Here is a 115,343-nt window from a genome sequence, read left to right on the forward strand (position 1 = left end):
ACGCCTTTCTCGAAGTTGCGCATGACTTCCGTGCCAACCACTTCTTCTTTGCGATGATAAACCTCAAGCGCGTGCTGGAAAATACGTTCACGCAGCGTTTCTTCATGCAGCTCAGGCTCTTTATCCAGCCACGCCTTGATCGGCATATCCAGATCGAAGTCGTTCTTCAGGCGCTGTTCCAGACCTTCCGTATCCCACATTTCTTCCAGAGATTCCGGTGGAATATAGCTGTCGATAGTCGCTTTAAACACATCTTCACGAATACTGGTGATGGTTTCACTGATATCGGACACATCCAGCAGTTCGTTACGCTGTGTGTAGATCGCACGACGTTGATCGTTCGCCACATCATCGTATTCCAGCAGCTGTTTACGAATATCAAAGTTACGGCTTTCCACTTTACGCTGTGCGTTAGCAATCGCCTTGGTGACCCACGGGTGCTCAATCGCTTCGCCCGGTTTCATACCCAGTTTACGCATCATGTTGGAAACGCGATCGGAGGCAAAAATACGCATCAGCGCATCTTCCATCGACAGATAGAAGCGTGATGAACCCGCATCCCCCTGACGGCCAGAACGACCACGCAGCTGGTTATCGATACGGCGAGACTCATGACGTTCTGTACCGATAATGTGCAAACCACCCGCAGCCAACACCGCATCATGGCGCACTTTCCAGGCCGCTTTGATTTCTGCAATTTGTGCGTCATCTGGGTTTTCCAGATGTGCGACTTCTGCCTGCCAGCTACCACCCAATACGATGTCCGTACCACGACCGGCCATGTTGGTCGCGATGGTGACCGCACCAGACTGACCTGCCTGCGCAACGATGTCCGCTTCCATGGCGTGAAATTTCGCATTCAGCACATTGTGTTTGATGCCCGCTTTTTCCAGCGCCTGAGAAACCACTTCGGATTTCTCGATGGAAATCGTACCGACCAGAATAGGCTGACCTTTTACAGAGCGGTCTTTGATATCTTCAATGATGGCATCGATTTTTTCCTGCTCGGTCATGTAGACCAGGTCAGGCAAGTCTTTACGAACCATCGGACGGTTGGTCGGCACCACAATCGTATCCAGCTTATAGATAGAGCTGAACTCGAATGCCTCGGTATCTGCCGTACCGGTCATCCCTGCCAGTTTTTCATACAGGCGGAAGTAATTCTGGAAGGTAATGGAAGCCAGCGTCTGGTTTTCATTCTGAATGGCCACCTTCTCTTTCGCTTCCACAGCCTGATGCAGGCCATCGGACCAGCGACGCCCCTGCATGGTACGGCCAGTATGTTCGTCGACGATGATCACTTCACCGTCTTTCACAATGTAATCGACATCGCGGGTAAACAATACGTGCGCACGCAGCGCGGCGGTCACATGATGCATCAGCATGATGTTGGTCGGAGAGTACAGCGACTCACCCTCTTCCATAATGCCTTCTTTCACCAGCAATTCTTCTACCAGAACCAGACCACGTTCGGTGAGGTTAACCTGACGCGCTTTCTCATCAACAGAGAAATGGCCTTCGCCGAGGAAGGTATCCGAATCATCTTTCTCCTGACGGATCAGGTGGGGGATGATTTTATTGACGCTGATATAAAGCTCAGAGCTGTCTTCAGCCGGGCCGGAAATGATCAGCGGCGTACGCGCTTCATCGATCAGGATGGAGTCAACCTCATCCACCAGCGCGTAGTACAATTTACGCTGTACGCGTTCTTCTGGGCTGAACGCCATGTTGTCACGCAGGTAGTCAAAACCGTATTCGTTATTGGTACCGTAGGTGATGTCTGCCGCATAGGCTTCACGCTTCGCCGGAGCAGGCATTCCCGGCAGGTTGATACCAACGCTCAGGCCAAGGAATTCAAACAACGGACGGTTATTTTCGGCGTCACGCTGTGCCAGATAATCGTTCACGGTAACTACGTGTACGCCGCGACCCGTCAGCGCATTCAGGTACGCAGGCAGCGTTGCCGTCAGCGTTTTACCTTCACCAGTACGCATCTCCGCGATGCAGCGTTCGTTCAATACCATACCGCCGAGAAGCTGCACGTCGAAGTGGCGCATGCCAAATACACGTTTACTGGATTCACGCACCACGGCGAAGGCTTCCGGCAGCAAACTCTCCAACGTCGCGCCTTTTTCCAGACGAACACGGAACTCCAGCGTTTTCGCTTGCAGTTCCTCATCTGAAAGTTTTTCCATTTCTGGCTCTAAACGACTGATGACATCAACATTTTTACGCATACGACGCAGCGTACGATCGTTACGGCTACCAAAAATTTTGGTTAGGATATTCATGACCATAATAATTTTAATCTCACAAGTGCCACGTATCCAGTGGCAACACAACATCGAAAAACTGAGAAACTCAGCAAAAAAAGAGAGAAATTTCTTCAGCTAATTATCCACTACACTTTCAGCTGAGAAGAGAAGGTCCTGCACGGATGCCGCGAATTTGGGCAAGCCAGATGCCGATTTGATGGTGTGCCTGAGGATAAAAAGTGACGCGCCCAGCATGGGGGGAGATCACAAAGGGATACTGGGAATCCTGCGTCAGCAACGCATTTAGCGTATCCAGCAAAACCAGAGAATGAGGTTGAAGATCGTCAACCTGCTGGGCACTGGCCGTCTGTGGTGTCGTCAACGCAAAAGAAAGATGACGGATGACCGTGCGAATCGCATGCTGATGCCAGTAGTCAACACTGTAGGACGAACGCCGATGCGCTTCTTTCAGGGCGACCAGATCGGTAAGGTTCAGCGATACGTTATTCTGGCGACTAACACTGGAGCTTGAATTCGGGAGTGAGGCGATATCCTGTGAGTCGTTCAGGCTTGTCGGCAAGCCAAGACTCGCCGCGACCATCCCTAATAAGAGATGCGGCCAGAAATAACGTCTGCCAAATTGTCGCCAACGATTTAGAATACCAATCACGAGTAACATCCACCGGAGCCAAGCCTATGCGTGATAGCCGCCCACAATCACTGGAATTTCTGTTTGATAGCGCATCCATGTCGGGTAAAGGCCCGCTACAAGATGTGCAACAGCGCGCTATCGCCTTATTAAAACTCAACCGCGCCGTACGCGGATTACTGCCTGCACCGTTGCACCCATGGTGCCGCGTCGCTAATTACCGGCAAGGTTTACTAATACTGGAAACCGCCAACGCCAGTTGGTTGATGCGGTTACGTTACGAACAACCTGCGTTGCTCTCTGCATTACGCGCACAAATACTACCATCATTGGCTTCAATCGACATCAGGATTAATCCAACGCTTGCCGCAAAAGGGCATGAAATCGTGAAAAATAGTGGCATTGCAGCGACGGAAAATACCGACGACAAACCGTTGCGTCAGTTGAGTGAACAAAGTGCGGAGACATTGAGGACGTTAGCAGGCAACAGCCCGGAAAAACTCAGAAAGATATTAGAACGACTGGCTTCGCTGGCCGGAGAGAGTACCAGTAAAACCAGTCGTAATAAGAAATGATTACTTCAATTTCAAGCGTTACGCCAGCACGATAGACGGTGCTTTAAACGCCAACGGCATTTCAGCTTCGTCTTCAAAGGTCACGTATTCCCACGCTTCCTGATTTGCCAGCACAGCCTGCAACAGTTTGTTGTTCAGTGCGTGTCCAGATTTAAACGCAGAAAACGCACCGATGATGTTGTAGCCACACATAAACAGGTCACCGATGGCATCCAGCATTTTATGGCGGACAAACTCATCTTCAAAACGCAGACCGTCTTCGTTCAGTACGCGGTAATCGTCAACGACGATGGCACAATCCATACTGCCGCCCAGGCACAACCCACGAGACTGCAAGTATTCGATATCGCGCATGAAGCCGAATGTACGCGCACGGCTGATCTGGCGAACAAACGCATCAGCGGAGAAATCCAAACGATAGCGCTGGTTGCCCGCATCAATCGCCGGGTGGTTGAAGTCGATAGTGAAATCCAAGCTGAAGCCGTTAAACGGTTTCATTTCGGCCCACTTGTCGCCATCTTCAACGCGAACGGACTGTTTGATACGTACGAATTTCTTGGCACAATTCAGCTCTTCGATACCCGCATCTAACAGCAGGTAAACGAACGGGCTGGCGCTGCCATCCATAATTGGAATTTCTGGCGCGTCAACATCAATGACAATATTGTCAATGCCCAACCCTGCAAGCGCAGCGTTAAGATGCTCCACCGTAGAAATACGGACGTCATGCTCATTAACCAGGCAAGTACAGAGCATGGTATCACGCACGGATTTTGCATCAGCCGGAAAATCAACCGGGGGATTCAAGTCTGTGCGGCGATAGATGACCCCGGTATTTGCCGGTGCAGGACGCATGGTCAACGTGACCTTCTTGCCGGTATGTAACCCGACACCAGTCGCCTGAACAATACGTTTTAATGTACGTTGTTTGATCATCATTTTATCTCGCATGTTACTGAACCTACGAACCTAGTATAAACCAGGTTCGGTGGCACAGTTTAGCACAAAGAGCGGAGATTCCAACGTTATCTGGCAGCAAATTAGTCTGCCTGCTTACGCAGAAACGCTGGGATATCCAGATAGTCTGGCTCTTTATTCGTCTGCGGATTCTGGTCGTTAACCACTTTGGCAGCCGGTTTTTCCTGCGCCAGCGGCGTCATACCGTGTTGCTGATAACGATGATCCATCACAGGCTGGCTGGCCTGCTTGTTCGTTACCAGAGTAATCTCAGGACGTTTGTCCATGCCGATACCCGTCGCAACAACCGTTACCCGCAGTTCATCATTCATTTCTGGGTCAAGCGACGTACCGATTACGACGGTCGCATTATCGGACGCGAATGCACGGATGGTGTTACCTACCGTCTCGAACTCATCCAGACGCAGGTCAAAGCCCGCCGTGATGTTGACCAACACGCCACGTGCGCCGGACAGATCGATGTCTTCCAACAGTGGGCTGGAGATCGCCATTTCAGCCGCTTCTTCTGCACGGTCTTCACCACGCGCAACACCGGAACCCATCATGGCATAACCCATTTCGGACATCACGGTACGCACGTCTGCAAAGTCGACGTTCATCAGGCCCGGACGCGTGATCAGCTCGGCAATACCCTGCACCGCGCCTTTCAGTACATCGTTTGCCGCGCCAAATGCATCCAGCAGGGAGATACCGCGCCCCAGCACTTTTAGCAGTTTGTCGTTTGGAATGGTGATCAGCGAGTCGACGTGCTTAGACAGCTCGGCGATACCCTGCTCTGCAAACGCCATACGCTTTTTGCCTTCAAAGTTGAAAGGCTTGGTCACGACAGCGACAGTCAGAATGCCCAGGTCTTTTGCGACTTCGGCAACAACTGGTGCAGCACCTGTTCCCGTACCACCGCCCATACCTGCGGCGATAAACACCATGTCCGCACCTTCCAGTGCTGAACGCAGTGCTTCACGATCTTCTTCAGCCGAATTACGGCCGACTTCAGGGTTAGCGCCTGCACCCAGGCCTTTTGTGATACCGCTACCGATCTGAATAGTCTGGCCAACAGCTGTTTTACGTAATGCCTGCGCATCCGTGTTGACCGCAAAGAACTCGACGCCTTCGATGCGCTCACGCACCATGTGTTCGACGGCGTTACCACCGCCGCCACCGACGCCGATGACTTTAATCACCGCGTCGTTGGTTAATTCCATTGGTTCAAACATAATTTCTCTCCGTTTGTGCCTGTAACTGCGAGATCATAAAACTGTGCCAGGTGATCTCTTTGATAAAATTAAAATTCTTTCCTCAACCAGCTGTTGATTCGCTTGAACCAGTTGCTCACTGAGGCACGTTTTTCGACTTCATGCTCACCGCCCAGATGAGATTCTTTTCCGTAATGCAGCAACCCAACCGCCGTTGAGTAATAAGGCTCTTGGGCATAATCCGTCAGCCCTGTTATATTCATTGGTTGTCCAATACGCACCTGTGTATGGAACACACGCTGCGCACAGGCCGCCAGACCGTCTATTTGCGCGGCACCGCCCGTCAGCACAATCCCTGCCGCCAGATGGTGTTTCACGCCTTGTTGACGCAACTGCTCCTGCAACTGTAAAAGTTCATCGTTCACCAAGTTCAACAGCTCGGTGTAACGTGGTTCAATCACTTCCGCCAATGTCTGTCGTTGCAGACTGCGGGGTGGACGTCCTCCAACGCTCGGGACCTCCACATTTTCATCTTTGCTGACGATCGCACCTAGTGCACAACCATGGCGCACTTTAATCGCTTCGGCATCCGTCGGCGGTGTACCAAACGCATAGGCAATATCGCTCGTAACCACATTGCCTGCATAAGGAATCACTTTAGTGTGTCGCAATGCGCCACCGGTATAAACCGCGATGTCCATTGTACCGCCACCGATATCCACGACGCACACACCCAGCTCACGTTCGTCCTCTGTCAGAACCGCATAGCTGGACGCTAGGCCTGCAAAAATCAGTTGGTCGACCTTTAAGCCACAGCGTTCAACAGCTTTAACAATATTCTTCGCCATATCGTTATGGCAGGTTATCAGGTGGACTTTCGCCTGCATGCGCACGCCGGATAAGCCAACCGGGTTTTTAATCCCTTCCTGATAATCGATCGCATATTCCTGTGGAATCACATGGAGAACACGGTGCTCATCGCGTACGCGCACGGACTTGGCGGTATGCACCACGCTTTCCACGTCGTCCTGTGACACTTCTTCTTCTGAAATAGGCACCATCCCTATTTCATTCTGGCAACTGATGTGTTTTCCCGACAGCGCCAGATACACGGAAGAGATCTGGCAGTCTGCCATCAACTCAGCCTGATCAATAGCACGCTGAACACATTTAACGACTGATTCCAGATCGTTTACGCCGCCTTTATCCATACCGCGTGACGGGCAACTGCCTACGCCAATAATATTGACCATGCCATCGGGCAGAACCTCCCCTACCAGCGCAGCCACTTTTGCTGTACCGATTTCCAGCCCAACTACCAGTTTTCTGTCCGTCGACTTGATCATTGTTGTTTAGCCTGTGCTTGTTTCTGGTTACTGTTCTGTTGCTGATCAATGTCTTATTGCTGACCAACTCGTTGCCGATCACCATTTTGTTGATCAAGCAAGGCTGGAGCCCAGCCTATCGCGGCACCGCTGTCGTACCGCAAGTCCACATGGCTGATACGTTTGTTTTCGCTCTGAGCCTGCCGCTGCAACAGCGGATACAGCTCGATAAATCGTTTCAGACGTTTGGCCCTATCGTCCCGCCCCAACTCAAGGCGAGTATCATCGTCTAATCCTAGTTGCCACGAATGCCGTGCGCTCATCGCAACCGTCTTTAACGTAAACTTCCCAGCAACCAGCGTCTGATTCATTGTGCGGTAGCCTTCCAACACTTCAGCCTCACTGCCTTCCGGGCCATACAGCAACGGCATCTTGCGATTACCAATACGTTCGGCGGGTACACTGAACGAATTTCCTTCCGCATCAACCATTAGCTGGTCATTCCAACGTGCTACCGGAACATATTCAACCAGATGAATCTTTAATTCGTCCGGCCACTGCTTGCGCACGCTGGCCTGTTTTATCCACGACAGGCGTTCAATCTGCTGCTGGATCACGTTCACATCCTGTGTCATGAACGTTCCCGGCGACCCCAACGACAAAATGGCCTGACGGATATCGTCGTTGGTGGTGTACTGCCTTTCCCCTGTCACGGCCATGCGGGAGAGCGGTAAGCGGCTGGCATCTTTCATCCACCCCACTACCATCCAGCTTCCCCAGACGATCGTCCCTATCACCATCAGCAGGAAAATCATCCCTGCCAATTGGCCTCCATTACTGCGACGTGTTCCTTTCGTTTCAGGCTCTCGTCCGCGTGTATTCAGCGCCGCCTGCGACATATCAGCCAGCAAGCCCTAAAATTTCCACGACCAGTTGCGAGAAAGTCAGCCCACGTTGGCGCGCGGCCATAGGAACCAGGCTGTGGCTCGTCATCCCTGGAGACGTATTCACTTCAAGCAGATAGAAGGCACCGTCGCTATCCAGCATAAAATCGACACGTCCCCACCCGCAGCAACCCACCGCACGATAAGCCGCCATCGCCAGTCCAGCTAACGCTTGCTCTTGCTCATCTGGCAAACCACTCGGACAGAAATACTGCGTATCATCCGATAAATACTTCGCTTCATAATCGTAAAACGTACCCGCAGGCTGAATACGAATAGAAGGCAATACCTCATCACCTAGGATAGCAACCGTATACTCTGGGCCGCTCAGCCATTTCTCGACCAAAATATCGTCATCGTGACGGAATGCTTCTTCCAATGCCGCAGGCAGTTCGCTAAGCGTATTCACTTTGCTCATACCCACACTGGAACCTTCACGGCTTGGCTTAACGATCAACGGCAAGCCGAGATGGGTAAACTTCGCCAACAAGGCGTTTGCCGCTGTTTCCGAATATTGGCGACGATCCAGCGCCACGTATGGCGATACCGGTAATCCCACGGCTTGCCACACCTGTTTGGTGCGGAGTTTATCCATCGTCAGTGCGGACGCCATGACGCCGCTACCGGTATACGGCAAGCCCAGGAACTCCAGAACGCCCTGCAATATACCGTCTTCGCCACCACGACCATGTAAGGCGATGAATATTTTGGTGAAACCTTCTTCTTTTAACGTCGTCACAGAGACGTCACGGGTATCAACCGCATGCGCATTGATACCCGCTTCTTTCAGACCAGCCAAAACCGCCTGACCGGAAAGTAACGAGACTTCACGTTCGGCAGAGGTTCCACCAAGCAATACAGCAACTTTCTCAGTCATGATGTTCCTCATTCACTCATCTGTGGCTGTAATCTGGAATCAGCCAGTTTACGCGCCAGTTTACCGATGTTGCCGGCGCCCTGAACCAAAATCAGGTCTTCACCTCGCAGCGCCTGTGACAACAGTTCCGGTAAAGTATCCACATCCGTCACCAGAATCGGATCAATCTTACCTCTTCCGCGAATCGTACGGCACAGCGAGCGGCTGTCCGCGCCCGGAATCGGCGACTCTCCGGCGGAATACACATCCAACATCAGCAGCACGTCAACCTGTGATAACACATGCGCGAAATCATCATACAAATCGCGGGTTCGCGTATAGCGATGCGGCTGAAAAATCATGACCAACCGCTTATTCGGCCACCCAGCACGGGCGGCTTTAATCGTGGCGTCAACTTCCGTCGGATGGTGGCCGTAATCATCCACCAACATCGCCGTACCGCTTTGCCCATTAACCAGTTCAAGCGGGTACTCACCGAGGAAATCAAAGCGACGTCCGGTACCCTGAAAACGCTCCAGCGCGCGCAGAATCGCTTCGTCATCAATGCCCTCATCGGTCGCCACCGCAACCGCCGCCGCTGCGTTGAGCGCATTGTGACGCCCCGGCGCATTCAGCGTAACAGTGAGCAGCGGTTTATCTTTCCGCTCCAGCGTAAAATGCCCTTGCGCACCAGTCTGGTGATACCCTGAAATACGCACATCGGCATCGTCGCTAAAGCCATACGTGGTGATATGACGTCCCACGCGCGGCAACAGCTCACGGATTACTGCATCATCAATACACATCACCGCTTGCCCGTAAAACGGCAGGTTGTGCAGGAAATTGATGAACGTCTGCTTCAGGTTCTCAAAATCGCCCTGATAGGTGTCCATATGGTCGGCTTCAATGTTGGTCACAATCGCCACCATCGGCTGCAAATGCAGGAAAGACGCATCGCTTTCATCTGCTTCCGCAATCAGGTAGCGGCTTGAGCCCAAACGCGCATGCGTTCCTGCCGCCTTCACTAATCCGCCATTCACAAACGTCGGATCCAGTCCCGCTTCCGCGTAAATACTGGAGACCATAGCCGTTGTGGTCGTCTTACCGTGCGTACCCGCAATCGCAATACCGTGACGAAAACGCATCAGTTCCGCCAACATCTCGGCACGACGGATCACCGGAATACGTGCGTCATGCGCGGCGACAATCTCAGGGTTATCCGCAGTAATCGCACTCGATACCACCACCACGCTGGCGTTCAGAACATTCTCCGCACGGTGATGGAAATAAATCTGCGCGCCAAGTTCGGTCAACTGCTGCGTCACCGCGTTCGGTGCCAGATCGGACCCGCTAATCTCATAACCTTCGTTGGCCAACACTTCGGCGATACCACCCATGCCAGCACCGCCGATGCCGACAAAGTGTATGTGCCGGACGCGATGCATCTCGGGCACGATTGAACGTAGTTTCGCCAGTTGTTGAGTATTCACTTTATTCTATCGTTACCTTGTAGCGTCGTCGCACAGCCGTTGTCCGACAACGTTGTATTAATTAATCATGAGCCACACGTGTGGCCCGACTGCCTGCCGCTGCACTGACTTCCGCCGCAACCCGTTCGGTTGCATCTGGGATGGCCACTGCGCGGGCTTTTTGCGCCATTGTCAGCAAGGTGGCGCGATCCCAACTGGACAGCACCTCGCTAACCGCCGCCACGCTGAACTGTGGCTGCTCAATAATTTTTGCCGCACCTGCCTTTTCCAACGGCAGCGCATTCCAGTACTGCTGCCGATCTTTATGCTGGAACGGAACAAACAGTGCCGATAGCCCAGCCGCCGCAATTTCACTGACGGTTAGTGCGCCGGAACGGCACACTACAACATCCGCCCAGGCGTAAGCTGCCGCCATGTCATCAATAAACTCAGTAATCTTGTGCTGCGTCTGCCCAACATCCTGATAGGCCTGTTGAACGGTTGATAACGCGCCTTTGCCGACCTGATGCCAGATCGTCACGCGATCGCCCAACTGTGCCGCCACGCCGGGTAGCGTTTGGTTCAGCACTCTTGCGCCCTGACTACCACCAACAACCAGCACCCTCACAGGGCCTGAGCGATCGGCTAATCGAGTTTCCGGCGCAGGCAATGCCAGCACATCGGTTCTGACTGGGTTCCCCACAACATCCGCTTTAGGAAATGCGCCCGGAAATGCCTGCAATACCTTCTTAGCGATATGGGATAACCAGCGATTGGTCAGCCCCGCAATACCGTTCTGCTCATGCAGTACGACTGGAATGCCACACAGCCAGGCAGCCAAGCCGCCGGGGCCGGAAACATAACCGCCCATACCCAGCACCACATCAGGCTGGTAACGGCGCATAATCGCCCGCGCCTGACGCACGGCCTGAAAAATACGAATCGGCGCGCTTAACTGCGCCAGAATGCCTTTACCACGCAAGCCAGAAATACGGATGAAATCAATTTCGATACCATGCTTAGGCACCAAATCGGCTTCTATACGATCCGCCGTACCTAACCAGCGAACCTGCCAGCCCTGCGCCATCAGGTGGTGCGCAACCGCCAGCCCGGGGAAAACATGCCCACCCGTACCGCCAGCCATCACCATCAAACGCTTGCCTTCGCCACTCATCGGGCACCTCTCGTAAACGCCTGCGCTTTCGTCAGACGCGTTTCAAAATCAATACGTAACAGCAAAACAATCGCCGTCGACATAATCAGCAAACTGGAACCACCGTAACTGATCAGCGGCAACGTCAGCCCTTTTGTCGGTAGCATCCCCGCCGCCGCGCCTACATTTACCAGCGTCTGAAAGCTGAACCAGACACCGATAGAACATGCCAGAAAGCCCGAAAAACGCTGATCGATCTCCAGCGCCCGCTTCCCAATAGACATCGCGCGAAAAGCGACGAAGAATATCATTAACAACGCCAAAACCACACCGATATAGCCGAGTTCCTCACCTAAAATAGAGAAAATGAAATCGGTATGCGCCTCCGGCAAATACTCCAGTTTTTGCACTGAATTCCCCAACCCCTGCCCCCAGAATTCACCGCGCCCAAACGCCATCAGAGATTGTGTTAGCTGGTAGCCATCGCCGAACGGATCGTCCCATGGATTCCAGAAAGATGTCACACGCCGCATACGGTAGGGTTCAGCCACAATCAGCAAGCCAACGGCAAACCCACCGGAACCAATGATCGCCAGAAACTGCCACATCTTGGCACCAGCCAGAAACAACATCGCCAACGTCGTAATAAACAGTACCACCACCGTACCGAGGTCGGGCTGAGCCAACAGCAACACCGCCAGCACCACCATCACGCCCATCGGTTTGCAAAAGCCCCAGAAGTTATTTCGTACTTCTTCAACTTTGCGCACCATGTAACTGGACAAGTAGCAAAACAGCGCCAGCTTGGATAATTCCGCAGGCTGGATGCGCAATGGCCCCAGCGAGATCCAGCGTGATGCACCGTTGACCGAGCTTCCCACGACTAGCACAACCAGCAGCATGACGATGGCGAGTAATAACAGTACAGGACTGTAACGTTGCCATATCTCCATCGGGACGCGCAGAGTGATTAACGACAGGCCAAATGCCAATCCCAGATAAATCGCATCACGTTTCGCGAACAGGAACGGGTCGCTGGCAAGACGCTGCCCGACAGGCATAGAAGCCGACGTCACCATCACAAAGCCAATCACGGCCAGCCCAAGCGTCAACCACACCAATGTTCTGTCGTACAGGACAACGCTGAGCGTATCGCTTTCGCGCGTTCCCATAACCCAGTTCTTGATGCGTTCGATAAACGCCAGCCCGAAGAACCGCATCAGCCTAACTCCTCCGCCAGACGAGCAAATTCATCGCCTCGCTGTTCAAAACTGCGGAACTGATCCAGGCTTGCGCAGGCTGGCGACAGCAGCACCAGATCGCCCGGCTTAACGCGTTCAGCGATGATACGCATCGCCTGTTCCATCGTTTCTGTCTGCTCGGCAATTTCCAGACGCAGTGCAGCCAGCTGTTGCCCATCCTGACCGAAGCAGTACACATGAATGTGCTCGCCCTGCAAATACGGCACCAGCGGCGAGAAATCGGCAGATTTACCGTCACCACCTAGCAGCAGATGTAACGTGCCTTCTACCGCCAAACCGCTCAATGCAGCCTCGGTGCTGCCCACATTGGTGGCTTTAGAATCATTGATCCACCGCACGCCGTTGCGCTCAAAGGCCATTTGAAAGCGATGAGGCAGCCCAGTAAATGACGTCAGCACCGTCAGCGCAGACGAGCGCGGAATCTTCACGGCATCAGCCAGCGCCAGCGCGGCCAATGCATTCGTATAATTGTGCTGCCCGACCAGCTTGATTTCACGGGTATTGAGTACACGTTCACCGTCCACACGCAGCCAAGTTTCTCCTTGCTGGCGGTTAAGATGATAATCGCCGACATCAACTCCAAAACTGCGACAGCGTGCATCCGCACCGCGAACTGGCATGGTCAGCGCATCGTCAGCATTCACAACACACAAATTTGCGTGTTCATAAATACGCAATTTCGCCGCCCGATACTGCTGTAGACCAAACGGGTAACGGTTGGTGTGATCTTCCGTCACGTTCAGAATGGTTGCCGCAGCGGCGTGCAGGCTACTCGTCGTTTCCAACTGGAAACTCGACAGCTCCAACACATAAAGCTGAGCAGGCTGCTCAAGCAGTTGCAGCGCAGGTAGACCAATATTGCCGCCGACCCCCACCTGCCAACCCGCCGCTCGTGCCATTTCGCCGACCAGCGTCGTCACCGTGCTTTTACCGTTAGAACCGGTAATCGCAACAATCGGCGCCTGCGCTTCACGGCAGAACAGTTCGATATCGCCAACGATCTCAATGCCAGCATCGGCGGCGTCACACAGAATCGGCGTTGCCAACGCAACACCGGGGCTGGCGACGATCAAATCCGCACTCATCAGCCAGTCTTCATTCAGGCTACCGAGATGTCGTTCCACCTGCTCCGGCAGCTTATCCAGACCCGGCGGACTGATACGGGTATCCACCACACGCGGTACAACACCACGCGCGAGAAAGAAATCAACACAGGAGAGCCCAGTCAGACCCAACCCGATAATGACGACTTTTTTACCCTGATAGTCCACCATGTCTTACCGTACCTTCAGCGTTGCCAGGCCAATCAGCACTAGCATCAACGAAATAATCCAGAAGCGCACAATCACGCGCGGTTCCGGCCAGCCCTTAAGTTCATAATGATGATGAATTGGCGCCATGCGGAAGATCCGCTGCCCGCGCAACTTAAAGGACCCGACTTGCAAAATCACCGACAGCGTTTCGACTACGAAAACACCGCCCATAATCACTAACAAAAACTCCTGACGCAGCAGGACCGCGATCGTCCCCAACGCGCCGCCCAGCGCCAGAGAACCTACGTCTCCCATGAAGACCTGCGCCGGATAGGTGTTAAACCACAGGAATCCAAGCCCCGCGCCCACAATCGCGGTACAGACGATCACCAGTTCACTGGCATGACGGATATACGGAATATGTAGATAACCAGCAAAATTCATGTTCCCCGTTGCCCATGCCACCAGCGCAAAGCCTGCGGCAACAAACACGGTCGGCATGATTGCCAAGCCATCCAGACCATCAGTCAGGTTTACGGCATTACTGGTGCCGACAATCACAAAGTAGGCCAGCGCAACATAGAGCAGACCCAATTGTGGCATTACGTCTTTGAAAAACGGCACAACCAGCTGCGTGGCTGGCGTATCTTTGCCGATGGAATACATGGTGAAAGCCACCACGAGTGCAATCACTGACTGCCAGAAATATTTCCAGCGGGCAATCAGCCCCTTGGTATCCTTACGGACCACTTTGCGATAGTCATCAACAAACCCGACCGCGCCATAGCCTGCTAACACCAGCAGTACGCACCAGACATACGGGTTCGACAGATTCGCCCACATCAAAACGGAAACGATGATCGCGACGAGGATCATCACGCCGCCCATCGTCGGGGTTCCGCGCTTACTGAAATGTGATTCTGGCCCTTCGTTACGCACAACCTGCCCAATCTGCAAACGCTGCAGCCAAGCGATCATATGCGGTCCCATCCATAGGGAAATAACCAATGCGGTCAGCAGGCTGACAATGGCGCGGAACGTCAAATAAGAAAAGACGTTAAAACCGGTATAAAGTTTGGCCAAATGTTCGGCCAGCCATACTAACATTGCGCATTCTCCTGTAATGCATGTACAACCTGCTCCATCGCAGCACTGCGTGAGCCTTTGACCAATACGCTGATGACGTTATGTTCTGACATCAGCACCTTCAAACGTGAAACCAGCGCGGCTTTATCCTGAAAATGCTCACCATTGCCACTGGCAGTGCCGATCAATTCACTCAATGTTCCCACACTTAATACGCGATCAATGCCTGCAACACGCGCCGCTTCGCCCACTTGACGATGCCACTCAGGGGCTTCATCACCCAGTTCGCCCATATCACCAACGACCATCACGCGGTAGCCCGGCATCTCCGCCAGCACCTGTGCCGCCGCCGTCATTGAACCGACATTGGCGTTGTAGCTGTCATCCAGCAGCAGTTTGCCTTCAGACAACGCAACCGGAAACAACCGCCCCGGCACCGCCTGAAGCTGAGATAACCCAGCTTTAACGGCTTCCAGCGTCGCTCCGACGGACATCGCCAGCGAAGCCGCCGCCAGTGCGTTCGAGATGTTATGTCTACCCGGTAAAGGCAGCAGAACCTGCGTTTCACCAAACGGTGTATGCAGAGTGAAACGCGTGCCTTGCGCCAAAACATCTACGTCGCTGGCAAAAAAATCGATATCGCAAGCAGCCTGCGGTGAGAAACGCCAGACGGTTTTATGATTCAGCATGACCTGCCAGTGCGGGAAATCGTTGCTGTCCGCATTCACGATCGCTACGCCATCTACTGGCAAACCAGAAAAAATCTCACCTTTCGCCTGCGCCACGCCAGCCAGTGAACCAAAACCTTCCAGATGCGCGGCAGCTAAGTTGTTGACCAACGCGCTTTCCGGCCGCACCAGATCGGTGGTATAGGCAATCTCACCAATGTGATTCGCCCCCAGCTCAATCACTGCGAACTGGTGTTTCGCCGTCAGACGCAACAGCGTTAGCGGCACACCGATATCGTTGTTGAAGTTACCAGCGGTATACAACACGGAGCCACACTGGCGCAGAATCGCCGCCGTCATCTCTTTAACCGAGGTTTTGCCGGAAGAGCCTGTCAGGGCGACAACACGCGCCGTTGACTGCTGACGAATCCAGGCACCTAATTGACCCAGTGCCAGACGCGTATCGCTCACCAGCAGCTGCGGCACATCGATATGTAAGTGCTTACTGACTAAAAGAGCCGCCGCGCCGCCTTTCACTGCATCAGCAGCGTAATCATGCGCGTCGAATTTCTCGCCTTTCAGCGCAACAAACAAACCGCCGGACGTCAACTTACGCGTATCGGTTGAAACATCTTCAATTTCAATATCTTTGCCAATCAGCTGCGCATTCAGCACCGTGGCAAGCTGCTGCAAGGAGACGCGAATCATGCAATCACCCCCAACAGGCGGGCAACGGTGATACGATCGGAATAATCGAGACGCTGATTGCCAACCAGTTGGTAATCTTCGTGCCCTTTACCCGCAACCAGCACCACGTCATTTTCCTGCGCCTGCATGATCGCGCTGGTAACCGCTTCAGCACGTCCGTGAATGACCTGAACGCGCCCAGCATCCAGCAATCCGGAGAGAATATCTGCCACGATCGCCTGAGGCTCTTCGCTACGCGGGTTATCATCGGTAACCACAACGCGGTCAGCCAGTTGTTCTGCGATACCGCCCATAAGTGGGCGCTTACCTTTATCACGATCGCCACCACAGCCAAACACACACCAGAGTTTCCCCTGACAGTGCAAGCGCGCCGCTTCAAGCGCTTTTTCCAGCGCGTCTGGCGTGTGAGCGTAATCCACAACGACCGTTGGTTTTGCTTCAGCATGGAAAACCTCCATGCGGCCACATACGGGTTGCAGATGAGAACCCGCGATGACCAATTTATCAAGCGGATAGCCCAGAGACAGCAGCGTTGCCAGCGCCAGCAGCATATTACTGACGTTAAACGCGCCCATCAGACGGCTTTCAATTTCGCCATGCCCCCAGCTTGAATCAAACGCGATCGTGGCACCATTGTCGTGATAATCAATCTGTGTCGCTTTCAGCCAGCGCCCACGGCAGCCGGGGACCAGATTGTTCTCCATAGTGACAGCAACCGCATCCGGCAGCTTCGCCAACCAGCGCAGCCCAACCTCATCATCAGCGTTGATAATCATCTGCCCGACGCTATGCTCGGCGAACAGCGCCCATTTAGCCGCTTCGTAGCTTTCCATATCGCCATGATAGTCAAGATGATCGCGGCTCAGGTTAGTGAACACCGCCACCGCGAACGGCAACGCAGCCACACGATGCTGCACCAGACCGTGCGAGGACACTTCCATTGCGGCGAACGTCGCGCCTTGCTCTACCAGCTGGCTCAGTACCTGCTGAACATCGACAGCAGATCCTGTCGTATTCTCTGTCGGAATCGCCCGACCCAATAGGCCATTGCCTACCGTGCCCATCACGGCACTCGTTTCGCCTAATGCCTGACTCCACTGGGCCAGAAGCTGAGTCGTCGTCGTTTTTCCGTTGGTTCCCGTTACGCCAATCAGCTGTAACTTTTCCGCAGGCTGCTGATAAAAACGGCCTGCCAGCACGGACAGTCGCTGGTTCAGATTGCTGAGATACACCACTGGCACACCGTGCATTTCGCGAACGGCGCCATCAGCGGCCTCACCTTCTGCTTCGGCAACAATCGCTGCTACGCCTTGCGCAATTGCCTGCGGAATATAGCGCCGTCCATCTGCTTTGTGCCCGACAATCGCGACAAACAGATCCCCGGCAGCCGCAACGCGGCTGTCTAATGTCATTTCCCGCAGCGCGCGCGCCGGAGTGTCTTGCACCCACGGCGCAAGTAAATCGCGCAAATTACGATCTGCCACCTGATCCCTCTTCTCTATTAATTACAAACTCGTTTTTTTCGCCCGTCGGCAACGCATCCGGTTCGATATTCATCGTACGCAGAACGCCGCCCATGATGGCGCCAAAGATTGGCGCAGAAACCGCGCCGCCGTAGTACTTCCCTGCCTGTGGATCGTTAATCACGACAACCAGAGCAAAACGTGGGTTGCTGGCTGGCGCCACACCCGCCGTGTAGGCAATATATTTGTTGATGTACTTGCCATCCGGTCCTACTTTCTTAGCCGTACCTGTTTTAATCGCAATACGGTAACCTTTGATGGCCGCTTTAGTCCCGCCGCCACCGGGCAGCGCAACGCTTTCCATCATGTGCACAACGGAACGCACTAGCGCTTCAGGGAAGACGCGCTCACCAGGAACAGGTGGATCAACTCGGGTAATCGATAGTGGGCGGTAAATACCGAAACTGCCGATCGTGGCGTAAACTCGCGCTAACTGTAACGGTGTTACCATCAGCCCGTAGCCGAAAGAAAAGGTGGCTCTCTCTATGTCAGACCACCGTTGTTTTTGAGGGTATAAGCCACTGCTTTCTCCGACCAACCCCAAATTGGTCGCTTTTCCCAATCCAAAGCGCGCGTAAGTATCGACTAGCGCAGAGGAAGGCATCGCTAACGCCAGCTTAGATACGCCAACGTTACTCGATTTCTGAAGCACGCCCGTAAGTGTCAATTCGCTATAACGCGCCACGTCTTTGATTTCATGTCCATTGACGTAATACGGCAGGGTGCTTAACACGCTGTTCTCTTTCACCACCCCGCGCTGCAACGCCGTCATCACCACCATCGGTTTAATAGTAGAGCCGGGCTCGAAAATGTCGGTAATCGCGCGGTTACGCATAATGTCTTGCGGCGTACCCGCCAGATTGTTCGGGTTATAAGATGGGCTATTCGCCATTGCCAGTACTTCGCCCGTATTCACATCAACCAGTACGGCCGTGCCTGACTCAGCTTTGTTAAATGCAACAGCATTATTGAGTTCACGGTAAACCAGCGCCTGTAAACGCTCATCAATACTAAGCGCCAGATTATGTGCAGCCTGACTGTCAACGGAGGAGATATCTTCAATCACACGGCCAAATCGGTCTTTACGAACGGTTCGTTCACCGGGTTGGCCGGTCAACCAGCGGTCAAAACTTTTCTCTACCCCTTCAATGCCTTGCCCATCAATATTGGTGAAGCCGATCAGGTGAGAGGTCACTTGTCCAGAGGGATAGTATCGGCGAGACTCCTGACGCAGATTAATACCCGGCAATTTCAGCTTATGGATATATTCACCAATAGCTGGATTTACCTGGCGTGCCAGGTAAACAAAGCGCCCTTTAGGGTTAGCATTGATCTTCGTTGCCAATTGATCCAACGGGATATCGAGTGCATCAGAAAGCGCTTTCCAACGCGTATCCAACGTAATACCGCCACGTTCGTTGACTTCTTTTGGATCGGCCCAAACGGCATTTACTGGCACGCTGACGGCCAAAGGGCGGCCAGCACGATCGCTTATCATGCCGCGTGCCGTTGGTACTTCCTGCACGCGTAAGGAACGCATATCCCCTTCACGCACTAGCCTGTCTGGGTTGATGACCTGAAGGTAGGCAGCACGAGCCATTAAGCCAACCATCGCAAGCAGGATACAGCCGCAAAGCAACGCAAAACGCCAGCTAACAAAGCTGGCTTGATCTTCCTGGCGCTTTAATTTTCCTGTACGAGCTGCTTTCATGCTTAGCTGGTTGCCTATTTAGTTCATTGCTTAACCACAATATTTTCCTGTGACGGATCAACATGCCCCATTTGCAGTTTTTCCGTCGCGATCCGCTCCACGCGGCTGTGATCCCCTAGTGAGTTTTCCTCCAGGATCAGGTTTCGCCATTCAATATCCAACGCATCACGCTCCAGCAGAAGCTGCTCGCGTTCTGCTGTCAGCAGACGTGTCTTATGTGCCGTGGTGACCACAAAGACCGCAGAAACCAGCACGGCAACCATCAGCAACACTGGGAGCTTTGCATGACGCAGCAAATCCTCACCGATGACGCCGACCAAAGTATGCCGTTCGTTCCCGATCATGCTGGCAGTCTCTCAGCGAAGCGCAGAACCGAACTGCGCGCGCGTGGATTTTCTGCAACTTCTTCTTCCGAAGGCATCAGTTTCTTGCCGACAGCTTTTAACGTCTGTCCGCCCTGGCTGCGCAGTTGCTCTTCCGTTAACGGCAAGCCAGCTGGCACCTGTGGTCCACGGCTCTGATGGCGAATAAATCGTTTCACAATCCGATCTTCTAACGAGTGGAAGCTGATCACTGACAGACGGCCCTGCGGAGCCAGTACGCTCAGTGCGCCTTCTAATGCACGTTCGATCTCTTCCAGTTCGCTATTGATGTAAATACGGATCGCCTGAAAACTGCGCGTTGCTGGATGTTTATGTTTTTCCCGAAACGGGCTGGCGGCAGCGATCAATTCGGCGAGTTCTTTTGTCCGCGTCATCGGATCGAGACGATTACGTTCCACAATGGCGCGAGCAATACGCTTGGCAAAACGCTCTTCGCCGAACGTTTTTAAGACCCAGACAATGTCGTCAGCTTCCGCTTTCATCAGCCATTCAGCAGCAGACAAGCCACGCGTCGGATCCATACGCATATCCAACGGGCCATCGCGCATAAATGAGAATCCACGTTCAGGGTCATCAAGCTGAGGGGAAGAAACGCCAAGATCGAGCAGAACGCCATCGATCTGCCCGGTCAGTCCGAGTTCCGCAACATACTCCGCCATAGCAGAAAACGGCCCGTGAATAATAGAGAAACGAGGATCGTCAATCGCCTTGGCGGCTTCAATAGCCTGAGGATCGCGATCGATAGCTAACAGGCGCCCTTCCGGCCCCAGTTGGGAAAGAATCAGACGAGAATGACCACCACGGCCAAATGTACCGTCGATGTATATGCCGCCGCTGCGAATGTTCAGGCCATTTACTGCCTCATCCAACAGGACGGTGGTATGTTTATAATTTTCCAGCATGGCTATAGCGATAGGTCCTGCAACCGCTCAGACAAAGGTTCCTGAGTCGATTGTTCAGCGTCAATATCATCCCTGACCTGTTGATACCAAGTCTGTTCATCCCACAGTTCAAACTTGTTGAACTGCCCGACTAGCATCACTTCTTTTTTGAGGTCCGCATGCTGCCTTAACGTATTCGCAATCAACAAACGCCCTGCACTATCCATTTGGCACTCGCTGGCATGCCCCAATAACAAACGCTGAACACGACGTTCAGCAGGGTTCATGCTCGACAAGCGCGACAGTTTTTGTTCAATAATTTCCCATTCAGGTAAGGGATAAAGCAGCAGGCATGGCTGATGCAGGTCAATGGTGCAAACCATTTGACCTTGCGATTCCCCGTTCAGCATTTCCCGATATCGGGTAGGCACAGCAAGGCGCCCTTTACTGTCGAGGTTAACCAGCGTAGCCCCACGAAACATACCTGACTTACCCCTCCATAACCTTTTTCACCACTTTGCCCCACAAAACCCCACCTTTAAGAGTGTACGGAGGGTATGAAAACCTTGTCAAGCCAGAGCGGACGCGCTTTGGGATTATTCCTGAATGAATTGGGGACTGTATAGAGATAAAAGAAATAAGGAGTAAGAATTAACAAAGATTAACGTCATGATAATTTAAGAAAATTTCACCGCCAAACTGGAAAATTACAAACATATAACCACCAATTCCAGCATCTCGATTATTTTTATTGTCACAAGCTGATACCAAAGATAAAGGTTTTCAGACTAGTCTTATCAGGCTGAACACCTTGAGCACCAAGGGATACGTGGGCCTGCAGAATCATACCGTGGTTATTAATAGTTGTTCAATGTCACATTTTTAACACCAATATCACCGACTATTTATTAATCAGCCAACTTACTTAACGTTAAGCTATCATTACCGACAAATACAGTTTCCTGAAAAAAACAGGTCCAGGAAACGTTCTGGATAAGCTGTACACCCTCCTCATCCAGACAAGCATTAAAAAGAAACGACACAAATAGCCTTTTTATCGGTTATTTCCTCACGTCCTTCAATGCGTTAAAACTATTTAACCTTCATCGTTCCTCCACCTTCAAAAAATAAAATAACCATTTGTTTTTAAACAATTTTAATCTCATCACCACAATAAAAAAACAAGAAACATTACAACTAAAAATAAAATAGCGACAAAATATAAAAAAACGCTAAAAATAATTTTTTTTCACTAATACCAAGCAATACAATCAGTGATGTACACTATAAAAAACAAAAAACACACAACAAAAAACCATACATATTGATTACACCAGTTCATCCATACTAGGAATGGAGCAGCCAGTTATGTTTTCCCCGACGTCACGATTGCGAAGTGCCACCGCCGATACCTTTGCGCTCGTTATCTATTGTTTCATCATCGGCATGGCAATTGAAATCATGCTTTCCGGTATGAGCGTCGAGCAATCACTGTCTTCACGCTTGTTGTCGATCCCCGTTAATATTGCCATTGCTTGGCCATACGGACTTTATCGCGATCGCGTGTTGAATATGGTCAGACGTCACGGTGGCGATCATTTCCTGGTGCGCAGCGTTGCCGATCTGTTTGCTTATGTCAGTTTCCAATCCCCTGTTTATGCCATTATCCTCTGGTCTATCGGGGCAAATCCTGCGCAAATCCTGACCGCCGTCACCAGTAATCTGGTGGTGTCGATGGTGACAGGCGTGATATATGGCTACTTTCTGGAATATTGTCGTCGGCTATTCCGGGTCGCATTGCCATAAAAGCGAATTGAGATTAGGTAGTGAATTGAGATTAAGTAAGAAGAAGCGCCATAGTCACTATGGCGCAGAAATGCAGACAGAGGTTACGCGCGGCTCAGTGAGCCACGACGATACAGATTACGTCGAATACGATTCAAACCAGGCTTCGGCCTTTTCGGCTCATCCAGACTGGCCAGCACCAGCTCCAGTACGCGTTCTGCGACTTCACGATGGCGCTGAGCGACAGACAATACTGGGCACTCCAGATAATCCAACAGCTCATTATCCCCAAAGGTCGCGATAGCCAGATTATTCGGCAAACGCCCGTTAATCTTCAGGTTGACATCCATCACTCCCTGCAATAGCGGGAATGAGGTAGTAAATAACGCTTCGGGCATAGGGTTATTTTTCAAATAATCCATAAACGCGGCAGCAGCGGCCACACGCTCATAGCTATTGGAATAAAGATATTTCACTTCACGCGGATCACCCGCCCACGCCTGTCGGAACCCCTGCTCACGCAGGAAACTGACAGAAAGCTCTGGCAAAGCACCAAGATAGACTACCGATTTCGCAGGCACTTTCCGTAATTCCTGTGCCAGCATCTCGGCATCCTCAAGATCGGCACCGACTACGCTGGTGAAGTGTTCACGATCTAACGCCCTGTCTAACGCAATAATCGGCAGACCACCGTTTATCCAGCGCTGATAAAACGGGTGCTCCGGCGGTAATGCGGTAGAAACGATAATCGCGTCAACCTGGCGCTGCAACAGATGCTCAATACACCGCATCTCGTTGTCCGGCTGATCTTCTGAACACGCAATTAATAGCTGATATCCGCGCTGTCTGGCCTGACGCTCCAGATAATTAGCAATACGTGTATAGCTGGTATTTTCCAAATCGGGAATAACCAAACCAATTGAACGCGTGCGCCCGGCACGTAATCCAGCCGCGACAGCGTTGGGATGATAATTGTGCTCCCTGACGACAGCCATGACTTTCTCAACGGTCTTATCACTGACGCGATATTGTTTTGCTTTCCCGTTAATGACATAGCTGGCTGTCGTGCGTGAAACACCCGCAAGACGCGCGATTTCATCCAGTTTCACGGTAACCCCTTAGTAGGCCGGAAAATAAGTAGGCCGGCTCAATAAATAGTGTGATGACCATAAAATCATCATGGATATGGCGTAGATCTAACAGCAGAAGCTTTTGTACGGCAACTGCTTTTATCACGTTACCCACATATTTCAAGCTGCCATATCAATAATGGATGTCTTTTAAGCTGAATATATTGTGTTTATATAAGATAAGGGAAATAAAAAGGCCCGATACGATTATCGGGCCTCTTAAAAGAAAAAGCAGCGAAAAGTCGATTAACGCATGATTTTATCGCCGCGCGATACGCCGACGATACCAGAGCGCGCCACTTCAACAATTTCGGACACTTCACGCACGGCGCTGAGGAATGCATCCAATTTATCGCTGGTGCCAGCAAGCTGTACAGTATAAAGCGAAGCGGTGACATCCACGATCTGGCCGCGGAAAATATCGGCACAGCGTTTCACCTCTTCACGACCATAGCCCGTAGCCTGTAGCTTCACCAGCATGATCTCACGCTCAACATGCGCGCCCTGCCCCAGCTCGCTGACGCGCAGAACATCCACCAGCTTGTGCAGTTGCTTTTCGATCTGTTCCAGCACTTTCTCATCACCTACCGTCTGGATAGTCATACGAGATAGCGTTGGGTCTTCGGTTGGTGCCACTGTCAGGCTTTCGATGTTGTAGCCCCGCTGTGAAAACAGGCCGACGACACGTGACAAGGCGCCTGATTCATTCTCAAGTAATACTGATAAAATCCGCCGCATGATCAGGTCCTCTCCGTTTTGCTCAACCACATTTCGTCCATCGCCCCGCCGCGAATCTGCATGGGGTAAACATGCTCGCTGCTGTCGATGTTGATATCAACAAACACCAGACGATCTTTCTGTGCTAGCGCTTGCAACAGCTTACTTTCCAGTTCGTCCGGCGTATCGATAGAAATCCCGACGTGACCGTACGCTTCAGCCAGCTTGACGAAATCCGGTAGCGATTCCATATAAGAACTGGAATGGCGGCCAGAATAAATCATATCCTGCCACTGCTTCACCATGCCGAGGAAACGGTTGTTCAGGTTGATCACCACAACAGGCAAATCATATTGCAGCGCCGTAGAAAGCTCCTGAATATTCATCTGAATACTGCCATCGCCCGTTACGCAAATGACTGTTTCTTCCGGCAGCGCAAGCTTGATACCCAATGCCGCAGGCAGGCCAAAGCCCATCGTACCCAACCCACCGGAGTTCACCCAGCGGCGCGGTAAATCAAACGGATAATACAGCGCGGCGAACATCTGGTGCTGACCGACGTCCGATGCCACATAAGCTTTACCTTCCGTCAGCCGATGCAGCGTTTCAATCACCGCCTGCGGTTTAATCTTGTCGCCTTCAGTGCTGTATTTCAGACAGTGACGCCCACGCCATTGCTCAATACCTTGCCACCAGTCGCGCAGCGCATCAAACTGCTGCGGTGCACCATCGTGTTCCAGTAGCTCCAGCATCAGGCTGAGCACCTGTTTAGCATCGCCAACGATAGGGATATCGGCATTGACCGTTTTGGAAATCGACGCGGGATCGATATCAATATGCAATACCGTCGCATTCGGACAGTACTTCGCCAAATTGTTCGTCGTACGGTCGTCGAAGCGAACCCCAACGGCGAAAATCACATCGGCGTTATGCATTGCCATGTTGGCTTCATACGTCCCGTGCATCCCCAACATGCCGAGGCATTGGCGGTGCGTTCCGGGAAAACCACCCAGCCCCATCAGAGAGGTTGTCACTGGCAGGTTAAGTTTTTCCGCCAGCGTCAGCAGTTCTTCGTGGCACTCCGCGTTAATCACACCGCCACCGCTGTAGATAATCGGCTTTTCTGCCGCCAACAGGGTTTGCAGCGCACGACGAATCTGCCCTTTGTGCCCTTGAACCGTTGGGCTATAGGAACGCATGCTGATGCTTTCGGGATAAACGTACGGCAGCTTATTCGCCGGATTCATGATGTCTTTCGGCAGATCGACCACCACAGGCCCCGGACGTCCGGTTGATGCCAGATAAAATGCTTTTTTCAGGATCGTCGGGACATCTTCCGCTTTCTTGACCAGAAAACTGTGCTTAACGATAGGCCGGGAAATCCCCACCGTGTCGCATTCCTGAAAGGAATCATAGCCAATCAGCGAAGTCGCAACCTGACCGGACAACACCACCATAGGAATGGAGTCCATATAGGCAGTAGCGATACCGGTAATCGCGTTGGTCGCACCGGGACCAGACGTGACCAGCACGACGCCGACCTCACCCGTCGCACGCGCATAACCATCCGCCATATGTACCGCACCTTGCTCATGCCGCACCAAAATATGCTCGATACCGCCAACCGTATGCAGGGCGTCGTAAATATCCAGCACCGCACCGCCCGGATAACCGAACACATGTTTTACGCCCTGATCGATCAACGATCGGACCACCGTTTCGGCGCCTGACAACATCTCCATGGGTCTGCCTCTTTTGTTCAGAAAGCGGAATCCGCTTCTGTATTGACCGGGGAAATCCCCGCGCTCACGTTGTATTAATACTGTTAACTTTTAGTACAAGAATACGAAATTTTATAGGGATTACTGATAACCCATTAACATAACGCCAGATTATGACGCAGACAAACGGCAAAAAACCACCGCCCTTAATCAGGCCTAGGGGCAATCGAACGTGGGGGAAAAAGGAACTGAGATAAAATACTAACTGGGAACCTTCAGACCTGAGAGATCGTCCATAAAGGCCACAAATTACAGAGTGAAATATTGAGGCCGAAAACCACATTTCTTTTCAGGAAACGCGCTTCCCGGCCTACGACAGCATCAAGACTCTGCGTACATCGCATCAATTTCCAGTTGGTAACGCTGGTTGATGATCTTCCTGCGCAGCTTGAGCGTTGGCGTCAATTCCCCTTCCGCCATCGAAAACGGCACAGGCAATAGCGTGAATTTCTTCACCTGCTCAACGCGGGAAAGCTCTTTCTGCATCTCCCGCAGACGCTGCTCGAACAGCTCAATAATATGGCTGTGGCGCAGTAGCTCCAGACGATCGTGGTACTTCAGATTGATGGAGTGAGCGTATTCTTCCAGCGCCTCGAAACAGGGAACAATCAGCGCAGACACATACTTACGCGTGTCCGCAATAATCGCAACCTGCTCGATGAAGCGATCCTGCCCCAGCGTGCCTTCCAGATGCTGCGGTGCAATATATTTACCGCCCGAAGTTTTCATCAGATCTTTCAACCGTTCGGTAATAAACAGGTTACCGTTGGCATCCAGTTCCCCCGCATCGCCGGTTTTCAACCAGCCATCTTCGGTAAAGGTTTCTGCGGTTTCCTGCGGACGGTGGAAATAGCCTCGCATGATGGTTGCGCCGCGTACCTGAATCTCTTTTTCCTCGCCAATGCGAACCTCAATGCCCGGCAGCGGCGTACCAATAGAGCCTAAGCGGAAGCGGCCCTCTTCCCAGCAGGAAACCGTCGCGCAGGTTTCAGTCATGCCGTAGCCATAGATGATGCGAATCCCAATCGACCGGAAAAACAGAATGATGTTGTCATCCAGTCGCGCGCCCGCAGCTGGCATAAAGCGAATCTCGCCCCCCAGCAGTTGGCGCAGTTTCCCTAACACCAGTCGGTCTGCATAGCGATGCATCACGCGGCGGAAAAGACCGCCTTTCTTCGCGGCCTGGCTCGCCAGAAAAGCGTGTTGCCCCTGCGCAATAGCCCAGTTAAATAGACGCTGGCGATACCACGGTGCCTGCGCCACTTTTTCATGGATTGCGCTGTAAACTTTCTCATAAAAACGCGGAACGGCACACATCACGGTAGGCTTCACCGCCTGCATTGCGGCACGCACCAGATTCGTATCGCTGAGATACACGTTCTGCGCGCCACGGTGCATAATGACAAAGCTCCATGCGCGCTCAAATACGTGAGAAAGCGGCAAGAAACAGAGCGATACGTCGTTTTCTGACATATCCAGACGATCGTCGTGCAGCTTTAACTGCATCGCCATGTTGGTGTAATCCAGCATGACGCCTTTCGGTTCACCCGTCGTGCCAGAGGTATAAATCAGCGTAAACAGATCGTTGAGATCGCGGCTGTCGATGCGCGTTTGCCATTCCTCACGCCAGAAATCGTCTACCGCCTGCGCTTCAAACTCGCGCAGGGATTGCACAATGTCACTGCCGCGCAGGTTAACGCCCTCATCCATCACGATGATGTTTCGCAGCTGTGGGCAGGTATCGCGCAGCGCCAGCAGCGCATCCAACTGTTCCTGACCGCCAACGAATATCGTACGGATGTCCGCATCATTGATGATGAATGCCGCCTGCGCCGCCGTATTCGTGGCATAGATTGGCACGCTGATCGCACGCAGGTGCAGCAGAGCCAGATCGGCCAGCGACCAGTTCATTGAATTATGAGAGAAAATCGCAACCCGTTCCTGAACATCCAGCCCCAGCGCTAAGAGCGCGCTGGCAATCCGCTGAATACGCTGCCCGGCCTGTGTCCAGGTGAGCTGCTGTTCGCCCGCAGGCGTCCACTCGCGCAACGTGATACGGCCTGCGCAGTGATTGATTTGATCTTGGACCCGGTGCACCACATGGTATGGCTGTAAATGATTATTCATCTGTAAAAGAATTTCTAAGGGGGAAGAATTTGACAGCATTTCAGCGTACAGCTGTACATTATTTGGCGTGCAGTCTACCGTCATTGTTCAAAACCGCAACGATCTTTCGTTCATTCGGCGCAGGCTATCGCTGGTTTACTTGACGCATGTCACACCAATCAAAAGTTGACATAACCCTGATAATCGCGTACCAATAAAGGAACACCGAATTTCAGATGACGAGACACCATGTTCAACTTTACTGTCCTACTAGGCCTACTACTAAACGCATCCTTCTTGCGCGGTAGGTTTGTGGGCAGAGTTCAGAACTAAGTTTCTCGCCACACGATACAAAAACCCGCGCCGATGCGCGGGTTTTTTTTTACTCGCCGAGCGCTAAGTACAAGTAGACACGACAAGGAACTAAACCGATGAGCGAGCAAGTCATTATTTTTGATACCACATTACGCGATGGTGAACAGGCTTTACAGGCGAGCCTGAGTGTAAAAGAAAAGCTGCAAATTGCCTTCGCCCTGGAGCGTATGGGCGTTGATGTCATGGAAGTCGGCTTTCCTGTGTCCTCTCCCGGCGACTTTGAATCCGTTCAGACGATTGCCCGCAACATCAAAAATAGTCGTGTGTGTGGCCTGACCCGCTGTGTTGAGAAAGATATTGATGTCGCCGCAGAAGCGCTGCGTGTCGCAGAAGCTTTCCGTATTCACACCTTTATCGCAACCTCACCGATGCACATCGCCACCAAGCTGCGCAGCACGCTGGATGAAGTGATCGAACGCGCCATTTACATGATCAAACGCGCGCGTAACTACACAGACGACGTTGAATTTTCCTGCGAAGACGCGGGCCGTACGCCAATCCCAGACCTGTGTCGCGTGGTTGAAGCCGCCATCAACGCCGGCGCTCGCACCATCAATATCCCAGACACCGTCGGCTACACCATGCCGCATGAGTTCGGCAATATCATCGCCTCTCTGTACCAACACGTTCCCAACATCGATAAAGCCATCATTTCTGTTCACACTCACGACGATCTGGGCTTGGCTGTCGGCAACGCCATGGCAGCGGTACATGCAGGCGCTCGCCAGGTAGAAGGCACATTGAACGGTATCGGCGAGCGTGCGGGTAACTGTTCACTGGAAGAAGTCATCATGGCGATCAAAACCCGCCATAACATCCTGAATGTGCACACCAACATCAATCATCAGGAAATCTACCGTACCAGCCAGTTGGTCAGCCAGATTTGCAATATGCCCATTCCTGCCAACAAAGCGGTTGTGGGTGCCAACGCCTTCGCCCACTCCTCTGGTATTCACCAGGATGGCGTGCTGAAGAATCGTGAAAACTACGAAATCATGACGCCGGAATCCATCGGCCTGAAAGAAGTACAGTTGAACCTGACTTCCCGTTCTGGTCGCGCGGCGGTGAAACACCGAATGGAAGAAATGGGCTATCAGGACAGCGACTACAATCTGGACGATTTGTACTCTGCCTTCCTGAAACTGGCGGATAAGAAAGGTCAGGTCTTTGATTACGATCTGGAAGCGTTGGCCTTTATCAGCCGTCAGCAGGAAGAGCCTGAGTTCTACCATCTGGATTATTTCAGCGTTCAGTCCGGCTCCAGCGTGATGGCAACCGCTTCTGTCAAACTGATCTGCGGCGAAGACACCCAGTCAGAAGCAGCGACAGGCAATGGCCCGGTGGATGCCGTTTATCAGGCGATCAACCGCATTACGGGTTATCAGGTTTCGCTGGTTAAATACCAACTGACCGCCAAAGGTCAGGGCCGTGATGCGCTGGGTCAGGTTGATATTGTCGCGGATTATCAAGGGCGTCGTTTCCACGGTGTCGGTCTGGCAACGGATATCGTTGAATCTTCCGCGCAGGCAATGGTAAATGTATTAAACAACATCAAACGTGCTCAGCAGGTAGAAAAAGAAATTCAACGTCTGCAGCAGCACAGCAACCAACAACAAAACGATAGCAAACAACAAAACAGTCAGGAAACAGTGTGATGACAAAGAGCTACCATATCGCCGTTTTACCCGGAGACGGCATTGGCCCAGAAGTAATGGCGCAGGCCCATAAAGTACTGGATGCGGTACGTCAGCGTTTTGGCATCCGCATTACCACCAGCGAATATGACGTTGGCGGGATCGCCATTGACCGTCAGGGCACACCGCTGCCGCAGGCGACCGTCGCAGGTTGTGAGCAGGCCGATGCGATTCTGTTCGGTTCCGTTGGCGGCCCAAAATGGGAACACCTGCCACCGGCAGAACAGCCGGAGCGCGGTGCGTTATTGCCTCTGCGTAAACACTTCAAACTGTTCAGCAACCTGCGCCCTGCGCGTCTGTATCAGGGGCTGGAAGCGTTTTGCCCGCTGCGTAGTGACATCGCCGCGAAAGGCTTTGATATCCTGTGCGTCCGCGAACTGACAGGTGGAATCTACTTCGGCCAGCCAAAAGGGCGTGAAGGTAGCGGTCAGTATGAACGTGCTTTCGATACCGAGGTCTATCACCGTTTCGAGATTGAGCGCATCGCGCATATCGCGTTTGAATCCGCTCGCAAGCGTCGCAGCATCGTGACTTCTATCGATAAAGCCAACGTGCTGCAAAGCTCGATTCTGTGGCGCGAGATCGTCAACGAAGTCGCCAAAGCCTATCCAGATGTGAAGCTGTCCCACCTGTATATCGATAACGCGACAATGCAATTAATTAAGGATCCGTCTCAGTTTGACGTGATGCTGTGTTCTAACCTGTTCGGTGACATTCTGTCCGACGAGTGCGCCATGATTACCGGTTCAATGGGCATGCTGCCTTCTGCCAGCCTGAACGAGCAAGGCTTTGGCCTATACGAACCGGCTGGCGGTTCCGCACCAGATATCGCTGGTAAAGATATTGCCAACCCGATTGCACAGATTCTGTCGCTGGCACTGCTGCTGCGCTACAGCTTGGGTGCAGACGATGCCGCAGAGGCGATCGAAAAAGCAGTTAATACCGCACTGGCTGAAGGCTATCGTACTGCCGATTTGGCAAGCACCGGCAGCGCGATCGGCACCAATGAAATGGGCGACGTGATTGCGCGTTTTGTCGCGCAAGGGGCATAACCATGGGTAAAACGTTATATCAAAAATTGTTCGAAGCGCACGTGGTTCATGAAGCGCCGAACGAAACGCCGCTGCTGTATATCGACAGACATCTGGTACACGAAGTGACTTCCCCACAGGCCTTCGACGGTCTGCGTGCGATGGGCCGTAAGGTTCGTCAACCGGGGAAAACCTTCGCGACCATGGACCATAACGTGTCCACGCAGACCAAAGACATCAACGCCAGTGGCGAGATGGCCCGCATTCAGATGCAGGAGTTAATCAAGAACTGTGCAGAATTCGGCGTTCAACTGTATGACCTGAACCACCCATATCAAGGCATCGTTCACGTTATCGGCCCTGAACAAGGGATGACGCTGCCGGGTATGACCATCGTCTGCGGTGACTCACACACGGCAACGCACGGCGCGTTTGGCTCACTGGCTTTCGGTATCGGTACGTCGGAAGTAGAACATGTGCTGGCGACGCAAACCCTGAAACAGGGTCGCGCCAAAACCATGAAGATTGAAGTTACGGGTGATGCCGCTCATGGCATCACCGCGAAAGACATCGTGCTGGCGATCATCGGTAAAACCGGTAGCGCAGGCGGCACCGGTCATGTGGTTGAATTCTGCGGTACAGCCATTCGTGCGCTGAGCATGGAAGGCCGTATGACGCTGTGTAATATGGCGATTGAGATGGGTGCGAAGGCAGGTCTGGTTGCACCGGACGAGACAACCTTCAATTACCTGAAAGGCCGTCAGTTTGCACCGAAAGACGCCAACTGGGATGCCGCCGTTGCGTACTGGAGCACGCTGAAATCAGATGATGACGCGCAGTTCGATACGATCGTCACACTGGACGCCGCGCAGATCGCACCGCAGGTTACCTGGGGTACTAACCCCGGTCAGGTTATCGCCGTCAATCAGGAAATCCCTAGCCCTGACTCTTTCAGCGATCCGGTAGAACGCGCCTCCGCTGCTAAAGCGCTGGCCTATATGGATCTGCAACCCGGCATTAAACTGACCGATGTGAAGATCGATAAAGTCTTCATTGGCTCCTGCACCAACTCGCGTATTGAAGATTTGCGCGCAGCAGCAGAAATCGCCAAAGGGCGCAAAGTTGCCGCTGGCGTTCAGGCTATCGTCGTACCCGGTTCCGGTCCGGTAAAAACGATGGCAGAGCTGGAAGGGCTGGATAAAGTGTTCATCGAGGCGGGCTTTGAGTGGCGCTTACCGGGCTGTTCTATGTGTCTGGCGATGAATAATGACCGCCTGAACCCCGGCGAACGTTGTGCATCAACCAGCAACCGTAACTTTGAAGGCCGTCAGGGTCGCGCGGGTCGCACCCATCTGGTCAGCCCGGCAATGGCTGCGGCTGCGGCAGTAACGGGTCGCTTTGCCGACGTCCGCGAGTTGAATTAAGAGAGAAACCGACATGGCTAAATTTACCCAACACACAGGTCTGGTGGTTCCTCTGGATGCCGCTAACGTCGATACCGACGCCATCATCCCCAAGCAGTTTCTGCAAAAGGTGACACGTACCGGTTTCGGCCAACATCTGTTCCACGACTGGCGCTTTCTGGATGATGCAGGCCAACAGCCTAACCCTGAGTTTGTGCTGAACCAGCCACATTACAAAGGGGCGAGTATCCTGCTGGCGCGGGAAAACTTCGGCTGCGGATCTTCCCGTGAGCACGCACCGTGGGCGCTGACCGATTATGGCTTCAACGTCGTTATTGCCCCAAGTTTCGCCGATATTTTCTACGGCAACTCGTTTAACAACCAACTGCTGCCAGTGAAGTTGAGCGACGAAGAAGTGGATGAGCTGTTCAAGCTGGTTGACAGTCAGGAAGGTATTACCTTCACGGTCGATCTGGAAAATCAGGTCGTTCAGGCGGGCAGCAAAAGCTATCCGTTCGAAATCGACAGCTTCCGCCGTCACTGTATGATCAACGGGTTAGACAGCATCGGCCTGACGCTGCAACACGAAGCGTCTATCACCGAGTATGAAAAGAATCAGCCAGCCTTTTTGAACTGATTAAAAACTACAGATAGCCCGAAGTCCGCACTTTATTGCGGGCTTTTTTTTTTGGAAGAATGACGTTGATTACAGCAACCCAGCAATAAGATAAAAAGCCATCATACTCAAGAGCACCGCGACCACAATATTTCTGATAAAGAATGAAATCACGACGCTCACTATCGCGCCGAGAAAATACGGGTTATCAGGAAATGCGCGAATAACGCCGTGGTCCATCAAAATAATCGGTCCGCAAATCGCGGTGAGTAAACAGGGGGCTGAATACTTTAACGCCCGATGGAGTAAAACGGGAATTTTTACCGGCACCGCGGGTTCAAGAAAGATATAGCGATTAAAAAACACGATCCCTGCCAGAACGAATATCAATAACCAGCTCATTTTTCTTCCTTAAGTACAGATGCGATGAGAACAGAGAAAAACATGCCGCCGACACCAGCAATAGCAATGGCACCTTCTACCTTGAAATAGCTCAATAGCATCGACAACAGCAGGGAAAACAGGACGCCAGAGAAGGTACTGATCTTCTTTATCATCGGTACAACGATGGTGATAAACGTGGCAACGATAGAATAATCAAGGTGATACTTATCCAAATCGGGCACCGATGAGGCCATGACTACGCCAAGAATACTGAAGATATTCCAGAAAATATAAAAGGTGAAACCCGCACCGATTAAATAGCTAGTGCTAACGTTGTTCTTCCTGTCTTTCTTTTCACTGAGTGCAAAAAGCTCGTCTGATAATAAAAACCCGATAGGAAGCCGTTTTCTTAATTTCAACGTTGAAACGTATTCACGCAGCGTCAGGCCATATATCAGGTGCTGCGCGGTGATAAAAAAAACGGAGATTAATAGCGTCGCGACATTTGCCCCAGACATGAGCAACCCAAGCGAGACGAGTTGCGCCGCTCCCGCGAAAATAATCGCGGACATCCCGATACTTTGCCCGACAGATAATCCCGATTGGATAGCCATAGAACCGGCCAGAATGCCCCAGGGCACCACGGACAAACAGAGCGGCAGCATTTCAACCACGCCGGTCATAAAGTGCTTCCACGGACTCACGGTGTCTTTTGATTCAGACGATGAACGGGCTACGGTGTTTTCCATATAACATTGCACTACCATAAATAAATCGATAGCGGAAAACTAACAAACCGTCTTTTAAGAGTATTGGATAAAGTTGCTTACCCTCGGAATAGAGGGTAAGCCTATTTATTGGTTGCCTTTAGCAAACTCGCCCGGCGTCAATCCCAACGAGTTTTTGAAATGACGATGGAAATGGCTCTGGTCGGTAAAACCACACGATACGGAGACATCAAGGATAGCATCGCCTTTACGCAATAATTCCTTAGCCTTGCGCAGACGAGCCTGAATCAAGTAGGCGTGAGGCGTAATCCCCACCACCGCTTTAAACTGTCGTAAGAAGTGCCACACACTGAGTTCAGCCAGCGCGGCCAATTCAACGAGAGCAAGTTCTCTCTCGGGATAGCTGTCCATAAACGCTTTAACATTCAGTATGTTTTGCGTCGCAACGGGCAGTATCTGTGGTGTCAGGCGCGTCTTGCTATAGCGCATCGTCAGCCAGGTTAATGACGACAACAGCAGCGTTTCTTTTAATAGCATATTGCCCGGCTGAGCGAGCATATTGAACGTCATGAGTAACTGATCAGACAGCCCTGGGTCGTGAATAACGGCGTTGGGAAACCACGGAATGGAGTCCTTTGCGCGCTGAAGATCCTGATTAATCGAGCGAAAAAGATCGGGATGCGGATAAACGGCGCGATAGGCCCAGCCCGTTTCTACCTCGGAACTCCCCGTGTGCACATCGTCCGCATTCACCAGAATAATGTCACCCTTGGGCGCAACATGCTCTGCACCGGAACGATAAAAACGCTGAGCCCCCTGCTCAATCACGCTGATGCAATACGTATCATGCACATGGCGAGGAAAGCGCTGCTGATAGTACTGCGCCTGCAACATATCCAGACCACCTAATGCTTCCAGATGCCTGAAATGTGTCTGCTCTTGCACCACCGGCTTTTTCTGCACGCGTTAACCCTCTTATCATTTGTACAAAATTGCTCTGGCGGAAACGACATCTGCGTACTTCTTTATAGATAGCCAGAAACGGCGTACCTGTTTCACTGATTCTATCAGAAGCGGATTCACATCCCCATGCTGGAAAAAACTGCAAAAAAAAGCCAGCGACGGAGCCGCTGGCTATTGATAATACATTCTTGTCTTTTTACGGCTCTTGGCTTTTTACCAACCGGTTTACATCAGATGAAACCGGGACACGCCAAGATTCAACCGCTCAGCCTGCTGCTCGAGCGATGCGGCAGACGAGGAAGCCTCTAGCACCAGCGTCGCGTTTTGTTGCGTAACCCGATCCATTTCTGATATCGCTAACGACACCTGATTGATACCGCTGCTCTGTTCATCGGAAGCCAGCGCGATTTCATTCATGATGCGGGTAACGTTATTAATTTCAGCCACAATCTCGGCCATCGCTTTACCCGCTTCGGATGCTAGTGACGTTCCCTCGGTCACCCTAGTTTCGGATTCTTTAATCAGTGCGGCAATTTCCGTTGCGGCGTTAGCCGAGCGCTGTGCCAGATTACGCACTTCTCCTGCCACCACCGCAAAGCCTTTGCCCTGCTCGCCCGCTCTCGCTGCTTCAACCGCCGCATTCAACGCCAGAATATTGGTCTGGAATGCAATCCCATTAATGAGCGCGATAATTTCAGCAATTTTGTCTGAACTCTTGGCAATATCCGCCATAGCCCCCACCACCTGTTCAACAATGCTGCCACCGTTTACCGCTTTGGATGACGTCTCTATCGCTGCCTCGCTGGCATGGTGTGCATTATCGGTATTCTGCTTCACCGCAGCCGTGAGCTGCTCCATGCTGGCCGCTGTTTCCGCCAGTGCCGCGGCCTGCTGCTCTGTACGTGCAGACAAATCCGTGTTACCGACAGCAATTTTCGTCGAACTACTATGAATGGACTCTGCGCTATCGCGTACTGAACCAACCGTCTCTGAGAGCGAATCCTGCATTTGCTGAATATTGTCCCCCAAAATTCCAATTTCATTTCTTCCCACATCCACACTCGCGCGCGTTAAATCCCCCTGCGCGATCGCCTGTATGCGGGATACCCAATACTGTACTGGGTTAATAATGACTCGACGAATTAATAAAAATGTCATTCCTGTCAGTATGATAGCCAGAATAAATGCGCCCGTCATGAGCGTATATCCCAGTGTGGAATGCCTTTCAGCCGTCACATTAATATTTTTTGCCATCTCAACCCGGTAAAGGTAAGACGCTTTCAGCGGCACATCATACTCATCATCCAATTTAGACATGGCTGTCGACTCAAACGCATTGAGCTCTTCAACATTGCCCTTTTTCGCTATGTCAAACATGGGCTTGATACCCCGCTCAACATAATCGCTGTAACGCGCTTTTAATTCATTATCGCGGGCGAGTTCAGCACCCGCCCGAACCGCTCGGTTTTGATATCCATTAAACATTTGCTGAGACAACGCAAGACGCTCTTCTGCGGCTTTCATACTCGCATTATAGTTATCAGTGAGGCCATTACGTAAGTGATTCACAGCATGTAGCAAACTCATACGCGCCGCACGCATATGGTTAGCACTATCAACCAGCTCCATTCGAACATTCAATTCCAACGTTGAGCTATTTAACGACTGTTCAGCCTGCTTAAGAAAATAGGACGATGTGGAAACCGCCAAGGCAAAAAGTAGTAAAACACCAGAAAAAACAATAACGAAAAGGGGCGTCAATTTAATGTTATGTACGCCTGGGGCAGCGTGCCAGGGTTCTGGTTTTTCGTAAATCGCTATTGACTGGTAAGGAACATCGCTCATTTTTACATCCATCGAGTTATTCAAAAAATTGCTGTGAAGTGAATTGCCGGTAAATAAGCAAGAAAAATAGAACGCGGCTACATGTTACATAATATTTAAAGATTGTGACAATGTGCGTTAAACGTGAGAGAAAAAATAGTAACCTCTAAAAAATAATTTCACCTACAAGACCGCCATCACAAAAATACCACCTATGATTTTAAAATAAATCATTTCCATACGAATAGTTTAAAATAAAAACCATCACGCTAAATTAGTGAATTATTTTAGTCACTTTTCTTACGTTAATATTAATTATAGCAACAAAGATAGATTAATGGATTCATTCTGTTTTACTGAAAATAAACACGCTTTAACATTCAACATTACTGATTGATTTATTATTTCGCCATTCTGAATATAAAAGCATCACGCTACGACACGCTCAGGTTAATGTTCACCAATGATCCCCATGCTTCGGCACGTTGTCGCCCGTCTAAAACCGGTGGAGTAACCCGCCGTAGCATGCCCGACGTTTTTCTCTGCGAGCATGCTTCCTCTCCAGTCTTCTTCTTCGATTCGCTTTGCGAAGCCGCACGCAAGCCGATCACGCCGTTTAATCGCCAGCGAAATAAGCGGGTATATTTCATTTCCGTGGAGGTTGCTATACACCAGAACCAAACGCATAATCATTACACGTGCTATTACACGTGTAATTTTCGGAGGCCTTATGCCCGTAACAAGCGTTCGTCATAAAAAAACGGTCAGTGTGACGCTGGAACCCGTGTTGCTCCAACAGGCACGTGAAGCCGGAATTAACTTATCCGCAATACTCACCGAGGCGCTGAAGAGAGAAATTCGCCTTTCTGAAGGGGAAAAATGGAAGCAGCAGAACCAGAAGGCATTACAGGAACTAAACCGTATCACAGATAAACACGGCTTATTATCCGACGATGACAGGACGTTTTAAGCATGCAATATAAAGTTTACCGTAATAACGGTAACAGCAACTCATACCCTTACCTGCTCAACATCCAAAGTGACATCATCGGGGAATTACATACCCGCCTGGTGATACCGTTGTTTCCACTACACAAAATTGCCAGACCACCAGCTCGAAGGCTAACGCCGATAGTCACTGTCGAAGGCAACGATTACCTGATAATGACCCATGAAATGGCGAGCGTACGCCGCTCACAACTTGGCCATGAAGTTATGGATGCGCAGGTGTACCGAAAAACAATCAAGGACGCCGTTGATTTCCTGCTTGATGGGTTCTAAGTGGAAAAATCCCTTTAACCATGCAAACCACCCGCAGCAGCCAAAGCTAGCAGCAGGTAAACACCATAAAAAAAACCAGCGAAAAAACTCGCTGGCTGGTGAAACGTCACCATTACTCAGAATTTTTTTTCTCACACCACCTAGAGCCAATGACGATATTCGTCGTCGGACATGTCTTTCAGGTGCCACTGCGTCGCCTGCTGCAATAATGCAATGCGCTGTTGGGTAGACATCCATCGCAACCACTTCGCTTTACAGGTCGATAAGTAGGTTCGATAGAACTGGGACAAACGGGAAATTGCCATAAGCCACCTCCTCTCTTTCCTTGTTAGAAAGTATCGACGTAATATAGGGAAAGATAAATTGATGACTTTAGTGCAGGGAGTTCCTCTTTTATGTCTTCTCCTCGATTGCAGCAACAGTTCATCCGCCTGTGGCAACATTTTCAGGGACAAACCACCGACACCACGCTGCAAGAGCTGACTGGTGTGTTGAACTGCTCACGCCGCCATATCCGTTCACTGCTGAATGCGATGCAGCAAGAAGGCTGGCTTGTCTGGCAAGCCGAAGCCGGAAGAGGAAAACGCTCGCAGCTCTCCTTTGTGTATACCGGATTAGCACTACAGCAGCAGCGTGCCGAGGATCTGCTGGAACAGGATCGCATTGAACAACTGGTGCAGTTGGTGGGTGACAAGGAAGCGGTGCGCCAGATGCTACTTGCCCACCTTGGGCGGAGCTTCCGGCAGGGGAAACACATTCTGCGCATCCTCTATTACCGTCCTTTACGCAATTTACTGCCCGGCTCGGCGCTACGGCGTTCAGAGATGCACATTGCCCGGCAAATTTTCAGCGGACTCACCAATATAAATGAGGAAAATGGGGAAATTGAACCCGATCTGGCTCATCACTGGCAGATGATCTCCCCCCTGCATTGGCGCTTTTATCTGCGCCCGGCTATCCGCTTTCATCATGGGCGCGAGCTCACAATGGATGACATCACCACGTCACTCTCTCGTCTTATTCCGCTTCCACTCTTTTCTCATATTGAAGCCGTAACGTCGCCGATGCCGTTCGTGATCGATATCCAGCTAAACAGCCCAGATAAATGGCTACCGTGGCTATTAGGCAGCGTGCACGCCATGATTTTACCGCAAGAGTGGCAAACGCTACCGGATTTTGCACAACACCCGATTGGCACCGGCCCTTACGCCGTGGTGCGTAATAACAGCAATCAACTGAAAATCCGCGCCTTCGATGATTATTTTGGCTATCGGGCGTTGATTGATGAGGTCAATATCTGGGTCCTGCCGGACGAACCGGAGGAAATGCCCGTATCCATCCAACTCCAGTCTGACAATTCTCGTCACGAGCAGTTAGAAAGCCGGATGGAAGAAGGTGGCTATTTCCTGCTGTTCGACAAGCGTTCGCCGTTAGCATCACGACCGGAAGCTCAGCAGTGGCTCAGACAGGTATTTAACCCGATTTCGCTACTCAACCACGCCAATACCAGTAACCAACGTGACTGGTCACCGGCCTACAGCCTGCTGCCGCGCTGGCACCATCACCATCCCGATGTGCCGCAATCCCTTCCGAAAGGGCTGACGGAGGTCACACTCACGTTCTATCAGGCACACCCTGAATACCGGATATTAAGCGAGATTATGCGCACGCTACTGGTGCAGCACGGCGTCACATTGCATATCCAGACGGTCAGCTACGAAGACTGGTATCAAGGCAATGCCGAGAGCGATATCTGGTTTAGCAGCGTGAATTGTTATTTGCCGCTCGAATTCTCCCTGTTCGCGATGATCTACGAACTCCCGCTGGTGCAGCACTGTCTGGATGACGATCTGCATGCGGACGCGCAGCAGTGGCGCAATCACTCGCTGCCGATGGCGGAATGGTGTGAAAAACTGATCGATAGCGGCCAACTGTATCCGCTGTTGCACCACTGGCTACAACTTCAAGGGCAACGCAGTATGCGCGGCGTCAGGATGAATATGTTGGGCTGGTTTGATTTTAAATCCGCCTGGTTTGCGCCGCCGGAACGCTGAGAGCCTTTCGCTGCCCGACTTAACCCTTTACAATGTGCCGTTCTCAACGGGGTGCGGAAAATTTTTCGCTGAGAAGATACCCGTCGAACCTGATCCGGTTAATACCGGCGAAGGGATTTGAGAGTGCGGCTTATTGCTGCCTCAAAGTCCTTTGCCACCCTATGATTCTCAGGAGTGCAAAGTGTTAAATCAATTACTACACCGTTCAGCCACCGCGCTGAAAATCAGCCTGCCTTGCCTGTTACTGCTCTCTGCTTCGGCCTTCGCCAAGCCTGCGCTTACCGTTTATACCTACGATTCGTTCGCTTCCGAATGGGGTCCGGGCCCTGTCATCAAGACCGCCTTTGAAAAAGAGTGCGAGTGCGAACTGAATTTCGTCGCTCTGGAAGACGGCGCATCGCTGCTGAACCGTCTGCGTATGGAAGGCAAAAACAGCAAAGCGGACATCATTCTGGGACTGGACAACAACCTGTTGCAGGCAGCAGAACAAACCGGCCTGTTTGCGCCACACGGTCAGGACACCCGTGCCGTCACGGTGCCGGGCGGCTGGAGCAATAAGACGTTCGTTCCTTACGACTACGGCTACTTTGCGTTTGTGTATAACAAAGACACGCTGAAAAATCCGCCGAAAAGCCTGCATGAGCTGGTGGACAGCAATGCACCGTGGAAAGTGATCTATCAGGATCCGCGCACCAGCACACCGGGACTGGGATTGCTGCTGTGGATGCAGAAAGTGTACGGCGACGATGCGCCACAAGCCTGGCAGAAGCTGGCGAAAAAAACCGTTACCGTCACCAAAGGCTGGAGTGAAGCCTACGGTCTGTTCCTGAAAGGGGAAGCGGATCTGGTGCTGAGCTACACCACGTCACCGGCCTATCACATCATTGAAGAAAAGAAAGACAACTACGCAGCGGCCACCTTTAGCGAAGGGCACTATCTGCAAATTGAAATCGCCGGGCAGTTGGCTTCCAGCAAAAATCCCGAACTGGCAAAACGCTTTATGCAGTTCATCCTAAGCCCAACGTTCCAGCAGGCTATTCCTACCACAAACTGGATGTATCCGGCGGTTAAAACCGATCTGCCAGCAGGCTTCGCGGCGCTCGCGGTTCCTGAGAAAGCCATGCAGTTCAGCGCACAGGAAGTAGCCGACCAAAGGACGCAGTGGATTCAGACATGGCAACGCGCCGTCAGCCACTGATCGGCGGACGTCTGTGGCCGGGGCTACTGGCCACAACGCTGTTAATTTCCGTTGCCGCACTTGCTTTCGGCGCGCTATGGCTACAGGCGCCCGAAAGCCAGTGGCGCACGCTATGGCATGACAGCTATCTCTGGCATGTCATCCGGTTTACCTTCTGGCAGGCCTTTCTCTCTGCGCTGTTTTCCACCGTTCCGGCGATCTTCCTTGCCAGAGCGCTGTATCGGCGGCGCTTTCCCGGCCATCGCTGGCTGTTGCGCCTGTGCGCGATGACGCTGGTGCTGCCCGTGCTGGTCGCTGTTTTTGGCCTGCTCAGCGTCTATGGTCGGCAAGGCTGGCTGGCCTCTGCGCTGGGCTGGTTTGACCTGAAATACACGTTTTCGCCCTATGGGTTGCAGGGTATCCTGCTGGCGCACGTCTTCTTCAACCTGCCGCTGGCGACCCGATTGCTGTTGCAGTCGTTAGAAGGCATCGCTACCGAGCAACGTCAGTTGGCCGCCAATCTGGGTATGAACAGCTGGCAGCATTTCCGCCTGCTGGAATGGCCCGCCCTGCGCCGACAGATTTTACCCACTGGCGCACTGATTTTTATGCTCTGCTTCGCCAGCTTTGCCACAGTGCTGTCGCTGGGCGGTGGCCCGCAGGCAACCACAATTGAGCTGGCTATCTATCAGGCATTAAGCTTTGATTACGATCCGGGACGCGCGGCGCTGCTGGCGTTAATTCAGATGGTCTGCTGTCTCGGCTTGGTGCTGCTGAGCCAGCGGCTGGGACGTATTCTGCCGGTCGGCAGCACACAACAGCTTGCCTGGCGCAATCCTCAGGATAGCGCCTTAAGCCGCGTCACCGACGGCCTGCTGATTGGTGCGCTGTTGCTGCTGGTCGTCCCTCCCTTGCTGGCCGTGGTGGTCGATGGTGTGAACCGATCGCTGGTTACCGTGCTGCAACAGCCTGTGCTCTGGCAAACGCTGTTTACCTCGCTGCGCATTGCCTTAGGCGCAGGACTCCTGTGTCTGGTGCTAACCATGATGCTGCTCTGGAGCAGTCGCGAGCTCAAGTTACGCCAGAAGCCACTCTACGGGCAGTTGATGAACCTGAGCGGTATGCTCATCCTCGCCATGCCGGGCATTGTGCTGGCAACCGGCTTTTTCCTGCTGCTGAATAACAGCATCGGGCTACCACAATCCCCTTACGCACTGGTGGTGTTCACCAACGCGCTGATGGCAATTCCCTACGCGATCAAAGTACTGGAAAACCCGATGCTGGACGTTGCCGAACGCTACAACCGACTCTGCACATCGCTGGGTATTCGCGGCTGGCAGCGGCTGAGACTGATCGAACTCGCCGCGCTAAAACAGCCGCTGGCGCAGGCGTTGGCTTTTGCCTGCGTGCTATCGATTGGTGATTTCGGCGTCATTGCGCTGTTCGGTAATGAGCAGTTCCGCACGTTGCCGTTCTATCTGTACCAGCAAATTGGTTCCTATCGCAGCGCCGACGGTGCAGTCACGGCGCTGCTCTTAATGCTACTGTGCTTTATGTTATTTACCCTGATTGAGAAACTGGCAGGCCGTCATGATCACGCTTGAGAAATTGACCTACTTTTATCAGCACTTGCCCATGCATTTTGATTTTCACGTCAAACCGGGCGAGCGCATCGCCATCCTCGGCCCCAGCGGCGCAGGGAAAAGCACGCTGCTGAATCTGGTTGCGGGCTTCCTGATGGCAGACAGCGGGGAATTACGACTTAACGGCGAATCTCACCGCGAGACGCCTCCCGCTAAACGACCGGTTTCGATTCTGTTTCAGGAAAATAACCTGTTTCCTCATCTGACAATCGGGCAAAACATCGCGCTGGGGCTACATCCCGGCCTGCGGCTTAGTGCAGAACAGCGCGAGACGTTACGGCAGATTGCCGATCGGGTCGGTCTGGCCGATCTTCTGGATCGTCTGCCCTCGCAGGTTTCTGGCGGACAGCGCCAGCGTGCGGCATTGGCACGCTGTCTGGTGCGTCATCAGCCGATTCTGCTATTGGATGAACCGTTCTCGGCACTCGATCCCGCGCTGCGTCAGGAGATGCTCGATCTGGTTGAAAGCGTGTGTCAGGAGCGTCAATTCACGCTGTTGATGGTGTCCCACAATCTGGATGATGCCATGCGGATCGCAAAACGTACGGTGCTGATCGTAGACGGGCAGATTTATTATGATGGGCCGACTCAGGCGCTACAGGATGGCAGCGCCGAAGCGGCCGCCATCCTGGGAATTTCACGTCCGTCTTCGGATTGAGGAATTAAGGCAAAGCCTGATAGCGCAGGTTGCTGAACGTGACGTCACCCTCGCCCGAAGCATACAGGGCAGGCCGCAGACTGAGGAAATCATACGCGACGTTGTGATGGTAGCCTGACACTTCCATCTGCACCGGATATTTCTTCCACGGTTCCTGATCCGAGGTGCGGGTGTAGAACGTCACAATATGGCGATCGTTTTTCATCAGAATCTGCACCTCATTGCCCGTAATATGCGGCAATTTCTTCTCCGCCCTTTCCAGCCCGTAGCGGTGCATTACGGTGCCGTCCTGATTAAACGACAGCCCGACGTATAGCTTCGCGTTATAGAACAGCAGCAACCCTGCCTGTGCGCCGGGGGCAAAATTCGCCGTGACTTCAATCTGGTAAGCCTGATCGCCAGGGATCATCGTCAGCGGCGCGCTGTCCTTCGGCGACGTGCCTTTTGCCTTCAGGTGCAGCTTGCCATCGCTGAGCGTGACCCGCTTCAGTTCCTCCGCATTGGCACGGTAGAAATGCCAACGAGCCGGAAATTTCTCGTCGGTAAAGCTATCAGACCAGCCGATGCCGTGAGGCACTGCCTCGCCGCCTTCCGGCTTGCGAATCGGTTTGCCGGTATCGAATCCAGCGGATGTAAACCAGCCATCATCACCCCAGACGATCGGCTCCAGCATCGCCTGCCGCCCCAGTGTCATAAAGCCGTTTTCATAACCGTGATACACCATGTACCAGTTTTTATCCGGTCCTTCGATCAGCGTCGCATGGCCGCGCGACCACCATTTCTCTGAACGATCCTGCGTGCGGATAATCGGGTTATGCGGCGAGTTTTCCCACGGTCCGTTGATCGATTTCGAGCGTGCAGCAATCACCATGTGTCCGGTCGGAGGCCCAGCCGTTCCACCTTCCGCCAGCACCATGTAGAAGTAGTCACCGTGGCGCAGCATCTTCGGCCCTTCCTGCGAGAAGCTTTCCACATCCCACTCTTCCGGGTACTGCCATCCCTGATAGACCACCGCCATTTCACCGACCGTCGATAGCCCGTCATCCGTCAATTGCACGCGGTTGCCGCCAGACATAAAGATGTAACGCTTACCGTCCTCGCCTACCACATGGCCGGGATCGCTGGCCGGATTTTTCAAGCCGGTATCTTTCGGTGGCGTCCACGGGCCATGAATATCATCAGCGGTAATCACATACAGCGTTTTCTTTTTCGTCCCTTTGGCGTCGATGATCCGGTTCGTGGTGAAGTAGATATAGTATTTGTCGTTGTGCTTCACCAAATCCGGCGCCCAGATGGCATCAACGGGTGTCGTTATCGCCGGGCCAAGCGGTTCCCAGTTCACTAAATCACGCGAGTGCCAAATCAGCAGTCCGGGAATGTCGTCAAATGACGAGAACGTCATGTAATAGTCATCCCCATCCTTGATAATCGTGGGGTCAGGATGATCGCCCGCAATAATCGGATTGAGATAACAGCCGTTGCCCAAATCCGCCTGTCGCTGCTGTTCAATACCCCGCATCCATTCATTGGCAGGGCCAGCCTGACAGGCTATCGCCTGGCCAATACCCATTGCCATCAATAAGATACCGCTCAATACGCCTTTCCCTACCACTCGGGACACGCCCATTTGTCACCACCCACTATCCCAATGATTATTTTATAATTTATAACATTGAAACCCTGTTCCAATTGTGAAAGTAATCTCGGTTATACGGCGAAAAATCAGGCGGTAATCGTGCGGTGAAATACCAATATATACCCTAAATAATTCGAGTTTCAGGAAGACGGCAAGTGAGGGAATCCCGATGAGCTTACTCAAGTAAGTGATTCGGGTGACTGAGCGCAGCCAACGCACATGCAACTCGAAGTATGACGGGTATACTGTGACCAATTCGACATATTCAGTTTTTATCCCTTGTGGGTATTGTGTCTTTTTGTACTGCTGTGCTTATATGGATTGACGATTGATTATTCATTCGAACACAACACTCGACCATAAATAACTCGAACATAAATAGGATTCCTGTGACGCACTATTCTTCTTCCACTTCAGCACTACTACACACCGCGCATGTTGACGCGGTCGTCGTCGTGCGCGTGGTCGTCGTGGTCGTCGTCGGCAGCGCGCCGTAACGGGTTCCGAATCGAAGATTCTCAAACCCCGCCGGCGCAAGCCGAGCGGGGTTTCTTATTTCTACCCTCCCCGCTCCGACACCGCACCGGCCCTGATGAAGGATGTAAACATGCGTTATACAGGCGCTCAGTTAATTGTTCGGCTGCTCGAACAGCAGGGCATCACCACCGTAGCGGGTATTCCCGGCGGCGCGGCCCTGCCGTTATATGATGCACTGGGTCAAAGTAAAACGATTCGCCACGTTCTGGCTCGCCACGAGCAAGGCGCGGGATTTATGGCACAAGGCATGGCACGTGCCAGCGGACGCGCCGCAGTTTGTATGGCTTCCAGCGGTCCGGGAGCGACCAACCTGCTCACCGCCATCGCCGATGCCAAACTGGATTCGATCCCGCTGGTGTGCATCACCGGTCAGGTGCCTTCCAGCATGATCGGTACCGATGCGTTTCAGGAAGTCGATACCTACGGCATTTCTATTCCCGTCACCAAACATAACTATCTGGTTCGCGACATCAACGAACTGCCGCGTGTGATTCCAGAAGCCTTTCGTATTGCGCAGTCGGGCCGTCCCGGCCCCGTGTGGATCGATATTCCAAAAGATATCCAGAATGCGACCATTGAGCTGAGCGAACTGCCAGACGTCTTTCCTCTCGATATGCCACCCGCCATTGCCCAGCAAGAAATCGAGCGTGCTGCGGCCATGATTAACGCGGCTCAGCGTCCGGTGCTCTATCTCGGCGGCGGGATTATTAGCGGCGTCGCGCACGAACAGGCAGTTCAACTGGCGGAACGTTCCAGCCTGCCAACCACCATGACGCTGATGGCGCTGGGTACGATGCCTGTCGATCACCCCCTGTCACTCGGGATGCTGGGCATGCACGCCGCACGATCAACCAATCTGATCTTACAGCAGGCAGATTTGTTAATTGTGCTGGGGGCGCGTTTTGACGATCGCGCGATTGGTAAAGCGGAACAGTTTTGCCCGAATGCCAGCATCATTCACATCGATATCGATCCCGCCGAGCTGGGTAAGATCCGCCAGCCACACGTGGCGATCAATGCGGATGTCGCGCAAGCGCTGGATCAACTGCTGCCGCATATTGCGCCACAGCAGCGTGACGTATGGCGTGCCACCGTCCGCGGGCTGCAACAGGAATTCCCGTTCAGCATGCCGGGTGCTGACGATCCATTAAGCCATTATGGTCTGGTTCAGGCCACAGCACAGGCGCTGACGGATGATGCCATCATCACGACCGATGTCGGCCAGCATCAGATGTGGGTCGCACAGTCTTATCCGCTGCGTCGTCCACGCCAATGGCTGACATCCGGTGGGTTTGGGACGATGGGCTTTGGCCTGCCTGCGGCGATTGGCGCGGCGTTGGCTGAACCGGATCGCACCGTGGTGTGTTTCTCTGGTGATGGCAGCCTGATGATGAATATTCAGGAAATGGCGACCGCGGCAGAAGAAGGACTTAACGTAAAAATCGTCCTGATGAACAACCAGTCACTCGGTCTGGTTCACCAGCAACAGGATATGTTTTTCCAGAAGCGCATCTTCGCGGCCGATTACCGCTACAGCGCGAATTTCCTCGCGATTGCCGCAGGCTTCGGCTTTGCAACTTGCGATCTGAACGCCGCCGCCAATCCACAGGCCGCGCTGCAAGAGATGCTCAACCAGCCGGGCCCAGCGCTGATCCACGTACTTATTGACGCCAATGAAAAAGTGTTACCCATCGTGCCACCGGGCGCCGCGAACATCGATATGATCGGAGATTAATGACTATGTCAATTCAACTAACTTCGCCAACGCAATCAACGTCAAGTCAGGTCACGCTGGAACTCTCGGTGCGCAACCACCCCGGCGTCATGTCACACGTTTGTGGCCTGTTTGCCCGTCGCGCATTTAACGTGGAAGGCATTCTGTGTATGCCGCTGGCAAATGGCGAGGAAAGCCGGATCTGGCTACTGGTCAAAGATGACCAGCGGCTACAGCAAATGATCAGTCAGGTGGAAAAGCTGGAGGACGTCCTTCAGGTACGCCGTCACGGTGAAGAAATGCGTATTTTCGAGCAGGTCGCCGAGTTCTACTGCTAAATGGCTTGGCCGGGTCTTTCCCGGCCTGCCCAACCTTACCCGTTTAACACCTGCCATAGCAGATGGCGGTAAACGGGCATCAGCGGGTGCTGAATCAGTACGACCGACAAGGCAACCGCCGCCACAGACATCACGGGCGCGACCCAGCGCAGACGTCTGAGCGGCATCTTTCTGCTAAACCAGCCATGATGTTTACGCTTATCACTGCGCCACCAGCGCCAGTTTAGCCAGCCTGCGCCCCACACAATGATGGCAGTAATCAGCAGCAACCACTTAAACCCTGCGCTGTTCGTTCCCGCGGGAATATCAATCGCAACGCCAGCCAGAATACCGGGTAAGAAATAGGCTGGCGGCCACAGCAGGCAACCGATGATATTCGGCACAGCAAATTTATAAGGCGGTAACCCCAGCATCCCCGCCACCATCGGGATGAGCGGACGGGTCGGGCCGACGAAACGCCCGATCAGTATCGTCGGCATCGGATGCTGATACAGGGCATATTCGGTTTTGCTCAGCAACGCCTGATGCTTTTTCAGGAAAGACCAGTTATGCAGCGGTGCCTTAAAACGCATGCCAATAAAATAGGAAATCCAGTCCCCTAGCAGGCAACCGATAATCCCTGCCCCCCACGCCGGGTAAAGCCCCATTTGTCCGCTGCCAATCAGCGCCCCCAGCGTTGCCATCATCACCGTTCCCGGCAATAGCAACCCCACCAAAGCCAGAGATTCCAGAAAGGCAACCAGCATGACGGCGATCAGTGAATACGCGAGTGATTGAGTAACCAGATGATCCAGCCACGCTTCCATAAAACCTACCCGTACGTTATAAAAACAAGGATTGTCTGGATCATAGCAGAAGCCGTCAACTCCTGATTTCACCCCATCATTCGATTGTGGCTACGGTAAAACCCCAACACACCGGATTAACGCGCGATGTCGTCTCTCAGGCGACAGCCTCCCTCGGCGGGCAGCACGAAACCCAGCAATATCCTACTGAAAATATGTAGCATGATTTATCTATCTAACGTTGAGGCGTGCTTAGCCTTCAGACGGTGAAAGCTTGTGCGTTTTGATAAATATCAACTATTCTTATTATAAGGACACACGCAATATCATTTTCTAATTCAAGTCGTTAGTACCACTTCAGTAATGTCGTTTTCTGGTCAATTCTTTTGCACCGACGGGCATCTACACTTATGATAGCGGTCATTTTTTGCCACCGTGCCACACTGCCACTATGTTTTTTAAACTACTCAACCATTTCGGATTACGACGTCTTATCCTACTCTTGGCAGTGGCGAGCGCCTTGGTAACACTGGCAAACAGTTTTTATGCCAGCTATCGCGTTCAGCGAGAGCTTCTGATTGATAACACCCTTGAAGCCAACCGTGTTTACGCCACCAAGCTTGCGGCGATGACCCATTCTTTCTTTAAAGAATCCCAGCAGCAGTTAGCCTACAGCGCCAATATCGTCTCTACCCAAATGGATGATAAGGCCAGTCTGTTTAAAGAAGCCGACCGCCTGCGGCTACAGACCAGCCATTTCAACTCTGTCGTCATTGCAGATGAAAAAGGTATTGTCCGAGCCACATCACCGGATACGTTCCAATTAATCGGGAGAAGCCTGACAACAGAAGGCGCTCTCGAAGCCCTGAAAGAAAAGCAGCCTCTTATCAGCCAGCCCTATGTCTCTGCCGCCAATAACCTTATTGTGCTGATATCTTCGCCGATCTTCACACGGGATGGCCGCTACAAAGGGTTTATCGGTGGATCCATCTATCTTAAGCAGCCCAGCGTTCTTAATACGCTCTTAGACAAACACTATTACCGCGATGGTTCTTACATTTATGTCACCGATAAGAACAAAAAAATGCTGTATCACCGTGACATGGAGCGTATTGGCAAAACAGAAACCAATAATCTGAAGATCGATGCGTATCACGAAAACAATGGCAGCCAGCATATGGTGAACTATCTGGGTGAAACCATGCTAGCGGGTTACGCCGTTGAAGCCACCTCACAGTGGCAGATTGTAGCGCTCCGCCCGATAGACATCACGCTGAAGCCTCTCGATAGCCTGATGCTGAACGTGCTGCGTCACACGCTTCCGCTCGCGCTTTTAACTATATTCTGTGTCTGGCTGCTTGCCCGGCTCATCGCCCAGCCGCTGTGGCTATTGGCACGCAGCGCCAATAAGATGGATGCGACGGACGTCTCCGATGACATCAGAAATATCCACTCCTGGTATTTCGAAGCCTCGCAGCTCAAACAGGCCATGCTGTTGGGTATCGATTTACTCCAGCGCAAAATTGGTAAGTTGCGTTCTGAAGCACACTCAGACCCGATGACCGAACTGCTCAATCGCCGTGGATTGGATAGCGTGCTCCGCTACTGGCAGATGGGGCAAAAAAGCTTTGCGGTCATCGCGCTGGATATCGACCGCTTCAAGCGCATCAATGACACCTACGGTCACGATGTCGGCGATAATGTCATTCGCTATCTCTCACAGCTTATTCGCACCAGCTCACGCGATGCTGACATACTGTGCCGCAGCGGCGGTGAAGAATTTTTGATCCTACTGCCGGAAACCAGCCTCGACGTCGCTCTCAACATTGCCGAACGGTTGCGGCAGCGCACACAGGAATCAACCATTCCTGTCGTAGGTAGCATTACGATCTCATTGGGTGTCGCGCTGTGGCAGCCGAGCGTGAGTAATATATCGATCGATCGAACCTTCAAACTGGCGGATGAAGCCCTATACCAAGCCAAACAGGAAGGCCGCAACCGCGTGGTCTCTGCCTCCGGCAGCGAGCAGTAATCCATTTTTCCCTTTCTTTATATACCCTAAATAATTCGAGTTGCGTGAAGGCGGCAACTGCGCGAATCCCCAGGAGCTTACTCAAGTAAGTGACTGGGGTGAGCAAGAGCAGCCAACGCACAAGCAGCTTGAAGTATGACGGGTATACAGGTGATGTCGCTGGACATCACCTGTATAAATAACCATACTTACCCCTACTATCCTTCCTTAATCCCGCTTGCTATAAAAGGCCGCTTAGTGACTCAGGTTCGTCAGGGGTTTCTACTGACCCGCCACTGGAACGACACACCAGCCGGCACGCAGGTTGAATTCTGGCTGGCCACCGATGAGGGCCCGCAGCTCGCACGTCTGCCGGTACAGGAGGCCGTTGCCTTTATTCCTGCACAGCAGGAAGCCCGCGCAAGGACGCTTTTACAGCAGGAAAAACGCTGGCAGTTAAAGCCGCTCGCCATGCAGGATTTCCACCATCAGCCGCTGCTGGGGCTGTATTGCCCGCAATACCGACAGCTGCTGCGGCTGGAGAAATTGTTGCGTGAGGGAGGCGTTCAGGTCTACGAAGCGGATATTCGCCCGACGGAACGCTTTCTGATGGAGCGCTTTATCACCGCGCCCGTGTGGTTTAGCGGTAACCCAACGTCAGGTAGCCTGATGACGGAAGCCCGCATGAAACCGAATCCCGATTACCGCCCGACGCTCAAACTGGTGTCGCTGGATATCGAGACCACCCGCCACGGCGAGCTTTACTGCATCGGGCTGGAGGGCTGCGGACAGCGTCAGGTTTACATGCTCGGCCCGCCGAACGGCACGCCTGCCGAACACGAAGATTTTAATCTTGAGTACGTCGCTAGCCGCCCGCTGCTGTTGGAAAAGCTGAATGCCTGGATGCAGCAGCACGATCCCGATGCCATCATCGGCTGGAATCTGGTGCAGTTTGACCTGCGTGTCTTACAGAAACATGCCGAGCGCTACAACATTCCGCTCAAGCTGGGGCGTAATGGGCAGGCGTTAGAATGGCGGGAACACGGTTTTAAACAGGGGCATTTTTTTGCCAGCGCCACCGGCCGTTTGATTATTGACGGCATTGAAGCGCTCAAGTCCGCGACGTGGAATTTTGCCTCGTTTAGTCTGGAATTTGTCGCGCAGTCGCTGCTGGGGGAAGGAAAAGCTATCGACACGCCCTATCAGCGAATGGATGAAATCGACCGCCGTTTTGCCGAAGATAAACCTGCTCTTGCTCGCTATAACCTGCAAGACTGCGAATTGGTCACGCGTATTTTCGACAAAACCGAGCTGCTGCCTTTTTTGCTAGAGCGCGCTAGCGTCACCGGACTGGCAGCCGATCGCAGCGGGGGTTCCGTCGCAGCATTTTACCACCTCTATTTACCGCGCATGCATCGTATGGGCTACGTTGCCCCGAATCTCGGTGACGTCGCGCTTGAGGCCAGCCCCGGCGGATTTGTGATGGATTCACGTCCCGGACTGTATGATTCGGTACTCGTGCTGGACTACAAGAGCCTCTACCCTTCTATCATCCGCACGTTCCTGATCGACCCGGTAGGGCTGGCGGTGGGAACACAGAATCCTGACGCTCAGCACGCCGTCCCCGGCTTTCGCGAGGCGTGGTTCTCCCGCGAACAGCACTGCCTGCCAGCGATTGTCGAGCAAATTTGGCGAGGGCGTGAGGCGGCGAAGCGCACCAACAATAAACCACTGTCGCAGGCGCTCAAGATCATCATGAATGCCTTTTACGGTGTGCTGGGTGCGACAGGCTGCCGCTTCTTCGACCCACGTCTCGCCTCCTCCATCACCCTACGCGGCCATGAAATCATGCGCAAAACGCGCGAACTGATCGAAGAACAGGGCTATCAGGTGATTTATGGCGATACCGACTCCACCTTTGTCTGGTTGAAGCACGCGCATAGCGAAGAAGAAGCAGCAAAGATTGGCAAAACGCTGGTGCAACACGTTAACCAATGGTGGACACAGCACCTGCAAGACACTCAGCAGTTGACCAGTGCGCTGGAGCTGGAATTTGAAACTCATTTTCGCCGCTTCCTGATGCCAACAATTCGCGGCGCGGAACAAGGCAGTAAAAAACGCTACGCCGGCCTGATCGACACACCACAAGGCGAAAAAATGGTGTTCAAAGGGCTGGAAACCGTGCGTACCGACTGGACACCGTTGGCGCAGCAATTTCAACAGCAGCTCTATCTGCTGATTTTTCAGCAACAGCCTTATCAGGACTGGCTGCGGGATTATGTCGATCGTACCCTGAACGGTGATTTTGACGATCTGCTGATCTACCGTAAACGGCTGCGCCGTCGACTCGATGATTACCAGCGCAACGTGCCGCCCCATGCCAGAGCCGCGAAAATCGCCGATGACTATAACCGCCAGCAAGGGCGACCGCTGCAATACCAAAACGGCGGCTGGATCAGCTATGTGATGACCGTCAACGGCCCCGAACCATTGGAAACCCGGCATTCTCCGCTGGATTACCAGCATTATGTCGAACGCCAGCTCCAGCCCGTCGCGGACGCCATTCTACCGTTCCTGCACGACGATTTTGCTACACTGGTAACAGGCCAGATGGGCTTGTTTTAAATGAAAGCGATTAATGTTTTAAATGGCAGACATTCATGTTTTTAGATGAAAGGGGTTAATTCGCGCCACAGCAAGTTTGAGGGGTGACGAACGCACCGTCATCTATTACCATAACGCCCTTTCTGAGTTTGCATCAGCAGCATTATCGGCACCCGATAATGTAATCAGACATTCCTCCGACACAGACGAACATCGAGCTAAGAATTTATGCCTTTTACACTTGGTCAGCGCTGGATCAGCGATACGGAAAGCGAACTTGGACTGGGAACGGTTGTTGCCGTCGATACGCGTATGATTACGCTGCTTTTCCCTGCCAGCGGTGAAAACCGACTTTATTCCCGCAGCGACGCCCCCATCACCCGCGTGATGTTCAATCCCGGCGACACCGTCACCAGCCATGAAGGCTGGCAGCTCAAAGTGGATGACGTGCGAGAAGAAAAAGGGTTGCTGGTGTATTGCGGCCAACGCCTGGACGATGAAACGCCGGCGGAACTGCGTGAAGTCTTTCTGGACAGCAAACTGACGTTCAACAAACCGCAAGATCGCCTGTTCGCCGGACAGATCGATCGCATGGATCGCTTTGCCCTGCGCTATCGCGCTCGCAAGCATCAGAACGAGCAGGCGCGGCAACAATGGGGCGGATTGCGCGGCATGCGTGCCAGCCTTATCCCGCACCAGCTTCATATCGCTCATGAAGTCGGCCAACGTCATGCGCCACGCGTTTTGCTGGCGGACGAAGTCGGACTGGGAAAAACTATTGAGGCGGGGATGATCATCCACCAGCAGTTGCTGGCGGGTCGTGCCAGCCGCGTGCTGATTGTCGTGCCAGAAACCCTGCAACACCAGTGGCTGGTCGAAATGCTGCGCCGCTTTAACCTGCTGTTCTCCCTGTTTGACGACGAGCGCTATGCCGAAGCCAAGCTGGACAGCAGCAATCCGTTTGAAACTGAACAGTTGGTGATCTGCTCACTGGGATTTGTTCAACGCAGCGCCCAGCGCTTTGCTCAACTCGTCAACGCCGACTGGGATCTGCTGGTGGTGGATGAAGCCCACCATCTGGTCTGGAGCGAAGAAAGCCCTAGCCCGGAATATCAGGCTATTGAAACGTTGGCACGCGCCACGCCAGCCGTTCTGCTGTTAACTGCAACACCGGAACAGCTCGGTCAACAGAGCCACTTTGCGCGATTACGCCTGCTCGATCCCAATCGTTTCCACGACTATCAGGAATTCGTTGCTGAACAGCAGCAGTATCGTCCGGTTGCCGATGCCGTCACGCTGCTGTTAGCGGGCGAAAAAGCCCAAACGGCTGAGCTGAATGCGCTAAGCGACCTGCTGGGCGAGCAGGACATTGAACCGCTGCTGAAAGCCATCAACAGCGACAGCGATGACAATCAGAAGGCGCGTCAGGAACTGATCACCATGCTGATGGATCGCCACGGCACCAGCCGCGTGCTGTTCCGTAATACCCGTCAAGGGGTTAAAGGCTTCCCGCAGCGTGTCCTGCATCAAATTCGCCTGCCGCTGCCAGCGCAGTACCAAACGGCGATTAAAGTGTCCGGCATTATGAACGCGAATAAGGCGCTGGAAGTCCGCGCCCGCGACATGCTGTACCCGGAACAAATTTATCAACAGCTCGAAGGGGACGATGCCACCTGGTGGAACTTCGATCCGCGCGTGGAATGGTTACTGAACTACCTGACCGCACACCGTGATGAAAAAATCCTGGTGATCTGTGCACAGGCAGCCACCGCGCTACAGCTGGAACAAGTGCTGCGCACGCGTGAAGCAATCCGCGCCGCCGTCTTCCATGAAGGGCTGTCGATTCTTGAACGTGACCGCGCCGCCGCCTATTTTGCGTCTGAAGAAGAAGGCGCACAGGTGCTGATTTGTTCAGAGATCGGTTCCGAAGGCCGTAACTTCCAGTTTGCCAGCCATTTAGTGATGTTCGATCTACCGTTCAACCCCGATCTGCTGGAACAGCGTATTGGTCGTCTGGACCGTATCGGGCAGGCAAAAGAAATTCAGATCATGGTGCCGTATCTGGAAAATACCGCACAGGCCTTGCTGGTACGTTGGTATCACGAAGGATTGGATGCGTTTGAACACACCTGTCCGACGGGTCGTACCATCTATGATGCCCACCATGCGCAGTTGATCGAGCGACTGACGACGGTAGGTGAACAGCAGGGACTGGATGAGTTTATCCATGTTTGTCGTCAACAGCACGACAGCCTGAAGCAACAGCTTGAACAAGGCCGCGATCGCCTGCTGGAAATGCATTCTAACGGTGGCGAACAGGCTCAACTGTTAGCGCAGGCCATTGCCGAGCAGGATAATGACGTCAATCTGGTGACGTTCGCTCTGAACCTGTTTGATATTGTTGGCATCAATCAGGAAGATCGCAGCGATAACCTGATCATCCTGACGCCATCCGATCATATGCTGGTGCCAGACTTCCCAGGCCTGCCGCAGGACGGCTGTACGATCACCTTCGATCGCGATCAGGCGCTCTCCCGCGAAGACGCACAGTTTATCAGTTGGGAACACCCGCTTATCCGTAACGGACTCGATCTGGTGCTGTCCGGCGATACCGGAAGCTGTGCAGTGTCGCTGCTGAAAAATAAAGCGCTACCGGTCGGCACATTGCTGGCTGAGCTGGTTTACGTGGTGGAAGCGCAGGCACCGAAACACCTGCAACTGACCCGCTTCCTGCCACCTACGCCGGTTCGCCTGCTGATGGACCGTAAAGGTACCAATCTGGCAGCACAGGTTGAGTTTGAGAGCTTCAACCGCCAGCTCAACGCGGTAAACCGTCATACGTCCAGCAAGCTGGTGAATGCGGTACAGCCCGATGTTCACGCCATGCTGCAACAGGCAGAAGCGCTAGTCGAAACGCAGGCACGCCAGCTTATCACCGAGGCTCAGGAGCAGGCTGACCTGCAATTGCGCCGCGAGTTGGAACGTCTTGAAGCGCTAAAAGCCGTCAACCCCAACATTCGTGAAGATGAGCTGACTGCACTGGAAAACCAGCGCGAACAGGTGCTGAGCAACCTGCACGAAGCCAACTGGCGTCTCGATGCTATTCGTCTGGTTGTGGTGACGCACCAGTAAACGTTTCTGACAGCGGTATAGGCATAAACCTCATACCGCTGTTATAAAGACACGTTGTTTGCAAAATCGAGATACACGGGCCTACCACGGGGCGAGGTCTCCCTGCGGGAACCTCATCCCCGTGTTCTCCCTAATATCACACATTATATGTTGTCTGAAGGTGCTCCGATGGAACCCTATAATCCGCCTACCGATCCCTGGTTGCCTATTCTGTATCAGGATCAGCACATCATAGTGGTGAATAAACCCAGCGGTCTGCTGTCGGTTCCCGGCCGCGCGCCAGAACACAAAGACAGCGTCATGAGCCGCATTCAGGCCGACTACCCGACGGCTGAATCTGTGCATCGTCTGGATATGGCAACCAGCGGCGTGATTGCCGTTGCACTCACGAAAGCCGCCGAGCGCGAATTAAAACGTCAGTTTCGCGAGCGTGAACCCAAGAAATCCTACCTTGCCCGCGTCTGGGGACATATGGCGCAAGATGAGGGCGTCATCGACCTGCCACTGATCTGCGACTGGCCGAACCGCCCAAAACAGAAAGTCTGCTTTGAAACAGGAAAAGCAGCACAGACGGAGTATCAGGTACTTTCGCGTGATGCTGACGGTACGACGCGCGTCAAGCTGATGCCGATTACCGGTCGCTCCCATCAACTGCGTGTCCACCTGCTCGCGCTAGGTCACCCCATTCTCGGAGATGGCTTTTATGCGCATCCCGATGCCAAAGCGCTGGCACCCCGCCTTTTGCTGCACGCACAAGAACTGGCTATCACGCACCCAGCTTTCAATACCCCGATGCACTTTCGTTGCGAAGCAGATTTCTAAGGCAAACGCGCTGACGGTATTTTCAAATCGGTTTGGTGGAGCGGTAAAACAGGGAAGTAAGTAAGAAGAGGAAGGATGCGGATTATTTTGTCTGGTTCGTGCTTTTCAACAATTCGTAAGCGGCTTGAATATCCTGCGCTTTGCGCTTGGCCATCTCCATCATTCTCGGTGAAAGCTTCTTGGCGACCAGCTTATCGGGATGATGCTCGTTCATGAGTTTGCGATAGGCTCGTTTGATCGTCACGGCATCATCACTGCTGCGCACACCCAGCGTACGACAGGCACTTTCGACCGTTGGCCCACGCAGCGGTGAGGCTGGGCGTTGGCCGCCATAAGAGTGTCCGTTGGAGTAACCGCTACTGCGGCGCTGATGCGATTTACCGTTTTGGCGTGACTGATTCTGTCGAGACTGCTGCCCCGTAGTACTTTCCATATTCCGCAGAAAAAACTCAAACTGCTCACGCGTTACACCCAATTCATCCGCAATCACATACAGCACGCGTCGTTCATTCGGATGTAGCACCCCATCAACAAACGCGACCTGAAGCTGAATTTCCAGAAACATCTTAATTAAATCAAAACGTCCCAGGCAGGCATCACGCAGTTTGCGTAATTTTATTCGCAAAGGGAAATGGCTGGTCTTTCCTTCACGGAAAGCCCGTTGAGCGGCAGCTCTGGCCTCACCAAACAGCTCAAGGCGATCCATCATCTTCGTCGCAATTTTGATATCGGCTTCCGTCACTCGGCCTTTGGATTTGGTCAGGTGCCCCATAGCCTGAAAGGTGGTGAGAAAGAATAATGACTGGCGGGTGGACTGAGCGGAGAAATAATCACGGCGACGTGATGCCCGGGCTCTGTCAATCCAATGCCCCATCAGTAAACCCATGATCATTCCCCAGATGCCAGCACTTGAGACGATTCCCAACGCCAACCCCAGCAACTTTCCCCAATACCGCATATACTCCTCAAATCCTCATGCCGTCAGCCAAAAATTGCTTTATCATACCTGTCATTTATCTTTGCACCTAACGGCGGTGCGTATAGGCGGTGGGGATTTAACACTGGCGCAACGCTAACGAGTGATATAGTCTCTGACCGTTTGCCAGCATGATGCCCCTGATGACGGAACACCTGATACCACGTATGAAAAAAAGTTTCCCAACTCTGCTGGCCACTCTGGTTTGGTCGGCGCTTTACAGTCAGCACGCGCTGGCCGATCTCGCTCAACAGTGCATGCTGGGTGTGCCTACGTACAACAGACCACTGGTAACAGGCGATCCTAATCAACTGCCAGTCAATATTCAGGCCGACAAAGCCGAGGCCAACTATCCCGACAACGCCAAATTTATCGGCAATGTTAACATCCAGCAGGGTAACAGCGTCATGACTGCCGAGCAGGTGGAACTGAACCAGTTGAATCCGGCAACGCAGGGTAGCGCGCCAACGCGTACCATTACTGCGACGGGAAATGTCCACTACGACGACAATCAGGTCATCCTGAAAGGCCCTAAAGCCTGGGCCAACCTGAACACCAAAGATACCGACGTCTATGAAGGCGACTATCAGATGGTGGGCCGTCAAGGGCGTGGTTCCGCCGACAAAATGAAAATGCGTGACAGTAATCGCTACACCATTCTGGAAAACGGCTCCTTCACTTCCTGTCTGCCGGGAGATAATAGCTGGAGTGTCGTCGGTTCGGAAGTGATTCAAGACAGAGAAGAGCAGGTTGCTGAAATCTGGAACGCGCGTTTCAAGATTGCTGGCGTACCTGTGTTCTATAGCCCGTATTTACAGCTTCCTATCGGCGATAAACGACGCTCTGGCTTCCTGATCCCCAATGCGAAATATGGTAGCAGCAATGGCTTCGAACTGCTGACGCCCTATTACTGGAATATCGCCCCTAATTTTGACGCCACGATCACCCCGCATCTGCAAACTAAACGTGGTATGCAGTGGCAGAACGAATTCCGCTACCTGACCACACCGGGTCTTGGTGTCATTCAGTTCGACTGGCTGCCCAGCGACAATGAATACGCTAAAGTCTCCCCGCAAGATAGTAACGACAACCGCTGGTTGTTCCACTGGGGTCACAGCGGCGTGATGGATCAGGTGTGGCGTTTTAACGCGGACTACACAAAAGTCAGCGACGACCGCTACTTTACCGATCTAGATTCGCATTACGGTTCGACCACCGATGGCTACATCACCCAAAAGCTCAGTGCAGGATATGCGAACCAAAACTGGGACACCACGTTGTCCAGCAGACGGTTCCAGGTCTTTTCTAATGCAACTAGCCGTGATGTCTACCGTGCGGAACCACAGCTCGATATCAATTATTACCAGAATGATATCGGCCCAGTTGATATGCATCTTTATGGTCAGGCGGTAAAATTTACCAACGTCAACGACAACCGCCCAGAAGCGACGCGTCTGCACGTTGAGCCAACGCTGAGTCTCCCTCTGGCAAACCGCTGGGCCAGCCTGAATACCGAAGCTAGGCTATTAGCAACGCACTACCAACAGGATAATCTGGATCGTTACCGTGCTTCCTCGACTCCAAACATTGACCAAGGTACAAAAGATGCACTGAAAAGCTCGGTGAATCGAGTTATGCCACAATATAAAGTCGATGGAAAAATGGTCTTTGAACGCGAAATGGACTGGTCGCAGGCCTATACCCAGACATTGGAACCTCGCACACAATACCTGTACGTGCCTTATCGCGACCAGAGCAGCATCCATACCTATGACTCCACGCTGATGCAGACCGACTATTCCGGCCTGTTCCGCGATCGCAGCTACAGCGGCCTGGACCGCATCGCGTCTGCGAATCAGCTTGTGACCGGTATCACCACACGTATTTATGATGATGCATTGGTTGAACGTTTTAACGCTTCTATTGGTCAAATCTATTACTTCGATCGTCCACGTACCGGTGACCGCAACACGTCACTCGATAAAAGCGACAATAACGGCAGCCAGGTGTGGGCCGGTGATTCCTTCCTGAAAATCGATGACAGTTGGGGTGTTCGCGGTGGTCTGCAATATGACAATCGTCTGAACGAAGTCGCGTTGGGCGACGCCGTGTTAGAATACCGTCGCGATGCGGAACGTCTGGTACAGTTAAACTACCGTTACGCTAGCCCTGAATACATTCGGGATATGATCCCTAATGTAACGAACCCTGGCTTCCAGCAAGGTATCTCACAGGTAGGTGTCATCGCGAGCTGGCCGATTGTTGAACGTTGGGCGGTGGTTGGGGCTTATTATTACGATACCAAGGCCAATCAGCCAGCAAACCAGCTGATTGGTTTGCAGTACAATACCTGTTGTTGGGCCGTGAGCGTCGGTTATGAACGTAAAATTACCGACTGGAACAGCGCCAGCCGCAGCAGCGAATACGACAACAAAGTGTCGTTTAATATCGAATTACGTGGTTTAAGCAGCAACTACAGTCTGGGTTCCGAAAAAATGCTGCGTTCAGGTATTTTGCCTTACCAGCGCGCATTCTGATGCAATACGGAGTACTTATACACTAAATAATTCGAGTTTCAGGAAGGCGGCAAGGGAAAGAATCCCGATGAGCTTACTCAAGTAAGTGATTCGGGTGAGTGAACGAAGCCAACACACATGCAACTTGAAGTATGACGTGTATAGATGTGGCAAACAGGCTGTCTCACTGAAACGTTGGAACTTTTAACCCGCCTTGCGGATGAAATAATGGGAAAGGTATGAAGAACTGGAGAACGCTTATTCTCGGATTGGCACTGAGTGCCTCTACCGCGTTCGCAGCACCACAGGTGGTTGATAAAGTCGCAGCAGTGGTCGACAACAGCGTCGTGTTGGAAAGTGATGTAAACAGTCTTTTGCAGTCGGTAAAACTGAACGCCCAGCAGGCCGGGCAGCAGTTGCCGGATGACGCCACGCTGCGTCATCAGATTACTGACCGCCTGATCATGGATAACATCATCCTGCAAATGGCGCAGAAGATGGGTATCCAGGTGACGGATGAGCAGTTGAATCAGGCGATTACCAATATTGCCGCTCAGAACCGGATGTCTCTGGACCAGCTAAAAAGCCAATTGGCTTATGAAGGTCTGAACTACAACACCTACCGTAACCAGATTCGTAAAGAGATGCTGATTTCGGAAGTGCGTAACAACGAAGTCCGTCGTCGCATTACCGTACTGCCTCAGGAAGTCGATACGCTGGCTAAGCAAATCGCCACCCAGACCGGTGAAAACGATGAGCTAAACCTGAGCCACATTCTGATCCCATTACCGGAAAACCCGACTCAGCAGCAGGTTGATGAAGCGGAAAATCTGGCAACGTCGCTGGTGAAGCAAATCAGTGAAGGTGCAGATTTTGGTAAGCTGGCCATTACTTATTCATCTGATTCTCAGGCGCTGAAAGGCGGCCAAATGGGCTGGGGCAAGCTGCAGGAGATCCCAACGCTGTTTGCCGAACGCTTAACACAGGCGCAGAAAGGTCAGGTCGTCGGCCCGATCCGTTCTGGTGTAGGTTTCCACATTCTGAAAGTGAACGATATTCGCGGCGGTAACAAAAGCGTATCGGTAACCGAAATGCATGCTCGCCATATTCTGATCAAACCGTCTGTCGTCATGACGGACAGTCAGGCGCAAGCCAAGCTGGCCGAAGTGGCACAGCAGATCAAAAACGGCAGCACTGATTTCGCTTCACAAGCCAAACTGCTTTCTCAGGATCCAGGTTCAGCGAATCAGGGCGGCGACCTTGGCTGGGCTTCTCCAGATATGTACGATCCGTCCTTCCGCGATGCGTTGTTGAAACTGAAGAAAGGCGAAATCAGTCAGCCTGTTCATTCCTCTTTTGGCTGGCACCTGATTCAGTTGCTGGATACCCGTCAGGTTGATAAAACCGATGCAGCGCAAAAAGAGCAAGCGTACCGTATGATCTTTAATCGTAAATTCGCTGAAGAAGCGCAAACCTGGATGCAGGAACAACGTGCAGCGGCCTATGTCAAAGTGATTAATGGTGCCAGTAACTAATGCAGATTGAAACTCATGCAGACTGAGAGCAATACGCCACGCGTTGTGATCACCCCCGGCGAACCCGCCGGGATTGGCCCCGATCTTGTGATTGCTCTGGCTCAGCAGGCCTGGCCTGTAGAGCTAGTGATCTGTGCGGATCCTGACCTGTTATTCAGTCGCGCATTGCAGTTATCGATGCCGCTGACGCTGCGTGACTATCAACCCGGTCAGCCCGCACAGCCACAGCAGGCAGGTAGCCTGACCATTCTGCCGATCGCCGCACCAGCAACCATCATTCCAGGTGACTTAAATGTCGCTAACAGCGCTTATGTTGTTGAGACACTGGCGCGCGCGTGTGATGGCTGTCTGAACGGCGAATTCGCCGCGCTGATTACCGGCCCGGTACATAAAGGTATTATCAACGATGCAGGTGTCCCATTCAGCGGGCACACTGAGTTTTTCGCCGATCGCAGTCACTGTGACCGTGTCGTCATGATGCTGGCAACGGAAGAACTGCGCGTCGCCTTAGCGACCACGCATCTGCCACTTGCAGCCGTTTCTGCGGCGATTACCCGCCAGAGCCTGCACGAAGTCATCACGATTTTGCATCATGACTTGCAGACAAAATTCGGTATCGCTCAACCGCAAATCTATGTGTGTGGGCTAAATCCTCATGCCGGTGAAGGCGGCCATATGGGCCGTGAAGAGCTGGATGTGATTAACCCCGCGCTGGATGAACTCCGGCAACAGGGCATCACGCTAGTTGGGCCCTTACCTGCCGACACGCTTTTCCAGCCCAAGTATCTGCAACACGCTGACGCCGTTTTGGCGATGTACCACGATCAAGGGCTCCCGGTTCTGAAATATCAGGGCTTCGGGCGCGCCGTTAATATCACGTTGGGGTTACCTTTTATTCGTACGTCGGTCGATCACGGTACAGCGCTAGAGCTGGCCGCAACTGGCAGCGCCGACCCCAGCAGCTTCATCACGGCATTAAATCTTGCCATTAAAATGATAAAACACAGTAATGAATAATCGCGTACACCAAGGTCACTTCGCCCGTAAACGTTTTGGGCAAAACTTTTTAAACGATCACTTCGTGATCGATAGCATCGTTTCGGCGATTCATCCTCAGCCAGGTCAAGCGGTCGTCGAGATCGGGCCCGGCCTCGGCGCTTTGACGGCGCCCGTTGGCGATCGGATGGATCGTTTTACTGTTATTGAGCTGGATAGGGATCTGGCCGCACGGTTGGAAAAACACCCGACGCTGAAAGATAAGCTGACAATTATTCAGCAAGATGCCATGACGATCGATTTCGCCGCGCTCGCTGAACAGGCTGGGCAACCGCTGCGTGTTTTCGGCAACCTGCCGTATAATATTTCCACACCGCTGATGTTCCACTTGTTCACCTATACTCAATCTATCCGCGACATGCACTTTATGTTGCAGAAAGAAGTGGTTAACCGTTTAGTTGCGGGTCCGAACAGTAAAGCCTTTGGACGTCTGAGCGTCATGGCACAATATTATTGCCAGATAATCCCGGTGCTTGAAGTGCCACCGGAAGCATTCAAGCCCGCGCCTAAAGTTGATTCTGCCGTAGTGCGACTCGTTCCTCATGCCGAGATCCCCTATCCAGTCAAGGATATCCGCGTATTGAGCCGCATCACTACGGAAGCGTTTAACCAGCGCCGTAAGACATTGCGTAACAGTCTGGGCAACCTGTTCACCCCGGAAATCCTCACCGAACTGGGGATCAATGTCACCAGTCGCGCAGAGAATGTGACCGTTGAGCAATATTGCCGATTGGCGAACTGGCTGAGCGAGCATCCTGCAAAACAGGAATAACTGGAGTTCATCATGATTAATGCGCCCCGTGTTTGTTTACAGGTTCAGAGCTTCTACGTGGAATCACAGTCGGAGCCTGATGAAGAACGTTTCGTGTTTGCTTACACGATTACGATCCGCAATCTGGGGCGTCATGAAGTCCAGCTTTTGGGGCGTTATTGGCAGATCACCAACGGTAACGGTCGCCAGACTGAAGTTCAGGGTGAAGGTGTCGTCGGCGAACAGCCGATTATCCAGCCCGGCGGCGAATTCCAATATACCAGCGGTGCCGTCATAGAAACGCCTCTTGGCACGATGGAAGGCCACTACCATATGGTTGACCATCAGGGTAAAGCGTTTCAGGTCCCAATCCCCGTTTTCCGTCTGGCTATCCCTTCACTGATACATTAATTATGTCTACCTATTTAGTTGGCGATGTTCACGGCTGTTACGTTGAACTCAACGCGCTATTGGCGCAAGTTTCTTTTAATCCAGAACAAGATACGCTTTGGTTAACGGGCGATTTAGTCGCTCGGGGGCCGGACTCACTTCAGGTTCTGCGCTTCGTTCGTTCCCTCGGTTCCTCTGTCCGCATGGTGCTTGGCAATCACGATCTGCATCTTCTGGCCGTTTATGCGGGTATCAGCCGCAATAAACCAAAAGATCGGCTCAATGAACTCTTCACCGCTCCCGATGCAGACGAGCTCATCAACTGGCTACGCCGCCAGCCGATCTTGCAGGTTGATGAAGATCTAAAGCTGGTGATGGCGCATGCGGGCATCACGCCGCAGTGGGATCTGCCGACGGCACTCATGTGCGCACGCGAAGTCGAATCAATCCTGAGCAGCGACAGCTATCCGCTTTTCCTCGATGCCATGTATGGTGATATGCCAAACCACTGGATCCCAGAGCTCAGCGGTCTGGCCCGTCTACGCTTTAGCACCAACGTCTTTACCCGTATGCGCTACTGCTTCTCTGGCGGGCAGTTGGATATGCTCTGCAAAGAACCGCCAAGTCAGGCACCTTCTTTGCTCAAACCATGGTTTGAACTGCCGAGCCAGGTTGCGGGGGAATACGCTATTGCATTCGGCCACTGGGCATCGCTGGAAGGGAAAGGCACGCCGGAAAACATTTACGCGCTGGATACTGGGTGCTGTTGGGGGGGAGAACTGACGATGCTGCGTTGGGACGATCAGCGCTATTTCACGCAACCGTCACTCTCATCAAACACCGAACTCTCTGGCGATATCGCGCCCTTATCGGGTGAGTAAAGGCTCGAAAGTATTCATTCTATCGCCAACCGAACCCGTGTCATAGAAAGGGGAAGGTCGCCCCAGACTGAGCCTTTTTAGATGATGGCGGCACGACCAACTCCTCGGTGGGAATCGACCAGATGCCACCACCAAGAAACCCAGCCAAACCAACGGCTTCTACGTCGCCTGACGGTAATTCACGGCGGCGTGGATCGCTCAGACGGTCAGTATTCAGATTACGGTTTCTATTCGTCATGCGTACTGTCTCCTACCTATCAAAGGCTGCGACTCAACGGAATTTCGATTTAACGACGAAAGCCGTTACTCATTTTTATACTAACGATGACAGATGACGGAAATGTGACCATTTTCGTAGGGAATGGAGAGATGGCCCCTCATTATGGTTGCTTATGGGCTTCAACAGTGGGTTTGGTCAGCGGTTGAGAAGCCGCAGAACATTGCACCACCAGCATCCCTATAACGATTAACACGACACCCGCTATTCGCCCCAGCGTAGCAGGCTTCACTGCCAGCCCCATCAAACCAAAATGATCGATCACAAGCGATGCCACAACCTGACCGACAATCACACAGACAATAAAACCTGAAGCCCCGAGCTTTGGCGTCAGCAATAACGCGGCGGTGATATAAGCCACGCCCGCCACTCCGCCCAGCCAGATCCACCACGGCCCCTGTAAGGCATTACCAAGCGTTGGCGTAGGCACCCGAGCAGCAAACAGAATCGGCAACAGCACGCAGATGCTGACCAGCAGGGACACCAGCGTTGCCCAAAGCGGATGACCTAACGAGCGCCCCAGCATCGCATTGCTGGCAGCCTGAAAAGGCACAATGCTCCCAGCAAATACCGCAATACCCAGCGGCAGCAATAATGAGAGAGAAAAAGAAGAGAATAACGACATGGAGCCCCCTGATTCACAATATAAGTTCACAACACAATTGGGATGTTCCAATACTCACCCATCCATTAAACTGATGGAAATTCGTAATTCATACGGAAGGCATTCACAGAATGGATGATTTACGTCGTATCGATATGAATCTGCTGCTCACGCTTCATGCGCTGTTGACGGAAAAACACGTCACACGGGCAGCGCTTCGTCTACACCGCAGCCAGCCTGCCGTCAGCCATTCATTATCACAGCTACGCCAGATTTTTAACGATCCGCTGTTAGTTCGGCGTGAGGCTGGCCTGACGCTCACGACCCGCGCTCAGGCGCTACTCGGCCCGCTGGAACAGGCGCTTGATCAGTTGAACGAGCTTATCCAGGCACCGCAGTTCGATCCGCGTCATAGCACGCGGCATTTCCGGTTAGCGCTCTCCGATTACGGTACGAATGCCGTCTTGCCAACGCTCATGCAGCATCTACGCACACAGGCACCCGGCATTTCGCTAGCCGTCAGTCATGCCGGCCGTGAAATGATGCTGGCACAGCTGATCGATGGAGAAATCGACTTAGGCCTTGGCGTGTTCCCTGAACGCCCATCCGAGGTACACGCCGAGCTTCTCTTTGAAGAACAGTTCGCCTGTCTGGCCGACCGCACCACGCTGCCGGAAAACGGTACGCTGTCGTTTGAGACATGGCTGGAACGGCCACATGTTCTGGTCACGATGCATCCCGATTCTGCCAATGAAATTGACAGCGCGTTGGCTGCAAGCGGCCTCGCGCGCAATGTCGTGCTGACCCTGCCCCACTGGCATGCCGCCATCAATCTCATTGCCGGTACTGACCTAATTTTGACCGCTGCACGGCGCAGCATGGCCCATATCACTACGCCAGATTTACACATTTTTCCGCCGCCGTTCGTGATACCCAACTTTGCCTTCCAGCAGGTGTGGCATACGCGACGCGAGAGCGATCCTGCACATCGCTGGCTGAGAAACGCCATTTGGGAAAGCTGCCAAATGGAGAAGTAAAATATCGGGCCAAAAACGAAAAAACCCGCAACAAGGCGGGTTTAGCTTTTCATCGTTTACCGACAGAATGTTATCGCAGGAAAGCGCGCTTAGCGACGCTCCAGAATTTCGAAGCAGTAACTGTGTGAGTTACGCTCGTCAGCATCATGGAACTCGCTGAAAACAGACTGCCATTCATCCGGCTCATAGTCAGGGAAATGCGTGTCGCCTTCCACTTCGGCATCAATGTGCGTCAGATAGAGGCGGTTAGCCTGCGGCAGCATTTGTTGATAGATACTGCCGCCGCCAATCACCATCACTTCCTCGACGTCGCCCGCCGCCGCCAGCGCAGCGTCCAGCGAGGAGACCCAGGTCACACGATCGTCATCACCGGGATGATTGCTGACGACAATGTTCAGTCGGCCGGGCAGCGGCTGACCGATAGAACGGAAAGTATTACGCCCCATAATAATCGGCTTATTAAGCGTATTACGCTTAAACCATGCCAGATCGGCTGGCAAATGCCACGGCATCGCGTTTTCCATACCAATCACGCGATCCACTGCCAGTGCAGCAATCAAACTAATAACCATGGTGAAAAAACCCTATAGGTCAGAAAATTGCTGACACTATACGGAAAGCCCTTTCGCTCGTCGACATAGATACAAGACCGAAACGTAATATAAGAGTTTTATACTCCCGGCCGTTTACGGTAGAGCCAGATCCCCGGCAAAGACAGACCGATAGAGAGCGCGCCGACGATAAAACTGGCCTTCAGGAAATTGGTCATCATGACGTTCATCAGCGCTTCGCTGTAGCCAAGGTGCGAAATTTCCACCACCGAAATCATCGCCGTATAGGCAGAAATACCGGGAAACATCGGGATCACCGCCGCTACGGTAAAGACTTTCGGATGCGCCAGCAGCCAGCGTGACCAGCGAATACCGATGATGCCAATTAGGATCGCCGCCAAAAACGACGCCCACTCGATATTCATGCCGAAATGTATCGCCAGAAACCGTACGCCATGCCCGACACCGCCCAGCAGCGCACAGTAAGGCAGCACTTTCAGCGGTACGTTGAAGACCATCGCAAACCCCAACGCAGGGACTGCCGCCAGCACCATATCCTGCAACAGTGCCCACAGTAAACTTAAGCCCATCCGCGTAACCCCCACAGCGACATCGCCATCACGACCCCAATACAGGTTGCCAGCGTCAGCAAACTCGCGACCGTCCAGCGTGCCAGACCGGTATTCACGTGGCCTTTAAACATATCGGCCACGGCGTTAATCAGCGGGAAACCGGGAACCAGCAGCAACACGCTCGCCGCCATCGCTACCGTCGAGGTTTGAGAAAAAGCAGGTAAACGCATCAGCAGCCCAGATGCCGACGTCGCCACAAACGCCGTAATACAGAAGTTGATCAACGGGTTCAGGTGTCGCGCCGTAAACACTTGGCGAACATACATTGCCAGACCGCTAGCAATCAGCGTGACGATAAACGCATCCCACCCGCCACCGTTCAAACGGCTGAAGCAGCCGCAGGAAAGCGCGACAACGGAAACCATCAGCCAGCGCGGATAGCGCAGCGGTTTGATATTTCCCAGACGCTTTTCTACGCCCGCCACATCCAGCAGTTTATGCTCGGCCATGATGACCGCATGCTGAACTTCAATCACGACGTGCATATTAATGCCGCGATCCACATTCTTGCGTGTCGACGTCATACAATGCCCCTGCATGATGGTGGTCAGTACAATCGAATTTGCTGAGATGGAGCTCTCAACGCTATCAGCACCGAGCGCCATACCCAGCCGTGACGACAGCTGTTCAACCACCATACTCTCCGCGCCATGCTGTAACAGCAGCAGTGCGCACTGGATGCACAGTCGGGTTATTTCCCGCTGCTGTGGTGCTTCATCCATCCGCTTTTCGCCACTTAGTGGTTTTGCGCTACTTAATAGTTCACGGTTCTCACATTCACTGACCATGTTGTTATCCCAACCCGCCCCTGAAATTAACCACAAAAAATGAAAGGACAATTGTTAACATATCGCCGCCGAATAACCAATAAGTGTGATGCGAATTCATTATTCTGGCGCTATCATTTTAACCGTTCTTACTCTTTTCACTCTCTGGGATGACCATGTTAGAAACATCGCTGTTTGTCGCCACTATCGCCACGCTGGGAATGCTCTCTCCCGGCCCTGACTTTTTCCTCGTCATCAAGAACGCGACACGCTACCCACGCGTTGCCGCACTGATGACCGCGTTTGGCGTAATCTGCGGCGTGGCAACTCACATGGCATACTGCGTCGCTGGGCTAGCCGTCGTCATCACCACCACGCCGTGGCTATTTAATGTACTGAAATATGCGGGCGCCGCCTATCTGATCTGGATCGGTATTCAGGCATTATTATCGCGTAGCGGCAGCAAGCTGGACGTTTCACATCAGGGGCAGCAAAACGTCAGCCTAAAAAAAGCGTTCCTGCAAGGCTATCTCTGCAATCTGCTTAACCCGAAAGCGACACTGTTCTTTCTGGCGATGTTCACACAGGTCCTGAATATTCACTCCGGCATCGGTGAAAAGCTGTGGTACGCCATGATCATCTGGCTGTTATCTGTCGTCTGGTGGCCGGTGCTGGTGCTGCTTTTCCAAAGCGAGCCGGTACGGCGTGGGCTAGCGAAGGCGCAGAAACTGGTGGATAAGCTGCTCGGTACGGTGTTGATCGCGCTGGGTATCAAAGTGGCGCTAGGTTAGGCCTGCGACGTATCGGTTAGTTTAAAGCGCTCTGGAGCATGGTATGAACACCTTCCCAATTTCCACAGGGAAGGTGTGTTTGTGTTTATTCCGAAGCGAACTTAGTAGCTGGCATAATAAACTCGTATCCGATGTTGATCAGGATCGAGCGCCACATATGTCAAACCGAAATCCATCTGGGTGATGTCCTGAATCAGGGTAATCCCCTGTTCCTTCCAGCTTTCATACATCGCGTTTAGTGCAGCCTCACTCTCGACACGAATAGCTACTTCGCTACCACCGCCCGCCAGTTGGGTCACCGGTTTAACCTCATGTTTAGACCACACCCCCAATAACAACCCAGAGTCAAAGGCAAACATGGCAAAGTTTTCCGACTTCTCAACAGGTTGAAAATCAAACCGTTCACGATAGAAACGCTCGCTGGCAACGGCATCTTCCACATATAAAATAATAAGATTTGGTGCGTTCATCAGAGATTCCCTGTAATCAGGTGAGTAATAAGCAGAAGGCTTCTGCTTGCCTGAATGCATCGTAGTACGCACTGCTGTCAATTTTTGTCAGTAGCCATTACTGCTGAGGAATGTCTTCTTTTTCATGCCACTCTTTTAATAACTGCTGGCGACGGCGGGGATAACGCTGATCCAAAACCGTCATGCTGCGGATACGTTCAGCCTTGAAATGACGAAACTGCTGACGAAGCTCACACCAGGCGGCAATCACGTGGGTTTGATCGAAAAATCCTAATGCGAACGGCCAGATAATGCGGAGAGACTCATCGCCCTGAAGGTCGCAATAAGCAATCTCCGTACGACGCTCCGCCCGGATAGCGTGACGCAAAGCGGATAAATCGATAACCACTGCGGGGGTACATTCCGCCTTCCCCACTAATAACCCAGAAGAATCAAGCTCGTGGCGCAACTCTGGCGGTAATACCGCAGCAATCTTCATCAATGCATTACGGGCCGCGCCCGCCAAACGCTCATCTGTTCTTCGGACGACCCAGCGCGTGCCCAACACCAATGCTTCAATTTCCTCTTCTGAAAACATCAGTGGGGGTAGCATGAACCCAGGACGCAAGATATATCCTAAGCCTGCCTCCCCCTCAATATGCGCCCCCTGCAATTGCAGCGTGGCAATATCCCGGTAGAGGGTGCGTTGGCTTACACCTAGTTTTTCCGCAAGGTATGCTCCCGTCACAGGAAAACGGTGATGACGTAATAGCTGTAAAAGTTCGAGCAAACGCTGCGTTCTGGACATAACACCTCTGGATTCACGGTACTCACGCGGTTTCAGCAAGAGAATATACGGCTACTCGCTGAAACCAGCCCTGCTATCCGGGGATTTCCGAATTAAAAAAGCCAGCGCTGTTACCAACGCTGGCTTTTATTATCCGCTTACTGCCAACCGAAGTCGGTCAATCAGCCTTTAATCATCGCATGCATTTCCTGTACGGAAGTCACCTTCTCCGTCGGATCTGCCGTCAACGACATGGCCGTGGCGAAACCACCGTTCAGCGTGGTGTCGTAGTGCACCTTGTATTGCAGCGCGCTGCGGCGAATCAGCTTGGAATCTTCAATCGCCTGACGTCCTGCGGTGGTGTTGACGATGTAGGTGTACTCACCGTTCTTGATGCGGTCCTGAATGTGCGGACGACCTTCATGCACCTTGTTCACCAGACGCGGGTTAATACCTGCTTCACCCAGTTCAATCGCCGTGCCGTGCGTCGCATCCAGCTCAAAACCGTGCTTCAACAACTTAGCAGCTAAATCGACCACGCGACCTTTATCGCCTTCACGTACTGACAGCAGTGCGCGTCCGGTTTTCTTCATGTGTGAATTACTGCCCAACATCGCTTTAGCAAACGCTTCAGCAAACGTGCGGCCAACGCCCATGACTTCACCGGTCGAACGCATTTCTGGCCCCAGAATCGGGTCAACGCCAGGGAACTTGTTGAACGGCAGCACCACTTCTTTTACGGAGTAATACGGCGGGATAATTTCTTTCGTGACGCCCTGCTCAGCCAGCGTTTTGCCTGCCATCACGCGTGCCGCGACTTTCGCCAACGGAACACCGGTCGCTTTCGAAACAAACGGTACGGTACGCGCCGCGCGCGGGTTCACTTCAATCAGATAAACTTCGTTATCTTTCACTGCGAACTGCACGTTCATCAGGCCGCGAACACAGAGTTCAAACGCCAGTTTTTCAACCTGCTGACGCATTACGTCCTGAATTTCTTTACTCAGCGTGTAAGCTGGCAGTGAACAAGCCGAGTCACCGGAGTGAACGCCCGCCTGCTCGATGTGCTCCATAATGCCGCCAATCAGCACGCGCTCACCGTCACAAATCGCATCAACGTCAACTTCGATGGCATCGTCAAGGAAGCGGTCTAACAGCACCGGCGCATCGTTAGATACGCTAACGGCGTTTTGGAAGTAGCGACGCAGGTCAATTTCGTCGTACACGATTTCCATCGCGCGACCGCCCAGAACATAAGAAGGACGGACAACCAGCGGATAACCGATGCCACGCGCTTTTTCTACCGCTTGCTCAATGGTCGCGACCGTGGCGTTAGCCGGTTGCTTCAGACCCAGACGATTTACAGCCTGTTGGAAGCGCTCACGGTCTTCTGCACGGTCAATGGCGTCCGGGCTGGTGCCGATAACCGGCACACCCGCCGCTTCCAGCGCACGCGCCAGCTTCAGAGGCGTTTGACCACCATACTGCACGATCACGCCTTTTGGCTTCTCAATACGGACGATTTCCAGCACATCTTCAAACGTTACCGGCTCGAAGTACAGGCGGTCTGACGTATCGTAGTCTGTTGAAACGGTCTCTGGATTGCAGTTAACCATGATGGTTTCATAACCATCTTCACGCAGCGCCAGTGAAGCGTGGACGCAGCAGTAGTCAAATTCGATCCCTTGACCAATACGGTTCGGCCCGCCGCCCAGTACCATGATTTTGTCACGATCCTGAGTCGGATTAGCTTCACACTCTTCTTCATACGTGGAGTACATGTAAGCCGTATCGGTCGCGAATTCTGCCGCACAGGTATCGACACGCTTATAGACCGGATGCAGGTCGAATTTATCGCGCAGTTTGCGAATTTCGCTTTCCGCCACGCCAGCCAGTTTCGCCAGACGCGCATCGGCAAAGCCTTTACGCTTCAGCGTACGCAGGAAATCGGCATCCAGAGCGGTTGCGCCTTTTTCAGCGACCTGCTCTTCCAAACGCACCAGCTCTTCAATCTGCACCAGGAACCAGCGATCGACGTTGGTCAGGTTAAATACGCCGTCGACAGACATCCCCGCGCGGAAGGCATCAGCGATGTACCAGATACGCTCGGCACCGGCATCTTTCAGCTCGCGGCGGATTTTGGTCAGCGCTTCTGGGTCGTCCAGATCCACTTTCGGATCGAAGCCAGTTGCGCCCACTTCCAGACCGCGCAGCGCTTTCTGTAAGGATTCCTGCTGCGTACGGCCAATTGCCATCACTTCGCCCACAGATTTCATCTGCGTGGTCAGACGGTCGTTGGCACCAGCGAATTTCTCGAAGTTGAAACGCGGAATCTTAGTGACAACGTAGTCGATAGCAGGTTCGAAGGACGCTGGCGTACGGCCACCAGTGATGTCGTTCATCAGCTCATCAAGCGTGTAACCTACAGCCAACTTAGCCGCGATTTTCGCAATCGGGAAGCCTGTCGCTTTAGACGCCAGCGCGGAAGAACGTGATACACGCGGGTTCATTTCGATAACAATCAGACGGCCCGTTTTCGGGTTTACCGAGAACTGAACGTTAGAACCGCCCGTTTCTACGCCGATTTCACGCAGTACCGCCATCGAGGCGTTACGCATGATTTGATATTCTTTATCGGTCAGCGTTTGTGCAGGGGCGACGGTGATGGAGTCTCCAGTGTGGATCCCCATCGCATCGAAGTTTTCGATTGAGCAGACGATGATGCAGTTGTCGTTCTTATCACGCACCACTTCCATCTCATACTCTTTCCAACCAATCAGCGATTCATCGATCAACAGCTCTTTGGTTGGAGAAAGATCCAGTCCGCGCTCACAGATCTCTTCGAACTCTTCACGGTTGTAAGCGATACCGCCACCGGTGCCGCCCATCGTAAAGGAAGGACGGATAATGCATGGGAAGCCGACGTCAGCCGCAACGGCCAGCGCTTCTTCCATATTGTGTGCAATACCGGAACGCGCAGTATCCAGACCGATTTTCTTCATCGCCACGTCGAAGCGGCGGCGGTCTTCTGCTTTATCAATCGCATCCGCCGTTGCACCAATCATGGTGACGCCGAATTCAGCCAGCACGCCCTGACGTTCCAGTTCCAGCGCACAGTTCAGCGCAGTCTGGCCGCCCATCGTTGGCAGCACTGCATCTGGACGCTCTTTTTCAATGATTTTGCGTACCACTTCCCAGTGAATCGGCTCGATATAGGTCGCATCGGCCATTTCCGGGTCGGTCATGATGGTTGCCGGGTTGGAGTTCACCAGAATAACGCGGTAACCCTCTTCACGCAGTGCTTTACACGCCTGTGCACCCGAGTAGTCAAACTCACACGCCTGGCCGATAACAATCGGGCCGGCGCCCAGAATCAGGATGCTTTTAATATCTGTACGTTTTGGCATTTTCTCGCTCCTGATTATTTAGCTGAAGAACGGTAAGTCTGAATCAAGTCAATAAAGTGGTCGAACAGCGGCGCGGCATCGTGCGGGCCTGGGCTCGCTTCTGGGTGCCCCTGGAAGCTGAACGCTGGCTTATCCGTGCGGTGAATCCCCTGAACCGTATGGTCAAACAGGGATTTGTGCGTGACGCGCAGCGTGGCAGGCAGATTATTTTCATCAACCGCAAAGCCGTGGTTCTGCGCGGTAATCATCACACAGTTGTTATCCAGATCTTTGACCGGATGGTTGCCACCGTGGTGACCCAGCTTCATTTTGATGGTCTTGGCACCGCTCGCCAGTGCCAGCAGTTGGTGACCCAGACAGATACCGAATACCGGAATATCCGTTTCCAGGAAGGTTTTGATCGCACGAATCGCGTAGTCGCACGGTTCCGGGTCGCCTGGGCCGTTAGAGAGGAAAATACCATCTGGATTCAGCTTCAGTACGTCCTCAGCAGGTGTCTGCGCCGGAACAACCGTCAGGCGACAGCCGCGATCCACCAGCATACGCAGAATGTTGCGTTTCACACCGTAGTCATAAGCGACAACGTGGTAAGGCAGCTCGCTTTCGTTTTTCGCCGCCGGCAATTCGCCTTCCAGCGTCCAGCTTCCCTGTAACCAGCTGTAGCTTTCTGCCGTCGTGACTTCTTTTGCCAGATCCATGCCCTTCAGCCCTGGGAACGCTTTCGCTTTCTCCAGCGCGACGGCAGCATCCGGTGCATCACCCGCAATGATGCAGCCATTCTGTGCGCCTTTTTCACGCAGCAGACGGGTCAGCTTACGGGTATCGATATCAGCAATGGCGACGATGTTGTTGCGTTTGAGGTATTCAGACAGGCTTTCTTCACTGCGGTAGTTGCTGGCAATCAGAGGTAAATCGCGAATAACCAGACCTTGAGCCTGTACAGAGGGGGATTCTTCATCGTTGGCATTGGCGCCGACATTACCGATATGGGGATAAGTGAGAGTGACAATCTGGCGGGAATAGGAAGGATCAGTAAGGATTTCTTGATAACCGGTCATCGACGTATTGAAGACCACTTCCCCCACTGCCGACCCTTCTGCCCCAATGGCCCGACCGTGGAATTGGGTTCCGTCTTCCAGAACCAATAGCGCTGACTTAATCAAAACACCCTCCAAGGAATAAACAATCACGTTATTTGCATATTAATTCAGATTCGAGCCACTAAATCAATGCAAAAACTACCTGTAAGGCCAATTTTTGGCAAATTGGGCGCATTTTAATGATGGTCTTCCTGATTGTCTACCCAAACCGCTTTTTTTCTCTTATTTTTATGCTTTCCGAAATAAATAGTCGCCCACTGACGTAAAAAACCCTATCAACTGAGATAAGTAAACGGTTGCGAGACAACATTGCTAAAATAAGAGTAACAAATCACCAGCAAAGGACATTTTGGGAGTAAGGAGGGAAAATCATCACTAAAAAACAGAATAAAACACAAACAAACACCAATGATGATAGAAAAAAGAAGCCAAAACGATAAAAATAAAGGTGAACGTAAAAACACCCACCTTTTTCAGTTAGATAAACTATTTATAAAAAAATAAAATACTACAAATCATCCAAAGAAAGCACATCTCTCATATCAAAAAGGCCACTTTCTTTCGCACTAATCCAGATTGCAGCTCTTACTGCACCATTAGCAAATGTCATGCGGCTGGATGCCTTGTGGGTAATCTCAACGCGCTCACCTACATCAGCAAACATCGCCGTATGTTCACCGACGATATCGCCCGCTCGCACGGTCGCAAAACCAATGCTTTTCGGATCGCGTTCACCGGTGTAGCCTTCACGCGCGTACACGGCACAGGACTTCAGATCGCGTCCCAGCGCATCAGCGATCGCTTCGCCCATCGCCAGTGCGGTACCCGATGGCGCATCCACTTTGTGGCGGTGGTGTGCTTCAATGATTTCGATATCAGTATAGTCGCCCATGACTTTGGCCGCTTTTTCCAGCAGCTTCAACATGACATTGACGCCAACGCTGAAGTTCGCCGCAAACACAATGCCGATATCCTGCGCAGCCTGCTTAATCGCCGCCTTTCCTGCGTCATCAAAGCCGGTAGTCCCAATAATCATGCCTTTACGGTGCTGACGGCAAAACACCAAATGCGCTAATGTGCCTTCCGGGCGGGTGAAGTCGATCAAAATATCGAAATCATTCTGCACGGCATCCAGGCTTTCATTCACGGTAATACCGCTTTTCCCCAGCCCAGCAAGTTCACCGGCATCGCTTCCTATCAGAGACGAACCAGAACGCTCCAGCGCCGCGCCCAATACCACGCCGTCCATTTGCTCGATAGCCTGAATCAGCTGGCGTCCCATACGGCCGCCCGCGCCTACAACCGCAATACGGATGGATGAATCCTTCATAATGTCTCTCTCTTTTTGATCCTGACGACATAAAAATAACATCAGGTTAACGGGCGCTGCGCACTATCGCCAGCGGATTTACCGCCAGATTAGAAAATACTGTTTGAAGCCGCAGAAAATCAGCAAAACTGTCTAACCAAAGGTATCAGAATGGCGCTCAGAGCGATGAAAAGCCGTAAGGTATTTGAAGATAAATACAAGCGGTTAAAAAACAAGCCACATGGCATAACGCATAAAAATTCATTTTTATGCATTAACATTTTCATGAGTGAATATAGGGGAAAGAAAACGGAAGGGGATAAAAGCGATAGGGCTTTAGCCTAGCCCTACCGCAGAAACAGCATTAATCTATCTGTTTGACTTCAACACGCAACTCTTTTGGCACTTCAAAGACGATGTTTTCTTCACGCCCTTGCATTTCAATTGCCACCTTGCCGCCCAATTCTTTCAGGCGCTGGATCACCTGTTGTACCAGAATATCCGGTGCCGATGCGCCTGCGGTCACCCCAACATGCGAAGCGCCCGCTACCCATGACTCCTGGATATCTTCCGCTGAATCAATCAGATAAGCCGCTTTCCCCGCACGTTGTGCCAATTCAGCAAGGCGGTTGGAGTTTGAAGAGTTTTTAGAGCCGACGACAAAAACCACATCCGCCTTATCTGATAAATGGCGAACGGCTTCCTGACGATTGGTCGTGGCATAGCAGATGTCATCTTTACGCGGGCCGACAATCTGCGGAAAACGCTCACGCAACGCATCAATCACCGCATAAGTATCATCAACAGAAAGCGTGGTTTGCGTCATAAAGCACAGATTGCTTTCGTCTTTTACCTGTAGCTGCCAGACATCCTCGGGGGATTCCACCAGATACATGCCACCCTCCGCATTGCTGTACTGCCCCATCGTCCCTTCAACTTCAGGGTGTCCGGCATGCCCGATAAGAATCGCTTCTACGCCTTTCTTACTGGCTCTGGCCACTTCCATATGCACCTTGGTCACTAGCGGACAGGTTGCATCGAATACCGTCAGATCGCGGTTTTTGGCTTCATTACGTACCGCTTGTGAAACGCCATGTGCAGAGAAAATCAGAATCGCACCATCCGGCACGTCTTCAATCTGCTCAATAAAAATCGCGCCACGTTCGCGTAATCCGTTAACCACATAGCGGTTATGTACTACTTCATGACGGACGTAAATCGGCGTACCAAAAAGCTCCAGTGCACGTTCCACAATGCTGATAGCCCGATCGACACCGGCACAAAAGCCGCGCGGATTAGCCAGCAGGATCTGCATGTGTCACCTCCTGTTGTACGGGATCGATATCCAGCACTTCAAGATCGAAGGTAATCGCCTGACCAGATAGCGGGTGATTAAAATCCACAGTGACCGATTCTTCGGTCACATCGCGGATAATCCCCGGCATATCATTTCCGGCAACGCCGCTGAACAGCATGATGGTGCCAACATCCGGCACACCGGTCTGGGCGAAATCACGGCGCAGGAAGAACTGGATCAGGTTCGGATTGGTCGGCCCAAAGGCCGACTCTGGCGGCAGCGTAAACTTGCGTTTATCACCACGCTGCAATCCCAACAGCTGTTGTTCCAACGCGTCAGACAGGCTGCCGTCGCCAAGGCGAAACAGCGCTGGCTTGCCGCGCTCACGCGTGGATTCGGCCGCAGAGCCATCCTCCAGCGTCAGGATAAAATGCACCAGCAGCGCGCTGTTATGCTGAACACTCTCGGACATCAGTGACCCTTTTGCTTAACGGTATCAGTATCATCATGCGTACTGAAAAATCCTTCCAGTACGATGAGCGCCGCACCAATACAGATAGCGGTATCGGCAAGGTTAAAGGTGGCGAAGTGCCAGTCACCGACATAGAAGTCGATGAAATCGACAACAAATCCGTGCCATGTCCGGTCGAACAGATTGCCCAATGCGCCACCGATAATCAGCGAATACGCAATGTTATTGAGCCGCTGTTTGACGCTGCCACGGTACATCATCACCAGCAGTGCAACCACGATAGCAATCGCGATGCCAGCAAAGAACCAGCGTTGCCAGCCGCCTTTATCCGCCAGGAAGCTGAATGCTGCGCCGTAGTTACGGGCGTAATGCAGATTCAGAGAAGGCATCACTGGCACCGTATCCCCCAGCGCAAAGTGGGCAAGGATCCACTGTTTGCTGCCAAGATCGACAATTAAAACCAGTATCGCCAGCCAAAGCCAGCGCAGTCCACTCGAACAGATCTTATTCATCAGACAAATTTACGCTCTTCGCCGTTACCGCCCACGTTAGTCGCACAGCGACCACACACTTCAGGATGCTCGGCATTGCTACCGATATCCGTCTCGTAATGCCAGCAGCGTGGACACTTGTGCCCTTCTGCTTCACTTAAGGCAATTTTCAGTCCGGTGAGTTCCGTTGCCTGCGCGCTATCCGGCGCATTTTCATAACGTTCCACCAGCGCTTTTGACGTCAACAGCGCGAAATGCAGTTCCTGACGCAGCTGGTTCAACTTGCCTGCCAGATTGGCATCGGCGTACAGCGTAACGGAAGCTTCCAGCGATCCACCGATGCGTTTGTCATTACGCGCCTGCTCGATGACTTTGTTCACTTCGCTACGCACTTTCAGAACATCCGCCCAGAACGCATCGTTCATGGTTTCTGCGCTATCCAGCGCGAACAGACCGTCATACCACTCTTCGGTAAAGACGTACTGCGCACGCTCGCCCGGCAGGTAGTTCCAGATCTCATCCGCGGTGAAGGACATAATCGGTGCCATCCAACGTACCAGCGCTTCTGAGATATGGAATAGCGCAGTCTGGCAGCTACGGCGTGCAACGCTGTCGCTTTTTGCCGTGTACTGACGATCTTTAATGATATCCAGATAGAAGGATCCCATCTCGATCGAGCAGAACTGCATCAGACGCTGTACGACGCGATGGAAATCATAGCTTTCATACGCTTCAAGGATCTCTTCCTGCGCGGCTTTCGCACAGCTAACCGCCCAGCGATCCAGCACAACCATGTCTTCTGGTTTCACGCTATCTTTCTGTGGATCGAACCCGTTCAGGTTCGCCAGCAGGAAACGCGCGGTGTTACGAATACGGCGATAGGCATCGGCAGAACGCTTCAGGATCTCATCAGATACGGCGATTTCACCGGAGTAATCCGTTGAACCGATCCACAGGCGCAGAATGTCGGCACCGAGCTTGTTCATCACGTCCTGCGGGCTGACGGTATTCCCGATCGATTTGGACATCTTGCGACCCTGACCATCAACGGTGAAACCGTGAGTCAGCACCTGACGGTAAGGCGCTTTGCCTTTGATCGCGGTGGAGATCATCAGGGAGGACATGAACCAACCACGATGCTGGTCGGAACCTTCCAAATACATATCCGCTTCATGACCGCTAAATTCAGGGCGAACATCTACCACGGACGCATGCGTCGATCCAGAATCGAACCACACGTCCAGTGTATCTGGTACTTTGACGTAGTTGTCAGCATCTGCGCCCAGCACGTCGGCCGGATCGAGATCCCACCATGCCTGGATGCCGTCGGCTTCAACACGTTTCGCCACCGCTTCAATCAGCTCAGCGGTACGTGGATGCAGCTCTTCCGTCTCTTTGTGGACGAACAGCGACATTGGCACGCCCCAGGTACGCTGACGGGAGATACACCAGTCAGGACGGTTGGCGACCATCGCTTCGATACGCGCCTGGCCCCAATCCGGGATCCACTGCACGCCTTTAATTTCAGACAGCGACTGCTTACGCAGGCCTTTCTGATCCATGCTGACAAACCATTGTGGCGTCGCACGGAAAATGATCGGCGACTTATGGCGCCAGCAGCACGGGTAGCTGTGCTGCAATTTCTCTACGTGCAGCAACATGCCTTTTTCACGCAGGATTTCAACGATCAAATCGTTAGCTTTGAAAACGAATTTGCCATCCAGTTCAGGATAGGTACCGCTCAGGTAGCAGCCATTCGGCCCAACTGGGTTAGCGATTTCCAGATTGTATTTCTGGCTGATCACATAGTCGTCAGGACCGTGGCCACCGGCGGTATGCACCGCACCGGTACCTGCATCCAACGTCACGTGCTCGCCCAGAATGGCCGGTACGTCAAAGTTCAAGAATGGATGTTTGAAACGCAGCAGCTCAAGTTCCGCGCCTTTGCAGTCGCCCAGCACTTGCCACTGGGTCACACCTGCGCGTTTCATCACGCTTTCAACCAGATCGGTCGCCAGAATCAGCGCCTGACCGTCAATCTGCACCAGCTGATAATCGAACTCCGCATTCAGCGAGATCGCACGGTTTGCCGGCAGTGTCCACGGCGTCGTCGTCCAGATCACCAGCGAAACAGGGCCATCTACGCTCTTCACGCCGAATTTGGCTAATACCGCCGCCACATCGCTGGCGTTAAACGCGACATCAATGGATGGAGACGTTTTGTCGTAATATTCGACTTCCGCTTCCGCCAGCGCGGAACCACAGTCGGCACACCAGTGAACCGGCTTAGCACCCTTGTGCAGATGACCGTTTTCAATGATGCGGCCCAGCGCACGAATGATGTTAGCTTCAGTTTTGAAATCCATCGTCAGGTAAGGACGATCCCAATCGCCCAGCACGCCAAGACGAATAAAATCGGCTTTCTGACCCGCAACCTGCTCTGCCGCATATTTACGGCACTCAGCGCGGAATTCTGCGGCGCTGACTTTCTCACCTGGCTTACCGATCAGCTGTTCTACTTTCAGTTCAATCGGCAGACCGTGGCAGTCCCAGCCCGGCACATAAGGGGAATCGTAACCAGACAGGCCTTTCGATTTAACGATAATATCTTTCAGAATCTTGTTAACTGAGTGACCAATGTGAATGTTGCCGTTCGCGTACGGAGGGCCATCGTGCAGAATGAAGGTCTTCTTTCCCTTCTTCGCATTGCGAATAATCCCGTACAGATCCTGCTCATACCAACGTTTCAGCATGTCAGGTTCGCGCTTGGCCAGATCGCCACGCATCGGGAACCCTGTTTCCGGCAAGTTCAGGGTAGTCTTATAGTCACTCATTAGATTCTCGATTTCGTTTCGGCTAGAAAAATTAAACCGGTGTCTTTAACCCGAAGAACGTTCGGGCTGTCACCACATCATCGGCGATTTGCTGTTTTAACGCATCGAGCGAAGCAAAACGCTGTTCATTACGGATCTTTTTACGCAGTACGACTTCAATATGACGACCATAGAGGTTCATCGTCACGTCCAGCAAATGCACTTCAAGCTGCTGGCGTTTGTCACCGTTTACGGTTGGACGCGTGCCAATATTGGCAACGCCCAGTAGCGGTTCTTGCCCCAGCCCATAAACGCTGACGGCATATACGCCGCTAACAGGGGAAACCTGACGTTTCAGCGGCAGGTTGGCGGTAGGGAACCCAATGGTTCGCCCCAATTCTTTGCCATGTTCCACGCGCCCTGAAATGCTGTAAGGATGGCCCAGCAGGCTTTCTGCCAGCTCAAGTTCATCGCGACTGAGCGCCTCACGTACGCCAGTGCTGCTCACCCGTTTGCCGCCGTTACAGAATGAATCGGTGCTGATGACATCAAATCCCGACTCACGCCCAGCCTTCTGTAATAACAGGAAATCGCCCTGACGACCAGCCCCGAAGCGGAAGTCATCCCCCACGACCAGAAACTTCACGCCCAATTTTTTCACCAGCAGGGAAGAAACGAACGTCTCGGCATTATTGGCGGCAAAACGCGCATCGAATCTGACGCACAACAGATAGTCCACGCCGGCCTGCGCCAGATATTTCACCTTGTCACGCAGACGCGTCAGACGGGCGGGCGCTTTTTCTGCAGCGAAGAGTTCCAGCGGCTGTGGTTCAAAAATCATGACCATCACTGGTAACCCACGAGCGCGACCTTCCTGCTTCAGTCGTTCAAGCAGCATTTGGTGTCCGAGGTGCACGCCGTCAAAATTACCAATAGTGAGCACACAGCCGTAATGGTGTGCCCGAAGATTGTGTATACCGCGAATTAGCTGCATGGCTGGCCCAGAACAAAGGGTTAATATTATGGAAACCGGCGGATTATACCTTGTACAGCGAGTAAGGTTAACCTGCGATTCGCGCCTTTTGCAGCCACCTTGTAAATCATGCCAGTATTTGCACGTTTTTTAGCGGAATCATCGATGGATGACGCCTATACTCAGAATATCCAGACGGCGGACAGCACTTGCAATCCGACTTTACCGATGACAGACAGGGCTTTATCAAATTCAGGATGAATTTATGATGCGAAAAGCTGTATTCCACCGCGTGAAGCTGCTAAAATCCTGCGCCATCACAACGTAACAAGTGTCGACGTACAAACGACGCTTATTTGCACAAATCCATTGACAAACGAAGGCTAAACGAGCATATTCCACGGCCTTTGAATTGTCCTCGATTGAATATATTTGGGAGTTGGACCTTGGCTAATATCAAATCAGCTAAGAAACGCGCCGTACAATCTGAGAAGCGCCGTAAGCATAACGCAAGCCGTCGCTCAATGATGCGTACTTTCATTAAGAAAGTATACGCGGCGATCGCTGTTGGCGATAAAGAAGCGGCACAGAAAGCATTTAATGACATGCAACCGATCGTGGATCGCCAGGCTGGTAAAGGCCTGATCCACAAGAACAAAGCTGCACGTCATAAATCCAATCTGGTTGCGCGCATCAACGCCATGCAATAATCACGCATCTGCGTGTTGTTGCTAAGAAAAAACCGGCCTAGGCCGGTTTTTTTGCGTCTGCGGTATCACAAAAGAGCGCTGAAAAATCCGCGTTACAGACGCGCTGCATCGCTGGGTGCTGGATCATTCTGGCTGCAAAAATCGCATAATACTCGTCTTGAATGTTCTCAATCCTGCCGATCTCGACGATATCGCCCTGCTGGTAGATTTCATTAGCATACAGCGACGGTGCAACGAAAATCGCATCGTTATTAATGCCGAACGCGGTCATCAGCGCCGCATCATCAAATTCGCCCAAAATAGTCGTCTGAATATTCTGCGCAGTAAACCAGTTCAGCAGTTTCCGTCCCAGCATGGTTCGCCGCCCGGGAATCAGCAGCTTACGTTGTTCAAGGCAAGCGGGAAAAGGCTGCTCAGGCTGCGGACGTTTACAATAAAAGCTCACCGCACATTCACCCAGCTTGAGTGAAAACAGCCCTTCCTGCTGTGTCGAATCCACCGGACAATCCGACAGAATCATATCCAGCTTATGCTGGCTCAACTGCTCCAGCAGCATTTCGTGCGTCGACTCAAAACAGCGTAAATGAATATGTTCCTGTTCTGTCACGACCGTTTCGAGCACCCTGCTCACTAACCGTTTGGACAGCGCATCTGCCACACCAACATCGAATAACAGGTTCGATTCTTTGCGGTAGTTCACAATATCCAACATTTCCTGGCTAAGCTGGAACATGCTATCCGCATAGCGAAAAACAAGCTGCCCCAACTCCGTCGGTTCCAGCCCCCGTCCCTTGCGCTTGAAGAGCTTGCCTTGCAGGCGCTCTTCCAGGCATTTGATTTGCCCAGTAATCGTCTGCGGCGTTAAGAACAGCGTTTCTGCCGCACCAGCAACGGATCCCGACTTATAAACCTGCCAGAAATAATAGAGATGATTAAAATTCAAATGAGACACACCCGCCTCCTCTTCGCGCCTCTGGCATAGCATCACCCCTTACACGGTTGCATCGCCTTGTCCAGCGTAGGCAACACCCCGCGTAGCGCCAGATAGCCAAGCAGCGCCGCCAGCCCCGATGCCAGCAGAATTCCCAGCTTGGCATAGGTAATCAATTCCGCGTCGCCGCCGGAGAAAGCCAGTAGCGTAATGAATATCGACATGGTAAAGCCGATACCGCACAGCACCGACACCGCTACGATCTGGCTAAAGCAGACGCCAGCAGGCAGACGAGCGTAGCCCAGTCGGATGGTTAGCCAACTGAACAAGGTAATGCCCAGCGGTTTACCGATCAGCAGCCCAGCAGCGATGCCAAGGCTCAAAGGGGAAAACAGTTTTTCCAGCACAATCCCCTGTAGCACAATGCCTGCGTTAGCGAAGGCAAACAGTGGAATAATCAGAAACGCGACCCACGTTTGTAAGCCATGTTCCAGCGTGGTTGCCGGAGAAGATTCCCCGTTGGACGTACGTAAAGGAATAAAGAAGCCGACGATCACCCCAGCGAGCGTCGCATGAACGCCACATTTTAGAATGCAGACCCACAAGACGATCCCCACCAGCAAATAGGCGGAGGTTTTACCAACCTGCTGCCTGTTCATATAGGCTAGCGTCGCAATCGCCAGCACTGCACCGCCCAGCGCAGGCCAGAAGATCTGCTGTGTATAAAACAGGGCAATGATCAGGATCGCTCCCAGATCGTCAATGATCGCCAGCGCCAGCAGGAAGACTTTCAGCCCAGCAGGAACACGTTTGCCCAATAGCGTCAGCACACCAATGGCGAACGCGATATCTGTCGCCGCAGGAATCGCCCAACCAGCGCGCGTCACCTCATCATTCGCGTTGAAAAGCAGAAAGAGCAAAGCAGGAAAAATCATTCCGCCTACCGCAGCCGCCAGTGGCAGCATCGCCTGTTGGCGGCTGGCTAACGAGCCTTCGACGAGCTCGCGTTTCACTTCCAGACCAATCAGCAGGAAGAAAATCGCCATCAGGCCATCGTTAATCCACAGCAGCAGGTTCTTATTGATTTCCAGTGCGCCAAACCGCATTTCCACCGGCATCATCAGGAATTGTTGATAACCAGCGGCAGTCACCGACCAGTTAGCAAACGCGATCGCCAGAACTGTTGCCATCATTAGCATCACACCAGCGGCGGCATCCAATCGAATAAAGCGACGAATCATTGTTATCACTAACTTAATCTCCCATCAGGCACGAATGCCAATACCGTACGCTCGCTTTCTTGCTGGCAAGATTACGCGACCTAACCACTCGTTAAAAGCAGATTAAAACTGGCTTAATCATCGTAAAAAACGATCTATTGAATTGAGGCTATCTAGAGGAAGGAATAAAAAAACGTCGGGAGCGTTTTTCAACGTTGCGTAGCAAGCGCCGTAAGGTGACGGACAAGGATGTCCGTCATAAAAAAACCGGCAGGTTTACCCCGCCGATTTCTTATCACGCGTTAACGACAAACTATTAACGGGTTAAATCATCGAAAAATTTCTTCACGCCATCGAAAAAATTTTTCGAGCGAGGACTATTTCTCTCGCCAGACGGGCCACCGAAGCTCTCATCAAGCTCTTGCAGCAGTTGTCTTTGACGTTCGTTCAAATTAACCGGCGTTTCTACAACCACACGGCACAACAGATCGCCCTGCGCACCGCCGCGTACCGATTTCACGCCTTTGCCACGCATACGGAACAGTTTCCCGGTTTGCGTTTCCGCAGGCACTTTCAGCTTCACTCGGCCATCCAGCGTTGGGACTTCAATCTCGCCGCCTAATGCTGCCATCGCAAAGTTGATCGGCACTTCGCAGTACAGGTTGTTTTCTTCACGCTGGAAGATCGGGTGCGCTTTAACCTGCACTTGAACGTACAAATCACCTGACGGTGCACCGTGCTCGCCCGCTTCGCCTTCACCAGACAAACGGATACGGTCGCCGGTGTCCACGCCCGCCGGAATTTTCACCGACAGCGTTTTGCTCTTCTCTACTCGACCATGACCGTGACATTTGATGCACGGATCTTTAATGATCTTGCCGCGACCATGACAGTGTGGACACGCCTGCTGCACGGTAAAGAAGCCCTGACGCATCTGAACCTGACCATTACCATGACAGGTCGGACAGGTGATCGGGGAGCTACCCGGCTTCGCACCGTTGCCGTGGCAGACATCACACTCTTCCAGTGCGGGAATACGGATCTCTTTGGTGACGCCACGTACTGCTTCTTCCAGCGTCAACTCCATGTTGTAGCGTAAATCGGATCCACGGCTCGCGCGCTGACGGCGACCACCGCCAAAGATGTCTCCGAACACGTCGCCAAAAATATCACCAAAATCAGCACCGCCGCCGCCAAAGCCACCGCCGCCTCCGCCCATACCACCTTGCTCAAACGCCGCATGGCCATACTGATCGTAGGCTGCGCGTTTTTGCGAGTCGGTAAGGATCTCGTAGGCTTCTTTGATCTCTTTAAACTTGGCTTCTGCCTCGCTATCACCCTGATTACGATCCGGGTGGTACTTCATCGCCAGACGCTTGTACGCTTTCTTTATTTCGCGCTCATCCGCGTTTTTAGCAACGCCCAAGCTTTCGTAATAATCTTGCTTCGCCATTTATTTTCCTGCCCCTCAACATGCATGCACGGGCGCAGAGTTTCCTCGACGCCCGTGCTGATTGCCAGCAATAGCCTTGTGGCTGCTACTGCGCCCGCTCAAGGGCGATTACTTTTTATCTTTTACTTCTTCAAATTCAGCATCAACAACATCATCGTCGCGACGAGCAGAGGCATCATCAGCGCCACCTTCAGCACCTGGCTGTGGCTGAGACGCTTCCAGCAGCTTGCCAGAAACCTGAACCAGCGCCTGAATCTTCGCTTCGATTTCTGCTTTGTCTTCACCTTTCAGCGCGCTTTCCAGCGCTTTCAGTGCGTCGTCAATAGCTGCTTTATCTTCAGCGGCCAGTTTATCGCCCACTTCTTCCAGCTGCTTACGCGTGCTGTGCAGCAGGTGATCACCCTGGTTACGAGCCTGAACCAGTTCTTCAAACTTACGGTCAGCTTCAGCGTTTGCTTCAGCATCGCGTACCATTTTCTGGATTTCTTCTTCGTTCAGACCAGAAGATGCCTTGATGGTGATTTTCTGCTCGCGACCGCTGTTTTTGTCTTTCGCAGAAACGTGCAGGATACCGTCGGCGTCAATATCGAAAGTCACTTCGACCTGCGGCATACCGCGTGGCGCAGGCTGAATACCATCCAGGTTAAATTGACCCAGCGATTTATTATCATGCGCACGCTTACGTTCACCCTGCAAAACATGGATCGTTACCGCAGACTGGTTGTCTTCCGCCGTTGAGAATACCTGACTGTGTTTCGTCGGGATCGTCGTGTTTTTGGCGATCAACGGAGTCATCACGCCGCCCATGGTTTCGATACCCAGAGACAGCGGGCTTACGTCCAGCAGCAGAACGTCCTTCACGTCACCCGACAAGACACCGCCCTGAACCGCTGCACCAATAGCAACCGCTTCGTCCGGGTTCACGTCTTTACGCGGCTCTTTACCGAAGAAGTCAGCGACTTTCTTCTGCACCAGAGGCATACGCGTCTGACCACCAACCAGAATCACGTCCTGAATTTCAGAAACGGACAGGCCAGCATCCTGCAATGCCACTTTCAGCGGCTCCAGAGAACGGTTCACCAGCTCTTCTACCAGTGATTCCAGTTTTGCACGGGTCACTTTGATGTTCAGGTGCTTAGGACCGGTCGCATCTGCCGTGATGTATGGCAGGTTAACATCGGTCTGCTGTGCAGAAGACAGCTCGATCTTCGCTTTTTCTGCCGCTTCTTTCAGACGCTGCATGGCCAGCGGATCGTTGCGCAGGTCGAAACCTTGCTCTTTCTTAAATTCGTCAACCAGATAGTTGATCATGCGGCTATCGAAGTCTTCACCACCCAGGTGAGTGTCACCGTTGGTTGCCAGCACTTCGAAGGTTTTTTCGCCATCAACTTCGTCAATTTCGATGATGGAAATATCGAACGTACCGCCGCCCAGGTCGTAAACCGCGATGGTGCGGTTGCCGACTTCTTTATCCAGACCGTACGCCAGCGCAGCTGCTGTCGGTTCGTTGATGATACGTTTGACTTCCAGACCCGCGATACGACCAGCATCTTTCGTTGCCTGACGCTGCGCATCGTTGAAGTAAGCTGGTACGGTGATAACCGCTTCGGTGATGGTCTCACCCAGATAGTCTTCCGCCGTTTTCTTCATTTTTTTCAGCACTTCAGCTGAAATCTGCGGCGGAGCCATTTTCTGATCTTTCACTTCCAGCCATGCATCGCCATTATCTGCCGCGATGATTTTGTACGGCATGATGTTGGAATCGCGCTGAACTTCTTCGTCTTTGAAACGACGGCCAATCAGACGCTTGATAGCAAACAGTGTATTTTTCGGGTTGGTCACTGCCTGACGTTTAGCCGGTTGGCCAACCAGAGTTTCACCGTCTTGCGTATAAGCAATGATTGAAGGCGTGGTGCGATCGCCTTCGCTATTTTCCAGTACTTTTACCTGAGTACCGTCAATAATCGCGACACAAGAGTTGGTTGTACCCAGGTCGATACCAATAATCTTACCCATCTAAACATCTCCACTAAAAAGTCATATTCGGTATGGTGGTTAAACCCACTGTGCGGGCGAAATGTCGTTTTTCAACAAGATTTCTCGTTTTCCAACAACACACCCTCGTTTTTCATCAGCAGCACACGTTTCATTTTCATGCTAACCACCGATGTAACGGCCCGACACACGCCTTTGCGGCAGGTCAAACTGTTTCGGTTGCAAATAAGATGGGGCCAACATTTCTATCATCAAGGGGGGAAGATGAAAAAAAATGACCTTTACCCCTCGTACGATCAAACTATTCTGCCTTCCCCATGTTGTGTCCGTTCCAAACGCCCGATATGATGCCGCGCCCGCCGCAGAAATGGAGACATTTCCCTACACAATGGCGGGCAATAACACCTAAACGACACCTATCCCAACGTGATTGGCGCATTCGCTAACCTTAATGCCGCGCCCGACGCGAAGGGACTATTAATAATCTGTTATTGCAGAGGATTTATGAGCACGAACACGTTGGCAAATCCTGGTCCATTAGGACTGATGGGCTTCGGGATGACCACTATTCTGTTGAACCTGCACAACGCAGGCTTTTTCCCACTTTCTTCCATCATTCTCAGCATGGGTATCTTCTACGGCGGTATTGCCCAGATTCTGGCTGGCCTGCTGGAATATAAAAAAGGGAATACGTTTGGCGTGACGGCGTTTACGTCTTATGGCGCATTCTGGCTGACGCTGGTTGCCATTCTGATGCTGCCAAAAATGGGTCTGGCGGAAGCCAGCGATGCTCAGTTCCTTGGCGTATTCCTTGGCCTGTGGGGCGTCTTCACACTGTTTATGTTCTTCGGCACCTTCGGTACCAACCGCGCACTGCAATTTGTTTTCGGTAGCCTGACCGTGCTGTTTGCTCTGCTGGCTGTGGGTAACTTTACCGGCAACCACGCTCTGCTGACCTTCGCGGGTTACGAAGGCATCATCTGTGGCGCTAGCGCGATTTATCTGGCAATGGCTGAAGTGCTGAACGAGAAGTTTGGCCGCACCGTACTGCCAATTGGTTCATGTGGCGCATCTCACTAAGTTCTGACGCCATACCCGTACCGACCAATCCTGCTTTACATGCAAACGAGCCCTGTCAGATTGACAGGGCTCGTTTGTTTTTGATGACGCGCTATTTTTTGAGAAATAGCGTGCTTAAACTTCGACAGGCGAACGATCGCGCGCCTCGCTATCGGCCGAAACCTGCGAGTCAGCATCCAGATCGCGCTGCAAATAAACACCCAACAGCAATCCCACAGCGGCCAACGTCAGGACATAGAAGGCCGGTGCCATCGGCGTCGCCTTCATAATCAGCGTCACGAAGACAGGCGTCAGGCCACCGAAAATGGCATAGGAAACGTTGTAGGAAAAAGAAATCCCTGAGAACCGCACCGCAGCCGGAAACGCTCGCACCATGACATAAGGCACACCGCCCACCACACCCACGCTGAGCCCGACAATCGCATAGCTGACAAAGAGCAGCGTCGTACTGCTTGCTGCCGAGCTATAAAAGAACCAGCTACAGGCGGCCAGCGACAGGCTACCCACAATAAACAGCTTGCTGGCACCAAAGCGGTCAACCAACAGCCCCGCACCGACGCAACCCACCATCAGCGCAATCGTTGCCAGACAGTTCGCCTGCAATGCCAGCGCAGCAGGAATGCCGTGGACTTTTTGCAGGTAGGTCGGAGCCATCAGAATCACGACGACGATGCACGCAGACAGCAGCCAGGTCAGCAGCATTGAAACCACGACCGCACGTTTATGATTTAAGACGACAGATTTCAGCGGCAGCTCTTCTGCCAGCTTTTTCTGCTCACGCATTTCCATAAAAATGGGGGTTTCCTGCAGCCAGCGGCGCAGATACATGGCGATAAGGCCGAATACCCCACCAATGAAGAACGGCAGACGCCAGCCGCCGCCAGACATCTGCTCTGGCGTCAGCACCGTATTCAGCAACGTTGCGATCAGCGAGCCTAGCAAAATCCCCATCGTCAAGCCGGCAGTCAGCGTACCGCAGGCAAATCCAATACGAGCGCGCGGCACATGCTCCGCAACGAAGACCCATGCGCCGGGGACTTCGCCACCGATTGCCGCCCCTTGCAGCACGCGCATTAACAGCAGTAAAAGCGGTGCCGCAATACCAATGGCTTCATAGGTCGGCAACAGACCCATTGCCAGCGTCGGTAGCGCCATCAGCAATATGCTCAGGCTGAACATTTTCTTACGTCCACTCTTGTCACCAAAGTGGGCCATGATGATGCCCCCCAGCGGACGAGCCAGATAGCCTGCGGCGAAAATACCGAACGTCTGAACCTGCCGTAGCCATTCAGGAATGTCCGGCGGGAAGAAGAGATCGCCAATCACGGCGGCAAAGAAGACGAAAATAATAAAATCGTAAAACTCTAACGCGCCACCCAGTGCAGCCAGAGACAGCGTTTTGTAGTCCTGCCGGTTCAACCGGCGAGGATGGGCGTGTTGATCCTGAGTCATAAGTTACCGTGTATTGCCAGAGTGAAAAAAGAAGAACGTCACCGCAGTGTGTAAAGTAGAAATTACTATAGCGGCAAAATTTTTATACACCAGCAAAGCTGAATCTTATGTTTCAAATCGGCTAACTTCAGTCTTTTATTTCGTGCACGGCATTTTTAGGGCGAAAAGCTGCTACTACATCCGCATTAGTTTCAATGTAAGGGCCTTCCAGCAGCTGGATACAATACGGTACGCTGGCAAAAATACCGGCCACAACCACCTTACCGTCGGCATCTTTTAAGCCTTCCAGCGTTTCCTTAATCGACTTGGGCTGTCCCGGCAGATTAAGAATCAGCGCCTGTTTACGCAGCACACCCACCTGACGGGAGAGGATCGCGGTAGGAACAAAGCGCAGGCTAATTTGCCGCATTTGCTCACCAAATCCCGGCATTTCTCGATCGGCAACGGCCAGCGTGGCATCTGGCGTAACATCGCGACGTGCAGGCCCCGTGCCTCCCGTAGTCAGCACCAAATGACAGCCGCGTTCATCCACCAACTCACACAGCGTTTGTTCAATCATCGGCTGTTCATCCGGCACCAGCCGAGTTTCCACTTCAAAAGGCGTCGTCAGGGCGCTACGGAGCCAGGATTCCAGTTCTGGGATGCCTTTATCCTGATAGACCCCGCCAGAAGCGCGATCGGATACGGAGACTAAACCAATACGCAATACATTCATAAGCACCTCATTTTAAACAAAACACCAATTTTATCAGGATATTAAATGTTGTCAGCGAAGAATCGCTTCCTACGATAAAATTCATATCACATCGGCTATTTTATACGGCAAGCAATATTTTATTTGATAACAATTATTAAATGCCGTCTCAAAAAATGTCGGCAATACCTATGCGATGAAAATAACAAAACAATAGAAAGGGTAAAACAGGCATCCAGAGAAAGACATTTTATAAAATAAAATCAGGAGGGAAAAAGAGTAGGGCTGGCCACTACAGAACCCCACCTAAAATCCGATAATATGATAAACTTAAATCACTTCTTTACCACCAACTATAAGTAAAAAAGCTATACCAAGGAAGTAACTATGAACGACCTTAAGTATAAGATATTAAAATTATTCTCACACCCTACCTCATCCTTCTTCCTGTTCGGATTGATTTCCTTTTTCATTACTATTTTTCTTATGCATGAAGCGAATAAAAGCGCGTGGAAAGTAGAGCGACAGAACCTGGACACCACCATCAAGACGTATGAATCCTATAATATCGGAGGAGAGGTGACAGAGAGTGATGTCATCCGAAAAACGGGTAGCTACGTCACGGCACGAACAAGAACATTTGTATTTAATACGCGTGACGTACGTAGTGAATGTATTAATCGATTATCTTCATCCGACCTGACATTTAATGATATGGCTGTTATCCGTATTTGCCAGAATAAACTCCCATCAATTGGAGAATATGCAGGAAAAGGTACTCTTACTGTAATTTATCCCGTACTTTCCCCCACAGATGAATTATTAGGTATTCGTATTAGAACATCTTCAGAAACCGCTCAGCCTTCATTTTTTGAAACCCTGGCCTCACTCGGTTCTGCCATTGTCATCCTGAGTATCGTGTTGCTTTGTGCCGTTTTAGGCAGCCTACTGTCACTGCTGACGAAAAAATATTTGGTGGAATTGCCTATCATTGCACGATATGACGATCTCACGGGCTATTTACGGCGAGACGCGTTCTTTCTGGCCGCGAATAAGGCCTTCAGTATCGCCAATCTGACTAAGCGCCCCGTGAGCGTCATTCTGATCGACATCGACTACTTTAAGCAGGTGAATGATAGTTTTGGTCACAGCGTGGGTGATGATGCTTTAAAATTTGTTGCCGACACGTTCAAAAAATCATTTCGCCGCGAAGATATTTTTGGCCGGATTGGCGGCGATGAATTCGCGATCCTTTTACCGAATACCGGATTAGATGATGCGTATACCATCGTTGATAAAGCCAGAGAGCGCGTTAGCGATACACCTTGTGAAACCGCGGCGGGGAAAATCAGCCTAACGGTCAGTATCGGGCTGGTTGAATACCATATTACTGGAGAAGATCTCATCGAAGTGATGAAACGCGCCGATGATAATCTTTATATCGCAAAGAAAACCCGTAACGCGACGGCAAAATAGACCTATTCCCACCACAACGCCAAATCGCAGACAAAAAAATAGCCGGGCATCCCGGCTATTTTCATCAGCAGAATGCTTACAGTAAATCTGCGATCATCTTTTCCAGTTTTTCCTGGTCGATAGCAAACTTACGGATCCCGTCGGCCAGTTTATCAATCGCCATTGGATCCTGGTTGTGCTGCCAGTAGAACTCCGCTTCCGTCATTTTCGCCGGACGAACTTTCACGTCACCGACGTAAGACAGCTTGCGAACCACTTCACCTTCGCTTTCTGACAGCTCTTTCAGCAGAGCTGGTGCGATCGTCAGGCGGTCACACCCAGCCAGTTCCAGAATCTCACCGACGTTACGGAAGCTCGCGCCCATCACGACCGTTTCATAACCGTGCTCTTTGTAGTAGTCGTAGATTTCGCTAACGGAAACCACGCCCGGATCTTCATGCGGCGCAAATTCTTTCTTATCGCCATTGGCTTTGTACCAGTCAAGAATACGGCCAACGAACGGTGAAATCAGGAACACGCCCGCTTCAGCACAAGCACGCGCCTGCGCAAAGGAGAACAGTAGCGTCAGGTTACAGTTGATACCTTCTTTTTCCAGTTGCTCCGCAGCGCGGATGCCCTGCCAGGTTGAAGCCAGTTTAATCAGGATACGTTCGTTGCTGATGCCTGCGTCGTTGTACAGCTTGATCAGGTGTTTTGCCTTCGCCACGCTGGCTTCGGTGTCATAAGACAGACGCGCATCCACTTCTGTGGAGATGCGGCCGGGGATCAATTTTAAAATTTCGAGACCGATATTGACCGCCAGTTTATCCGTGGCATCCACGACCTGCTGTTTACGATCGCTGCTCTGCTCACGCGCCCAGGCAATCGCCTCGTCGATAAGCTTGCGGTATTCAGGAATTTGCGCAGCGTTCAGAATCAGTGAAGGATTAGTGGTCGCATCTTGCGGCTGGTACAGTTTCATTGCCGCAATATCGCCGGTATCAGCTACAACCGTGGTCAGTTGGCGTAGGGAAGTCAGTTTATCCGTCATGTTGGCATGTCTCGTTGTTTATACGTGGTGCTCGTGAATGAAAATAGCTCGTATATGAATCGACTTGTTATCTAATCTGGTGGCCGTCTGTTTTGCGCCGAAATCTGATAATAACACGCGCACTTTCCCGTGCAAGCCAGCCTTTTCCCACTCGCCCCTACAATAGCGGTTACACGCCGATAAGACGCCATATTTTCCCCTTCCCGAACGAGCTGGAGCGAGAAAGACGAGGCGTATTATAGCTATACCCCAAATAATTCGAGTTGCAGGAAGGCGGCAATCGCACGAATCCCTGGGAACTTACTCAAGTAAGTGACTGGGGTAAGTAAGGGAAGCCAACGCACATGCAGCTTGAAGTATTACGGTATATCGCCGTTTTCTTACTACGATCTTGCTATAGTAGGACCATCAGAAATCAGACCGACAGGACATGGCGCATGCTTATTACTATTTCACCCGCAAAAACGCTCGACTACACCAGTCCTTTGGCAACGACGCGTTATACGCAGCCGGAACTTCTGGACTATTCCAGCCAGTTGATTGATGTGTGTAAAAAACTGACGCCAGCACAGATCGGTTCTTTGATGAGCATCAGCGATAAACTGGCTGATCTAAACGCAGGCCGCTTTAGCGAGTGGCACCCAGATTTCACGCCGGAAAACGCGCGTCAGGCGCTGCTGGCGTTTAAGGGCGACGTTTATACCGGATTGGCCGCAGAAGATTTCAGTGAGGATGACTTCGATTTTGCCCAGCAACATCTGCGTATGCTGTCAGGCCTGTATGGCGTGTTGCGTCCGCTGGATTTGATGCGGCCGTATCGATTGGAAATGGGCACCAAGCTGGAAAATAAAGTCGGTAAAGATCTCTACAGTTTCTGGGGTAACACCATTACCGAAAAGCTGAATCAAGCGTTACGCGATCAAGGCGATAATGTGCTGGTTAATCTGGCATCGGACGAATATTTCAAAGCCGTTAAACCGAAAAAGCTTAATGCCCGTCTGATCAAACCCGTCTTCTTGGATGAGAAAAACGGTAAGTTCAAGGTAATCAGTTTCTACGCCAAGAAAGCGCGCGGCCTGATGAGTCGTTTCATTATTCAAAACCGTCTGACGCAGCCGGAGCAGTTGAAAGCGTTTAATCTGGAAGGTTACTTCTTCGAGGCAGCAGACTCGTCGAATGACGAACTGGTGTTTAAGCGCCACGAACAGTAATTTACTTTGACGAATATCCCGACCCCTTTTCCAAGGCGATTGCTTATACACAAGTAAAGGAAGGTATCGCGGATTTTGCCGTTATCCGGCGTAAAAAATTATGCAGCGGTGGGCTTGACCGCCGAGTGAGCGACAGGACGTCGCGAAAGCCAGTGCCGCGCTGGGAGCGCGTCACTGGCGGCTCGGTTAGCGGTCAGGAACACCGATGGAACCGCGTCAGCGGCATAATTCCCGCCGAAAGCCTGGGGTCACGGGGCGAGCGGCGTTTGAGCCGCCTCGTGTCGGGCGCGTGCTATGAGATAGCATGAAAATAGCAGCGCTATCGCGCACGAAACTACCTCTTAATCCACATACAAACTGCGACTAAGAAGCCCTACAGCAATCTTATTCCGGCAGTGACATCAGGAACTCACGCAGCTTCGCGAAATCATCCGGGAAGTTGTGCGACAGCAGATCCAGATCGGCACGCTCAGCCAGCGCTTCTGGCAGATCCAGCTTTTTGCCCAGAATGTCTTCTACGCTTTCCTTGAATTTCGCCGGGTGCGCCGTGCCCAGGAACAGGCCGAACTCACCGGCTTGCAGTTGATCGCGCAGCAGACGGTAAGCAATCGCAGCATGCGGCTCTGAGAGATAGCCTAACGCATCCAACTCATGCATGGTTTCTTTCGTAGTCTCATCGCTCACTGCGCCAAAGCCCAGCGTTTTCAACTGCCAGTTCTTACGGCGGAACAGCTCTTCCACGCGCGGCCAGTTGTTCGGCTGGCTGACGTCCATCGCGTTGGATAACGTTGCCACCGTTTTATGCGGTTCCCAGTTACCATTGCTCAGGAAGCGCGGCACCGTGTCATTGGCGTTAGTCGCCGCGATGAAGCGCTTAATCGGCAGACCCAGCGATTTTGCCAGCAGACCGGCGGTCAGATCGCCAAAGTTGCCACTCGGTACAGAAACCACCAGTTGGTTACGGGCTTCCTGCGGCAGCTGTGCAACGGCTTCAAAGTAGTAGCAAATTTGCGCCAGCAGACGGCTGATGTTGATGGAGTTTGCTGAGTTCAGGCCAATCGCCTTTTTCAGTTCTTCATCATCAAACGCCTTTTTCACCAACGCCTGACAGGCATCGAAATCGCTATCGATAGCGATGGTGTGAATGTTACCACCCAGCGTACAGAACAGTTTTTCCTGCAACGGGCTGATCTTACCCTGCGGATACAAAATCACGACACGGACATTTTCCAGACCGTAAAAGGCGTGCGCCACAGCAGCACCAGTGTCGCCAGAGGTCGCCGTCAGAATGGTAATTTTCTCGTCGCCAGACACTTCCGTCAGCATTTGCGCCATAAAGCGGCCGCCGAAGTCTTTAAAGGCCAGCGTCGGGCCGTGGAACAGCTCCAGCGCAGCGATGTCTTCCGCAACTGGCGCAACCGGAGCCGGGAATGCAAAGGCCGCTTTTACACGCTCAAACACCGTTTCGGTCGCAATTTCATCGCCGATATAGGCGGACAGAATGCGGCTGCTGCGAGTCACAAAATCCAGATCCAACAGCGCATCGATCTCAGTGCGCTCAAATTCCGGCAATTCCAGCGGGAAGAACAGCCCTTGCTGGCTACCCAGCCCTTGCTTGATAGCCTGAGCAAAACTGACCTGCTCGTTATGATCTTTAAGGTTGTACAGTTTCATGCGTTATCCCAATTGTCGTGCGCCAGTCGTATCAAGACGGCAAATATGAACAAAACCTTCATCATTCTGCAAATAGTTATCCCGCAGCCAGTCGGCCAGACGCTGTGCGCTCGCCATGTCGTTGCAGACGGAGAATAACGTTGGGCCAGAGCCGGAAATACCGCAGGCCAACGCCCCGATATCTTCAGCAGCCTGGCGAGCGGCAGCAAAGCCGGGCAGCAGTTTCGTCCGATAAGGTTCCGCGATGACATCCTTCATCAGTTTTGCCGCCAGCGCTGCCTGTCCGGTATGGCAAGCGTGGATAAAGCCCGCCAGATAACGGCCGTGGCTGATGCAATCCTGACGACGATATTGCGCAGGCAGAATCGCGCGCGCTTCAGCAGTGGAGACTTTAATCCCCGGATACGCCATGACCCACAGCCAGTCATCGAACGACGGCACAGGCTGGCTGATGATGCCGTTTTCTTCCAGCATCAGTTGGACACCGCCGAGAAAACACGGGGCAACGTTATCGTAGTGAACGCTGCCGGAAATGCGCCCTTCCAGCTCACCCATCAGCGTCAACAGACGGTTATCATCCAGCGGTTTACCGCAAAATTCGTTCATCGCCATCAGCCCAGCGACGACAGAACAGGCGCTGGAACCGAGCCCTGAACCAATCGGCATATTCTTTTCGAGCGTCATCGCCACCGGCACGGTTTTGCCAATTTCCTGACAGAACAGTTCCCAACATTGATACACAATGTTTTCTTTCGGGTTGTCCGGCAGCTTGCTAACAAAACGCCCTTCATTACGCAGGCTGAACAGATCGGCTGCTTCAACAGAGACGCAATCCCCCAGCAGTGAACCGTCTACCGGCGAGACGGCCGCACCCAGCACATCAAACCCGACGCTGACGTTACCGATTGATGCAGGTGCATATACCTTAACCATAATTATGCTCCCAACTTCCATGACAAGGTGCGCAGCAGATCTGCGAACACACCAGCAGCGGTAACATCGTTACCCGCGCCATAACCGCGCAACACGAGCGGCAGTGGCTGATAATAACGGCTGTAGAATGCCAACGCATTCTCGCCATCTTTGACTTTAAACAGCGGATCGTTGCCGCCAACGGCACTGATCTTGACCTTACAGCGGCCTTCTTCAATCACGCCGACATAGCGCAACACTTTACCTTCATCGCGCGCTTGTGCAACACGGCTAGCAAACTCATCGTCTGCCGTCGGCAGGCGCTGCATAAAGCTGGCGACATCGCCGGAAGCATCAAAGCTGGCAGGCAGAACGGATTCCACCTCAATATCGCCCAGCTCCAGCTGATAACCCGCCTCACGCGCTAGAATCAGCAACTTACGCGCCACGTCCATACCGGACAGATCGTCACGCGGATCGGGTTCGGTATAGCCTTTTTCTTTCGCCTGCGTGGTCGCTTCAGACAGCGACATGCCTTCATCGAGTTTACCGAAAATAAAGGACAGCGAGCCAGAGAGAATACCAGTAAAGCGAATCAGCTCATCACCCGCATTCAGCAGGTTTTGCAGGTTCTCAATCACCGGCAGACCGGCACCGACGTTGGTGTCATACAGGAAACGGCGACGGGATTTTGCTGCGGCACTGCGCAGTTGGTGATAATAGTTCATCGACCCCGTGTTGGCTTTCTTGTTTGGCGTTACGACATGGAAACCATCGGCCAGGAAATCCACGTACTGATCGGCCACAGCCTGATTCGAGGTACAGTCAACAATCACCGGGTTCAGCAGATGGTATTCTTTAACCAGACGGATCAGACGACCCAGATTAAACGGCTCGCGGGCTTTACCCAGCTCTTCATGCCAGTTTTCCATCGAGATGCCGTTAATATTGGTCAGCATCGCTTTGGAGTTGGCGATGCCACACACGCGCAGGTCGATATGTTTGTCTTTCAGCCACGGCTGTTGACGGTGGATCTGATCCAGCAGTGCGCCACCCACGCCGCCGACCCCGATAACAAATACGTCGATAACCTGATCGGTGTTAAACAGCATCTGGTGGGCAACACGTACGCCAGTGGTGGCGACATCGTTGTTCACCACGGCGGAGATTGAGCGTTCAGACGAGCCCTGCGCGATAGCCACGATATTGATATTTGCCGTCGCCAACGCCGAGAACAGACGTGCAGACAGACCACGCAGCGTACGCATACCATCGCCCACCACAGAGATGATGGCCAGACGTTCCATCACATCCAGCGGCTCTAACACGCCTTCTTTCAGTTCCAGATAGAATTCGTCTTCCAGCGTTTTTCTGGCGCGCGCCAGCTCGTTTTGCGATACGCAGAAGCTGATGCTGTATTCGGAAGATGACTGCGTAATCAGAACAACAGAGATACCCGCGCGCGACATCGCAGCAAACACACGCGCTGCCATGCCGACCATGCCTTTCATGCCAGGGCCAGATACGTTAACCATCGCCATGTTGTTCAGGTTGGTGATGCCTTTCACTGGATACTGGGTATCCGTGCTATCCATGCCGATGAGCGTGCCGGGAGCCTGAGGATTTTCGGTGTTTTTGATGAGGCAGGGTATTTGGAACTGGGCGATAGGAGCAATGGTGCGAGGGTGGAGGACTTTGGCGCCGAAATAGGACAGCTCCATCGCCTCCTGATAGGACATCGATTTCAATAATCGAGCGTCCGGCACCTGACGCGGATCGCAGGTATAAACGCCGTCCACATCAGTCCAAATCTCACAACAGTCGGCACGTAAACACGCAGCCAGCACCGCAGCGGAATAGTCAGAACCATTACGGCCCAGCACCACCAGTTCGCCTTTGTCGTTACCGGCAGTAAAGCCCGCCATCAGGATCACATGATCTTTCGGGATGGCGCTTTCAGCGATGCGGCGGGTCGATTCAGTGATATCCACTGTGGATTCAAGATAGTGTCCCTGCGCCAGCAGTTTCTCGACCGGATTGATAACGGAGACCCCATAGCCGCGCGCCTGAAAGACCGCTTCCATGATAGCGATGGACAGTTTTTCCCCTCGGCAGATGATCGCAGCGTTCACGCTGTCAGGGCACTGGCCCAGTAGCGCGATGCCGTGCAGAACGTGTTTCAGCTGTGCAAATTCCTGATCCACGAATGCCTTCAGGCGGGCATGGTCAAAACCGAGTTGAGATGCTGCAAGTCCTTGCAGTAATGAAGAAAAGATCGTTTCGGCGTCGTTTAAATGAGGCAGGATATCTTGTCCGGCGACGGTTTTCTCAATCATGGCAACCAAATGGTTGGTAATTTTCGCCGGCGCGGACAATACGGCAGCCACCTGTCCCTGGCGCGCGTTGTTTTCGATAATGTCGGCAACGCGTGTAAAACGCTCCGCATTCGCTACTGAAGTCCCGCCAAATTTCAACACTCTCATTTTTATCTGTTCTCCTGAATTTCTGCCAACCAAACGCCGGAAGCGTTTTTTGTATGCCGCTTACAGACGGCGTTGAGGGATAACCTGCCATAAAAAAAAAGCCCGCACTGTTCGGTGCGGGCTTTTTCTGGAATCTTTATATGCGTCAGCCCGCACCGTTACTGGTTGTATCGGTGATGGTAATAATCGTGGTGATTAGGCTGATAGTGCGCATGCTAAAATCGAATCTCATTAGAAGTAGAGTTATCTGCCCTATTAGTTAGGCCAATCGCCCTTTGAAGTCAACGGATTTCTTTTTTTTCTTCTCGTCGAACGAAAAATTCATGCCGCGCAACCCACTGCCTAAACAGGAATAAGCCGGACAAACCGTTGTCAAAATACGCAGTCCAAGATGTTCGACTACCAAAAAAGCCATCTCTGCTATCTTATTTCGCCAACCTTTTTTCAATGTCGTGTAGCAACCGGTGGAGCATCGCCGTATCACGTTGCTCTAAACGTCCCAGTCGCTGATGCAGCCAGTCCCGCAGTTTTTCATCGTCCTCAACCGCCAGATTAACCAGTAGCCGATCCATACGATCGCGCAGCGCCGACAGTTGCCCCGCCACCGCTGGCTGTGTCGCTTCAGGTTTGACCTGCATGAGTTCAGCCAGTTGGTAACAGTACACCATCACCGCCTGACCAAGATTCAGTGAGGGATAATCCGCTTTCATCGGCACGCCGGTCAGCACATCCGCCAGTTCGAGTTCTTCATTCGTCAGGCCAACATCTTCCCGACCAAACACCAGCGCCGCAGAAGCCATCCATTGAACCTTCTCCTGCAATACGCCGGTCAGTTCCGCTGGCGTGCAGTAATAGCGATACTTCGCCCGGCTACGCGCGGTGGTCGCGACCGTAAAATCGACATCTGCCAGTGCTTCAGCCAGCGTGGAAAACACCTGCACGTTATCCAGAACATCTCCTGAACCGTGCGCCACCCAGCGGGCAGCGGGCTCTTGATGTACCGTGCTACCGACAATACGCAAGCTGCTGAATCCCATCGTTTTCATCGCACGAGCAGCCGCCCCTACATTTTCAGCCCGAGCGGGCTCAACCAAAATAATATGAAACTGCATAGACTCCTCAGTATGGGTTACATCCGTTTTGGCAAGCCTTCATCTGCTCGCCAAACAACGCAGCCCTATAATCGATAACAATTTATTGATGACTACGATTTGTTGATAACGACAATTTGTTGGGTATTACGGTAAAAAATTAACAATAAACCAACAACATTTCCGGCATCAACGCAGCCTTCAGTAGGAAACATCGGTGAGTCCAAAAAATGGGCGGGAAGATAAAACCCTAAGAAAAATAAGGTAAATTATTTTATTTCAATAAGTTATAAAAGTACCAACGACTGTGTAGCACCAATTATGATTATTGGCATTTGCTATGCTAAATCGTTCATAAAAAGTGCTAAATTGTGACGTAAACTGGCAATCCTATAAGTGTTTATCACAAAATAGTTAACGTGCTAAAATGAAATTTGATATATGTCAACAGAACCGTAGATTTATCAGCAGGCAAAATCTGTGCTTACTGTTATGTTGCTGTTAATAAGGTTAAACTGTGCGCCACTTTGAGCGCAGTTAAATTAGCGCCACGCTCACCCGCTAGCAGTACCTCTAAGCGGGTAGAGAATGAACACCAGTAACGCATTTACGTACTTGAGTCTGACGTTGAGCGAGAGCGTAGTCTACCTCGATAAGCTCCAGGGAAATACCCGGAATAACTGGCGTTATAGCCAGCGGGCCAGCAGGGTATGACAGCGACTTCTGTACTTCCGATTTCTATAATTTAAGTTGGCAATTTTAGGTAGCAAACATGCAGACGCCGCACATTCTTATTGTTGAAGACGAGCTAGTAACTCGTAATACCCTCAAAAGCATTTTTGAGGCGGAAGGATACGTTGTTCACGAAGCCACTGATGGCGCAGAAATGCACCACATTTTGTCCGAGAATGACATCAATCTGGTGATCATGGACATCAACCTGCCAGGGAAGAATGGCCTGTTGCTGGCACGTGAACTGCGCGAGCAAGCCACCGTTGCCTTGATGTTCCTCACCGGCCGCGACAATGAAGTCGATAAGATCCTCGGTCTGGAAATCGGTGCGGATGACTACATCACCAAACCGTTCAACCCACGTGAATTGACGATCCGCGCACGTAACCTGCTGTCACGTACCATGAATCTGGGCGGCGGCACGGAAGAGCGTCGTCTGGTGGAAAGCTATCGCTTCAACGGCTGGGAACTGGACATCAATAGCCGTTCTCTGATTAGCCCAGTTGGCGAACAATACAAGCTGCCGCGCAGTGAATTCCGCGCCATGCTGCACTTCTGCGAAAATCCGGGCAAGATTCAGTCTCGTGCGGAATTGCTGAAGAAAATGACGGGTCGTGAGCTTAAGCCACACGACCGCACCGTTGACGTCACCATCCGTCGTATCCGCAAGCACTTTGAATCCACAGCTGATACACCGGAAATCATCGCGACGATCCACGGCGAAGGCTACCGCTTCTGCGGCGATCTGGAAAATTAATTCCCCTCAGCCGGAGCAGGCATCTGTTCCGGCTGTTTTCTTCGTTCCTACCGCACGTTATTCACTCTTTCCCCACGGCATAACTGGCACCGCGCTTAACGCGTTTTTCGGCGAACCATCGACTAAGCGATCAGAATAAGCAAGATAGATCAGAGAATTGCGCTTTTGATCGTAAAACCGAACAACCTGCAACTTCTTGAAAACCAGCGATGTTCTTTTCTGGAATACCACTGAGCCGCGATCGCCACCGTTTTTGATTTTATCGGACAGCGTAATCGTCCCAACCTGCTGACAGGAAATCGCGGCGTCCGCCGTGTCCTCCGCCAGCCCTAACCCGCCCTTGATTCCGCCTGTTTTGGCACGGCTAATGTAGCAGGTCACATTGGACACATCCGGATCGTCAAACGCTTCCACCACGATCTTATGATCCGGCCCCAGCAGTTTAAAGACCGTATCGACAGACCCAACTTCTTCCGCACTGACAAAACCAGCGGTAGACAGCAATAGCAGACCCGCTCCCATGATGCGCTTTATGTTCATATTTCAGGTCCTGTGACAATTCATAACAAACGATTAATAACCACAATTAAAAAGGGGATGAGCAAAATAAACCGCTATAATCCCCCTCTTTATCCAAATTACCTGCGGAACATTTTCAAAAATCTTCGGCAGTACCAAAGTGAAAATATTGCTATGATGCGGGATCTCAATACGCTCGCGCTCAATGTGTTTGATGAGGAAGATTATGGATCAAGCCGGTATCATACGTGACTTGCTTAACTGGCTGGAAAGCCATCTCGACCAGCCGCTATCACTCGATAATGTGGCGGCGAAAGCGGGTTATTCCAAGTGGCATCTGCAAAGAATGTTCAAAGACGTGACGGGCCATGCCATTGGTTCATATATCCGAGCGAGGAGATTGACCAAAGCGGCGGTTGCTCTCTGCCTGACCAGTCGTCCTATCCTTGATATTGCCCTGCAATACCGTTTCGATTCGCAACAAACCTTTACCCGCGCGTTTAAAAAGCAGTTTGCCCAAACGCCAGCGTCTTATCGTCGTTCCGATAATTGGAATACTTTCGGCATTCGTCCGCCGATTCGACTCGGTGCGTTTACGCTGCCGCAGCCGCAGTTTATCACGCTGCCAGAGACACAGCTGCTTGGGCTAACGCAAACCTATAACTGCCGTCTGGAGCAGATTTGTAACTTCCGTACGGAAATTCGCGTCCACTACTGGCGTCAGTTTTTAGGAGAGACCTGCTCCGTTCCTCCCGTACTTTACGGGTTGCATCATTCACGGCCGAGTAAAGAGAAAGACGACGAACACGAAGTGCTCTACACCACCGCGCTGGAGCCACAGTATCTGCCCGATGACGTCCACACTGGCGAGCCCGTCACGCTACCGGGCGGCGACTACGCGATGTTTGTTTTTGAAGGGCCAAATGACGAGCTACAGGATTTTATTATCAGCCTGTATGACACCTGTCTGCCGACCTTTCAGCTCACGCGCCGCAAAGGGTTTGATGCCGAGCGTTTTCACCCTAGCCGCGATACAGACGGGGAAATACCCGCTATCATCCGCTGCGAGTATTTTATCCCCATCCAACATACCGAGCCGCTCTCAGCGCTGTAACTCATCCAGTGCCGGAATATCCAAATGCGAAATATCTCCGGCCGTTTCCACCACCCATCCGGGTGCTAGCCACGGGCTTTGCTGATAATCAATGCGCGACAGGGAACAGTTGCGCAGACGCAAGCGCCGTTCAGCCGATGCGGGTAACCCCAGAACCGTACTCAGCAAGCACCCCAGCGCCATCCCGTGGCTAACCAGCAAAGGACGACTTCCCGCTGGCAACGCCAGACAACGTTCCAGAACACCGTGCATGCGCAATGCCACATCAGCCATCGATTCACCTTCTGGGATGCGGCCATCGGGCGTGCCATCCACCAGCCCTTTACGCCACTTTTCTTCCCCGTCGGTCAGCGAATCCAAATCGCGGGCTTCTAAGACGCCCATGTTCAATTCACGTAACCCGGGCTCCAGGATTATCTGGCAATCACCACAAGATTTAGCGATGATTTCTGTCGTCTGACGCGTTCTTCCGAGATCGCTGGTAAAAATATGCGTAATCCCTAACGTCCTGATTCGTCCAGCAACTTGCTGTGCCTGTTGCTCACCTCTTGGCGTCAGCGCACTGTCCGATTGACCTTGAATACGTCGAGCCACATTCCATTCCGTTTCGCCGTGGCGAACAAGATATACCTGTAACATGGTTATTTTCCGTTATACTGCGTCAAATTAACTAAAGGTACGAAACTGTTATGTATCACGTTGTTGCTGCAACTACCAACCCGGCAAAGATTAAGGCTATTACTCTGGCATTCACCGATGTCTTTGGTGCAGAAAACTGCCGCATCGAAGGCGTTGACGTCGACAGTGGTGTCCCGCGCCAGCCTCTTGGCTCTCTCGAAACCCGTACGGGCGCCAGAAACCGCGTCATGATGGCACGCCAGGTGCGTCCAGAAGCCGATTTTTGGGTCGGTGTCGAAGCAGGCATTGAAGAAAGCATGACTTTCGCCTGGATGGTGATCGAAAATGCTCACCTGCGTGGCGAATCACGTTCTGCAAGCCTGGTTCTTCCAGAAAGTATATTACATGGTATCCGTGAAGGGCGGGAATTAGGCGATGAAATGGAGCGTTTGACGGGCGTTCAGAATATTAAACATAAAGGTGGTGCCATCGGCGTCTTCACCGACGGCAAATTGTCACGCACTAGCGTGTATCATCAGGCATTGCTGCTGGCACTGGTGCCGTTTCATAACCCGATCTATCAGATTCCCGTTCAGACAGCGAAACAGTAATCGTTACGCGTCGTCACTCAACGGCTTATCTGCCGACAGCAACTGCGCTTCCAGCCAGCTTTTTAACGCGGGGGGCGCGGCTTTCAGACTGTTTGAACCGCGCGTAATCGTCGCAATGCCCGCACCTAACTCGCTTTTCAGCTCACGCTGGCTCATTTCACCCCGCATTAGCTCCTGTATAATTCGCACCCGCGTTCCCAACGCTGTACGCTCATCCGGCGTTAGCAGGAGTTGAAGCAGCGGCAATTGAAGATCCTCCGCAATAGACTGCTGCAATAGCGCGACAAAGCGTAACCAGTGCTCATTGTCTTGTTCAGAAAGTGCTGGGTCGATAAGCGATAACGGAGTCATAACGGGCTGCCATACTATTTAACTAGTACGGCAGCATAACACAATTCCAGGCAACGATCGCAACGCAGCGTCTCAATAACGCCGCTGCCATTCCGCATCCGTCAGTACATTAGCTGGCTGATTAAGGAAATAGCGATAGAAGACGTCATAAGCCAGCACATTTTTCACGTAACCCCGTGTTTCCGAAAACGGAATACTTTCGATAAACGCAACGGGATCGATGCGCCCGGCGCTGTTTCTCAGCCAGGTATTCACACGCGATGGTCCGGCATTATAAGCCGCGGAAGACAGAATGCGGTTACGGCCAAATGTCTGGTACACGTACTCCAGATAGCTCGTCCCTAACAGGATATTGGTTTCGGGATCGAACAACTGGCTGCTGTTCGTATAGAACGTGATATTGCTCATTTTGGCCGTATGCTGCGCCGTAGCGGGCATCAACTGCATCAGACCCGATGCACCAACTGGGGAACGTGCTTTCGGATTCCAGGCGCTCTCCTGACGAGCAATCGCCATTGCATAGCTCTGGCTAATACCTTTCCCCTGCGTTTCACGGCGGAATTCATTATTCCAGGCCAGCGGGAAGCGCTCTTCCAGATGATCCCACAGCTTCGCGACAATCGTCGCCTGCACGCTCAAATCTGCCCAGCGCTGTTCAAACGCATAGCGAGCCAGTGCTTCCTGCTGCGGTTTGCTGCGATTCGCCACCAGCCCGACCCATTCGCTGCGTGCCAGATTATCCATCTGCCAGAACATCAACTCCCGCACGCGGGTGATTTCCGGTAGCTGAGACAGAGAAGGATCCGGCTTCACCGCCGTCATGACCGTAATGGGGTAGCGCTCGTTCAGTTTCTGCGCTGCCGCCATCGGATAGAACCCACGTTCCTGCATCAGGCTGCGTAATAGCGTCTCGCCTTCCTGACGTTTGCCCTGATCCAACAGCGCCGCCGCGTGCCAGTAGCGCCATTCGTCTTTCTGTAACGCCTCCGCCGGTAAACGCGCCATCCAGCTTGTTAGCCCCTGACGATCGCCTGCCCCCAACGCCATACGTACGCGGCGCTCCAGCAACGTAGTCGACGTACTCTTTCTCACTACGTCATCCCGCCACTGCGCCTGCTCTGGCGTGGCATCGTTGCCCATCAAACGCCAGGCGATGGTTTCTTCCATTGCCTGACGATCTGCGGCACTCATTTTCTGCAAACGGACAATAACCGGCAGCATCGAACGAGCATTATCAGCATCCTGACGCGCCGTGCGCGTAAAGGCTGACAGCGTGACTTTACGCGTAAAATCTGTCGGTCCAACGGTACGGGCGAAGCTCTCCAGCGAATTCGGATCGTTCTGGAGTTTCAGTAACGCATCGCCCATCGTTTTATAATCGTCGGGTAACTGCTTGATGAGATAGCTCACCAGACTGCCGCTGCCTTCGTCCATTGCCAGACGCGCGCGTTCCAACACCGTCAGCGGTGTCTGTTCGCCCGCCTGCTGCCAGACGGAGAAGAGTTTATCGCACACGGTAGGGAGCGAGCGTCCTGTCAGCCAGATATCACGCGTGGCTTCCCACACGCCCTGACGCTGACCGGTTGCCCACTGGGCGTAATAAAAGTTACAGCGAGCGCTGACCGGCTTCGGCGGCTGGGGGCTAAATGCCAGCAGCCCGATCCAGTCCTGACGACGCGCCAGTTCATTCACAAAGCTGGTAGAGAGATTACGGGCGGGCGGCAACGTCGGGTGCGTTGCCATAAACTGCTTCACCTGCGTCGCACTGACCTGACTCAGATCCTGCGTGAGCGAACGGTATTCAAGATAAGGATAAAGTGGGTAACTGCGCAGCGTCGGCATCAACTGCGCCACCGTGTCCATCTGGTTGCTGTCCCATGCTTGCTTAACCTGCTGATAGCGCTGACGCTGTTCGTCCAGAGAATCCGCCAGCACATGGCCGGAAAACCCAGCCAGACATATCGCCGAAACGGCGTACCACCAATGACCCGCTTTTATCACCTGCATTAACCTCATCCGTTATCGAACTTGCTATCGGCATCCTTCATCGTATCGCTCCCCCTATCCTATACCCAAAATAATTCGAGTTGCGTGAAGGCGGCAACCGCATGACAAATTCGTCGGGAACGAATTTGACCAGCCAAAGGCTGGCCTTCGGTGAGAGACAGGATGTCTCTCATTTCATCCCCAGGAGCTTACTCAGGTAAGTGACTGGGGTGAGTAAGGGCAGCCAACGCATAAGCAGCTTGAAGTATGACGGATATATCGGGCAGATCCAGTGTGGCACATCATGCCAGACAACGATATGCCGATCCGCAAACCGATTCTGAAATTCATCAGGCGGGCATAGGTCTCAGATCGGCCACGGCAAATCGCCGGATAGCTGGGATCGCAGGCTGAAACCCGCTACACTTCATACTTAGAGTAATGCGCTTAGAATAATCGATCCGCTGCCAGGGTATTTCCTAGCGGCGATTTAGTATTAGGTAACACAGTGCTACATATGGTCACCCGCTTATGGTGACAAATCATAGAGATAAGAGAGAGGCGAAGTCGCAACGTGGCTCAATATGTTTATACCATGCATCGCGTCGGTAAGGTCGTACCGCCGAAGCGTCACATTCTGAAAAACATCTCCCTCAGTTTTTTCCCCGGTGCCAAGATCGGCGTGCTGGGTCTGAACGGAGCCGGTAAATCAACGCTGTTGCGTATTATGGCTGGCATTGATACGGACATCGAGGGCGAAGCTCGCCCACAACCTGGAATCAAAATCGGCTATTTGCCGCAGGAACCGCAGTTAAACACGGAGCACACCGTTCGTGAATCCGTAGAAGAAGCGGTATCTGAAGTCGTGACCGCACTGAAGCGTCTTGATGAAGTCTATGCGCTCTATGCTGAGCCGGATGCAGACTTCGATAAATTGGCCGCAGAACAAGGCCGGTTGGAAGAGACCATTCAGGCGCATGACGGTCATAATCTGGACAACCAACTAGAGCGTGCCGCCGATGCGCTGCGCTTGCCGGAGTGGGATGCAAAAATCGCTACCCTGTCTGGTGGTGAACGTCGCCGTGTGGCGCTGTGCCGTCTGCTGCTGGAAAAGCCGGACATGCTGCTGCTCGACGAACCAACCAACCACCTGGATGCCGAATCTGTCGCCTGGCTGGAACGCTTCCTGCACGATTTCGAAGGCACCGTGGTGGCAATTACCCACGACCGTTACTTCCTCGATAACGTAGCAGGCTGGATTCTGGAGCTGGACCGTGGCGAAGGTATTCCGTGGGAAGGCAACTACTCTTCCTGGCTGGAGCAGAAAGATCAGCGTCTGGCACAGGAAGCTTCTCAGGAAGCGGCACGCCGTAAATCCATCGAGAAAGAGCTGGAGTGGGTGCGCCAAGGCGCGAAAGGCCGTCAGTCCAAAGGTAAGGCACGTCTGGCACGCTTTGAAGAGCTGAACAACACCGAATACCAGAAACGTAACGAAACCAACGAACTGTTTATTCCGCCAGGTGCTCGCCTCGGCGATAAAGTGGTGGAAGTCTCCAACCTCAGCAAGTCTTACGGCGAACGTCAGCTCATCGACGGGCTGTCTTTCTCCGTACCGAAAGGCGCAATTGTCGGCATTATCGGCCCGAACGGTGCCGGTAAATCGACCCTGTTCCGCATGATGTCCGGTCAGGAACAGCCGGATGGCGGCACGATTGAGCTGGGTGAAACGGTGAAACTGGCATCAGTCGACCAGTTCCGTGATTCGATGGACAACAGCAAAACCGTCTGGGAAGAAGTATCTGGCGGGCAGGACATCATGCGTATCGGCAACACCGAAATGCCAAGCCGTGCTTACGTTGGCCGTTTCAACTTTAAAGGGGTTGATCAGGGCAAACGCGTTGGCGAGCTATCCGGTGGTGAACGCGGCCGTCTGCATCTGGCGAAGCTGTTGCAGGTAGGCGGCAACGTGTTGCTGCTCGATGAACCCACCAACGACCTGGATATCGAAACCCTGCGCGCGCTGGAAAACGCCCTGCTGGAATTCCCTGGCTGTGCCATGGTGATCTCGCATGACCGTTGGTTCCTCGACCGTATCGCAACGCACATTCTGGATTATCAGGACGAAGGTAAAGTGGAATTCTTCGAAGGTAACTTTACCGAGTACGAAGAGTACAAGAAGCGTACGCTGGGTGCCGATGCGCTGGAACCACACCGCATTAAATACAAGAAGATCGCTAAATAAGCCGTCACTGAACGTGATAAACAAATGGCCCGCATTGCGGGCCATTTTTCTTTCCAATACTGCTTCACTTACCTAATCAGAACGTTTCCCAGTTTTGACTATCGCTACCTTTGCTACTGGCTCCGGCGAGGGCCATCGCTGGCGCTAAGCGCGGTTGCGGCGCAGCCTTCGGCAAGGATGATTTCAGTCTCTGAGCCACGCCAGCCAGTTTGAATACCGCGACAGCCTGCGTCAGACGTGCAGCCTGTTCTTCGAGTGAAACAGCTGCTGCCGAGGCTTCCTGCACCAACGCCGCATTCTGCTGCGTCGCACTATCCATTTCAGACACGGCCTGACTCACCTGACCGATGCCGCGGCTCTGTTCGTCAGAAGCGGAAGCAATTTCTCCCATGATGTCGGTCACGCTGACAACCGCGCGGACAATCTCGCCCATGGTTGTTCCCGCCTGAGACACAAGCCCAGAGCCTGTATCCACCAGCCGGCTCGATTCGCCAATCAGCCCTTCAATTTCTTTCGCTGCCTGTGCGCTACGCTGAGCCAGACTACGAACTTCACCCGCCACCACGGCAAAACCACGCCCTTGTTCACCCGCCCGCGCGGCTTCTACCGCCGCGTTCAGCGCCAGAATATTGGTCTGGAAAGCGATACTATTAATGACGGACGTGATTTCGGAAATACGGCGTGAACTGGTAGAAATATCCTGCATGGTATCCACCACGTTCTTCACGATCTGCCCGCCCTTCTCCGCTTTTTCAGAGGCATTTTTTGCCAACTGGCTGGCGTGGTGGGCATTGTCAGAGTTCTGTTTCACCGTTGCGGTCAGCTGTTCCATGCTCGCAGCGGTTTCCTCCAGCGCAGCTGCCTGCTGTTCGGTACGTGAAGAAAGATCGACGTTACCCGCCGTAATTTCTGACGACCCTTGATAGATCGAATCCGCGCCTTCGCGCACGATCGTCACCGTATCCGTCAGTTCCGCCTGCATGTTCTGGATATTCGTCCCCAGAATGCCGATCTCATTACGTCCCATCGCCATCGGCGGCTGCGTCAAATCACCCGCCGCGATCTTCTGGATACGATCAACCAGTCTGTTGATTGGCGCGAGGATCACATTACGTACAATGATGTACGCCATAATCGCCATGATAATAGACAGGGCAAATGAGCCCGCCATCATCCAGTACCCCAGTTTGGCATTATCCGCTGCACGATGATTGATATCCTGCGCAGCCTGCGTGAGTTCATTCACTTTCTTGCGTACAGGAACGCTAAACGCTTCATCTAGCTGGCGAGCCAGTGACCCTTCTAACGAAATAAGATCTTCAAATTCCCCGTCACTTGTTGCTTTCTGCATCGCCAGAATTGCTTTATCGCGGTAGTTGGCGTACTCCTTAAGAATTTCATCATCCAACGCGCGTTCACTTTCCAGTTTATCGGGACGCGCGAGATAATCATCCAGACGCTTCTGTGAGGCTCTGACGCGACCTGCGGCCTGATCTAACGCAGATTTATATACCTCGTGATCGCTAATGCGGTTTGCCGCCCCCGCCTGAATAAGCAGCAATCTGGCAACGCGTAGCTGATCGAGGCTACTGCTGAGGCCAGCCCGGATATCAGACAATTCATTAGCCTTATCCAGTGAATCATTACTCTGCTTTAAGAAATAGCTCGCTGTGCTAATAGAAAGCGCAAATAAAATCAGGATAATTGAAAAAAGAGTAATAAATAACGAAACGAGACGTATATTGTTGATGTAACCCAACTTCTCTTTTTGAACAGACATCGGTTGCATTCTCATTTTCACCATCACTGGTCTATATTATCTCTGCCATTATTGGTGCAGCAGAGCCCAGATATCATTGTGACAATCACGCCACGCAGGACAAACCTTTCATAAAAAAGTCAAAAGGAACCAAGATTGTTATCGGCATTTTCAGTCTAAAACGTACTTAAAATAAGTTGATAGAAATCACGTTTCAATAAAAATTAAAAAATACCTATAAAAATGAAACAAAAATATTATAGGTACGGCAATCTCTACTGCTTTTTCAAAAACGCTGAGTAATCATCCAACGCGCGATGCTGTAAAACAAAGTCGATAAAACATGCCAATGCGGGCGAATTCAGCTTGCGGCTGGGGTAGACCAGATAAAGCTCGTTGGCTTCCACCTTCCAATCCGGCAGGACCTTGACCAGTTTTCCAGAAACGGCTTCATCCAGACAGAGAAAATCAGGCAATAGCGTAATCCCCGCCCCCGCAATCGCGCACTCCCGGGCGTAAAGCAGGTTATCCGTGATATGCGAATCGGGTAGTAGCCAGCGATAGAGTTCCGAACCGCGATGAAGGAGCCACTCCGTCCAGGCATGATGTGCAATACAGCGGTGTTGCTGGAGCTGTTGTGGGTGGAGTAATGCCGAGTGCCGCGCCAGATAGTCAGGCGATGCCAGCAAATATCGCGGAGTCTGCCCAAGTGAACGCCCGATAAGTGAAGAGTCATGCGGTTTACCGGTACGAAAAGCGACATCAAAGCCCTCCTGCACCAGATCGATCACATCATCTGAAATCAACACATCCAGCGATACCGCCGGAAAGCGCTGCTGAAACTCGGCGGTGAGGCGCGCCAGCAGTGTAGAACCTAACCCTGCCGGGCTGGTGATACGCAGTCGCCCGCTGGGGTTATCACGCAAGCGCTGTACGGCAAGATCGGCACGCTCACTGGCTTGCAGCATCTCCTGACAGTGAATCAGGTAGCGTTCGCCTGCAAACGTCAGATTGAGCTGGCGCGTCGTTCGGTTCAGCAACCGCAGGCCGATCTGCTGTTCAAGCTGGCTAATACGCAGGCTCAGGCTGGATTTTGCCAGCCCGGCTTTACGCGCCGCCTGTGTAAAACTGCCACACTCGGCTACCAGCGCAAACAGCGCCATATCCTGCAACTGTTTAAACATGATTGTTCACCTCAGACGAACACTGCATTATTTATTGTCCATCTTATCAGTCCTATCTCCGTGTTCTACACTTGGTTTTATTCAAAAACATGTCTTATTCACAAGACCGAATTCCGAAAATAATGAGGAACAGACCATGACCGCTCATGCGATAGCCGTTGATCCACAACAGCCAGAAAATTTCATTGCCATCACGCAGGACATCCCCGAACCCGGTGAATACGATCTGTTGATCGGCGTAAAAGCCATTTCCGTCAATCCGGTGGATACCAAAGTTCATGCCGGATTACGTCAAAATGGATTACAGCAACCCCGAATTCTCGGCTGGGATGCCAGCGGCGTCGTGCTGAAAACCGGCAGCGCCGTGAGCCACCTTCAGGTAGGCGATGAAGTCT

The 115,343-nt window shown here is 52.4% G+C and carries 100 protein-coding genes, 1 riboswitch and 1 other annotated feature (2 of these 102 cut by a window edge); of the genes, 36 read left to right on the forward strand and 64 right to left on the reverse strand.

Features of this window, described 5'->3' with window-relative positions; all coding sequences use genetic code 11:
• Together secA and secM are read right to left on the reverse strand one after the other, a co-directional pair.
• Positions 1-2,297 carry the 5' portion of a preprotein translocase subunit SecA gene (gene secA, locus K7X24_RS07235; RefSeq protein ID WP_103861868.1) on the reverse strand. The gene continues 406 nt to the left of window position 1, outside the view, so the window shows 2,297 of its 2,703 coding nt (coding positions 1-2,297); the start codon lies at positions 2,295-2,297; its stop codon lies off the left edge, out of view.
• A 112-nt stretch (positions 2,298-2,409) separates the two neighbouring features.
• Positions 2,410-2,925: a secA translation cis-regulator SecM gene (gene secM / locus K7X24_RS07240; RefSeq protein WP_170310035.1), complete on the reverse strand. Its 516-nt coding sequence runs from the start codon at positions 2,923-2,925 to the stop codon at positions 2,410-2,412.
• Between the two features lie 26 nt (positions 2,926-2,951).
• Between secM and K7X24_RS07245 the strand changes: the two genes are divergently transcribed.
• On the forward strand, positions 2,952-3,479 hold the full coding sequence (locus tag K7X24_RS07245; RefSeq protein WP_224553955.1) for a DUF721 domain-containing protein: 528 nt from the start codon (positions 2,952-2,954) through the stop codon (positions 3,477-3,479).
• Between the two features lie 18 nt (positions 3,480-3,497).
• Here K7X24_RS07245 and lpxC read toward each other — a convergent pair whose 3' ends face one another.
• The 16 genes from lpxC to mraZ all read right to left on the reverse strand — a co-directional run bounded on the left by lpxC (position 3,498) and on the right by mraZ (position 21,354).
• The gene (gene lpxC / locus K7X24_RS07250; protein ID WP_029367880.1) at positions 3,498-4,415 is read right to left on the reverse strand and encodes a UDP-3-O-acyl-N-acetylglucosamine deacetylase; all 918 of its coding nucleotides are present in this window, start codon (positions 4,413-4,415) and stop codon (positions 3,498-3,500) included.
• Positions 4,416-4,519: 104 nt separating this feature from the next.
• Positions 4,520-5,671 (reverse strand): cell division protein FtsZ, encoded by a 1,152-nt coding sequence (ftsZ, locus tag K7X24_RS07255; protein WP_005975217.1) that lies wholly within the window; start codon positions 5,669-5,671, stop codon positions 4,520-4,522.
• Positions 5,672-5,739: 68 nt separating this feature from the next.
• A complete protein-coding gene (ftsA, locus tag K7X24_RS07260; RefSeq protein ID WP_224553957.1) occupies positions 5,740-6,996 on the reverse strand; it encodes a cell division protein FtsA in 1,257 nt (418 codons plus the stop codon).
• Between the two features lie 53 nt (positions 6,997-7,049).
• Positions 7,050-7,874, reverse strand: a complete 825-nt coding sequence (gene ftsQ / locus K7X24_RS07265; RefSeq protein WP_224554125.1) for a cell division protein FtsQ — start codon at positions 7,872-7,874, stop codon at positions 7,050-7,052.
• Position 7,875: 1 nt separating this feature from the next.
• A complete protein-coding gene (locus K7X24_RS07270) occupies positions 7,876-8,796 on the reverse strand; it encodes a D-alanine--D-alanine ligase (RefSeq protein ID WP_224553959.1) in 921 nt (306 codons plus the stop codon).
• A gap of 8 nt (positions 8,797-8,804) precedes the next feature.
• A complete protein-coding gene (murC, locus tag K7X24_RS07275; RefSeq protein ID WP_039470049.1) occupies positions 8,805-10,265 on the reverse strand; it encodes a UDP-N-acetylmuramate--L-alanine ligase in 1,461 nt (486 codons plus the stop codon).
• Positions 10,266-10,326: 61 nt separating this feature from the next.
• A complete protein-coding gene (gene murG, locus K7X24_RS07280; protein WP_224553961.1) occupies positions 10,327-11,418 on the reverse strand; it encodes an undecaprenyldiphospho-muramoylpentapeptide beta-N-acetylglucosaminyltransferase in 1,092 nt (363 codons plus the stop codon).
• Positions 11,415-12,617 carry a cell division protein FtsW gene (ftsW, locus tag K7X24_RS07285; protein ID WP_224553962.1) on the reverse strand — a complete coding sequence of 401 codons (1,203 nt, stop codon included), beginning with the start codon at positions 12,615-12,617 and terminating at the stop codon, positions 11,415-11,417. The genes murG and ftsW overlap by 4 nt, the downstream gene beginning before the upstream one ends.
• A complete protein-coding gene (gene murD / locus K7X24_RS07290; RefSeq protein WP_224553964.1) occupies positions 12,617-13,933 on the reverse strand; it encodes a UDP-N-acetylmuramoyl-L-alanine--D-glutamate ligase in 1,317 nt (438 codons plus the stop codon). Before murD ends, ftsW begins: the two co-directional genes overlap by 1 nt.
• Before the next feature lie 3 nt (positions 13,934-13,936).
• Positions 13,937-15,019, reverse strand: a complete 1,083-nt coding sequence (gene mraY, locus K7X24_RS07295) for a phospho-N-acetylmuramoyl-pentapeptide-transferase (RefSeq protein WP_010298023.1) — start codon at positions 15,017-15,019, stop codon at positions 13,937-13,939.
• Entirely contained in the window at positions 15,013-16,374 is a 1,362-nt protein-coding gene (gene murF / locus K7X24_RS07300) for a UDP-N-acetylmuramoyl-tripeptide--D-alanyl-D-alanine ligase (protein WP_224553966.1), read from the reverse strand. Before murF ends, mraY begins: the two co-directional genes overlap by 7 nt.
• The gene (gene murE, locus K7X24_RS07305) at positions 16,371-17,858 is read right to left on the reverse strand and encodes a UDP-N-acetylmuramoyl-L-alanyl-D-glutamate--2,6-diaminopimelate ligase (RefSeq protein ID WP_224553969.1); all 1,488 of its coding nucleotides are present in this window, start codon (positions 17,856-17,858) and stop codon (positions 16,371-16,373) included. The genes murF and murE overlap by 4 nt, the downstream gene beginning before the upstream one ends.
• On the reverse strand, positions 17,845-19,608 hold the full coding sequence (locus K7X24_RS07310; RefSeq protein ID WP_224553971.1) for a peptidoglycan glycosyltransferase FtsI: 1,764 nt from the start codon (positions 19,606-19,608) through the stop codon (positions 17,845-17,847). The genes murE and K7X24_RS07310 overlap by 14 nt, the downstream gene beginning before the upstream one ends.
• A gap of 23 nt (positions 19,609-19,631) precedes the next feature.
• Positions 19,632-19,952, reverse strand: a complete 321-nt coding sequence (gene ftsL / locus K7X24_RS07315; protein ID WP_039278301.1) for a cell division protein FtsL — start codon at positions 19,950-19,952, stop codon at positions 19,632-19,634.
• Positions 19,949-20,893 carry a 16S rRNA (cytosine(1402)-N(4))-methyltransferase RsmH gene (gene rsmH / locus K7X24_RS07320; protein WP_224553974.1) on the reverse strand — a complete coding sequence of 315 codons (945 nt, stop codon included), beginning with the start codon at positions 20,891-20,893 and terminating at the stop codon, positions 19,949-19,951. The genes ftsL and rsmH overlap by 4 nt, the downstream gene beginning before the upstream one ends.
• Positions 20,894-20,895: 2 nt before the next feature.
• The gene (mraZ, locus tag K7X24_RS07325) at positions 20,896-21,354 is read right to left on the reverse strand and encodes a division/cell wall cluster transcriptional repressor MraZ (RefSeq protein WP_010298042.1); all 459 of its coding nucleotides are present in this window, start codon (positions 21,352-21,354) and stop codon (positions 20,896-20,898) included.
• 886 nt (positions 21,355-22,240) lie between these two features.
• Here mraZ and K7X24_RS07330 point away from each other — a divergent pair.
• The gene (locus K7X24_RS07330) at positions 22,241-22,678 is read left to right on the forward strand and encodes an L-alanine exporter AlaE (RefSeq protein WP_224553976.1); all 438 of its coding nucleotides are present in this window, start codon (positions 22,241-22,243) and stop codon (positions 22,676-22,678) included.
• Positions 22,679-22,761: 83 nt separating this feature from the next.
• Here the strand turns inward: K7X24_RS07330 and cra are convergent, their stop codons facing one another.
• The 4 genes from cra to K7X24_RS07350 form a co-directional block, all read right to left on the reverse strand.
• Positions 22,762-23,766 carry a catabolite repressor/activator gene (gene cra / locus K7X24_RS07335; protein WP_224553978.1) on the reverse strand — a complete coding sequence of 335 codons (1,005 nt, stop codon included), beginning with the start codon at positions 23,764-23,766 and terminating at the stop codon, positions 22,762-22,764.
• A 267-nt stretch (positions 23,767-24,033) separates the two neighbouring features.
• Complete coding sequence (gene ilvN, locus K7X24_RS07340; protein WP_010681718.1) at positions 24,034-24,525, reverse strand: acetolactate synthase small subunit; 492 nt, start codon at positions 24,523-24,525, stop codon at positions 24,034-24,036.
• Between the two features lie 2 nt (positions 24,526-24,527).
• Entirely contained in the window at positions 24,528-26,246 is a 1,719-nt protein-coding gene (gene ilvI / locus K7X24_RS07345; RefSeq protein WP_224553980.1) for an acetolactate synthase 3 large subunit, read from the reverse strand.
• A gap of 360 nt (positions 26,247-26,606) precedes the next feature.
• Positions 26,607-28,412 carry an AMP-dependent synthetase/ligase gene (locus K7X24_RS07350; protein ID WP_182813170.1) on the reverse strand — a complete coding sequence of 602 codons (1,806 nt, stop codon included), beginning with the start codon at positions 28,410-28,412 and terminating at the stop codon, positions 26,607-26,609.
• A gap of 410 nt (positions 28,413-28,822) precedes the next feature.
• Here K7X24_RS07350 and leuA point away from each other — a divergent pair, with 410 nt between their 5' ends.
• Genes leuA through leuD form a run of 4 tightly spaced genes read left to right on the forward strand, consistent with a single transcriptional unit; the run spans position 28,823 to position 33,531 of the window.
• Positions 28,823-30,421 (forward strand): 2-isopropylmalate synthase, encoded by a 1,599-nt coding sequence (leuA, locus tag K7X24_RS07355; RefSeq protein ID WP_224553982.1) that lies wholly within the window; start codon positions 28,823-28,825, stop codon positions 30,419-30,421.
• Positions 30,421-31,512 (forward strand): 3-isopropylmalate dehydrogenase, encoded by a 1,092-nt coding sequence (gene leuB, locus K7X24_RS07360; protein WP_010298064.1) that lies wholly within the window; start codon positions 30,421-30,423, stop codon positions 31,510-31,512. Before leuA ends, leuB begins: the two co-directional genes overlap by 1 nt.
• Positions 31,513-31,514: 2 nt before the next feature.
• Positions 31,515-32,915 carry a 3-isopropylmalate dehydratase large subunit gene (leuC, locus tag K7X24_RS07365; RefSeq protein WP_103861880.1) on the forward strand — a complete coding sequence of 467 codons (1,401 nt, stop codon included), beginning with the start codon at positions 31,515-31,517 and terminating at the stop codon, positions 32,913-32,915.
• A 13-nt stretch (positions 32,916-32,928) separates the two neighbouring features.
• On the forward strand, positions 32,929-33,531 hold the full coding sequence (leuD, locus tag K7X24_RS07370; protein WP_224553984.1) for a 3-isopropylmalate dehydratase small subunit: 603 nt from the start codon (positions 32,929-32,931) through the stop codon (positions 33,529-33,531).
• Positions 33,532-33,600: 69 nt separating this feature from the next.
• Here the strand turns inward: leuD and K7X24_RS07375 are convergent, their stop codons facing one another.
• The 4 genes from K7X24_RS07375 to K7X24_RS07390 all read right to left on the reverse strand — a co-directional run bounded on the left by K7X24_RS07375 (position 33,601) and on the right by K7X24_RS07390 (position 37,430).
• Positions 33,601-33,912: an AzlD domain-containing protein gene (locus K7X24_RS07375; protein WP_224553986.1), complete on the reverse strand. Its 312-nt coding sequence runs from the start codon at positions 33,910-33,912 to the stop codon at positions 33,601-33,603.
• The gene (locus tag K7X24_RS07380; protein ID WP_103861882.1) at positions 33,909-34,643 is read right to left on the reverse strand and encodes an AzlC family ABC transporter permease; all 735 of its coding nucleotides are present in this window, start codon (positions 34,641-34,643) and stop codon (positions 33,909-33,911) included. Before K7X24_RS07380 ends, K7X24_RS07375 begins: the two co-directional genes overlap by 4 nt.
• A gap of 105 nt (positions 34,644-34,748) precedes the next feature.
• A complete protein-coding gene (locus tag K7X24_RS07385; protein ID WP_224553988.1) occupies positions 34,749-35,585 on the reverse strand; it encodes an AraC family transcriptional regulator in 837 nt (278 codons plus the stop codon).
• Positions 35,586-35,810: 225 nt separating this feature from the next.
• Positions 35,811-37,430, reverse strand: a complete 1,620-nt coding sequence (locus tag K7X24_RS07390) for a methyl-accepting chemotaxis protein (protein WP_224553990.1) — start codon at positions 37,428-37,430, stop codon at positions 35,811-35,813.
• Positions 37,431-38,139: 709 nt separating this feature from the next.
• Between K7X24_RS07390 and K7X24_RS07395 the strand changes: the two genes are divergently transcribed.
• Together K7X24_RS07395 and K7X24_RS07400 are read left to right on the forward strand one after the other, a co-directional pair.
• Entirely contained in the window at positions 38,140-38,379 is a 240-nt protein-coding gene (locus K7X24_RS07395; RefSeq protein WP_052012050.1) for a type II toxin-antitoxin system CcdA family antitoxin, read from the forward strand.
• 2 nt (positions 38,380-38,381) lie between these two features.
• On the forward strand, positions 38,382-38,690 hold the full coding sequence (locus K7X24_RS07400) for a CcdB family protein (protein ID WP_039483443.1): 309 nt from the start codon (positions 38,382-38,384) through the stop codon (positions 38,688-38,690).
• 140 nt (positions 38,691-38,830) lie between these two features.
• On the opposite strand, the gene sgrT is transcribed toward K7X24_RS07400, so the two are convergent.
• On the reverse strand, positions 38,831-38,995 hold the full coding sequence (gene sgrT, locus K7X24_RS07405) for a glucose uptake inhibitor SgrT (protein ID WP_130634369.1): 165 nt from the start codon (positions 38,993-38,995) through the stop codon (positions 38,831-38,833).
• A gap of 90 nt (positions 38,996-39,085) precedes the next feature.
• Here sgrT and sgrR point away from each other — a divergent pair, with 90 nt between their 5' ends.
• From sgrR to thiQ, 4 genes are all read left to right on the forward strand, one after another.
• Entirely contained in the window at positions 39,086-40,744 is a 1,659-nt protein-coding gene (gene sgrR, locus K7X24_RS07410; RefSeq protein ID WP_224553992.1) for an HTH-type transcriptional regulator SgrR, read from the forward strand.
• A gap of 37 nt (positions 40,745-40,781) precedes the next feature.
• Positions 40,782-40,878, forward strand: a riboswitch (TPP riboswitch).
• 83 nt (positions 40,879-40,961) lie between these two features.
• A complete protein-coding gene (thiB, locus tag K7X24_RS07415) occupies positions 40,962-41,942 on the forward strand; it encodes a thiamine ABC transporter substrate binding subunit (RefSeq protein ID WP_146043586.1) in 981 nt (326 codons plus the stop codon).
• Entirely contained in the window at positions 41,918-43,525 is a 1,608-nt protein-coding gene (thiP, locus tag K7X24_RS07420; protein ID WP_224553995.1) for a thiamine/thiamine pyrophosphate ABC transporter permease ThiP, read from the forward strand. Before thiB ends, thiP begins: the two co-directional genes overlap by 25 nt.
• The gene (thiQ, locus tag K7X24_RS07425; protein WP_224553997.1) at positions 43,512-44,222 is read left to right on the forward strand and encodes a thiamine ABC transporter ATP-binding protein ThiQ; all 711 of its coding nucleotides are present in this window, start codon (positions 43,512-43,514) and stop codon (positions 44,220-44,222) included. Before thiP ends, thiQ begins: the two co-directional genes overlap by 14 nt.
• A gap of 4 nt (positions 44,223-44,226) precedes the next feature.
• Here thiQ and K7X24_RS07430 read toward each other — a convergent pair whose 3' ends face one another.
• Positions 44,227-45,849, reverse strand: a complete 1,623-nt coding sequence (locus K7X24_RS07430) for a family 43 glycosylhydrolase (protein ID WP_212768857.1) — start codon at positions 45,847-45,849, stop codon at positions 44,227-44,229.
• 398 nt (positions 45,850-46,247) lie between these two features.
• Here K7X24_RS07430 and K7X24_RS22160 point away from each other — a divergent pair, with 398 nt between their 5' ends.
• The 3 genes from K7X24_RS22160 (at position 46,248) to ilvN (K7X24_RS07440) (ending at position 48,447) form a co-directional block, all read left to right on the forward strand.
• The gene (locus K7X24_RS22160; RefSeq protein WP_072012954.1) at positions 46,248-46,355 is read left to right on the forward strand and encodes an ilvB operon leader peptide IvbL; all 108 of its coding nucleotides are present in this window, start codon (positions 46,248-46,250) and stop codon (positions 46,353-46,355) included.
• Between the two features lie 110 nt (positions 46,356-46,465).
• A complete protein-coding gene (gene ilvB / locus K7X24_RS07435) occupies positions 46,466-48,130 on the forward strand; it encodes an acetolactate synthase large subunit (RefSeq protein ID WP_224553999.1) in 1,665 nt (554 codons plus the stop codon).
• 5 nt (positions 48,131-48,135) lie between these two features.
• Positions 48,136-48,447, forward strand: coding sequence for an acetolactate synthase small subunit (gene ilvN / locus K7X24_RS07440; RefSeq protein WP_161529881.1), 312 nt, complete (start codon positions 48,136-48,138; stop codon positions 48,445-48,447).
• A gap of 35 nt (positions 48,448-48,482) precedes the next feature.
• Here the strand turns inward: ilvN (K7X24_RS07440) and K7X24_RS07445 are convergent, their stop codons facing one another.
• On the reverse strand, positions 48,483-49,253 hold the full coding sequence (locus K7X24_RS07445; protein ID WP_224554002.1) for a DedA family protein: 771 nt from the start codon (positions 49,251-49,253) through the stop codon (positions 48,483-48,485).
• 430 nt (positions 49,254-49,683) lie between these two features.
• Between K7X24_RS07445 and K7X24_RS07450 the strand changes: the two genes are divergently transcribed.
• From K7X24_RS07450 to rluA, 4 genes are all read left to right on the forward strand, one after another.
• A complete protein-coding gene (locus tag K7X24_RS07450) occupies positions 49,684-51,264 on the forward strand; it encodes a sensor domain-containing diguanylate cyclase (protein ID WP_224554004.1) in 1,581 nt (526 codons plus the stop codon).
• Positions 51,265-51,501: 237 nt separating this feature from the next.
• Positions 51,502-53,868: a DNA polymerase II gene (locus tag K7X24_RS07455; protein ID WP_119879963.1), complete on the forward strand. Its 2,367-nt coding sequence runs from the start codon at positions 51,502-51,504 to the stop codon at positions 53,866-53,868.
• Positions 53,869-54,075: 207 nt separating this feature from the next.
• Positions 54,076-56,979, forward strand: a complete 2,904-nt coding sequence (rapA, locus tag K7X24_RS07460; protein WP_224554006.1) for an RNA polymerase-associated protein RapA — start codon at positions 54,076-54,078, stop codon at positions 56,977-56,979.
• A 168-nt stretch (positions 56,980-57,147) separates the two neighbouring features.
• The gene (gene rluA, locus K7X24_RS07465) at positions 57,148-57,801 is read left to right on the forward strand and encodes a bifunctional tRNA pseudouridine(32) synthase/23S rRNA pseudouridine(746) synthase RluA (protein ID WP_224554007.1); all 654 of its coding nucleotides are present in this window, start codon (positions 57,148-57,150) and stop codon (positions 57,799-57,801) included.
• An 82-nt stretch (positions 57,802-57,883) separates the two neighbouring features.
• Here the strand turns inward: rluA and djlA are convergent, their stop codons facing one another.
• Positions 57,884-58,759 (reverse strand): co-chaperone DjlA, encoded by an 876-nt coding sequence (gene djlA / locus K7X24_RS07470; RefSeq protein WP_224554009.1) that lies wholly within the window; start codon positions 58,757-58,759, stop codon positions 57,884-57,886.
• 185 nt (positions 58,760-58,944) lie between these two features.
• On the opposite strand from djlA, the gene lptD reads away from it, so the two are divergent.
• The 6 genes from lptD (at position 58,945) to apaH (ending at position 65,906) form a co-directional block, all read left to right on the forward strand.
• On the forward strand, positions 58,945-61,314 hold the full coding sequence (gene lptD / locus K7X24_RS07475) for an LPS assembly protein LptD (RefSeq protein ID WP_224554012.1): 2,370 nt from the start codon (positions 58,945-58,947) through the stop codon (positions 61,312-61,314).
• 218 nt (positions 61,315-61,532) lie between these two features.
• Complete coding sequence (gene surA / locus K7X24_RS07480) at positions 61,533-62,828, forward strand: peptidylprolyl isomerase SurA (RefSeq protein ID WP_224554014.1); 1,296 nt, start codon at positions 61,533-61,535, stop codon at positions 62,826-62,828.
• A gap of 15 nt (positions 62,829-62,843) precedes the next feature.
• A complete protein-coding gene (pdxA, locus tag K7X24_RS07485; RefSeq protein WP_224554016.1) occupies positions 62,844-63,845 on the forward strand; it encodes a 4-hydroxythreonine-4-phosphate dehydrogenase PdxA in 1,002 nt (333 codons plus the stop codon).
• Positions 63,838-64,656 (forward strand): 16S rRNA (adenine(1518)-N(6)/adenine(1519)-N(6))-dimethyltransferase RsmA, encoded by an 819-nt coding sequence (gene rsmA, locus K7X24_RS07490; RefSeq protein WP_039483405.1) that lies wholly within the window; start codon positions 63,838-63,840, stop codon positions 64,654-64,656. The genes pdxA and rsmA overlap by 8 nt, the downstream gene beginning before the upstream one ends.
• A gap of 12 nt (positions 64,657-64,668) precedes the next feature.
• A complete protein-coding gene (apaG, locus tag K7X24_RS07495; protein WP_039483402.1) occupies positions 64,669-65,046 on the forward strand; it encodes a Co2+/Mg2+ efflux protein ApaG in 378 nt (125 codons plus the stop codon).
• A gap of 2 nt (positions 65,047-65,048) precedes the next feature.
• Positions 65,049-65,906, forward strand: a complete 858-nt coding sequence (apaH, locus tag K7X24_RS07500; protein WP_224554018.1) for a bis(5'-nucleosyl)-tetraphosphatase (symmetrical) ApaH — start codon at positions 65,049-65,051, stop codon at positions 65,904-65,906.
• Between the two features lie 40 nt (positions 65,907-65,946).
• On the opposite strand, the gene K7X24_RS07505 is transcribed toward apaH, so the two are convergent.
• A complete protein-coding gene (locus tag K7X24_RS07505) occupies positions 65,947-66,144 on the reverse strand; it encodes a hypothetical protein (RefSeq protein ID WP_224554021.1) in 198 nt (65 codons plus the stop codon).
• A gap of 142 nt (positions 66,145-66,286) precedes the next feature.
• Positions 66,287-66,808: a DMT family transporter gene (locus K7X24_RS07510; protein ID WP_224554023.1), complete on the reverse strand. Its 522-nt coding sequence runs from the start codon at positions 66,806-66,808 to the stop codon at positions 66,287-66,289.
• 110 nt (positions 66,809-66,918) lie between these two features.
• On the opposite strand from K7X24_RS07510, the gene K7X24_RS07515 reads away from it, so the two are divergent.
• Entirely contained in the window at positions 66,919-67,824 is a 906-nt protein-coding gene (locus K7X24_RS07515; RefSeq protein WP_130622292.1) for a LysR family transcriptional regulator, read from the forward strand.
• An 89-nt stretch (positions 67,825-67,913) separates the two neighbouring features.
• On the opposite strand, the gene folA is transcribed toward K7X24_RS07515, so the two are convergent.
• The 3 genes from folA to K7X24_RS07530 form a co-directional block, all read right to left on the reverse strand.
• Positions 67,914-68,396 (reverse strand): type 3 dihydrofolate reductase, encoded by a 483-nt coding sequence (gene folA / locus K7X24_RS07520; RefSeq protein ID WP_103942208.1) that lies wholly within the window; start codon positions 68,394-68,396, stop codon positions 67,914-67,916.
• Positions 68,397-68,494: 98 nt separating this feature from the next.
• Positions 68,495-68,965: a threonine/serine exporter gene (locus K7X24_RS07525; protein ID WP_039483391.1), complete on the reverse strand. Its 471-nt coding sequence runs from the start codon at positions 68,963-68,965 to the stop codon at positions 68,495-68,497.
• Positions 68,956-69,729, reverse strand: a complete 774-nt coding sequence (locus tag K7X24_RS07530) for a threonine/serine exporter family protein (protein WP_198999037.1) — start codon at positions 69,727-69,729, stop codon at positions 68,956-68,958. The genes K7X24_RS07525 and K7X24_RS07530 overlap by 10 nt, the downstream gene beginning before the upstream one ends.
• Before the next feature lie 221 nt (positions 69,730-69,950).
• On the opposite strand from K7X24_RS07530, the gene K7X24_RS07535 reads away from it, so the two are divergent.
• Positions 69,951-70,565 carry a LysE family translocator gene (locus K7X24_RS07535; RefSeq protein ID WP_039490716.1) on the forward strand — a complete coding sequence of 205 codons (615 nt, stop codon included), beginning with the start codon at positions 69,951-69,953 and terminating at the stop codon, positions 70,563-70,565.
• Between the two features lie 101 nt (positions 70,566-70,666).
• Here the strand turns inward: K7X24_RS07535 and K7X24_RS07540 are convergent, their stop codons facing one another.
• The 10 genes from K7X24_RS07540 to ribF form a co-directional block, all read right to left on the reverse strand.
• Positions 70,667-71,035 (reverse strand): VOC family protein, encoded by a 369-nt coding sequence (locus K7X24_RS07540; RefSeq protein WP_224554025.1) that lies wholly within the window; start codon positions 71,033-71,035, stop codon positions 70,667-70,669.
• Between the two features lie 97 nt (positions 71,036-71,132).
• A complete protein-coding gene (locus tag K7X24_RS07545) occupies positions 71,133-71,822 on the reverse strand; it encodes a helix-turn-helix transcriptional regulator (RefSeq protein WP_224554027.1) in 690 nt (229 codons plus the stop codon).
• Between the two features lie 161 nt (positions 71,823-71,983).
• Positions 71,984-75,208: a carbamoyl-phosphate synthase large subunit gene (gene carB, locus K7X24_RS07550; RefSeq protein WP_039469990.1), complete on the reverse strand. Its 3,225-nt coding sequence runs from the start codon at positions 75,206-75,208 to the stop codon at positions 71,984-71,986.
• A gap of 14 nt (positions 75,209-75,222) precedes the next feature.
• Positions 75,223-76,371: a glutamine-hydrolyzing carbamoyl-phosphate synthase small subunit gene (gene carA / locus K7X24_RS07555; protein ID WP_010306691.1), complete on the reverse strand. Its 1,149-nt coding sequence runs from the start codon at positions 76,369-76,371 to the stop codon at positions 75,223-75,225.
• A 445-nt stretch (positions 76,372-76,816) separates the two neighbouring features.
• Positions 76,817-77,638, reverse strand: a complete 822-nt coding sequence (gene dapB / locus K7X24_RS07560) for a 4-hydroxy-tetrahydrodipicolinate reductase (RefSeq protein WP_224554029.1) — start codon at positions 77,636-77,638, stop codon at positions 76,817-76,819.
• Between the two features lie 343 nt (positions 77,639-77,981).
• On the reverse strand, positions 77,982-78,932 hold the full coding sequence (gene ispH, locus K7X24_RS07565) for a 4-hydroxy-3-methylbut-2-enyl diphosphate reductase (RefSeq protein ID WP_010306701.1): 951 nt from the start codon (positions 78,930-78,932) through the stop codon (positions 77,982-77,984).
• Positions 78,913-79,386: an FKBP-type peptidyl-prolyl cis-trans isomerase gene (gene fkpB / locus K7X24_RS07570; protein WP_010306705.1), complete on the reverse strand. Its 474-nt coding sequence runs from the start codon at positions 79,384-79,386 to the stop codon at positions 78,913-78,915. The genes ispH and fkpB overlap by 20 nt, the downstream gene beginning before the upstream one ends.
• The gene (gene lspA / locus K7X24_RS07575; protein WP_094371036.1) at positions 79,386-79,901 is read right to left on the reverse strand and encodes a signal peptidase II; all 516 of its coding nucleotides are present in this window, start codon (positions 79,899-79,901) and stop codon (positions 79,386-79,388) included. Before lspA ends, fkpB begins: the two co-directional genes overlap by 1 nt.
• Positions 79,898-82,711 carry an isoleucine--tRNA ligase gene (gene ileS, locus K7X24_RS07580; protein ID WP_224554032.1) on the reverse strand — a complete coding sequence of 938 codons (2,814 nt, stop codon included), beginning with the start codon at positions 82,709-82,711 and terminating at the stop codon, positions 79,898-79,900. The genes lspA and ileS overlap by 4 nt, the downstream gene beginning before the upstream one ends.
• Positions 82,712-82,742: 31 nt before the next feature.
• Positions 82,743-83,684 (reverse strand): bifunctional riboflavin kinase/FAD synthetase, encoded by a 942-nt coding sequence (gene ribF, locus K7X24_RS07585; protein ID WP_224554035.1) that lies wholly within the window; start codon positions 83,682-83,684, stop codon positions 82,743-82,745.
• A 425-nt stretch (positions 83,685-84,109) separates the two neighbouring features.
• Between ribF and rpsT the strand changes: the two genes are divergently transcribed.
• Positions 84,110-84,373, forward strand: a complete 264-nt coding sequence (rpsT, locus tag K7X24_RS07590) for a 30S ribosomal protein S20 (protein WP_010306720.1) — start codon at positions 84,110-84,112, stop codon at positions 84,371-84,373.
• 37 nt (positions 84,374-84,410) lie between these two features.
• Here rpsT and nhaR read toward each other — a convergent pair whose 3' ends face one another.
• From nhaR to dnaK, 4 genes are all read right to left on the reverse strand, one after another.
• Positions 84,411-85,325: a transcriptional activator NhaR gene (gene nhaR, locus K7X24_RS07595; protein ID WP_224554037.1), complete on the reverse strand. Its 915-nt coding sequence runs from the start codon at positions 85,323-85,325 to the stop codon at positions 84,411-84,413.
• Positions 85,326-85,357: 32 nt separating this feature from the next.
• Complete coding sequence (nhaA, locus tag K7X24_RS07600; RefSeq protein WP_224554039.1) at positions 85,358-86,554, reverse strand: Na+/H+ antiporter NhaA; 1,197 nt, start codon at positions 86,552-86,554, stop codon at positions 85,358-85,360.
• A gap of 286 nt (positions 86,555-86,840) precedes the next feature.
• Entirely contained in the window at positions 86,841-87,977 is a 1,137-nt protein-coding gene (gene dnaJ / locus K7X24_RS07605; protein ID WP_224554041.1) for a molecular chaperone DnaJ, read from the reverse strand.
• A 108-nt stretch (positions 87,978-88,085) separates the two neighbouring features.
• Positions 88,086-89,993, reverse strand: coding sequence for a molecular chaperone DnaK (gene dnaK / locus K7X24_RS07610; protein ID WP_224554043.1), 1,908 nt, complete (start codon positions 89,991-89,993; stop codon positions 88,086-88,088).
• A 483-nt stretch (positions 89,994-90,476) separates the two neighbouring features.
• On the opposite strand from dnaK, the gene satP reads away from it, so the two are divergent.
• Entirely contained in the window at positions 90,477-91,052 is a 576-nt protein-coding gene (satP, locus tag K7X24_RS07615; RefSeq protein ID WP_010300482.1) for an acetate uptake transporter, read from the forward strand.
• Positions 91,053-91,166: 114 nt separating this feature from the next.
• Here the strand turns inward: satP and K7X24_RS07620 are convergent, their stop codons facing one another.
• Together K7X24_RS07620 and mog are read right to left on the reverse strand one after the other, a co-directional pair.
• Positions 91,167-92,504, reverse strand: a complete 1,338-nt coding sequence (locus K7X24_RS07620) for an MFS transporter (protein ID WP_103942193.1) — start codon at positions 92,502-92,504, stop codon at positions 91,167-91,169.
• Between the two features lie 127 nt (positions 92,505-92,631).
• The gene (gene mog, locus K7X24_RS07625; RefSeq protein WP_224554045.1) at positions 92,632-93,219 is read right to left on the reverse strand and encodes a molybdopterin adenylyltransferase; all 588 of its coding nucleotides are present in this window, start codon (positions 93,217-93,219) and stop codon (positions 92,632-92,634) included.
• A 366-nt stretch (positions 93,220-93,585) separates the two neighbouring features.
• On the opposite strand from mog, the gene K7X24_RS07630 reads away from it, so the two are divergent.
• Positions 93,586-94,674 carry a GGDEF domain-containing protein gene (locus K7X24_RS07630; protein WP_224554047.1) on the forward strand — a complete coding sequence of 363 codons (1,089 nt, stop codon included), beginning with the start codon at positions 93,586-93,588 and terminating at the stop codon, positions 94,672-94,674.
• Positions 94,675-94,750: 76 nt separating this feature from the next.
• Here the strand turns inward: K7X24_RS07630 and tal are convergent, their stop codons facing one another.
• Positions 94,751-95,704: a transaldolase gene (tal, locus tag K7X24_RS07635; protein ID WP_010300491.1), complete on the reverse strand. Its 954-nt coding sequence runs from the start codon at positions 95,702-95,704 to the stop codon at positions 94,751-94,753.
• A 437-nt stretch (positions 95,705-96,141) separates the two neighbouring features.
• On the opposite strand from tal, the gene yaaA reads away from it, so the two are divergent.
• Complete coding sequence (yaaA, locus tag K7X24_RS07640) at positions 96,142-96,915, forward strand: peroxide stress protein YaaA (RefSeq protein ID WP_224554049.1); 774 nt, start codon at positions 96,142-96,144, stop codon at positions 96,913-96,915.
• Positions 96,916-97,299: 384 nt separating this feature from the next.
• Here the strand turns inward: yaaA and thrC are convergent, their stop codons facing one another.
• From thrC to K7X24_RS07670, 6 genes are all read right to left on the reverse strand, one after another.
• Positions 97,300-98,589, reverse strand: coding sequence for a threonine synthase (thrC, locus tag K7X24_RS07645; RefSeq protein ID WP_103861916.1), 1,290 nt, complete (start codon positions 98,587-98,589; stop codon positions 97,300-97,302).
• A gap of 3 nt (positions 98,590-98,592) precedes the next feature.
• Complete coding sequence (thrB, locus tag K7X24_RS07650; protein ID WP_039507167.1) at positions 98,593-99,522, reverse strand: homoserine kinase; 930 nt, start codon at positions 99,520-99,522, stop codon at positions 98,593-98,595.
• Between the two features lie 2 nt (positions 99,523-99,524).
• Complete coding sequence (gene thrA, locus K7X24_RS07655; protein ID WP_224554051.1) at positions 99,525-101,984, reverse strand: bifunctional aspartate kinase/homoserine dehydrogenase I; 2,460 nt, start codon at positions 101,982-101,984, stop codon at positions 99,525-99,527.
• A 91-nt stretch (positions 101,985-102,075) separates the two neighbouring features.
• Positions 102,076-102,191: a sequence feature (Thr leader region), on the reverse strand.
• Positions 102,130-102,216 carry a thr operon leader peptide gene (gene thrL / locus K7X24_RS22165; protein WP_071531141.1) on the reverse strand — a complete coding sequence of 29 codons (87 nt, stop codon included), beginning with the start codon at positions 102,214-102,216 and terminating at the stop codon, positions 102,130-102,132. It overlaps the preceding feature by 62 nt.
• 27 nt (positions 102,217-102,243) lie before the next feature.
• Entirely contained in the window at positions 102,244-102,399 is a 156-nt protein-coding gene (locus tag K7X24_RS07665) for a hypothetical protein (protein WP_224554053.1), read from the reverse strand.
• A gap of 10 nt (positions 102,400-102,409) precedes the next feature.
• Entirely contained in the window at positions 102,410-103,096 is a 687-nt protein-coding gene (locus K7X24_RS07670) for a tRNA/rRNA methyltransferase (protein WP_224554055.1), read from the reverse strand.
• A gap of 751 nt (positions 103,097-103,847) precedes the next feature.
• Here K7X24_RS07670 and arcA point away from each other — a divergent pair.
• Positions 103,848-104,564, forward strand: coding sequence for a two-component system response regulator ArcA (arcA, locus tag K7X24_RS07675; RefSeq protein ID WP_224554057.1), 717 nt, complete (start codon positions 103,848-103,850; stop codon positions 104,562-104,564).
• A 57-nt stretch (positions 104,565-104,621) separates the two neighbouring features.
• Here the strand turns inward: arcA and creA are convergent, their stop codons facing one another.
• Complete coding sequence (gene creA, locus K7X24_RS07680) at positions 104,622-105,104, reverse strand: protein CreA (protein ID WP_224554059.1); 483 nt, start codon at positions 105,102-105,104, stop codon at positions 104,622-104,624.
• 205 nt (positions 105,105-105,309) lie between these two features.
• Here creA and robA point away from each other — a divergent pair, with 205 nt between their 5' ends.
• Entirely contained in the window at positions 105,310-106,197 is an 888-nt protein-coding gene (gene robA / locus K7X24_RS07685) for an MDR efflux pump AcrAB transcriptional activator RobA (protein WP_224554061.1), read from the forward strand.
• Here the strand turns inward: robA and gpmB are convergent.
• A complete protein-coding gene (gene gpmB, locus K7X24_RS07690; protein WP_010300521.1) occupies positions 106,186-106,836 on the reverse strand; it encodes a 2,3-diphosphoglycerate-dependent phosphoglycerate mutase GpmB in 651 nt (216 codons plus the stop codon). The two genes, robA and gpmB, sit on opposite strands and share 12 nt — an antisense overlap.
• Before the next feature lie 50 nt (positions 106,837-106,886).
• Between gpmB and yjjX the strand changes: the two genes are divergently transcribed.
• A complete protein-coding gene (yjjX, locus tag K7X24_RS07695) occupies positions 106,887-107,426 on the forward strand; it encodes an inosine/xanthosine triphosphatase (RefSeq protein ID WP_005973177.1) in 540 nt (179 codons plus the stop codon).
• A gap of 3 nt (positions 107,427-107,429) precedes the next feature.
• Here the strand turns inward: yjjX and trpR are convergent, their stop codons facing one another.
• Both trpR and sltY read right to left on the reverse strand, forming a co-directional pair.
• Positions 107,430-107,777, reverse strand: a complete 348-nt coding sequence (gene trpR / locus K7X24_RS07700; RefSeq protein ID WP_014916720.1) for a trp operon repressor — start codon at positions 107,775-107,777, stop codon at positions 107,430-107,432.
• A gap of 72 nt (positions 107,778-107,849) precedes the next feature.
• On the reverse strand, positions 107,850-109,784 hold the full coding sequence (gene sltY, locus K7X24_RS07705) for a murein transglycosylase (protein ID WP_224554063.1): 1,935 nt from the start codon (positions 109,782-109,784) through the stop codon (positions 107,850-107,852).
• Positions 109,785-110,337: 553 nt separating this feature from the next.
• Between sltY and ettA the strand changes: the two genes are divergently transcribed.
• Positions 110,338-112,005, forward strand: coding sequence for an energy-dependent translational throttle protein EttA (ettA, locus tag K7X24_RS07710; protein WP_072012442.1), 1,668 nt, complete (start codon positions 110,338-110,340; stop codon positions 112,003-112,005).
• Between the two features lie 76 nt (positions 112,006-112,081).
• Here the strand turns inward: ettA and K7X24_RS07715 are convergent, their stop codons facing one another.
• Both K7X24_RS07715 and K7X24_RS07720 read right to left on the reverse strand, forming a co-directional pair.
• On the reverse strand, positions 112,082-113,785 hold the full coding sequence (locus K7X24_RS07715; RefSeq protein WP_224554065.1) for a methyl-accepting chemotaxis protein: 1,704 nt from the start codon (positions 113,783-113,785) through the stop codon (positions 112,082-112,084).
• A gap of 254 nt (positions 113,786-114,039) precedes the next feature.
• The gene (locus tag K7X24_RS07720) at positions 114,040-114,948 is read right to left on the reverse strand and encodes a LysR family transcriptional regulator (protein ID WP_103861922.1); all 909 of its coding nucleotides are present in this window, start codon (positions 114,946-114,948) and stop codon (positions 114,040-114,042) included.
• A gap of 136 nt (positions 114,949-115,084) precedes the next feature.
• Between K7X24_RS07720 and K7X24_RS07725 the strand changes: the two genes are divergently transcribed.
• A protein-coding gene (locus tag K7X24_RS07725) for a zinc-binding alcohol dehydrogenase family protein (RefSeq protein WP_010300540.1) crosses the window boundary here: on the forward strand, positions 115,085-115,343 show its 5' portion. The gene runs 743 nt beyond the window's last position; 259 of the gene's 1,002 nt are visible here — the first part of the coding sequence; the start codon lies at positions 115,085-115,087; its stop codon lies off the right edge, out of view.

Source organism: Pectobacterium versatile (assembly GCF_020166435.1).
GTDB classification, from domain to species: domain Bacteria; phylum Pseudomonadota; class Gammaproteobacteria; order Enterobacterales; family Enterobacteriaceae; genus Pectobacterium; species Pectobacterium versatile.

Excerpts from the sequence above, each read along its gene's own strand:
- K7X24_RS07540 (WP_224554025.1), bottom strand. The coding sequence starts at position 71,035 with ATGAACGCACCAAATCTTATTATTTTATATGTGGAAGATGCCGTTGCC.
- yjjX (WP_005973177.1), top strand. The coding sequence starts at position 106,887 with ATGTATCACGTTGTTGCTGCAACTACCAACCCGGCAAAGATTAAGGCT.
- thiP (WP_224553995.1), top strand. The coding sequence starts at position 41,918 with ATGGCAACGCGCCGTCAGCCACTGATCGGCGGACGTCTGTGGCCGGGG.
- djlA (WP_224554009.1), bottom strand. The coding sequence starts at position 58,759 with ATGCGGTATTGGGGAAAGTTGCTGGGGTTGGCGTTGGGAATCGTCTCA.
- ilvB (WP_224553999.1), top strand. The coding sequence starts at position 46,466 with ATGCGTTATACAGGCGCTCAGTTAATTGTTCGGCTGCTCGAACAGCAG.
- K7X24_RS07535 (WP_039490716.1), top strand. The coding sequence starts at position 69,951 with ATGTTAGAAACATCGCTGTTTGTCGCCACTATCGCCACGCTGGGAATG.
- dnaJ (WP_224554041.1), bottom strand. The coding sequence starts at position 87,977 with ATGGCGAAGCAAGATTATTACGAAAGCTTGGGCGTTGCTAAAAACGCG.
- K7X24_RS07525 (WP_039483391.1), bottom strand. The coding sequence starts at position 68,965 with ATGGGCTTAAGTTTACTGTGGGCACTGTTGCAGGATATGGTGCTGGCG.
- K7X24_RS07545 (WP_224554027.1), bottom strand. The coding sequence starts at position 71,822 with ATGTCCAGAACGCAGCGTTTGCTCGAACTTTTACAGCTATTACGTCAT.
- leuA (WP_224553982.1), top strand. The coding sequence starts at position 28,823 with ATGAGCGAGCAAGTCATTATTTTTGATACCACATTACGCGATGGTGAA.
- thiQ (WP_224553997.1), top strand. The coding sequence starts at position 43,512 with ATGATCACGCTTGAGAAATTGACCTACTTTTATCAGCACTTGCCCATG.
- K7X24_RS07620 (WP_103942193.1), bottom strand. The coding sequence starts at position 92,504 with ATGACTCAGGATCAACACGCCCATCCTCGCCGGTTGAACCGGCAGGAC.
- thrL (WP_071531141.1), bottom strand. The coding sequence starts at position 102,216 with ATGAGATTCGATTTTAGCATGCGCACTATCAGCCTAATCACCACGATT.
- robA (WP_224554061.1), top strand. The coding sequence starts at position 105,310 with ATGGATCAAGCCGGTATCATACGTGACTTGCTTAACTGGCTGGAAAGC.
- pdxA (WP_224554016.1), top strand. The coding sequence starts at position 62,844 with ATGCAGACTGAGAGCAATACGCCACGCGTTGTGATCACCCCCGGCGAA.
- ftsZ (WP_005975217.1), bottom strand. The coding sequence starts at position 5,671 with ATGTTTGAACCAATGGAATTAACCAACGACGCGGTGATTAAAGTCATC.
- carB (WP_039469990.1), bottom strand. The coding sequence starts at position 75,208 with ATGCCAAAACGTACAGATATTAAAAGCATCCTGATTCTGGGCGCCGGC.
- rluA (WP_224554007.1), top strand. The coding sequence starts at position 57,148 with ATGGAACCCTATAATCCGCCTACCGATCCCTGGTTGCCTATTCTGTAT.
- K7X24_RS07715 (WP_224554065.1), bottom strand. The coding sequence starts at position 113,785 with ATGTCTGTTCAAAAAGAGAAGTTGGGTTACATCAACAATATACGTCTC.
- K7X24_RS07445 (WP_224554002.1), bottom strand. The coding sequence starts at position 49,253 with ATGGAAGCGTGGCTGGATCATCTGGTTACTCAATCACTCGCGTATTCA.
- thrB (WP_039507167.1), bottom strand. The coding sequence starts at position 99,522 with ATGGTTAAGGTATATGCACCTGCATCAATCGGTAACGTCAGCGTCGGG.
- K7X24_RS07375 (WP_224553986.1), bottom strand. The coding sequence starts at position 33,912 with ATGAGCTGGTTATTGATATTCGTTCTGGCAGGGATCGTGTTTTTTAAT.
- K7X24_RS07270 (WP_224553959.1), bottom strand. The coding sequence starts at position 8,796 with ATGACTGAGAAAGTTGCTGTATTGCTTGGTGGAACCTCTGCCGAACGT.
- K7X24_RS07245 (WP_224553955.1), top strand. The coding sequence starts at position 2,952 with ATGCGTGATAGCCGCCCACAATCACTGGAATTTCTGTTTGATAGCGCA.
- K7X24_RS07395 (WP_052012050.1), top strand. The coding sequence starts at position 38,140 with ATGCCCGTAACAAGCGTTCGTCATAAAAAAACGGTCAGTGTGACGCTG.
- satP (WP_010300482.1), top strand. The coding sequence starts at position 90,477 with ATGAGCACGAACACGTTGGCAAATCCTGGTCCATTAGGACTGATGGGC.
- apaH (WP_224554018.1), top strand. The coding sequence starts at position 65,049 with ATGTCTACCTATTTAGTTGGCGATGTTCACGGCTGTTACGTTGAACTC.
- sgrT (WP_130634369.1), bottom strand. The coding sequence starts at position 38,995 with ATGGCAATTTCCCGTTTGTCCCAGTTCTATCGAACCTACTTATCGACC.
- lpxC (WP_029367880.1), bottom strand. The coding sequence starts at position 4,415 with ATGATCAAACAACGTACATTAAAACGTATTGTTCAGGCGACTGGTGTC.
- fkpB (WP_010306705.1), bottom strand. The coding sequence starts at position 79,386 with ATGTCCGAGAGTGTTCAGCATAACAGCGCGCTGCTGGTGCATTTTATC.
- K7X24_RS07350 (WP_182813170.1), bottom strand. The coding sequence starts at position 28,412 with ATGAATAATCATTTACAGCCATACCATGTGGTGCACCGGGTCCAAGAT.
- leuD (WP_224553984.1), top strand. The coding sequence starts at position 32,929 with ATGGCTAAATTTACCCAACACACAGGTCTGGTGGTTCCTCTGGATGCC.
- leuC (WP_103861880.1), top strand. The coding sequence starts at position 31,515 with ATGGGTAAAACGTTATATCAAAAATTGTTCGAAGCGCACGTGGTTCAT.
- trpR (WP_014916720.1), bottom strand. The coding sequence starts at position 107,777 with ATGACTCCGTTATCGCTTATCGACCCAGCACTTTCTGAACAAGACAAT.
- sltY (WP_224554063.1), bottom strand. The coding sequence starts at position 109,784 with ATGCAGGTGATAAAAGCGGGTCATTGGTGGTACGCCGTTTCGGCGATA.
- gpmB (WP_010300521.1), bottom strand. The coding sequence starts at position 106,836 with ATGTTACAGGTATATCTTGTTCGCCACGGCGAAACGGAATGGAATGTG.
- murD (WP_224553964.1), bottom strand. The coding sequence starts at position 13,933 with ATGGTGGACTATCAGGGTAAAAAAGTCGTCATTATCGGGTTGGGTCTG.
- ilvN (WP_161529881.1), top strand. The coding sequence starts at position 48,136 with ATGTCAATTCAACTAACTTCGCCAACGCAATCAACGTCAAGTCAGGTC.
- creA (WP_224554059.1), bottom strand. The coding sequence starts at position 105,104 with ATGAACATAAAGCGCATCATGGGAGCGGGTCTGCTATTGCTGTCTACC.
- ftsW (WP_224553962.1), bottom strand. The coding sequence starts at position 12,617 with ATGCGGTTCTTCGGGCTGGCGTTTATCGAACGCATCAAGAACTGGGTT.
- thrC (WP_103861916.1), bottom strand. The coding sequence starts at position 98,589 with ATGAAACTGTACAACCTTAAAGATCATAACGAGCAGGTCAGTTTTGCT.
- ftsQ (WP_224554125.1), bottom strand. The coding sequence starts at position 7,874 with ATGTCGCAGGCGGCGCTGAATACACGCGGACGAGAGCCTGAAACGAAA.
- murG (WP_224553961.1), bottom strand. The coding sequence starts at position 11,418 with ATGAGTGGCGAAGGCAAGCGTTTGATGGTGATGGCTGGCGGTACGGGT.
- ftsL (WP_039278301.1), bottom strand. The coding sequence starts at position 19,952 with ATGATCGGGAACGAACGGCATACTTTGGTCGGCGTCATCGGTGAGGAT.
- K7X24_RS07310 (WP_224553971.1), bottom strand. The coding sequence starts at position 19,608 with ATGAAAGCAGCTCGTACAGGAAAATTAAAGCGCCAGGAAGATCAAGCC.
- K7X24_RS07515 (WP_130622292.1), top strand. The coding sequence starts at position 66,919 with ATGGATGATTTACGTCGTATCGATATGAATCTGCTGCTCACGCTTCAT.
- ileS (WP_224554032.1), bottom strand. The coding sequence starts at position 82,711 with ATGAGTGACTATAAGACTACCCTGAACTTGCCGGAAACAGGGTTCCCG.
- apaG (WP_039483402.1), top strand. The coding sequence starts at position 64,669 with ATGATTAATGCGCCCCGTGTTTGTTTACAGGTTCAGAGCTTCTACGTG.
- K7X24_RS07720 (WP_103861922.1), bottom strand. The coding sequence starts at position 114,948 with ATGTTTAAACAGTTGCAGGATATGGCGCTGTTTGCGCTGGTAGCCGAG.
- murF (WP_224553966.1), bottom strand. The coding sequence starts at position 16,374 with ATGATTCGCGTCTCCTTGCAGCAGCTTGCCACGGTGCTGAATGCGCAG.
- leuB (WP_010298064.1), top strand. The coding sequence starts at position 30,421 with ATGACAAAGAGCTACCATATCGCCGTTTTACCCGGAGACGGCATTGGC.
- K7X24_RS07430 (WP_212768857.1), bottom strand. The coding sequence starts at position 45,849 with ATGGGCGTGTCCCGAGTGGTAGGGAAAGGCGTATTGAGCGGTATCTTA.
- dnaK (WP_224554043.1), bottom strand. The coding sequence starts at position 89,993 with ATGGGTAAGATTATTGGTATCGACCTGGGTACAACCAACTCTTGTGTC.
- folA (WP_103942208.1), bottom strand. The coding sequence starts at position 68,396 with ATGGTTATTAGTTTGATTGCTGCACTGGCAGTGGATCGCGTGATTGGT.
- arcA (WP_224554057.1), top strand. The coding sequence starts at position 103,848 with ATGCAGACGCCGCACATTCTTATTGTTGAAGACGAGCTAGTAACTCGT.
- K7X24_RS07630 (WP_224554047.1), top strand. The coding sequence starts at position 93,586 with ATGAACGACCTTAAGTATAAGATATTAAAATTATTCTCACACCCTACC.
- rsmA (WP_039483405.1), top strand. The coding sequence starts at position 63,838 with ATGAATAATCGCGTACACCAAGGTCACTTCGCCCGTAAACGTTTTGGG.
- ftsA (WP_224553957.1), bottom strand. The coding sequence starts at position 6,996 with ATGATCAAGTCGACGGACAGAAAACTGGTAGTTGGGCTGGAAATCGGT.
- rsmH (WP_224553974.1), bottom strand. The coding sequence starts at position 20,893 with ATGCTGGAAAATTATAAACATACCACCGTCCTGTTGGATGAGGCAGTA.
- K7X24_RS07330 (WP_224553976.1), top strand. The coding sequence starts at position 22,241 with ATGTTTTCCCCGACGTCACGATTGCGAAGTGCCACCGCCGATACCTTT.
- K7X24_RS07665 (WP_224554053.1), bottom strand. The coding sequence starts at position 102,399 with ATGGCTTTTTTGGTAGTCGAACATCTTGGACTGCGTATTTTGACAACG.
- sgrR (WP_224553992.1), top strand. The coding sequence starts at position 39,086 with ATGTCTTCTCCTCGATTGCAGCAACAGTTCATCCGCCTGTGGCAACAT.
- mraY (WP_010298023.1), bottom strand. The coding sequence starts at position 15,019 with ATGTTAGTATGGCTGGCCGAACATTTGGCCAAACTTTATACCGGTTTT.
- thrA (WP_224554051.1), bottom strand. The coding sequence starts at position 101,984 with ATGAGAGTGTTGAAATTTGGCGGGACTTCAGTAGCGAATGCGGAGCGT.
- ilvN (WP_010681718.1), bottom strand. The coding sequence starts at position 24,525 with ATGCGGCGGATTTTATCAGTATTACTTGAGAATGAATCAGGCGCCTTG.
- K7X24_RS07400 (WP_039483443.1), top strand. The coding sequence starts at position 38,382 with ATGCAATATAAAGTTTACCGTAATAACGGTAACAGCAACTCATACCCT.
- mog (WP_224554045.1), bottom strand. The coding sequence starts at position 93,219 with ATGAATGTATTGCGTATTGGTTTAGTCTCCGTATCCGATCGCGCTTCT.
- K7X24_RS07380 (WP_103861882.1), bottom strand. The coding sequence starts at position 34,643 with ATGGAAAACACCGTAGCCCGTTCATCGTCTGAATCAAAAGACACCGTG.
- K7X24_RS07390 (WP_224553990.1), bottom strand. The coding sequence starts at position 37,430 with ATGAGCGATGTTCCTTACCAGTCAATAGCGATTTACGAAAAACCAGAA.
- ilvI (WP_224553980.1), bottom strand. The coding sequence starts at position 26,246 with ATGGAGATGTTGTCAGGCGCCGAAACGGTGGTCCGATCGTTGATCGAT.
- K7X24_RS07510 (WP_224554023.1), bottom strand. The coding sequence starts at position 66,808 with ATGTCGTTATTCTCTTCTTTTTCTCTCTCATTATTGCTGCCGCTGGGT.
- K7X24_RS07505 (WP_224554021.1), bottom strand. The coding sequence starts at position 66,144 with ATGACGAATAGAAACCGTAATCTGAATACTGACCGTCTGAGCGATCCA.
- K7X24_RS07450 (WP_224554004.1), top strand. The coding sequence starts at position 49,684 with ATGTTTTTTAAACTACTCAACCATTTCGGATTACGACGTCTTATCCTA.
- mraZ (WP_010298042.1), bottom strand. The coding sequence starts at position 21,354 with ATGTTTCGTGGGGCTACGCTGGTTAACCTCGACAGTAAAGGGCGCCTT.
- ribF (WP_224554035.1), bottom strand. The coding sequence starts at position 83,684 with ATGCAGCTAATTCGCGGTATACACAATCTTCGGGCACACCATTACGGC.
- K7X24_RS07530 (WP_198999037.1), bottom strand. The coding sequence starts at position 69,729 with ATGGATGAAGCACCACAGCAGCGGGAAATAACCCGACTGTGCATCCAG.
- dapB (WP_224554029.1), bottom strand. The coding sequence starts at position 77,638 with ATGAAGGATTCATCCATCCGTATTGCGGTTGTAGGCGCGGGCGGCCGT.
- K7X24_RS07670 (WP_224554055.1), bottom strand. The coding sequence starts at position 103,096 with ATGCAGTTTCATATTATTTTGGTTGAGCCCGCTCGGGCTGAAAATGTA.
- ispH (WP_010306701.1), bottom strand. The coding sequence starts at position 78,932 with ATGCAGATCCTGCTGGCTAATCCGCGCGGCTTTTGTGCCGGTGTCGAT.
- rapA (WP_224554006.1), top strand. The coding sequence starts at position 54,076 with ATGCCTTTTACACTTGGTCAGCGCTGGATCAGCGATACGGAAAGCGAA.
- surA (WP_224554014.1), top strand. The coding sequence starts at position 61,533 with ATGAAGAACTGGAGAACGCTTATTCTCGGATTGGCACTGAGTGCCTCT.
- lptD (WP_224554012.1), top strand. The coding sequence starts at position 58,945 with ATGAAAAAAAGTTTCCCAACTCTGCTGGCCACTCTGGTTTGGTCGGCG.
- tal (WP_010300491.1), bottom strand. The coding sequence starts at position 95,704 with ATGACGGATAAACTGACTTCCCTACGCCAACTGACCACGGTTGTAGCT.
- yaaA (WP_224554049.1), top strand. The coding sequence starts at position 96,142 with ATGCTTATTACTATTTCACCCGCAAAAACGCTCGACTACACCAGTCCT.